The sequence below is a fragment of the Shinella sp. JR1-6 genome (assembly GCF_004284735.1).
Lineage (GTDB): Bacteria > Pseudomonadota > Alphaproteobacteria > Rhizobiales > Rhizobiaceae > Shinella.
Genome location: NZ_SHMI01000001.1, coordinates 450631 through 562344, shown reverse-complemented (window position 1 = coordinate 562344; position 111714 = coordinate 450631). Strand labels below are relative to the sequence as shown.

At 63.4% G+C, this 111714-nt stretch carries 111 protein-coding genes and 1 pseudogene (2 of these 112 cut by a window edge); 41 read left to right on the top strand and 71 right to left on the bottom strand.

The genetic code is table 11. The features are described 5' to 3' along the window. Positions 1-1842 carry the 3' portion of a type I restriction endonuclease subunit R gene (locus EXZ48_RS02635; RefSeq protein ID WP_130514201.1) on the top strand. The gene continues 1362 nt to the left of window position 1, outside the view, so the window shows 1842 of its 3204 coding nt (coding positions 1363-3204); its start codon lies off the left edge, out of view; its stop codon occupies positions 1840-1842. Continuing rightward, positions 1839-2561: a M48 family metallopeptidase gene (locus tag EXZ48_RS02630; protein WP_130514200.1), complete on the top strand. Its 723-nt coding sequence runs from the start codon at positions 1839-1841 to the stop codon at positions 2559-2561. The genes EXZ48_RS02635 and EXZ48_RS02630 overlap by 4 nt, the downstream gene beginning before the upstream one ends. A gap of 798 nt (positions 2562-3359) precedes the next feature. Here the strand turns inward: EXZ48_RS02630 and EXZ48_RS02625 are convergent. Further along, positions 3360-3878 (bottom strand): DUF6428 family protein, encoded by a 519-nt coding sequence (locus tag EXZ48_RS02625; protein ID WP_130514199.1) that lies wholly within the window; start codon positions 3876-3878, stop codon positions 3360-3362. A gap of 43 nt (positions 3879-3921) precedes the next feature. Here EXZ48_RS02625 and EXZ48_RS02620 point away from each other — a divergent pair, with 43 nt between their 5' ends. Continuing rightward, entirely contained in the window at positions 3922-4290 is a 369-nt protein-coding gene (locus EXZ48_RS02620; protein WP_050744114.1) for a helix-turn-helix transcriptional regulator, read from the top strand. After that, positions 4283-5500, top strand: a complete 1218-nt coding sequence (gene arsK, locus EXZ48_RS02615) for an arsenite efflux MFS transporter ArsK (protein WP_130514198.1) — start codon at positions 4283-4285, stop codon at positions 5498-5500. Before EXZ48_RS02620 ends, arsK begins: the two co-directional genes overlap by 8 nt. Positions 5501-5535: 35 nt before the next feature. On the opposite strand, the gene EXZ48_RS02610 is transcribed toward arsK, so the two are convergent. The 8 genes from EXZ48_RS02610 to EXZ48_RS02580 form a co-directional block, all read right to left on the bottom strand. Further along, complete coding sequence (locus EXZ48_RS02610) at positions 5536-6564, bottom strand: EamA family transporter (protein WP_130514197.1); 1029 nt, start codon at positions 6562-6564, stop codon at positions 5536-5538. Between the two features lie 283 nt (positions 6565-6847). After that, a complete protein-coding gene (arsH, locus tag EXZ48_RS02605; RefSeq protein WP_165909258.1) occupies positions 6848-7594 on the bottom strand; it encodes an arsenical resistance protein ArsH in 747 nt (248 codons plus the stop codon). After that, positions 7551-7973, bottom strand: coding sequence for an arsenate reductase (glutaredoxin) (arsC, locus tag EXZ48_RS02600; protein WP_130514196.1), 423 nt, complete (start codon positions 7971-7973; stop codon positions 7551-7553). The genes arsH and arsC overlap by 44 nt, the downstream gene beginning before the upstream one ends. Positions 7974-7975: 2 nt before the next feature. After that, complete coding sequence (gene arsB, locus EXZ48_RS02595; RefSeq protein WP_130514195.1) at positions 7976-9034, bottom strand: ACR3 family arsenite efflux transporter; 1059 nt, start codon at positions 9032-9034, stop codon at positions 7976-7978. After that, complete coding sequence (locus EXZ48_RS02590; protein WP_130514194.1) at positions 9034-9561, bottom strand: arsenate reductase ArsC; 528 nt, start codon at positions 9559-9561, stop codon at positions 9034-9036. Before EXZ48_RS02590 ends, arsB begins: the two co-directional genes overlap by 1 nt. A 16-nt stretch (positions 9562-9577) precedes the next feature. Further along, the gene (locus EXZ48_RS02585; RefSeq protein WP_245461901.1) at positions 9578-9880 is read right to left on the bottom strand and encodes a GNAT family N-acetyltransferase; all 303 of its coding nucleotides are present in this window, start codon (positions 9878-9880) and stop codon (positions 9578-9580) included. Then, complete coding sequence (locus EXZ48_RS35390) at positions 9790-10017, bottom strand: hypothetical protein (protein WP_245461895.1); 228 nt, start codon at positions 10015-10017, stop codon at positions 9790-9792. The genes EXZ48_RS02585 and EXZ48_RS35390 overlap by 91 nt, the downstream gene beginning before the upstream one ends. Next, a complete protein-coding gene (locus EXZ48_RS02580) occupies positions 10014-10367 on the bottom strand; it encodes a helix-turn-helix transcriptional regulator (protein WP_050744105.1) in 354 nt (117 codons plus the stop codon). Before EXZ48_RS02580 ends, EXZ48_RS35390 begins: the two co-directional genes overlap by 4 nt. Positions 10368-11073: 706 nt before the next feature. Here EXZ48_RS02580 and EXZ48_RS02575 point away from each other — a divergent pair. After that, positions 11074-11373 (top strand): annotated as a pseudogene (locus EXZ48_RS02575) (Fic/DOC family N-terminal domain-containing protein); the annotation flags it as partial. A 40-nt stretch (positions 11374-11413) separates the two neighbouring features. On the opposite strand, the gene EXZ48_RS02570 reads toward EXZ48_RS02575, so the two are convergent. Then, positions 11414-12331, bottom strand: a complete 918-nt coding sequence (locus EXZ48_RS02570) for a LysR family transcriptional regulator (protein WP_130514193.1) — start codon at positions 12329-12331, stop codon at positions 11414-11416. Between the two features lie 112 nt (positions 12332-12443). Between EXZ48_RS02570 and EXZ48_RS02565 the strand changes: the two genes are divergently transcribed. The 3 genes from EXZ48_RS02565 (at position 12444) to EXZ48_RS02555 (ending at position 15276) form a co-directional block, all read left to right on the top strand. Further along, positions 12444-13142 carry a DJ-1/PfpI family protein gene (locus EXZ48_RS02565; protein ID WP_050744117.1) on the top strand — a complete coding sequence of 233 codons (699 nt, stop codon included), beginning with the start codon at positions 12444-12446 and terminating at the stop codon, positions 13140-13142. Between the two features lie 87 nt (positions 13143-13229). Further along, complete coding sequence (locus tag EXZ48_RS02560; protein ID WP_130514192.1) at positions 13230-13985, top strand: DsbA family protein; 756 nt, start codon at positions 13230-13232, stop codon at positions 13983-13985. Between the two features lie 499 nt (positions 13986-14484). Continuing rightward, a complete protein-coding gene (locus tag EXZ48_RS02555; protein WP_371687633.1) occupies positions 14485-15276 on the top strand; it encodes an IS110 family transposase in 792 nt (263 codons plus the stop codon). A gap of 633 nt (positions 15277-15909) precedes the next feature. Here the strand turns inward: EXZ48_RS02555 and EXZ48_RS02550 are convergent. Further along, complete coding sequence (locus EXZ48_RS02550; RefSeq protein WP_130514191.1) at positions 15910-16926, bottom strand: hypothetical protein; 1017 nt, start codon at positions 16924-16926, stop codon at positions 15910-15912. Between the two features lie 439 nt (positions 16927-17365). Between EXZ48_RS02550 and EXZ48_RS02545 the strand changes: the two genes are divergently transcribed. Beyond that, positions 17366-18382, top strand: a complete 1017-nt coding sequence (locus EXZ48_RS02545; protein ID WP_130514190.1) for a LacI family DNA-binding transcriptional regulator — start codon at positions 17366-17368, stop codon at positions 18380-18382. A 2-nt stretch (positions 18383-18384) separates the two neighbouring features. Here the strand turns inward: EXZ48_RS02545 and EXZ48_RS02540 are convergent, their stop codons facing one another. The 4 genes from EXZ48_RS02540 to EXZ48_RS02525 all read right to left on the bottom strand — a co-directional run bounded on the left by EXZ48_RS02540 (position 18385) and on the right by EXZ48_RS02525 (position 21274). Then, positions 18385-19428 carry a Gfo/Idh/MocA family protein gene (locus EXZ48_RS02540; protein WP_130514229.1) on the bottom strand — a complete coding sequence of 348 codons (1044 nt, stop codon included), beginning with the start codon at positions 19426-19428 and terminating at the stop codon, positions 18385-18387. 7 nt (positions 19429-19435) lie between these two features. After that, positions 19436-20221, bottom strand: coding sequence for a ThuA domain-containing protein (locus EXZ48_RS02535; RefSeq protein WP_050744103.1), 786 nt, complete (start codon positions 20219-20221; stop codon positions 19436-19438). A gap of 108 nt (positions 20222-20329) precedes the next feature. Further along, the gene (locus EXZ48_RS02530; RefSeq protein WP_024270847.1) at positions 20330-20671 is read right to left on the bottom strand and encodes a multidrug efflux SMR transporter; all 342 of its coding nucleotides are present in this window, start codon (positions 20669-20671) and stop codon (positions 20330-20332) included. A gap of 42 nt (positions 20672-20713) precedes the next feature. Further along, positions 20714-21274 carry a TetR/AcrR family transcriptional regulator gene (locus EXZ48_RS02525; RefSeq protein ID WP_130514189.1) on the bottom strand — a complete coding sequence of 187 codons (561 nt, stop codon included), beginning with the start codon at positions 21272-21274 and terminating at the stop codon, positions 20714-20716. 138 nt (positions 21275-21412) lie between these two features. Here EXZ48_RS02525 and EXZ48_RS02520 point away from each other — a divergent pair, with 138 nt between their 5' ends. Further along, positions 21413-21829 (top strand): group II truncated hemoglobin, encoded by a 417-nt coding sequence (locus tag EXZ48_RS02520; protein WP_130514188.1) that lies wholly within the window; start codon positions 21413-21415, stop codon positions 21827-21829. Between the two features lie 4 nt (positions 21830-21833). Beyond that, positions 21834-22199 (top strand): DUF423 domain-containing protein, encoded by a 366-nt coding sequence (locus EXZ48_RS02515; protein ID WP_130514187.1) that lies wholly within the window; start codon positions 21834-21836, stop codon positions 22197-22199. A 2-nt stretch (positions 22200-22201) separates the two neighbouring features. On the opposite strand, the gene EXZ48_RS02510 is transcribed toward EXZ48_RS02515, so the two are convergent. The 6 genes from EXZ48_RS02510 to EXZ48_RS02485 form a co-directional block, all read right to left on the bottom strand. After that, a complete protein-coding gene (locus EXZ48_RS02510) occupies positions 22202-22576 on the bottom strand; it encodes a glyoxalase superfamily protein (protein ID WP_023515056.1) in 375 nt (124 codons plus the stop codon). Beyond that, positions 22573-22887, bottom strand: coding sequence for an antibiotic biosynthesis monooxygenase (locus tag EXZ48_RS02505; protein WP_024270846.1), 315 nt, complete (start codon positions 22885-22887; stop codon positions 22573-22575). The genes EXZ48_RS02510 and EXZ48_RS02505 overlap by 4 nt, the downstream gene beginning before the upstream one ends. A gap of 15 nt (positions 22888-22902) precedes the next feature. Continuing rightward, on the bottom strand, positions 22903-23172 hold the full coding sequence (locus EXZ48_RS02500) for a hypothetical protein (RefSeq protein ID WP_130514186.1): 270 nt from the start codon (positions 23170-23172) through the stop codon (positions 22903-22905). Next, a complete protein-coding gene (locus tag EXZ48_RS02495) occupies positions 23169-23564 on the bottom strand; it encodes a DUF2325 domain-containing protein (RefSeq protein WP_050744227.1) in 396 nt (131 codons plus the stop codon). The genes EXZ48_RS02500 and EXZ48_RS02495 overlap by 4 nt, the downstream gene beginning before the upstream one ends. Before the next feature lie 375 nt (positions 23565-23939). Continuing rightward, entirely contained in the window at positions 23940-24836 is an 897-nt protein-coding gene (locus tag EXZ48_RS02490; RefSeq protein ID WP_037407949.1) for an energy transducer TonB, read from the bottom strand. A 60-nt stretch (positions 24837-24896) separates the two neighbouring features. Beyond that, positions 24897-25328 (bottom strand): hypothetical protein, encoded by a 432-nt coding sequence (locus EXZ48_RS02485; RefSeq protein WP_050744099.1) that lies wholly within the window; start codon positions 25326-25328, stop codon positions 24897-24899. Positions 25329-25562: 234 nt separating this feature from the next. Here EXZ48_RS02485 and EXZ48_RS02480 point away from each other — a divergent pair, with 234 nt between their 5' ends. The 6 genes from EXZ48_RS02480 (at position 25563) to EXZ48_RS02455 (ending at position 30548) form a co-directional block, all read left to right on the top strand. Next, positions 25563-26609 carry a hemin-degrading factor gene (locus tag EXZ48_RS02480; protein ID WP_130514185.1) on the top strand — a complete coding sequence of 349 codons (1047 nt, stop codon included), beginning with the start codon at positions 25563-25565 and terminating at the stop codon, positions 26607-26609. A gap of 75 nt (positions 26610-26684) precedes the next feature. Continuing rightward, positions 26685-27626, top strand: a complete 942-nt coding sequence (locus EXZ48_RS02475) for a hemin ABC transporter substrate-binding protein (protein WP_130514184.1) — start codon at positions 26685-26687, stop codon at positions 27624-27626. Further along, positions 27613-28734, top strand: a complete 1122-nt coding sequence (locus EXZ48_RS02470) for an iron ABC transporter permease (protein WP_130514183.1) — start codon at positions 27613-27615, stop codon at positions 28732-28734. Before EXZ48_RS02475 ends, EXZ48_RS02470 begins: the two co-directional genes overlap by 14 nt. A gap of 6 nt (positions 28735-28740) precedes the next feature. Continuing rightward, positions 28741-29529, top strand: a complete 789-nt coding sequence (locus EXZ48_RS02465; protein WP_130514182.1) for a heme ABC transporter ATP-binding protein — start codon at positions 28741-28743, stop codon at positions 29527-29529. A 127-nt stretch (positions 29530-29656) separates the two neighbouring features. Continuing rightward, positions 29657-30055, top strand: coding sequence for a DUF883 family protein (locus EXZ48_RS34745; protein ID WP_050744094.1), 399 nt, complete (start codon positions 29657-29659; stop codon positions 30053-30055). 61 nt (positions 30056-30116) lie between these two features. Further along, on the top strand, positions 30117-30548 hold the full coding sequence (locus EXZ48_RS02455) for a hypothetical protein (RefSeq protein ID WP_130514180.1): 432 nt from the start codon (positions 30117-30119) through the stop codon (positions 30546-30548). 29 nt (positions 30549-30577) lie between these two features. Here the strand turns inward: EXZ48_RS02455 and EXZ48_RS02450 are convergent, their stop codons facing one another. The 3 genes from EXZ48_RS02450 to EXZ48_RS02440 all read right to left on the bottom strand — a co-directional run bounded on the left by EXZ48_RS02450 (position 30578) and on the right by EXZ48_RS02440 (position 32955). Continuing rightward, positions 30578-32083 (bottom strand): sensor histidine kinase, encoded by a 1506-nt coding sequence (locus EXZ48_RS02450; RefSeq protein ID WP_130514179.1) that lies wholly within the window; start codon positions 32081-32083, stop codon positions 30578-30580. 124 nt (positions 32084-32207) lie between these two features. After that, the gene (locus EXZ48_RS02445) at positions 32208-32762 is read right to left on the bottom strand and encodes an RNA polymerase sigma factor (protein WP_024270843.1); all 555 of its coding nucleotides are present in this window, start codon (positions 32760-32762) and stop codon (positions 32208-32210) included. A 7-nt stretch (positions 32763-32769) separates the two neighbouring features. After that, positions 32770-32955 carry a NepR family anti-sigma factor gene (locus EXZ48_RS02440; RefSeq protein ID WP_371260075.1) on the bottom strand — a complete coding sequence of 62 codons (186 nt, stop codon included), beginning with the start codon at positions 32953-32955 and terminating at the stop codon, positions 32770-32772. A 152-nt stretch (positions 32956-33107) separates the two neighbouring features. Here EXZ48_RS02440 and EXZ48_RS02435 point away from each other — a divergent pair, with 152 nt between their 5' ends. Beyond that, entirely contained in the window at positions 33108-33902 is a 795-nt protein-coding gene (locus tag EXZ48_RS02435; protein ID WP_023516523.1) for a response regulator, read from the top strand. Positions 33903-34224: 322 nt separating this feature from the next. Here EXZ48_RS02435 and EXZ48_RS02430 read toward each other — a convergent pair whose 3' ends face one another. The 9 genes from EXZ48_RS02430 to EXZ48_RS02390 all read right to left on the bottom strand — a co-directional run bounded on the left by EXZ48_RS02430 (position 34225) and on the right by EXZ48_RS02390 (position 44310). Beyond that, entirely contained in the window at positions 34225-35808 is a 1584-nt protein-coding gene (locus EXZ48_RS02430) for an FGGY-family carbohydrate kinase (RefSeq protein ID WP_130514178.1), read from the bottom strand. Continuing rightward, positions 35808-36500 carry an HAD family phosphatase gene (locus EXZ48_RS02425; protein ID WP_130514177.1) on the bottom strand — a complete coding sequence of 231 codons (693 nt, stop codon included), beginning with the start codon at positions 36498-36500 and terminating at the stop codon, positions 35808-35810. Before EXZ48_RS02425 ends, EXZ48_RS02430 begins: the two co-directional genes overlap by 1 nt. 79 nt (positions 36501-36579) lie before the next feature. Further along, entirely contained in the window at positions 36580-38064 is a 1485-nt protein-coding gene (locus EXZ48_RS02420; protein WP_130514176.1) for a mannitol dehydrogenase family protein, read from the bottom strand. A gap of 51 nt (positions 38065-38115) precedes the next feature. Beyond that, the gene (locus EXZ48_RS02415; protein WP_130514175.1) at positions 38116-38889 is read right to left on the bottom strand and encodes an L-iditol 2-dehydrogenase; all 774 of its coding nucleotides are present in this window, start codon (positions 38887-38889) and stop codon (positions 38116-38118) included. Further along, a complete protein-coding gene (locus EXZ48_RS02410) occupies positions 38886-39887 on the bottom strand; it encodes an ABC transporter ATP-binding protein (protein ID WP_050744089.1) in 1002 nt (333 codons plus the stop codon). The genes EXZ48_RS02415 and EXZ48_RS02410 overlap by 4 nt, the downstream gene beginning before the upstream one ends. Before the next feature lie 26 nt (positions 39888-39913). After that, complete coding sequence (locus EXZ48_RS02405) at positions 39914-40738, bottom strand: carbohydrate ABC transporter permease (protein ID WP_024270841.1); 825 nt, start codon at positions 40736-40738, stop codon at positions 39914-39916. Between the two features lie 15 nt (positions 40739-40753). Further along, positions 40754-41626 (bottom strand): carbohydrate ABC transporter permease, encoded by an 873-nt coding sequence (locus EXZ48_RS02400; protein ID WP_023512974.1) that lies wholly within the window; start codon positions 41624-41626, stop codon positions 40754-40756. A gap of 256 nt (positions 41627-41882) precedes the next feature. Further along, on the bottom strand, positions 41883-43196 hold the full coding sequence (locus EXZ48_RS02395) for a sugar ABC transporter substrate-binding protein (RefSeq protein ID WP_023512975.1): 1314 nt from the start codon (positions 43194-43196) through the stop codon (positions 41883-41885). 160 nt (positions 43197-43356) lie between these two features. After that, positions 43357-44310, bottom strand: a complete 954-nt coding sequence (locus EXZ48_RS02390; protein ID WP_023514930.1) for a sugar-binding transcriptional regulator — start codon at positions 44308-44310, stop codon at positions 43357-43359. A gap of 246 nt (positions 44311-44556) precedes the next feature. On the opposite strand from EXZ48_RS02390, the gene EXZ48_RS02385 reads away from it, so the two are divergent. Both EXZ48_RS02385 and preA read left to right on the top strand, forming a co-directional pair. Beyond that, a complete protein-coding gene (locus EXZ48_RS02385) occupies positions 44557-45918 on the top strand; it encodes an NAD(P)-dependent oxidoreductase (RefSeq protein WP_130514174.1) in 1362 nt (453 codons plus the stop codon). Positions 45919-45930: 12 nt separating this feature from the next. Beyond that, entirely contained in the window at positions 45931-47244 is a 1314-nt protein-coding gene (gene preA, locus EXZ48_RS02380) for an NAD-dependent dihydropyrimidine dehydrogenase subunit PreA (protein ID WP_050744088.1), read from the top strand. A 22-nt stretch (positions 47245-47266) separates the two neighbouring features. Here preA and EXZ48_RS02375 read toward each other — a convergent pair whose 3' ends face one another. Beyond that, positions 47267-47569 carry a pentapeptide repeat-containing protein gene (locus EXZ48_RS02375; protein WP_024270840.1) on the bottom strand — a complete coding sequence of 101 codons (303 nt, stop codon included), beginning with the start codon at positions 47567-47569 and terminating at the stop codon, positions 47267-47269. A 133-nt stretch (positions 47570-47702) separates the two neighbouring features. Then, complete coding sequence (locus EXZ48_RS02370; protein WP_023515510.1) at positions 47703-48341, bottom strand: exopolysaccharide biosynthesis protein; 639 nt, start codon at positions 48339-48341, stop codon at positions 47703-47705. Between the two features lie 162 nt (positions 48342-48503). Here EXZ48_RS02370 and EXZ48_RS02365 point away from each other — a divergent pair, with 162 nt between their 5' ends. Further along, a complete protein-coding gene (locus tag EXZ48_RS02365; protein WP_245461891.1) occupies positions 48504-49433 on the top strand; it encodes a DMT family transporter in 930 nt (309 codons plus the stop codon). A gap of 18 nt (positions 49434-49451) precedes the next feature. On the opposite strand, the gene EXZ48_RS02360 is transcribed toward EXZ48_RS02365, so the two are convergent. Then, positions 49452-50102: a TetR family transcriptional regulator C-terminal domain-containing protein gene (locus tag EXZ48_RS02360; RefSeq protein ID WP_023515508.1), complete on the bottom strand. Its 651-nt coding sequence runs from the start codon at positions 50100-50102 to the stop codon at positions 49452-49454. A 271-nt stretch (positions 50103-50373) separates the two neighbouring features. On the opposite strand from EXZ48_RS02360, the gene EXZ48_RS02355 reads away from it, so the two are divergent. The 4 genes from EXZ48_RS02355 (at position 50374) to EXZ48_RS02340 (ending at position 54083) form a co-directional block, all read left to right on the top strand. Beyond that, positions 50374-51624: a Zn-dependent hydrolase gene (locus tag EXZ48_RS02355; RefSeq protein WP_130514173.1), complete on the top strand. Its 1251-nt coding sequence runs from the start codon at positions 50374-50376 to the stop codon at positions 51622-51624. Positions 51625-51829: 205 nt separating this feature from the next. Next, entirely contained in the window at positions 51830-52255 is a 426-nt protein-coding gene (locus EXZ48_RS02350) for an endonuclease domain-containing protein (protein WP_245461890.1), read from the top strand. Positions 52256-52257: 2 nt separating this feature from the next. Next, a complete protein-coding gene (gene hydA / locus EXZ48_RS02345) occupies positions 52258-53712 on the top strand; it encodes a dihydropyrimidinase (RefSeq protein ID WP_130514171.1) in 1455 nt (484 codons plus the stop codon). Next, positions 53709-54083, top strand: coding sequence for a hypothetical protein (locus EXZ48_RS02340; protein WP_130514170.1), 375 nt, complete (start codon positions 53709-53711; stop codon positions 54081-54083). Before hydA ends, EXZ48_RS02340 begins: the two co-directional genes overlap by 4 nt. A gap of 92 nt (positions 54084-54175) precedes the next feature. On the opposite strand, the gene EXZ48_RS02335 is transcribed toward EXZ48_RS02340, so the two are convergent. Continuing rightward, positions 54176-54589 (bottom strand): cupin domain-containing protein, encoded by a 414-nt coding sequence (locus EXZ48_RS02335; protein WP_130514169.1) that lies wholly within the window; start codon positions 54587-54589, stop codon positions 54176-54178. 119 nt (positions 54590-54708) lie between these two features. On the opposite strand from EXZ48_RS02335, the gene EXZ48_RS02330 reads away from it, so the two are divergent. From EXZ48_RS02330 to EXZ48_RS02295, 8 genes are all read left to right on the top strand, one after another. After that, complete coding sequence (locus EXZ48_RS02330) at positions 54709-55512, top strand: ABC transporter ATP-binding protein (protein ID WP_037407945.1); 804 nt, start codon at positions 54709-54711, stop codon at positions 55510-55512. Beyond that, the gene (locus EXZ48_RS02325) at positions 55512-55847 is read left to right on the top strand and encodes a transporter (protein ID WP_023514108.1); all 336 of its coding nucleotides are present in this window, start codon (positions 55512-55514) and stop codon (positions 55845-55847) included. Before EXZ48_RS02330 ends, EXZ48_RS02325 begins: the two co-directional genes overlap by 1 nt. 3 nt (positions 55848-55850) lie before the next feature. Continuing rightward, positions 55851-56735 carry an ABC transporter permease gene (locus EXZ48_RS02320; RefSeq protein WP_130514168.1) on the top strand — a complete coding sequence of 295 codons (885 nt, stop codon included), beginning with the start codon at positions 55851-55853 and terminating at the stop codon, positions 56733-56735. After that, positions 56732-57601 (top strand): ABC transporter permease, encoded by an 870-nt coding sequence (locus tag EXZ48_RS02315; RefSeq protein WP_130514167.1) that lies wholly within the window; start codon positions 56732-56734, stop codon positions 57599-57601. Before EXZ48_RS02320 ends, EXZ48_RS02315 begins: the two co-directional genes overlap by 4 nt. 23 nt (positions 57602-57624) lie before the next feature. Further along, on the top strand, positions 57625-58617 hold the full coding sequence (locus EXZ48_RS02310; protein ID WP_024270838.1) for an ABC transporter substrate-binding protein: 993 nt from the start codon (positions 57625-57627) through the stop codon (positions 58615-58617). A gap of 324 nt (positions 58618-58941) precedes the next feature. Continuing rightward, positions 58942-60147 (top strand): efflux RND transporter periplasmic adaptor subunit, encoded by a 1206-nt coding sequence (locus EXZ48_RS02305; protein ID WP_082342415.1) that lies wholly within the window; start codon positions 58942-58944, stop codon positions 60145-60147. A 199-nt stretch (positions 60148-60346) separates the two neighbouring features. Then, entirely contained in the window at positions 60347-63658 is a 3312-nt protein-coding gene (locus EXZ48_RS02300) for an efflux RND transporter permease subunit (protein ID WP_023515439.1), read from the top strand. Positions 63659-63807: 149 nt separating this feature from the next. Then, a complete protein-coding gene (locus tag EXZ48_RS02295; RefSeq protein WP_023512057.1) occupies positions 63808-64491 on the top strand; it encodes a Crp/Fnr family transcriptional regulator in 684 nt (227 codons plus the stop codon). Positions 64492-64512: 21 nt separating this feature from the next. Here EXZ48_RS02295 and ureG read toward each other — a convergent pair whose 3' ends face one another. The 22 genes from ureG to EXZ48_RS02185 form a co-directional block, all read right to left on the bottom strand. Then, entirely contained in the window at positions 64513-65124 is a 612-nt protein-coding gene (gene ureG / locus EXZ48_RS02290) for an urease accessory protein UreG (protein WP_050744079.1), read from the bottom strand. Positions 65125-65218: 94 nt separating this feature from the next. Further along, positions 65219-65890: an urease accessory protein UreF gene (locus tag EXZ48_RS02285; protein ID WP_130514166.1), complete on the bottom strand. Its 672-nt coding sequence runs from the start codon at positions 65888-65890 to the stop codon at positions 65219-65221. Beyond that, complete coding sequence (gene ureE / locus EXZ48_RS02280) at positions 65883-66353, bottom strand: urease accessory protein UreE (RefSeq protein WP_130514165.1); 471 nt, start codon at positions 66351-66353, stop codon at positions 65883-65885. The genes EXZ48_RS02285 and ureE overlap by 8 nt, the downstream gene beginning before the upstream one ends. A gap of 107 nt (positions 66354-66460) precedes the next feature. Then, positions 66461-67294, bottom strand: coding sequence for a GGDEF domain-containing protein (locus tag EXZ48_RS02275; RefSeq protein ID WP_165909257.1), 834 nt, complete (start codon positions 67292-67294; stop codon positions 66461-66463). Positions 67295-67433: 139 nt separating this feature from the next. Next, the gene (gene ureC, locus EXZ48_RS02270; RefSeq protein WP_130514163.1) at positions 67434-69140 is read right to left on the bottom strand and encodes an urease subunit alpha; all 1707 of its coding nucleotides are present in this window, start codon (positions 69138-69140) and stop codon (positions 67434-67436) included. 127 nt (positions 69141-69267) lie between these two features. Beyond that, positions 69268-69885, bottom strand: a complete 618-nt coding sequence (locus EXZ48_RS02265) for a Urease operon accessory protein (RefSeq protein WP_130514162.1) — start codon at positions 69883-69885, stop codon at positions 69268-69270. 11 nt (positions 69886-69896) lie between these two features. Continuing rightward, positions 69897-70331, bottom strand: a complete 435-nt coding sequence (locus tag EXZ48_RS02260) for a lysozyme inhibitor LprI family protein (protein ID WP_130514161.1) — start codon at positions 70329-70331, stop codon at positions 69897-69899. 1 nt (position 70332) lies between these two features. Next, positions 70333-70638: an urease subunit beta gene (locus EXZ48_RS02255; protein ID WP_023514120.1), complete on the bottom strand. Its 306-nt coding sequence runs from the start codon at positions 70636-70638 to the stop codon at positions 70333-70335. A 10-nt stretch (positions 70639-70648) separates the two neighbouring features. After that, positions 70649-70903: a DUF1272 domain-containing protein gene (locus EXZ48_RS02250; RefSeq protein WP_130514160.1), complete on the bottom strand. Its 255-nt coding sequence runs from the start codon at positions 70901-70903 to the stop codon at positions 70649-70651. A gap of 4 nt (positions 70904-70907) precedes the next feature. Beyond that, positions 70908-71210, bottom strand: a complete 303-nt coding sequence (locus EXZ48_RS02245; protein WP_023514118.1) for an urease subunit gamma — start codon at positions 71208-71210, stop codon at positions 70908-70910. 98 nt (positions 71211-71308) lie between these two features. Beyond that, a complete protein-coding gene (locus tag EXZ48_RS02240; RefSeq protein WP_130514159.1) occupies positions 71309-72160 on the bottom strand; it encodes an urease accessory protein UreD in 852 nt (283 codons plus the stop codon). Between the two features lie 189 nt (positions 72161-72349). Beyond that, positions 72350-73468, bottom strand: coding sequence for a branched-chain amino acid ABC transporter substrate-binding protein (locus EXZ48_RS02235; RefSeq protein WP_023514116.1), 1119 nt, complete (start codon positions 73466-73468; stop codon positions 72350-72352). Positions 73469-73579: 111 nt separating this feature from the next. Beyond that, positions 73580-73924 carry a DUF6867 family protein gene (locus tag EXZ48_RS02230; protein ID WP_024270836.1) on the bottom strand — a complete coding sequence of 115 codons (345 nt, stop codon included), beginning with the start codon at positions 73922-73924 and terminating at the stop codon, positions 73580-73582. A 106-nt stretch (positions 73925-74030) separates the two neighbouring features. Then, on the bottom strand, positions 74031-74756 hold the full coding sequence (locus EXZ48_RS02225) for an ABC transporter ATP-binding protein (RefSeq protein ID WP_024270835.1): 726 nt from the start codon (positions 74754-74756) through the stop codon (positions 74031-74033). Continuing rightward, entirely contained in the window at positions 74753-75640 is an 888-nt protein-coding gene (locus tag EXZ48_RS02220; protein ID WP_024270834.1) for an ABC transporter ATP-binding protein, read from the bottom strand. The genes EXZ48_RS02225 and EXZ48_RS02220 overlap by 4 nt, the downstream gene beginning before the upstream one ends. Further along, on the bottom strand, positions 75640-77028 hold the full coding sequence (gene livM / locus EXZ48_RS02215; RefSeq protein WP_050744072.1) for a high-affinity branched-chain amino acid ABC transporter permease LivM: 1389 nt from the start codon (positions 77026-77028) through the stop codon (positions 75640-75642). The genes EXZ48_RS02220 and livM overlap by 1 nt, the downstream gene beginning before the upstream one ends. A gap of 3 nt (positions 77029-77031) precedes the next feature. Next, positions 77032-77934: a branched-chain amino acid ABC transporter permease gene (locus tag EXZ48_RS02210; RefSeq protein ID WP_024270832.1), complete on the bottom strand. Its 903-nt coding sequence runs from the start codon at positions 77932-77934 to the stop codon at positions 77032-77034. Between the two features lie 285 nt (positions 77935-78219). Continuing rightward, the gene (locus tag EXZ48_RS02205; protein ID WP_130514158.1) at positions 78220-80646 is read right to left on the bottom strand and encodes an FAD-dependent oxidoreductase; all 2427 of its coding nucleotides are present in this window, start codon (positions 80644-80646) and stop codon (positions 78220-78222) included. A 120-nt stretch (positions 80647-80766) separates the two neighbouring features. Next, on the bottom strand, positions 80767-81321 hold the full coding sequence (locus EXZ48_RS02200; RefSeq protein WP_130514157.1) for a sarcosine oxidase subunit gamma: 555 nt from the start codon (positions 81319-81321) through the stop codon (positions 80767-80769). A gap of 9 nt (positions 81322-81330) precedes the next feature. After that, entirely contained in the window at positions 81331-84288 is a 2958-nt protein-coding gene (locus EXZ48_RS02195) for a sarcosine oxidase subunit alpha family protein (RefSeq protein WP_130514156.1), read from the bottom strand. Then, positions 84285-84560 carry a sarcosine oxidase subunit delta gene (locus EXZ48_RS02190; protein WP_130514155.1) on the bottom strand — a complete coding sequence of 92 codons (276 nt, stop codon included), beginning with the start codon at positions 84558-84560 and terminating at the stop codon, positions 84285-84287. Before EXZ48_RS02190 ends, EXZ48_RS02195 begins: the two co-directional genes overlap by 4 nt. Positions 84561-84567: 7 nt before the next feature. Next, positions 84568-85818 (bottom strand): sarcosine oxidase subunit beta family protein, encoded by a 1251-nt coding sequence (locus tag EXZ48_RS02185; RefSeq protein WP_130514154.1) that lies wholly within the window; start codon positions 85816-85818, stop codon positions 84568-84570. 197 nt (positions 85819-86015) lie between these two features. Here EXZ48_RS02185 and cysQ point away from each other — a divergent pair, with 197 nt between their 5' ends. From cysQ to EXZ48_RS02165, 4 genes are all read left to right on the top strand, one after another. Then, positions 86016-86828, top strand: a complete 813-nt coding sequence (cysQ, locus tag EXZ48_RS02180; RefSeq protein ID WP_130514153.1) for a 3'(2'),5'-bisphosphate nucleotidase CysQ — start codon at positions 86016-86018, stop codon at positions 86826-86828. A 192-nt stretch (positions 86829-87020) separates the two neighbouring features. Next, positions 87021-88430 (top strand): capsule polysaccharide export inner-membrane protein BexC, encoded by a 1410-nt coding sequence (locus EXZ48_RS02175; protein ID WP_023512205.1) that lies wholly within the window; start codon positions 87021-87023, stop codon positions 88428-88430. 24 nt (positions 88431-88454) lie between these two features. Continuing rightward, entirely contained in the window at positions 88455-89246 is a 792-nt protein-coding gene (locus EXZ48_RS02170; RefSeq protein WP_023517035.1) for an ABC transporter permease, read from the top strand. Beyond that, a complete protein-coding gene (locus EXZ48_RS02165; RefSeq protein WP_024270830.1) occupies positions 89246-89929 on the top strand; it encodes an ABC transporter ATP-binding protein in 684 nt (227 codons plus the stop codon). The genes EXZ48_RS02170 and EXZ48_RS02165 overlap by 1 nt, the downstream gene beginning before the upstream one ends. 85 nt (positions 89930-90014) lie before the next feature. Here EXZ48_RS02165 and EXZ48_RS02160 read toward each other — a convergent pair whose 3' ends face one another. From EXZ48_RS02160 to EXZ48_RS02130, 7 genes are all read right to left on the bottom strand, one after another. Further along, positions 90015-91427, bottom strand: coding sequence for a capsule biosynthesis protein (locus EXZ48_RS02160; protein WP_050744066.1), 1413 nt, complete (start codon positions 91425-91427; stop codon positions 90015-90017). Positions 91428-91603: 176 nt separating this feature from the next. Beyond that, on the bottom strand, positions 91604-93649 hold the full coding sequence (locus EXZ48_RS02155; protein ID WP_130514152.1) for a capsular polysaccharide biosynthesis protein: 2046 nt from the start codon (positions 93647-93649) through the stop codon (positions 91604-91606). A 95-nt stretch (positions 93650-93744) separates the two neighbouring features. Beyond that, on the bottom strand, positions 93745-94962 hold the full coding sequence (locus EXZ48_RS02150) for a polysaccharide biosynthesis/export family protein (protein WP_024270828.1): 1218 nt from the start codon (positions 94960-94962) through the stop codon (positions 93745-93747). A 465-nt stretch (positions 94963-95427) separates the two neighbouring features. Continuing rightward, on the bottom strand, positions 95428-98511 hold the full coding sequence (locus EXZ48_RS02145) for an efflux RND transporter permease subunit (protein ID WP_130514151.1): 3084 nt from the start codon (positions 98509-98511) through the stop codon (positions 95428-95430). Then, positions 98508-99581 (bottom strand): efflux RND transporter periplasmic adaptor subunit, encoded by a 1074-nt coding sequence (locus EXZ48_RS02140; protein WP_130514150.1) that lies wholly within the window; start codon positions 99579-99581, stop codon positions 98508-98510. The genes EXZ48_RS02145 and EXZ48_RS02140 overlap by 4 nt, the downstream gene beginning before the upstream one ends. Next, positions 99578-100663: an efflux RND transporter periplasmic adaptor subunit gene (locus tag EXZ48_RS02135; RefSeq protein WP_130514149.1), complete on the bottom strand. Its 1086-nt coding sequence runs from the start codon at positions 100661-100663 to the stop codon at positions 99578-99580. The genes EXZ48_RS02140 and EXZ48_RS02135 overlap by 4 nt, the downstream gene beginning before the upstream one ends. Before the next feature lie 538 nt (positions 100664-101201). Then, on the bottom strand, positions 101202-103523 hold the full coding sequence (locus tag EXZ48_RS02130; RefSeq protein WP_130514148.1) for a methyl-accepting chemotaxis protein: 2322 nt from the start codon (positions 103521-103523) through the stop codon (positions 101202-101204). A gap of 364 nt (positions 103524-103887) precedes the next feature. On the opposite strand from EXZ48_RS02130, the gene EXZ48_RS02125 reads away from it, so the two are divergent. Next, the gene (locus EXZ48_RS02125; RefSeq protein ID WP_023512654.1) at positions 103888-104841 is read left to right on the top strand and encodes a ring-cleaving dioxygenase; all 954 of its coding nucleotides are present in this window, start codon (positions 103888-103890) and stop codon (positions 104839-104841) included. 74 nt (positions 104842-104915) lie between these two features. Further along, a complete protein-coding gene (locus tag EXZ48_RS02120; protein WP_130514147.1) occupies positions 104916-105473 on the top strand; it encodes an NADPH-dependent FMN reductase in 558 nt (185 codons plus the stop codon). A gap of 68 nt (positions 105474-105541) precedes the next feature. Here EXZ48_RS02120 and EXZ48_RS02115 read toward each other — a convergent pair whose 3' ends face one another. Continuing rightward, positions 105542-107098, bottom strand: a complete 1557-nt coding sequence (locus EXZ48_RS02115) for a VOC family protein (protein WP_130514146.1) — start codon at positions 107096-107098, stop codon at positions 105542-105544. Positions 107099-107253: 155 nt separating this feature from the next. Beyond that, entirely contained in the window at positions 107254-107472 is a 219-nt protein-coding gene (locus tag EXZ48_RS02110) for a hypothetical protein (protein WP_024270827.1), read from the bottom strand. 659 nt (positions 107473-108131) lie between these two features. Between EXZ48_RS02110 and EXZ48_RS02105 the strand changes: the two genes are divergently transcribed. Continuing rightward, on the top strand, positions 108132-109556 hold the full coding sequence (locus EXZ48_RS02105) for an efflux transporter outer membrane subunit (RefSeq protein ID WP_023514546.1): 1425 nt from the start codon (positions 108132-108134) through the stop codon (positions 109554-109556). Positions 109557-109662: 106 nt separating this feature from the next. On the opposite strand, the gene EXZ48_RS02100 is transcribed toward EXZ48_RS02105, so the two are convergent. After that, positions 109663-110337 carry a GntR family transcriptional regulator gene (locus tag EXZ48_RS02100; protein ID WP_130514145.1) on the bottom strand — a complete coding sequence of 225 codons (675 nt, stop codon included), beginning with the start codon at positions 110335-110337 and terminating at the stop codon, positions 109663-109665. Positions 110338-110450: 113 nt separating this feature from the next. On the opposite strand from EXZ48_RS02100, the gene EXZ48_RS02095 reads away from it, so the two are divergent. Continuing rightward, positions 110451-111290: a fumarylacetoacetate hydrolase family protein gene (locus EXZ48_RS02095; protein WP_023514548.1), complete on the top strand. Its 840-nt coding sequence runs from the start codon at positions 110451-110453 to the stop codon at positions 111288-111290. 63 nt (positions 111291-111353) lie between these two features. On the opposite strand, the gene EXZ48_RS34740 is transcribed toward EXZ48_RS02095, so the two are convergent. Both EXZ48_RS34740 and EXZ48_RS02090 read right to left on the bottom strand, forming a co-directional pair. Continuing rightward, positions 111354-111515 (bottom strand): hypothetical protein, encoded by a 162-nt coding sequence (locus tag EXZ48_RS34740; RefSeq protein WP_023514549.1) that lies wholly within the window; start codon positions 111513-111515, stop codon positions 111354-111356. Between the two features lie 109 nt (positions 111516-111624). Further along, positions 111625-111714: the 3' portion of a thermonuclease family protein gene (locus EXZ48_RS02090; RefSeq protein ID WP_050744057.1), read on the bottom strand. The gene runs 555 nt beyond the window's last position; the window shows 90 of its 645 coding nt (coding positions 556-645); its start codon lies beyond the right edge, outside the window — the gene reads right to left on this strand; it ends in the stop codon at positions 111625-111627.

The following is a 111714-nucleotide window of genomic DNA, read 5'->3' as shown; positions in this document are numbered from 1 at the left end:
GAGGTTCTGCCCAACGCATGCTTCATCGCCTTCACCGGAACTCCCATCGCTAAAAAGGAGAGGAGCACCTTTGCCAAGTTCGGCGAACTGGTTCAGCCGTCGTACTCAATGCGGGACGCTGTCACCGACAAGGCGGTGGTGCCACTCCTCTACGAAGGGCGAGAGGTGGTCACCGACGTTGATGAAGGCCAAATCGACCGCTGGTTTGAAGTTCACACACGCGGTTTATCCGACGAGCAGCGCACCGACTTGAAACGGAAGATGAGCCGGGCGCGGGAAATCGAAGGGATCGAGTCCCGGCTCCAATCAATCGCCTTTGATGTCGGGCAGCATTTCGCCGCCAACTTCAAGGGTACCGGGCTGAAAGGGCAGCTCGCAGCCTCATCGAAGCGCGCTGCCATTCAGCTCAAGAAGCTATTTGACATGTTCGGCGTGGTTAGCACTGAAGTCGTCATCTCTGCCCCCGAAATGCGCGAAAGCGAAGACGAGGTTGATGAGTCTGACGACGATCTCGTTCGTACCTTCTGGCGCAGAATGATGGAGCGGTATGGCGGCGAGGAAGCCTACAACAAGACCATTGTCGAGCAATTCCAGGGTCCGTCCGATCCCGACATCATCATCGTTGTCGACAAGCTGCTGACGGGTTTCGACGCACCCCGAAACACAGTGCTCTATGTTGCTCGCAAGCTGAAGGAACATGGCCTTCTGCAAGCAATAGCTCGTGTGAATCGCGTCTATGACGAAGAGGGTGCCCCTGAAAAGCCCTTCGGCTTCGTCATCGATTATACCGGGGTCCTAAAGAACCTTGGCGAAGCGCTGGCAAGCTATGATGCGCTACAAGGCTTCAGCGCCGAGGATATCGCCCAAAGCATCGTAGCGATACGTGACGAGGCGAACAAAGTGCCGGGGGCGCATGCGGCGCTCCTCGATATTTTCAGGTCAGTATCCAACACGTATGATGCCGAAGCCTATGCCCGTCTGTTGGCGGACGAAGAGACGCGCGAGGAATTCTATCGGCGCCTGTCGGAGTTCTCACGGACTTTCACGGTGGCGCTCGCATCCCCGGCATTCGTTGAAAACACAAAGCCAGAGCTTTTGAAACGATGGAAGGACGATCTCGGCCGCTTCACGTCGCTGCGCGCGTCCGTAAGCCTTCGTTATGCGGACAGGGTGGATTGGCGGGACTACGAAAAGCGCGTTCGTCAACTGCTCGACAGGCACGTGATCGCGCGCGATGTCGTAACGCTGGTGGAACCGCTCAACATTTTTGACGATATCGCCATTGAGGCCCGTAGGACGGAGCAGACGGAAACAGACGCCTCGATTGCCGACACAATTGCGCATCAACTGACGCGATCTATCGAAGAGAAATGGGATGAAGACCCTGTTTTCTTCGAAAAGTTTTCCAAGCTTGTCAGCGACACCATCGCCGACTTTCATAAGGGTCGGATCAACGAACTGACGTACCTCAACAAGGTCAAGCAGCTTCGGGAGAAGGTCCAGCACCGGCAGGATGAAACCGATCCGACGCCTGCCCGTCTCCGTGATGACAGCCACGCGCAAGCTTTCTGGGGGCTGGCAAAGCGCAACCTGGAGAAGGTTGGATTTGGCGACGTGGAAATCGCCGCTGACATTGCTCTGGAAGTGAGCAAGATCGTTCAAAGCCGCCGCAAGATCGGTTGGCAAAATGACCGTGACGTTGAAAATCTGATACGCAACGACATCGATGACTTTTTCTTCGAAGAGCTAAGAGGTCGGCGCGGTCTACTAATCGACCCTGCGATTCTCGATGCCGTGATAGATGACGTCCTCGCGTCGGCACGCGTGAGATTGGCTCAATGAGATCATCGGGCAACGAGCAGATTGAGATTGGCTGGGGTGAACGGCGCACCTTAGCACATTTGAGGCGCACTGAGAGACGAGTACTCCGGATAGAGGTTCAGCCCTCGGGGGCGGTAGTTGTCTTTGCTCCGTCCGGTGAACCAGTTGATGCGATACTTGACCGATTGAAACGAAAGGGCGCGTGGATATTTCGCGAACTGGATCGCATTTCGGCTAGGCCGGTCACCACGCCAGAGAGGCGGTTGATTTCCGGCGAAACACATCTGCTTCTTGGCAGGCAATACAGGCTATCGATTGAAAAATCCGATGACGCGTGTGTCTGTATCGAAGGATCAAGATTGAATATCTTGGCGCGGCGAGTGGACGATCCTGCACATTGTCGTCGTTTGCTCACGGCGTTTTATGCGCTTACCGCCCGTAGAGTGTTTCGCGAAAGGCTTGAGGCTGTTATTCCGCCATTCACGAGAAGAGGGCTAGACACGCCAATATTGGTGGTCCGCAAGATGGCCAAGCGATGGGGCAGCTACACGCCGAAGGGGCGCATTGTTCTCAACGTCGATCTAGTGAGAGCAAGCCCTATGTTGATCGATTACGTCATTTGTCACGAACTAGGTCACGCCTTCTATGCCAATCATGGAAAAGAATGGCACGACTTGTTTGACACCATCATGCCAGATTGGCAAAACCGGAAGGCACGATTGGAGGAATTTTTGAGGTGACGATGCGCCTAGACACGGAGAAGGCTGTCGATGTTTCGCAGTTAGCGCCATAAGTTAGGACAATAGCACAAGTATAGCGCAGCATAAGAGCACAGTTTGTAAAATCGTGCACTTACAACTCGATTCTCCCAATTCCGATGACGCTGATTTGCCGTGCTAAAATTTTCTGCACTGAGCTAATTTCCTCTCGACCGTAGAGGAGCGCAAGGTAGCGCAGTTCTAGTCCAGTTTCGACCGCGCATCATATAAAACAATAGCTTAGAACCATGGATAACCAATTCCGATCACGCGGACTTGCCGTGCTAAAATTTTCTGCACTGAGCTAATTTCCCTGCGACCGCAGAGGAGCGCAAGGTAGCGCAGTTCTAGTCCAGTTTTGAGCACGCATCATATAAAACAACAGCTTAGAACCATGGATAACCAATTCCGATTCCAAAGGTCACAGGTTCGAATCCTGTCGGGTGCGCCAAATTCCGCCGATTGCCATCTACAATACGCTATGGTCGCCAAACATCCGCCTTTGCGTATGGCACTGAGGTCACCTAGGCAGAAAAGCGCTCAAACGGCGGTATTCGGCGGCAAAAAGCTCGTATCGTCTGCGGTCGATCGCGATCCCGATAGAAACGTGTCGTAATTAGATTTGCATGGCCGCAATGCGCCTCCAGTTCGGCCATCGGCTCATTCGTCAAGCCTACCCAAAGCAGCTATTCGATTTGGGTTGGAAAGAATGGCGATCCTAGGGTGCGGAGCAGTCGGAAAGCTTTCCAGGCCGCCTCTACTCGGGCCTTCTTGATGTTCTCAGGCGCAATACTTAGAGTTGCTGTTTGCTGGCGCACAACAAGAACTCACTGCGGTCGCCTGCTCCGCCAACCATCGATCGCGCGGTTTGCAGCTCGACGGCCGGGCGGCGAGCACCACCTCGAACCGACCTCCGACCAGACGCGGGGAGGATGCACAATAGAGGGCCATCGGCCGGCTCCCGTCGCTGACCTCGAAGGTGAGTTTGGCGGCCGGGTCGAGACGCACATGATCCGAAACCTTGCGAATAATCGCGGAGAACCTGCCCGCCGGCATGTGGCTCTTGCCGTCCTCGTCGATATCCCAGAGTTGGACGAAGATCTCTGACCAGGCTTCCGGATTGGCGCCGCAGTCGAGTGCCGAGAAGGCGCCCGCCTTGACCTCGGTGACGTGATAGCCCGCCTTCACCGGCTGCCCTTCGTAGAGAAACACCAGCGGCGCCTCTGGCGCGGCCGCCAGCTCATCAAGAAGCTGGCCAAGCGTAATGTCGGACGAAACGGCCTTGTCGATCGCGTTCATGTGCGCTACTCCTATCATTCAATAATTCAAGGATTATTGAAATATGGATGAGCGTCAAGCCCTCACGTCATTCGCGGCCCTGTCGCAGGAAACCCGTCTCGCCGTTGTCCGAACGCTGGTCGTCGCTGGCGCGGACGGACTTGCCGCCGGCCTGATCGCCGAGCGCATGGGCGTGTCGCCGTCGAATGTGTCCTTCCATCTGAAGGAACTGGAACGGTCGGGCCTTGTCACGCAGCAGCGCCAATCCCGCTCGATCGTCTATAGCGCCAGCTACGATGCGCTGGCCGATCTCGTGAAATTCCTGATGGAGGACTGCTGTGCCGGTCATCCCATCATCCGCGAGGGTGTCGAGCGGTCCGATGGCTGCTGCAAGACGGGCGCTGCCCTGAACGAGGACGACGCCGTTGCGTAACGCGAATGTTCCTGTCGGCTTCGTCGCCGCGCTCGGCCTGACCCAGATCATCGGCTACGGCACCCTCTATTACAGCTTCAGCATTCTGGCGCCCGGCATGGCCGCGGATCTCGGCATCACGGTCCCGCAGGTCTTTGCCGTCTTCTCGGCCTCGCTGTTCGTTGGCGGCCTGTCAGCACCGTATATCGGCCGGCAGATGGATCGCATTGGCGCGGCATCGGTAATGGCGATCGGCTCGGCGTTGTCCGCACTGACCTTGATCCTGTGCGCCTGGTCGCCATCTGTGGCGATCTTTGCACTGGCCATCGTCCTGTTGGAGATATCGTCCGGCATGGTCCAGTACCAGGCGGCCTTCGCGGCACTGGTGGAAGCCGATCCCCGGTCTGCATCGCGGAGCATCACCTATCTCACGCTGATTGCGGGATTTGCCTCCACGATTTTTTGGCCGATTGCCACGGCACTGCTCGGCTATCTGTCCTGGCGGGAAATCTACCTTGTCTATGCCGGGCTGAATCTCCTCGTTTGCATGCCGTTCCACGTCTGGATCATGCGGAAGGGAAAGGTGGCCGCGACCGGCGGGCAAAGACCCATACGCGAACCTGTCATCGGGGCCATTCCTCGCGAGCGCCGCCGCGGCGCTGTCCTTGCCGTCTCGTCAGCATTCGCGCTGCTCGGCTTCACGCTTGGAGCCATGCTCGCCCATATGGTCCCGATGCTCGGTGCGCTTGGATTCGGAAGCGCCGCCGTCGTCATCGGCTCGCTGTTCGGCCCGGCGCAGGTTCTCAGCCGCCTGATCAACATGATCTTCGGCACACGCCTCGCGCCGCCGGGCCTTGCGGTTCTCTCCGCAGCCTTCATAGTGCTGAGCGTTGTCATTCTGGCGCTATCCGGCAACTGGCTCCCCGGTGCGGTTGCCTTCTCGATTTGCCTCGGCCTCGGATCGGGTATCAACAGCATCGCCCAGGGCAGCCTGCCGCTCTACCTGTTCGGCTCGGACGGATACGGTGCGCTCACCGGCAAGATGGCCGCCTCACGACTGGCCGCCGGCGCGGCTGCGCCGTTTGCCTTCGCGGCGACGATGGAGCAGTTCGGCATAGGCGCGTCGCTCGTCTTGAGCGCCGCGCTCGGCTCGATCGGCGTTGCAGCGTTTGTCGCGGTAGCGATGGCGACGAAGCGGAGCCTCGTCGCCTCGCCGAGCCCGTCAAATTGACCGCAACCAACGGGTATCGTCGATGCCTGGGCGCTTCACGGCTTTTGTCGAGCAATCCTCCTCTTGTCGACCTCAGATGCTTGTTTCCGAGTCAGTCCGATATCATCAAGTTGGTGTTCGTCGAGCATCGACAGTGGTTGGGATCGTTGCGAGGTACCCATGCTTTGGACTGACTCGATAGGAAGTTCGTCTGCGTCCCGCCGCAGAACCGCCATCGCCACGCCGATGATCAGCGCGGCTCCCAACCATTGCAGGGTGGTGAGACGCTCGCCCAGGAAGAGGAACGACCCGATGACCCCGAACACTGGAATGAGGTTGAAGAAGCTACCAGCAACGCTCGCCCGCATAGACCGGAGCGCGTACAGATAGAGCCAATAGGCAAGCGCATAGTAGAGCAGCCCCGAGAGAATGATCGTCGCGATGTCCTGAACCGGTACGGTGGCTGCGCTCGATAGATCGACCCGGGACAGTTCAAGCGGCCAGATCGCGAGCATCCAGCCGAGAGCCACGGTTTGCTGGATGGCGACCGTGAAGAGCGGATCGGCGATGATATTGCGCGCCAGGACCGTGTAGATCGCACAGCACAGAACGCCCGCGAGAATCAGAGCTGCCCCCAGCTTCACGGTTGAAGACGGCTCGCCACTCCAGACGCCGCTGACCAGCAAAATCCCGCTTGTCGCGAGAGCCACGAGGCCGACGAGTTGGCGATCAATTCGCTCTTTGAGAAACATCCAGGCAAGGCCGAGGATGAGAATGGGCTCGAAGGCCCAGAGCAAGGCCGTGACACTCGCGCTGGTCTGGGAGAGGCCGAACATGCTGAATGTGTAGGCCCATCCGGGATTGAGAACGCCGAGCAAGCCGATAGGCAACAACAAGCGGACGGCTGGAATATCCGGCTTGGTGAAAGCAACCGCCAGCCAAAGTGCGATGACGCTCGGCACGAGCTGAAAAACAAGAATTGTGACAGGTGGAAACGACGAGAGGAGTGTCTTGCTGAGGATCGTACCAAGAGCCCAGCACAAACACGCCCCTACAATCGCCACGCGAGGCGAAAGCGAGGACATGACTATCTCCAAAGAAGGTTCAGACGACGGTTGCGGGACGCCGAGAGCTAGGCGTCGTCGTCACACCGATCGTACGAAGGCAGTCTTTGGGGACGTTTGCTCATATTACCTTGGATATCCGTTGTTCTGGCATACCAGCGGGTCGAATTTGGTCGACCCGGATTCCTCTTATATCACGCTGCCCTGTGAGCGAACACCACACGGCGATGGCTGCGTTGACGTTTCCCTTATCCCGGAAAGCGCACCATCACTGTCGTTGGCGACCAGACGGCTGGAGGCCATGCTAAATCGACCTCAACGATACACGCTTCTCAAGCTCGGCCGCCTGTTCCTTCCGCTCGCTGTAACGGTCGGTGAGATAGGCGGACGCGTCGCGCGTGAGGATAGTGAACTTCACAAGCTCCTCGCAGACGTCCGCTACCCGGTCGTAGTAGGACGAGGGCTTCATCCGACCATCGGCGTCGAATTCCTGATAGGCCTTGGCGACAGAGGACTGGTTGGGGATGGTGATCATCCGCATCCAGCGACCGAGGATGCGCATCTGGTTCACGGCATTGAAGGACTGGCTACCGCCCGAGACCTCCATGACGGCGAGCGTCTTGCCCTGTGTCGGCCGAACCGACCCGACCGAGAGTGGAATCCAGTCGATCTGGGACTTCATGATGCCGGTCATCGCGCCATGGCGTTCCGGGCTCACCCAGACCTGCCCCTCCGACCATTGCGAAAGCTCGCGCAGCTCTTGCACCTTTGGGTGACTCACCGGCGCCTCATCGGGAAGCGGCAGCCCCTTCGGGTCGAAAATACGGACTTCGCATCCGAGCCGTTCGAGCAGCCGGCGGGCCTCAAATGCGAGAAGGCGACTATACGAGACTTCGCGAAGCGAGCCATAGAGGATCAGGATGCGCGGCTTATGCGTCGAGAATGCGGGGCGCAGAGAATCGAGATCGGTCGAATACAGGTGATCGCTCTGCAAAGCGGGGAATGTGTCAGACAATACGCTTTCCTTCCTGATCGAGAACCTGTTCGCCATCCTCCTTGAAGAACGGCCCCTTGAAGGTGTCGGGCAGGATGTCAAGCACGGCCTCGGACGGCCGAGCCAGCCTCGTGCCGAACGGGGTCACGACGAAGGGGCGGTTGATCAGGATCGGCGTCGCGATCATTGCGTCGAGCAACTGGTCGTCGGTCAGGTCCGGGTTGTCGAGGCCAAGCTCTGCATAGGGCGTGCCCTTCTCGCGGATGGCTTCGCGAACCGTCAGGCCGGCATCTGCAATCATCGTCGCAAGCTGCTCGCGCGCCGGCGGCTCCTGGAGATATTCGACAACGGTCGGTTCGATCCCGGCCGCGCGGATCAGCTCCAGCGTGTTGCGGGATGTTCCGCAGGACGGGTTGTGGTAGACAATGGCATCCATGGTCAGTGCCTTTCGGTGACGGTGGTTCGGGGAACGGCGGGGGCAGCCTCGTACCAATCCTTCGAGCGGTTCACGATCCACACGACCGACAACATCACCGGAACCTCGATCAGCACGCCGACGACGGTGGCGAGTGCTGCGCCGGACTGGAAGCCGAACAGGCTGATGGCGGCCGCGACCGCGAGCTCGAAGAAGTTGCTGGCCCCGATCAGAGCCGACGGACCGGCAACGCAATGCTGTTCGCCGGTTATCCGGTTCAAGAGATAGGCGAGGCCGGAGTTGAAATAGACCTGAATCAGGATCGGGATGGCGAGCAAGCCGATGACGGCGGGCTGGGCGATGATCTGTTCGCCTTGGAAGGCGAAGAGCAGGACGAGCGTTGCCAGAAGCGCCACCAGCGAGATGGGTTGCAGCTTCGCGAGCATTCCATCCAGCGCCCGCGTTGTTCCGTCAGCCGTAAGCCGGCGGCGGATGACCTGCGCGATGATGACGGGCACGACGATGTAGAGGGCAACCGACAGGACAAGCGTGTCCCACGGCACGGTAATGGCGGAAAGGCCGAGCAGTAGGCCGACGATCGGCGCGAAGGCGACGACCATGATCGCGTCATTCAGCGCGACCTGCGACAAGGTGAACAGCGGTTCGCCGCGTGTCAGGTTGCTCCAGACGAAGACCATGGCCGTGCAGGGTGCAGCGGCTAGGATGATCAGGCCGGCGATGTAGGAGTCGATCTGATCGGTGGGCAGATAGGGGCGGAACAGCCAGCCGATGAACAGCCAGCCGAGCAGCGCCATCGAGAACGGCTTGATCGCCCAGTTGATGAACAGGGTCACGCCGATGCCGCGCCAGTAAGTGCCGACCTGCGCCAGCGACCGGAAATCGATCTTCAGCAGCATCGGGATGATCATCAGCCAGATCAGAATCGCGACGGGGATGTTCACCTTGGCGATCTCGGCCGCGCCGACGATCTGGAAAAGAGCGGGCACGAGATGACCAAGTGCCACGCCGACGATGATGCAGAGAAAGACCCAGATCGTGAGATAGCGTTCGAATGTGGACATCAGGCGGACTTTCCTTCGATGCTGGTCGTGCCCTCCATCGCACCGATCTGGCGAAGCCTGGTCTCCAGCGCCATGCGATCGATCGAGGCGAGCGGAAGATTGATGAACGCCATGATCCTGTCCTTGAGGAAGCGGGCGGCCTGGGCGAAGGCACGCTGGATCTCGACGTCCGATCCGACTGCTGCGGCCGGATCCTCGACGCCCCAATGGGCGGTCATCGGATGGCCGATCCAGACCGGGCAAGCTTCGCCGGCGGCGCTGTCGCAGACGGTGAAGATGAAATCCATCTGCGGCGCGCCGGGTTCTGCGAACACGTCCCAGCTCTTCGACGAGAAACCCGTCGATGGATAGCCCAACGCTTCCAGCTCCTTCAGAGCATGCGGATTAACGTCGCCCTTCGGCTGACTGCCGGCGGAGAAGGCTTTGAACCGTCCGCCACCCTCGTTGTTGAGGATGGATTCGGCGAGAATAGAACGAGCGGAATTGCCCGTGCAGAGGAACAGCACGTTGTAGGTCTTGTCGGTCATGGTCGTGGTCCATGGGTTAGGTCGGCGGCCTGGTGAGCCTCATGATGGTCGCCGATGATGGGCAAATGGAGGAAAGCTGGCGGGTCGCCAGTACCGCAGCAGGGACGCTGTCCCGCCGGACTTCAGAAAATCCGAGGCGCGCGAAGAACAGCGCCGCGCTCGTCGTTGCGAGGAAGACGCCGCTGCCAGGGTCGAGACTGGCCACCGTCGCCTCGACGACGGCTTTCCCTAGGCCGGTTCCGCACCGATCCGGATGCACGACGACCGAACGGAGGAGGTAATCACCATCGCAGCGCTCAACGCCGGAGAAGCCAACGATCCGGCCATCCGCTGACAGCGCCTTAAAGAAGGTGCGGCCGCCATCCTCAATGTCGTCGGGGGCAGACGGGCGTCCGTCAACGCCATCTTGAGGTCAGCATCGCTGCCTGTGATCTGCTCCAGCCTGATGGTGCTCATGACACCTTCGCCTCCGTGCCGCAGCACGGCGTCAGCTCGGCGATCAGCGGGGCGCAAAGCTCCGTCGATCCACCGCAGCAGTCCTTCAGGAGGAACAACGTCAGTTCACGCAAGCCGTTGAGATCGGCGCGGTAAATGATCGACCGGCTCTGCCGCTCGCTCGTGACCAGGCCTGCCCGCGACAGTGTCGCAAGATGCGCAGACATGGTGTTCTGCGGCACATCGATGAGGCGGGCCAGCTCGCCGGCCGGAATGCCGTCAGGCTCGTGTCGCACCAGAAGCCGGAAAGTCTCCAGTCGCGTGGTCTGGGCCAAGGCGCCGAGCACCGCTATAGCTGAGTTATTATCCATACATCCAGAATAGCGGATATTATTGGACTGTCAATTGAAGGCGGCGATTAAGGCCCCGTAGGCGATAGCAAGGAAAGCTAATAATACACCGCCCAATGAATGTCAGAGCGGAGGGGTGGCCGTTTCTTACGATTTCACCGCACGACCAGACTGTCGAAACCGGCCCCAACTCGGACCTCGTTTATGGCGTGCTCGCCTGGAACTTACATCCTTCCAGGCTGCGGTGCTCCCTTGTGGCGTAAGGCTGATTTAGTGGCACGAGGAGTTGGTGTGAACGGGCTTAAAGGAGGGCTATAGCGTAGACATAGTTCTCATCATCGCCCAGCGCGGCGCGCCAAATTCCGCCGATTGCCCTCTATACTACGCTACAGCCGCGCAACGTACTCCTTTGCATCGGGCAATGGGCAGCCTATGTGCAGAAAAGCGTAGAAGCAGCGGCGTTTGGCGGTAGCAAAGTTCGAATCATCCCCGGCCAACTAGGACATTCGTCCTACGAAGGCCTCGCGTTTGCAGCTTTGTATGACGGCTATGTGCCTGCATATCGGTAGTTGAGCAATCGTCCGCTAAGCCCGAAGAAGCCATTCGGCTGACGCAGCTACCGCCCATGATGGTATCGCTCCGCTATTTGAAGGCGCTTAACTTAGCTCAACCGCTATTTGAACCAAGAGCCAATTGTTCAAGTAACACTGCGCTCTCATAATTGGCCATGTCCGAATCAGCTTCTAACCTTCGGCTAGACCGCTTCGTCGAGGCCCCTATGGCGGGCGAAATCGTGCGCGCCTTCGTGCCGCCCCCATTCCCACCTGAACCGTCGATCGACGTACTGGCTCTGCTGGAAAGGCTGAGCCTTGCCGATCGGGCCTTGGGGCGTCTGGACGGCATCACCATGCTGCTGCCGCGCCAAGAGCTGTTCCTCTAAATTTATGTGGGGAAGGAAGCCGTGCTCTCGTGCCAGATTGAGGGCACCCAATCAACCCTCTCGGACCTGCTCCACTTCGAAACCGACAAACCCGGGGCGGTTCACTTCGCCTTCGGCCCGCCAACATTCATTCCTGCGGAACGAGCTCTCCGCTGACGATCGGTATGCGATCGGCGAGTTCTTCCATGAGAAGACGAACCGCCCGCGGGCGATAGCGCCGATTGGGGCTGACCAGATAGATGTCGAACGCGGGGATGTCCCAATCCGGCAGCACACGGACAAGTTCGCCGCTGGCGAGATGGCGTGCACACTGAATCTCGGCAAGATGGGCAATTCCAAGCCCTGCCTGCACCGGCACCAGCAATTCGTCCGAGGGAGCGAGAAGCAACCGCCGGCGGATGGTGATTGTTCTCGTCCGGCTGCCTGACCGCAATTCCAGCGTCGCCGCGTTGCGCGACTGGGTCAGAAAGTCGTGATTCTCCAGATCGTCGGGCTGCGTCGGTAGCCCGCATGTCTTCGCATAGCCCGCACTGGCGCACAGGACACGCCGCGCGGTCGCAACTTTGCGTGCCGAAAGATCGGAATCCGCCAACACGCCTATCCGTACCGCGATATCGATCGCATTCGCCACCAGGTCGACGCGCCGGTCCGTCATTTCCATTTCGACATCCACGCGCGGATATCGGCACATGAAATCCAGCACGATCGGCAGCACGACGAGATGTCCGAATGCGCCCGAAGCGGACAGCCGGACCACGCCCGCCGGTTCGCCTTCACGGCCGATCAACTCGCTCGAAAACGTTTCCAGATGCCGGATCAGCGGCTGCGCCTCTTCGAGCAGCTTCTTGCCAGCATCGGTGAGACCCGAGACCGCCGCGTTGCGCTGGATGAGGGTTATCCCCATCGCCTCCTCCAGCCGCGCCAAGCGGCGCGAGAGCGTCGATTTCGCCACGTCGTATTCACGCGAGGCACGCGACAGGCTGCCAGCGCCGGCAATCAAAGCGAACCAATAGAGGTCATCCAGTGAATAAGGCAGGGTGTTCATAATTCGGAACAGTTATATCCATTTTTGGTAATATTGAAAGCAAATACTGAACGCTTAGATTTTCCCCATTAGCGGGCGCAACGATGCCCCGCTGCCATTGGAGCGAACCATCATGACAGAGATCAAATCCATCCATTTCCTCACTTTCCCGCAGGTCAGCGAACAGGACCTGCTGGCGGCCTGGGAACTCGTACGATCATTGGCCTGGAGCTTCGGGCATCAGGGTCGCCAGCTCGAGGTGACGATGGGCGGTTTCGCGCCTGGTCCAGTGGCGACGCATATGGGCACGGAAATCAAGACCGACCGCGTGCTCACACCCGCCGACCGGTTCGACGTGCTCTACGTGCCGGGCGGCATCGGCGGCGGACAGGCATCGAAGAATCCCGCCATCCTGGAGCTGATCCGCCAGCATCACGCCGAGGGCCGCTGGGTGGCGGCCAATTGCTCGGGCGTCGGCGTCCTCTTCCGCTCCGGCATCCTGGACGGCAAGACGATAACCGGTCCGGTCGCGCTCGCACGGCGGTTGCCGAAGCTCGGCGCGCGTCTGCTTTCGCCTCGCCTCGCCTGGCATACGGATACCGAGAACAAGATCTTCACCTCCGGCGGCGCCGGCACCGTTCATCCGAGCACCATCGCGCTGGTCGCACAGCTCTTCGACCAGGACGTCGCCAAGGGACTTGCTGCGAATTGGGACTCGCTTGCGCTGCATGGCGATATCCTGCTGCAAGCTGACGGCCCCGTCATGGGGCTTCATCCAGACCTAGCGAAGTCGGCGCAAGACAGCTTCGAAATGGTCTTCCTGCCTGACTGACCGTCAGCTGATGATCGCTGCCGCCGCACGGCGGCAGCGAACCCGTTGCATTCCTACCAGCGACCCTTCAAGTAACAGCGAGGCACAATGGCCAAGATATCATGCGACACCGGAACCGGAATTTGCGCCGCGCCGGCCTTGGACGATGCGACCAGCGTCGACGACACGGCCAAGACCGAGAGCGCGCTCGTCTATGTCGGTGATCCGATGTGTTCCTGGTGCTGGGGCATCGCGCCGGCGCTTCGGCGCATCCAGGACCATTGCAAGCAACGCGGCCTGGGCTTTTCCATCGTGCTGGGCGGTCTGCGGCCCGGCGGCGGCGATGCATGGGATGCCAGATTCAAGGCCTTTCTGCGCCATCACTGGACAGAAATCGGTGCGGCGAGCGGACAACCCTTTTCCTTCGGCATTCTCGATCTCGATCACTTCACTTACGATACCGAGCCGGCATGTCGCGCCGTTGTGACGGTACGGCACATGCTGGGCTCCTCGGCTCATTCGCGCCAACTCTACGATGTGTTCGCCGCGATCCAGCACAAGTTCTACGTCGATGGAGCCGATCCGACCCGACTCGGCTTTTACGAGGACATCGTGGAGGCCGCGGAGATCGATTTTTCCCGCTTCAGCGAACTATTTGCCAGCGATGAAGCGCGTGAATGGACGAGGGGCGACTTCGCGAAGAGCCGCGACTGGGGCGTGCGGGGCTTCCCAACCATGCTCCTTAAGACCGCTGATCACCTTGTTCCGATCGCGACCGGCTTCATTGGGGCGGAAGACTTGATCGACAAAGTTGACACCACCACCCGGACGTTTGGCCTATCGGGCGAAACGCGGAGTGCATAGCCTTCCACCTTGACCACCACAGATACGGCCTCGGCCATCGCACCGAGGCCAGATTGCCGGGCCATCGCCTCTGGAATGCTGTTTTAGAGACCCTATGATGGTCACTTGCCCTGCGTGCTGGGGTTTCTGGATGTTGCGCATTGGAAAATGTGCAACGGAAGGAAGAGACTATGGCGATCTTGACGAAATACATCGGCCTCGATGTCCACCGTGACACGATATCGATTGCCGTCGCCGATGACGGTGGCGACCGGGAGGTGCGATTCTTCGGAACCGTGGCCAATGACTGCACCTTGCTAGACAAAGCGCTAGCGAGCATCGGCAAGGACGGCACGCCGCTGAAAGTCTGCGATGAGGCCGGCCCATGCGGGTTCGTGATCCATCGTTTTCTGAAAAGCCTCGGGATCGACTGCGTCGTGATCTCGCCGTCCTCGATGCCGCGTCGGCCGAATGATCGTGTAAAACCGACCGCCGCGATGCGCAGACGCCGGCCCGGCTGTTGCGCGCCGGTGAACTCACCGCCGTCTGGCTGCCGGACAAGGCGCATAAGGCGATCCGCGATGTGGTGCGGGCACGCCGGCAGGCAAAGCAGGATCTGGTTTCGGCGAAGAACACGCTGAAGAGCTTCCTGCTGCGGCACGACCGCTGGTATCCGGGAAAGGCCATATGGGGCCGAATGCACTGGCGCTGGCTCTCGGACCAGCGCTTTGCTTTTGCCCACGAGCAGTTCGTCTATGAGGAACACAAGCGCCGCATCCACGAACTGGAGGAGCGCTGCGCGCGGCTGGAGCAGATTCTTGAGGAGGCGGCCCTAGATTGGCCACTGGCCCCGGTTGTGACCGCGCTCCAGGCGCTGCGCGGCATCAAGTTCATCGCGGCCGTCACACGCGTCGCGGAGATCGGCGATCTGCATCGGTTCGACAGCCCGAAAAAGCTGATGGCCTGGCTGGGCCTGATGCCGGCCGAGCATTCGAGCGAAACGCGGACCAGACGCGGCGAACTCACCCGTACCGGCAACGTCGCCGCCCGCGACGTGCTGATCGAATCCGCGTGGCAATACCGCTATCCCGCACGGGAGGGGCGAGTGCTGCGGGAAAGCAATACCGGACTGCCCAATCACGTCCGGGCCGTCACCTGGGAGGCACAGACCCGCTTGTGCGCGAAGTTCCGCCGTCTGGCCGGAACCGGCAAGCACGCGGCAAAGATCGTGGTGGCGGTCGCGCGCGAGTTGGCGGGCTTCATCTGGGACATTGCCTGCCATACGCCCGCGCCGGCCTCAAGGCTGGCCTGACGCTCGCTGTGGTTAGCCACTCACGGACGAACGGAAAGGAGAAGATCGGATCGTTGAAATTCCGACCTAGCTGGCGTGCTGCGCGCCCTGATTGACGTTGACAATCCTCGATATAGCCCTGGGGCAGTGTCTTACGACGCCCGATTTAGAGCCGGAGGAAGGTCCACGATGGAAAAGGGTCGTACGGTAGTCAATCCGCCGATGAGAGTTTGATCAATCGTCGCCACAAACAGACGCGCACAGCACACCCGCCAGGTCGTTTACTCCCCACCTTGCATCGGACTTTGTGCCGGTGTCACAATAGCCATGCGCTCATCCAGACGTGCCCATCATGAGAGGGCTATGGAGTAGATAAAGTTATCTTCTTCACCCGGTGCGGTGCGCCATCTCTTTTCTCTAAATTTCTGACCGAATTGTGCTTTTTTGGCGACGGTCGAGAATGGTCACGAGGCGCTGCAGCTGTTGTAGTCGATCTTTCAGATAGCCTGCGATGAGGCCATCCAGCTTGTCGTCCATCGGGATCGTCCGGCCGCGCAGCCTGTCTCGCCCTGCCGCGCCTTGATCGAGCATGTGGAACAACAATAGCCCGCCCCCCTCGGCGACCCGCAACGGAAAAAGCCTTTCGCGAGAGAGTCACGGCGGCGGGGCACGGTCAGATGCGGCCGGGCCCGCAAGGCCGAGGGCCGTGCGGAGCGTTGCCTCGCTCTGCCCGGCGAAACGGCTGGCGGCGATGCGGCCGCGGGCTTCGTCCCTTGGGGGGAGCGGGCCGGCCAGCTGCTCGGCAATGCCATCCGGCGTTGCCGCCACATGCGGGATGTTTTCGACAATGCAAAGGCGATGCGCGACCGAACCATAGCGCACGACAGCCGGGATGCCGAGCTGCGCCGCCCGCCCGAGAACCCCCGAGGCGTGATCGCCGAAGGGCGGGTAGAAGCACCAGACCGCATCGCTCGCCGCATAGGCCCCGAGCAGTTCGGCATCCGTAACACTGCGGTTCACGCAAACCCCGCCCGCCTCGCGGAAGACCGCTGCATAGGCGTCGATCCTAGGCTCGATCCTGCCGCAGGAAATGAACTGGAAACGTTCCCGGAGGGCGGTGCTGCGCACATAGCTGTCGGTGAAGAGGTCGAACCCCTTGCGGCGGTTCTGCGTGCCGATCGCCGTCAGGACCAGGCGCTCGCCCGGTTGTCGCTCGCTGCGCAGCAGCTCCACCGCCTCCCGCTCTTCATCCGTCAGGTCCCAAAGCTGGAAATCGTAGATCCAGCCCTTCGCGATCGTGGAAAAGGCCGGGAACACGCTGAAGGGAAGGATGGTCAATGTGTGAATGGAGCGAAAGCGCTTCAGCCAGCCGAGGATGCTCCGTTTCCAGCGGCAGGAGCAACGGGCGGAGGCCGAAAGCGGCATCGGCCGCAGCAGCAGTCCAGCCGTCCGCCGTCCAAGGAGCGCACGCAGGAGGCCAACCGCGACATAGAGCAGGAAAGCCTCCTCCACCATCAGGAACAGGACGGGCGCACGGGAAAAAATAACCTCGCGCAAGCTGGCCCGGCGCGCGCCGAACAGGCGCTCCAGGACACGCAGATAACAGGCCCTGCGGCCGGCCTCCCCCCCGGAATAGACGAGCGGCCCATCCACTCGCCCCCTGGGCCGCATGCGCCGCGTCCGCCACAGCCAGCCGCGCGCCTGTGCACCAAGATTTTGAGGCTGCAGATCCAATCGCGCAGACGAACCCGCCGCAGCCGGCAAGTCCGCCTGCATGACATTCCCCCGGAAATCATCACCAGATATGGTCCAGGCCGTACCCACCTGGGAGGAAACGCAGCGGAGACGGCCCGTTGCCGGCCACCACGTCGGAAACATCGATTCAACGGGCGCGATATGCGATCCCGGCACAACCTTATCGTTAATATTTTTACCTTAGCGTGTTATTTGTGGATTTCAAGCCGGATATTGCAACCAGAACAGACGGTCTCCGGTACCGCTCGCCTTCCGAAGATTGTCCCCTGCCCCACCGCACGCACCACCGGCTTGCCGCCCCGGACCGGACGGTTCATAAAGGGCCGCACCAGACCGGCCGCGCCAGGGACGCAGGATGAACCTCAAGGAATTTGCAGCCCGCATCGGCCTTTCACAGACCACCGTCAGCCGGGCGATGAGCGGCTATCCGGAAGTGCGGCCCGAAACACGCCAGCGCGTGCTGGATGCGGCGGAGAGGCTTGGCTATCGGCCGAACATCAGCGCCCAGCGGCTGGCGACCGGCCGGGCCGGTGCGATCGGCATCGTCTTCCAGGGCGGCGGGCGCTTCGGGCCGCACTCCAGCGAATTCATGGGCGGGCTCTCCACGCGGCTGCAGGAGGACGGCATCGACATTCTGGTCGCGACCGTCGAAACGGAAGCGGACGAGGCGGCCGCCTACCGAAGGCTCGCCGCCAGCAAGCGGGTGGATGCGGTGGTCGTGCACACGCCGGGCCGCACGGACGCCCGTATCGCGCTCCTCCAGGCGCTGGACCTGCCCTTCATCGTGCATGGGCGCAGCACGGCGGACAGGCCCTTCGCCTTTCTCGACATCGACAATTTCGGGGCGATCGAGATGGCGACGGGCTATCTTGCCGACCTCGGCCATCGGCGCATCGCGCTCATCAATGGCGACACGGTCAGCACCTTTGCCGCGGACCGCGATAGTGGCTACCACACGATGCTCAAAGCCCGCGGGCTGGCCGCCGATCCCGCCCTCATCGGCCGGGGCGCGTTCACGGACGAAACCGGTTTCCGGCTGATGCAGGCCTTCCTCGCTCTTCCTGCCCCGCCGACCGCGGTCATTGCCGGCTCCATGATGTCGGCGCTCGGCGCCATGCGGGCCATCCGCATCGCGGGGCTTGCCGTGGGAGAAGACGTCTCGCTCATCGCGCATGACGACGTCTTCCCCTATCTCAGCCCCGACAATCTCGTTCCTTCGGTCACCACGACGCAATCACCGATCCGCGCAGCGGGCGAACGGATCGGCGACATGGTCCTGCGGCGGCTGCAGGGCGAGCCGCCGGAGGCGCTGCAGGAGGTCTGGCCCGTCGATTTCCGCATTCGCGGCTCCACAGGTCCTGCGCCCGTCTGAACTCAGACCTTCAGCTCACAGCGCTCCTTTTCGGTCTCGATCGCGAGATCGAGAACCTTCTGCAGCTCCGCGGCATGGCGGAAGCCGGGCTCGACGGGCTCTCCCCTCGTCACCGCAGCAGCAAAACGCTCGTAGCTGGTCGGCACCGTGCCGGCATCGAGCTCGCGCCAGACCGCCTGCTCGACATCCTCGCCGAGACAACCGCGCAGGCGAGACCCCTCGGTCGTGTGGATGACCTCGAGCGCGCCGCGGTCGCCATGCATGCGCAGGCGCAGTTCGTTGAGATGGCCGGTCGCCCAGCGGCTTGCGTGGATGACGCCGAGCGCGCCGTTGGAAAAGTCCACGGTCATGGTGAAACTGTCGTTGGCGTCGAGGTCATACTCGCCGATGCGGTTGTCCGGCGCCTTGTCGAAGGCCCGCAGCCGCGCAAAGACATGCTCCACCTCGCTCGCCGCGCCATAGCTGGCAAAATCGAGGATATGGATGCCGACGTCGCCGAGCACGCCGTTCGAGCCATGCCGGGTGGAAAGCCGCCAGAGCCACTGGCTTTCCGTCGCCCAGTTGCCCCAGGCCTTGGAGACGAGCCAGCTCTGCAGATAGGAGGCCTCGACATGGCGCACGTGACCGAGTTCGCCGGCCAGCACCATTGCCCGCGCCTTCTGTAGCGGCGCCACGTTGCGATAGGTGAGGTTCACCATGGTAACGAGGCCGGACGCCTCGGCGGCCCGCGCCATCTCGTCCGCCTTGACGTAGTTTTCTGCAAGCGGCTTTTCGCACATCACATGCTTGCCCGCGGCAAGCAGCGCCAGGGTGGTCGGGTGGTGAGCGCGGTCGGGCGTCACGTTGGTGGCGGCGTCGAAGCCATTCCAGGCGATGGCGTCCTCCAGCGAGGTGAAGACGTTGGGAATGCCGTGCGTATCGGCAAAGGCCTTGGCGCGCGAAGGGTCCACATCGACGGCGCCGACAAGGTCGACGCCGTCGATCGCGGCAAAGTGCTGGGCATGGGTGTTGGCCATGCCGCCGGTTCCAAGAACAAGCAGGCGCATGGTGTCCTCAGCGATATCCGGCTTCGCCGGCTTCATGCAGTTTCGGGCCGCGCTCGACAATCGGCTCCAGGGCCGCTTCGACCGGCACGTTCGGCGCGTCGTGGATCGCGCCATAGGTGCCCTGCGGGTTGAAAGCCCACTTCACGCCATTGGCGAGCACCTTCTGCACGATGGCGTCGTGATAGGTAGGGTAGGTCTCGTGGCCCGGGCGGAAATAGAAGATGTTGCCGGCGCCGCGGCGCCAGGTCATGCCGGAGCGAAAAACCTCGCCGCCCGCGAACCAGGAGATGAACACCGTTTCCAGAGGCTCCGGCACGGAAAATTGCTCGCCATACATCTCCTCGTGCTCCAGCACGAAGTTCTCGCCGAGCCCCTCGGCGATCGGATGGCGCGGGTTGATCACCCACAGCCGCTCACGCTCGCCGGCCTCGCGCCATTTCAAGGCGCAGGGCGTCCCCATCAGCCGCTTGAAGATCTTCGAGAAATGGCCGGAATGGAGAACCAGCAGACCCATTCCCTCCCAGACACGCCTTGCCACGCGCTCGACGACCTCGTCGCTGACGGCGCCATGATCCTTGTGGCCCCACCAGACGAGCACATCCGTCTCGGCAAGCCGCGCCTCGGTGAGGCCGTGATCGGCCTCCTGCAGGGTCGCGGTGGTGGCGCTGATCGCCGGATCCCGGTTCAGCGCCTCGGCGATGGTGGTGTGCATGCCGTCCGGATAGATCGAGCGCACGATCTCGTTCGTCTGCTCGTGGATGTTTTCACCCCATACGATGGTGCGTATTGCCATGTAGCGTTCCTCTGAGGCCGAAAATTGAAACCGCTTTCAATTTGTCGGAATCGATAGAGGCAGACCCGATTCTTGGCAAGCGGGGGCCTCCAGGATTCCGGTCGTTTTTCAGTGGAATGTCGATTTGGAGAAAAGGTTCAGCACGAGCACGCCGGCAATGATGAGGCCGAGGCCGACAAGGGCCGCAAGATCAAGTTTCTGGCCGAAGACAAAATAGCCGACGGCCGAGATCAGCACGATGCCGAGCCCGCTCCAGATGGCATAGGCGATGCCGACGGGTACGTAGCGCAGGCTCCAGGAGAGGAAGAAGAAGGCAATGGCATAACAGACCACCATCATGGCGGTCGGCACGAGCCGGGTAAAGTGCTGCGCGGCCTGCATGGCCGATGTGCCGAGCACTTCGAAGACGATGGCGACGACGAGGACAGCGTAGACGACGGTGAGGTTCATGGTGTTTCTCTGGCGCCTTCTGGCGCAAATCATCATCAGGGATCAGGCACGCGTCAGCGCCAGCAACCGGTCCAGCATGGCGGCACGGGTTTGCGCATCCATGGTCGGCGAGCCGAGAAGATCGGCAAGCCAAAGCCCATCGACGGCGTAGCGCACCAGCATGGCGTCGAGCGCGGAATCCGTGCCGACATTCTCCGCAAGGTACCGCTCCACCCATTGTCGCCAGCGCTCGCGCAGGTGCGGCTCGGAGATGAGAGCGACGGTCAGCACCTTCCACTTTTCGCCGTCGGCAATCCCTTCCGGCAGGAAGAAGACCGAGATATAGGCCCGGGTAAAGCGCCCCTTCGGCTCCGGGTCGTCACGCATCCTGTCGGCGAGCGCCCGGTCGAATTTTTCCGTAAGGTCGACAAACAGCCCGTCGAGCAGCGACAGCTTGTTCGGGAAATGATGCAGGAGGCCGCCCTTGCTGACACCCGCCGCCTGCGAGACCGCGTCGAGCGTCACGCTCGCAGGCCCTTTCTCCAGCGACAGCTTTGCCGCGACCTCCAGCAATTGCTGGCGGACGGCTTCGGGATGTTTCTTGCGGTGGTGGGCTTTGCTCATACATAAACATACCGTCTGGACGGTTTCTTGTCAATTCGACCAAAACTCCGACATGGCGGCGCGCTTCGTCGCAGGCAAATGGCCGGCATTGCCTGCCGCCGATGCGGGCGCTAAGACCGGGGAAACGGGAAAGAGCCCATGACGGACACGACCGACAACGGGGACGGCCAAAGCGAGACGATCACGCTTTACGAGGCGATCGGCGGCGATGCCGCCGTCAGGGCGCTGACGCACCGCTTCTATGTGCTGATGGATACATTGCCGGAAGCCGCGCGCTGCCGCGCGATCCACCCGCCGGATCTCTCCGGCAGCGAGGAAAAGCTCTACGAATACCTGACAGGCTGGCTCGGCGGGCCACCGCTCTACACGGAAAAACGCGGCCACCCCATGCTACGGCGTCGCCATTTCGTCGCCCCGATCGGCCCGGCCGAGCGTGACGAATGGCTGCTCTGTTTCATCCGCGCACTGGAGGAGACCATATCGAGCGAGGGCCTGCGCGCTGTCATCCTGGAGCCCGTCACGCGGCTCGCCCACCATATGCAGAACCAGGAATAACCCGATGTCGTTTTCGCTCCGCTCCGCAAGCCTCCTCGTTGCCGGCCTGATGGGGGTGACGGGCGTCGTCACTGCCGCCGCGGCATCGCACGGCAGCGATCCGCGCCTTATGGCCGGTGCCTCCGCCATGTGCCTTGCCCATGCGCCGGCGCTTGTGGCGCTTTATGCAGCCTGGCCGAGCCTGCGTACGGCAGCGCTCGCCTTCCTGCTGCTTGCGCTCGGCACCGCGCTCTTTGCCGGCGACCTCGTCCTGCGCCACTTCGCCGGACACGGGCTCTTTCCGATGTCGGCCCCGGTGGGCGGCATCACCATGATGGCGGGCTGGCTGGCCGTGGCGCTCGGGGCTTTCCTGCCGCACCGGGAAAGCTGAGATCAGCGCTGCGGAATACGAGCGAAACGCAAGAGATTGCCGTGCGGATCATGGATATAGAACTCCTCCATGTTCCACGGCCGCACCTCCATCGGTGACAGCGTCGGCACAGCCCTGTCGCTGAACTCGCGGTGGAGGTCGCCGATGCCGCCGCCGCGCAGATACACGGAGGTACGCTCGCAGAGCGTCCGGTCGTCGGTGAGCCGGAAATGCAGCTCCATGCCCTGGCAGCGACGGAGGATCAGATAATCATCCGCCCGGTAGACGACCTCGCTGAAGCCGAGCTGCGTGGCGTAGAAATCCTGCGTCTCGCCGATGTCGAGCGACGGCAGGACCGGCAACACTTCGATACGATCAGGATCGTCGTACACGCTCATGCACCCTCGACGACGCTGAAGCCCTCGAATTTCGGCGGGCCGAGATAGATGCCCTTGTCGGCCGCGGCATTCTTGTGCGCCTGCCGGAAGTTCTCCGACTTGGTCCAGGCGATGAAATCGTCCTTGCTCGCCCAGATCGAATGAGAGGCGAAGAGAGTGAAGCCCTCCTCGGCATTTGTGTCGCCCCTGAGCAGATGAAAGGACTGGAAGCCCGGCATCTCGCTGAGGCTGGAATCACGTCCTTTCCAGATCGCCTCGAAGGCCTCTTCGTGGCCGATGGCGATCCGGAAACGGTTCATGGCGAAGAACATCGAAGACCTATCCTGTCAGAGCGAATCCCGCCGCAGGCGACGCGGCTGCGGGAAGGCTACGACATTGTCGTTGCGCGCTTCAAGAGCTTGCATGCCCTCGAAGCTTGCAGCGCGCGCCGGTGGACGGGCGCTCGCCAGCGGGAACTCCGTGACATTCTCACTTTCCAGCATGTCGGCACGGCGCGTCAGAAGGGCATAGAGTTCCGGCACGAGGCCGTCGCCGTTCTGCGCAGCCAGCTTGTGCAGTCCGATCATCATGAAGGCATCGGGTCTTTCGTCATTCACTGGGTGGTGTCTCCCTGGCTCATGCTCTGCAGGGCGCGCTCGAAGGAGGATTTGCTGCCGTTGCGCAGCGGCACGAAGGCCTTCTCCCACTTCTTGCAGCCCGTCTTCACGCGGATGCAGGCATCATGGCTGATACAGTCGATGGGGCAGAAGACGCAGTCGACCGAGGGCAGGACGTTGTCGATGCGGGAAACCGCCTCGCGCAGGCCGCCGTCATGGTGAATGAGATTGGCGCCGTAGGAGCTGGCGATCTGACGCAGATGCGCCACCTGGCAGTCCCGGCCGCCGACATAGAGGAAGCTGCGGCCCTCGAGGCCTGCCTTGCCATCCGCCTTGTCCGCCGTTTCCGTCTGCTGGCGGGCCTGCTGCTGCTGCCTGTGCTTCTCGCGCATCGCCTTCCTCTCCGCTTCGCCCGTCCGGCGCTTGACCTTGGTGACTTCCACGCTGCGGGGCAACTGCCGGCGCCGCTGCTGCCGCGACCGTCTCCTGCGGGGTTGCGATCTGCTTTCTGAGTGCGGCGAGCTGGCGCTCCAGATCCGCAATGCGCCGGTCGCGTTCAGCGATCATCGATTTCAAGACCGCTTCCGCGCGGCCTGCAGTCACGTAGTTCATGCACGCTTCCCCTTTGGCACTCCGCATGGGCGGAGCCTCAGTTCGGGGGCAACCTACAAAACTTGAGTTTCATAGTAAAGTATAAACATGACTAGTAAAGTCATATTTTCGCGCAAAAAACTCCCGCCGGCGGAAGCACGGCGGGAAAACACGTTTCAGTTGAAGACGATCGGCACGTTGAAGGCCCAGGACGATTTGCCGGCGCCCTCCGGAATCTTCGCAAAGGGCGCCGCCCGCTGCACCGAATCGACGGCTGCCTTGTCGAGCGCGGCAACCCCGGAACTGCGCGCGATGCGAATGCCGCTCGCCGCACCGCTGGCGCTGATGGTGAAGCTCACCACCACGCTGCCGCGATCCCCACCCGAAACCCGTCGCTTCGCGCGGTTGATCTTGTTGCGCACCTTGCCCGGGTAGTTGGTGACGGCCGCGTTGCCGGCGGTCGAGGAATTGCCCTTCTTCTGGCCGCCCACCGCCGCGGTCTTCACGTCCGCCGAGCCATCGACCTCGCCGCGCGTCGCGTTCTGCTTGGCCTTGCCCTTCTCGCCCGCCTTCCGGACCGGCTTTTCCTTCGGCTTCTTGCGCTCAACCTTCTTGACCGGCTCTTCCTTCTTCACCTCGGGAACCGGCTTGATCTCTTCTTCCGGCCGGATCTCCGGCTTGATCTCGGGAACCGGAACCGCGGCGATCTCCACCTCTGCGGAAGGCACGACGAGCTCCTCGACCGGCTCGGAGACGATCGGATCCGTCGGTGTCATCACCTCGGTCACTTCGGGCTCGATTTCGGTCGGCTGGATTTCCGCCACTTCCTGCGGCACCGGTTCGGTAACGTCAGGCTGGATGGTTTCGGGCGTGATCGTGTCTTCGGGATTGCCGGACTCCACGGCCTCAAAAGCACCGTTTCCAAGCATCGCCACCTCGGCGACGACGCCGCCGGCAACCAGCGCCTGCTCTTCTTCCGGCGCCGGCGCCATGGTGAGAATGGCGGCTGCGGTGGCATGTGCCAGCAGGGAAAGGGTGCCCGCGCCGAGCCAGAGCCACTTGCTTCCAGACATGATATCACCCGTCATTGCGTTTCATGCATCGCGGCGCCTCATGTGCCGCGCACCCGATACTCAGCCTTCCAGGCCTGCCGCCGCCTTGCTGCGCGTCACGATGCCGTCCATGCAGCGGCCCTTGGCGAGGCCCTCGCCTTCGCAGACCGGCGCGTCGTTGATCAGAAGGTTCTTCACCGTCTCGCACTTGATGCCCGGCACGTCGAACTGGCGCACCTTGGACTTGCCCGCCGGCAGGTCGCGGAAATCGAGCAGTGCCAGGCGCTCGACCGTTCCCTTGTCGTTGAAGATGACGAATTCGAAAGAGACCTTGGAGACGTTCTGCTCAAAACCATTGGCCGCAACGAAGGTGAAGACGCAGCCCTTCTGCGAGCCGGCGAGCGCATTCAGCTCCACATCCAGCCCCTTGGGCGCTGCGGCCTCCTGGGCAGCGGCACCGGTGATGGTGGCAGCAGAAAGCATCGCGGAAAGAAGAAGGGTGCGTACGGTCATGGGCTCGCCTGTCTCGCTGTCGGTTTTCCGTCGGCCGAGAGCGACGGCCGCGGTCAGTCTATCCGGTGAACGCCAGAATTAACATGACTTTATCGCACCGGTATTGCGTGCATAGATAAATATGAGTAATGAAGTCAAGATAGTAAACGCAAAATCCGCGTCAAACCCCTGTTCCGCCAACAAAATTTACCGGGACGGGACTGGACGACAGGAAATTCGATCAAGGCCGCGCCCATGAGCAACACGACCCGCCCGACCCCCGCCGAAATCCGCGCCTTTCGCGCAGAGAACCCGAAGATGCGCGAGCGCGACATTGCCGCACAGCTCGGCATTTCGGAAGCCGCGCTCGTCGCGGCCGAGGTGGGCTTGACGGCGGTGCGCATCGACGGCGATGCCAATCGCTTCCTCGAGCGCTCGGAAGCCCTCGGCGAGGTCATGGCGCTGACCCGCAACGAGAGCGTGGTCCACGAGAAGATCGGCGTCTTCGAGAAAATCAATACCGGCAAGCACGCCTCGATCGTGCTCGGCGAGAACATCGACCTGCGGATCTTCCCCGGCACCTGGGCGCACGGTTTTGCCGTGACCAAGACGGATGGGGAGCAGGTTCGCCGCAGCCTGCAGTTCTTCGACAAGGCAGGTATTGCCGTGCACAAGGTGCACCTGCGCCCCGCGTCCAGTCTCGAAGCCTACGAGGCCATCGTCGCCGACTTCCGCCTGGACGACCAGTCGCAGGACTTCGTCGAGGTCGTATCGGAAAAGGTCGAGGAAACCGGTCCCGTCGATGTCGCTGCACTGCGCGAAAACTGGGCGGCGATGACCGACACCCACCAGTTCTTCGGTTTGCTGCGCAAGCTGAAGATCGGCCGCCAGGACGCCGTGCGCAGCGTCGGCGAGGACTTCGCCCACCAGGTTGCCGCCGACGCCGTCGGCCACCTGATGCGGGCCGCCGCCGAGCGCGAGAGCGACATCATGTGCTTCGTCGGCAACCACGGCACAATCCAGATCCATACCGGCCCGGTGAAGAACATCCAGCCGATGGGGCCCTGGCTCAACGTGATGGACCCGACCTTCCACATGCACCTGCGCATGGACCACATCGCCGAATGCTGGGTGGTGCGCAAGCCGACCGTCGACGGCCATGTCACCTCGCTGGAAGCTTATGACGGCAGCGGCGAGATGATCATCCAGTTCTTCGGCAAGCGGAAGGAAGGCATGACGGAGCGCACCGACTGGCGCGAGATCCTCGACAGCCTGCCGCGCCCCGACAGCGTTGCGGCCTGAACCGCCGTACCGAAAGACGAATAGCGCGTTTTCGCATTTGGGCAGCGCGCCGGTTACCTGCGAAGGACCACGATCATGAGCAAGAGCTTCGATTTCCGCCGCGCCCGCCCGTGGGAAGTGGCCCTCACCGTCTTCGCCCTCTCCGCCTCGCTGCTCCTGCCGCTTGCGGCCACGGGCCAGGGCGGCTTCATCCGCAAGGCCGTCGCACAGGAGATGCAGCAGGTCGACAGCTCGAAGCTGGTGGCGATCGGCGGCGCTGTGACGGAGATCGTCTATGCGCTCGGCGAAGGCAGCCGTCTCGTCGCCCGCGATTCGACCAGCACCTTCCCCGAGGAGGCGCTGAAGCTTCCCGATGTCGGCTATATGCGCCAGCTGTCGCCAGAGGGCGTGATCGCCGTGAACCCGACCGCGATCCTCGCTGTCGAGGGCAGCGGCCCGCCCGATGCGCTCGCGGTTCTCAAAAGCGCCGGCATCCCCTTCGAGACCGTACCGGAAGGTTTTGATCGCGCCGCCATCCTCAAGAAGATCGACGTCGTCGGCACGTTCCTCGGCGTGCCGGACAAGGCAAAGGAGCTGGAGACGACGGTCGCGGCCGATCTCGATACGGCCATTGCCGACGCCGCCAAGCGGCCGGAAAGCGAGCGCAAGCGCGTGCTGTTCATCCTCTCCTTCCAGAACGGAAAGGTCATGGCGGCCGGCGGCCACACGGCAGCCAACGGCATCATCGGGCTTGCCGGCGCGATCAACGCGACGGAGGGGGCTTTCGCAGGCTACAAGCCACTCACCGACGAGGCGATCATCAAGGCCAAGCCGGACGTCATCATGGTCATGAGCCGCCCCGGCGCCGGCAGCAGCGACGCGGAAATCCTCGCCCATCCGGCGATCTCGGTGACACCCGCTGCCGCCAGCAAGGCGATCCTGCGCATGAACAGCCTGCACCTGCTCGGCTTCGGCCCGCGCACTGCCTCGGCCATCCGCGACCTGAACAAAGAACTCTACGGCAATGTCTCTCAATGATGCCGTGCGTGGCGATGGCGCACGCGGTTCCTTCCTGATGCACTCCGCCCAGTCCCGGGCGGCGGGCGACCGGACGGCGATCGCACGCCTGACGCTCGCTGCCCTCGTCACCATCTCGGCCGTCGCACTCGCCCTGTCGATCGCGACCGGTGCCTCGGACGCCTCCGCCCTCAATGTCATCGGCGCGCTCTTCAGCGGCGCGGAGGACACCGCGCTCAGCATGCGCGATCGCATCATCGTCTTCGACATCCGCATGCCGCGCGCCCTGCTCGGTTTTCTGATCGGCGCAGCGCTCGCCATGTCCGGTGCGGTCATGCAGGGCCTCTTCCGCAATCCGCTCGCCGATCCCGCCCTCGTCGGCATTTCCTCCGGCTCCGCCCTCGGCGCGGTGCTGATGATCGTGCTGGGTGCAAGCCTCCCGGCGGGCGTGATGATCGCGCTCGGCGCCTTCGCCCTGCCGCTCGCCGCCTTCATCGGCGGCCTCCTGACGACGCTGCTGCTCTATCGTATCGCCACGCGCGGGGGGCAAACCTCCGTTGCCACCATGCTGCTCGCCGGCATCGCGATTTCCGCGCTCGCCGCTGCCATCACCGGCATCCTCATCTACATGGCCGACGACAAGCAGCTGCGCGACATCACCTTCTGGAGCCTCGGCTCGCTCTCCGGCATGACCTGGGCAAAGCTCTTCGCCGCCGGGCCGATCATCCTGCTCGCGCTTGTCGTCGTTCCCTTCCTGTCACGCGGCCTCAACGCGATCACCCTCGGCGAGGCCGCAGCCTTCCACATGGGCGTCAAGGTACAGCGGCTGAAATACATCGCCGTCATTTCCGTCGCCGGCGCGGTCGGCGCCTCGGTCGCCGTCAGCGGCGGCATCGGCTTCGTCGGCATCGTCGTGCCACACCTCCTGCGCATCGTCATCGGCCCGGACCACCGCTACCTGCTGCCGGCCTCGGCGCTCTTCGGCGGCGTGCTGATGCTCGGCGCCGACATGCTGGCCCGTACCATCGTGGCGCCCGCAGAGTTGCCCATCGGCATCATCACGGCGCTCGCCGGCGCCCCGTTCTTCCTCTGGGTGCTGCTGCGCGACCGCACACGCAACGGCTGGTAAGAGACTATGATCACCGCGAGAAACCTCTCGGTCAGCCTTTCCGGCAAGACCATCGTGCACGGCGTGTCGCTGGAGGCCAAGGCCGGCCAGCTGACCGCCATCGTCGGCCCGAACGGCTCCGGCAAGACGACCATGATGAAAGCGGTCGCAGGCGAACTGCCCAGCAAGGGCGAGATCACCATCAACGGCCATGCGCTTGCCGCACTTGAACCCTGGCAGCTTGCCGTCAAGCGCGCCGTGCTGCCTCAGGCCGCCACCATCGCCTTCCCCTTCACCGTGCGTGAGATCGTCCGCCTCGGCCTCACCGTCGGCCCGAACCGCCACGCCGAGCGCATCGATGCGATCACCGCGGAAGCGCTCGCCGCCGTCGACCTCGCGGGCTTTGCCGGCCGTTTCTACCAGGAGCTTTCCGGCGGCGAGCAACAGCGCGTGCAGCTTGCCCGCGTGCTCTCGCAGATCTGGGAACCGGTGCTCGACGGCGAGCCATGCTTCCTGATGCTGGACGAGCCGGTCTCCGCACTCGACATCCGCCACCAGTTGACGATCATGACGCTGGCGCGCCGCTACTGTGAAAGCGGCGGAGGCGTGATCGCCGTCATGCACGACCTCAACCTCACCGCCATGTTCGCCGACCACATGGTGATGATGCGGAGCGGCCGCATCGAACGCGCCGGTCCACCCGCCAATGTGATGACCGACGATGCGATGGAGGCGGTGTTCGGCTGCCGCATGCGCATCAACGGCGTGCCTGCGACCGGCGTTCCCTTCGTGCTGCCGCACACCGCTTCGGCCTGATTTTCCAGCACCTTACGGAACCTTTTGCCCCCAATACCCGTTGTCTGACCGGAAAAACCGTTCTGCCAGGAAGGTGGAGCGCTGTTCGGCCCGCAGGTTTGCGGGCGACCGAAAAAGGAGAAACGGCATGGCCAACGGACTGTTTTCATCGCGCAGCAAGAGCCTTCGCAACGGGATTCACGACGAAGCCCAGGCCGTCGAAGAACAAATCGCGGACCTGCGCGCGGAGATCGCCTCCCTCGCCAAGCTGCTTGCGGACGATGCCTCCAGCGGCGCGAGTGGCATTCGCAAGAAGGCCCGTGCAGCAAAGGTGCAGGCAAGCGAAGCTGCGCATGACCTGAAGGATCGCGCCGAAGGCGATATCCGTGACATGATTGCGGCAGGCGAGGACATTCTTGCCGATTTCCAGGAGCGCTACCGCGATTCCGGCCGCCGCGCCCGCAAGGCCGTGAAGGACCATCCGCTTGCGACCCTCGGCGTCGCCGCCGCCGCCGGCTTCCTGATCGCCGCCCTCCTGCGGCGCTGATCCCTTCCTCGCACGATCCGGGACGCCAACCGGCGTCCCTCCTATGCGGAGCGTCAAAGGCATGCTTTCACTGGGAGCCATTCTCCTGCAAAATCTCGTGACCCGCGTCAGCGACCGGGTGGACGAGACGATGGACGTCGCCAAGCGCAATGCGATCGCCGGCGCCGTGATCGGGCTTCTGCTGGTTACGGCCTACGGTCTCGGCGTCATTGCGACCGCCGTGCTGCTGTCGCAGCACTACGGCACCGTGCCGGCGCTCTTCGGCCTTGCCGGGGGGTTCCTGCTGCTTGCTCTCATCGTGCTGGCCGTTGTCGCCATGCGCAACAGGCGGGAGCGGGAACGGCGCCGCATCCGCCGCCGGCAACTGGCCGCACGCCGTGACCTGATGGCCGCAGCCGCCACCGCCGCGGTGAAAAAGCCGTTCGCGGCAACCGCTGTCGCGCTCGCCCTCGGCTTCCTGCTCGCGCCGAAATCCCGTCGCGACGACGACTGATTTTCCGATGTCTGCCGACGGCACGCCGCTCAGAGCGGCATGCGAATGACCGCCGTCACGCCCTTGGGCAGATATTCGACATGCACGCTGCTGCCAAGGATCTTGTCGAGACTACGCTCGATCAACACCGAGCCGAAACCGCGCCGGCCGTCCGGGTTGACCGGCGGCCCGCCGACCTCGTGCCAGGTCATGTTGAGCACGTTTTGATCGTCTTCCTTCACCACGCGGGCGGTGATCACTACCTTGCCCGAACGTACCGACAGCGCCCCATATTTGCGGGCATTGGTGGCAAGCTCGTGCAGCACGAGACCGAGGCCGACCGCCTGGTCCGGCCCCAGCTCCACCTCGTCCTTGTGGATCTCGATCTGGCTGTCGAAATCGATCGCATAGGGCATGATCTGCTTCTGCAGCAGCATCTTCAGGTGAATCACACCCCATTCGTGATCGCTGAGCAGGCCATGCGCCTCGGACAGCGATTGCAGACGGCCGGCGAACGCGTCCATGAATTCGACTGGATCGCTCGTCTGGCGAAGGGTCTGCCGGGCAAGCGACTGCAGCATGGCCAGCGTGTTCTTGACCCGGTGATTGAGCTCGCGCAGGAGGAGCCGCGTGCGCTCGGAGGCGAGTTGCCCGTCGGTGACATCGACATTGATACCGAGGAAGACCGTCGGCCGCCCTTCCGCATCCCATTCGTGCACGCGCCCGCGCCCGAGCAACCAGCGGCCGGATTTCGCCGCCCGGAAGAGGCCGTCATATTCCTTGCCGGAGGCGAGCGCATCCCGCAGGCGCCCGATGGTGACCTTGCGGTCCGCCGGATGGACCGAAGTGAAGAACTTGCGCGCCCGCATGGGCTTGGCCGGCTTGACGCCGAGCATGCGATAGAAGGTCTCGTTGCCGGAAACCATGCCCGTCGACAGGTCCCACAACCAGCTTGCAACATTGGCGGCATCAAGCGCCAGGGCATGGCGTTTCTCGTCGCGGGAAAGTACCTCGGCAGCCAGCATGCGCCGCCGGGCCTCGTCCTTCAGCTTGATGAGCGAGGCGGCGAGCGAAGCAAGCTGTCGCAGCCGCGGAACAAGGTCCGGCACGGTGCGCGCATGCGGTTTGACGTCGAAGACGCAGACCGTGCCGATCGGCTGACCGTCCACCATGATCGGCGCCCCGGCATAGAAGCGAAGGTGCGGTTGAGCGGTGACGCTTGGCAGGCCGGCAAAACGCTCATCCTTGCAGGCATCAGGAATGATCAACGGCCCACCGCCGCTTTCGGCGATCATCCGTGCGCAGAAGGAATCTGCCGACGGCGCCCGGATTTCCGGCGTCCCCTGCCGAGCAAGAAACCATTGATCCGTGCGGCCGAGAATGGTCACAAGGGCAATCGGCGCGGAGAAGAGTCCAGCCGCAAGGCCCGCAATATCGTCGAAATCAGGATCTGGACCGAGAAACACCGGCATCGCGGCGTCAAGCGCCGCCAGACGGTCTGGCGCATCCAGAACCGCTGCAATATCGGACGATACTGTCAGAACATTGTCCTTCATACGCCTCTGGTATGCGATTCCGCGCCCGGTTTCACCCTTGGCTTTCGCCTGACGACGCTCTTCGCCCCGCTCCCCCTAAATTATCCGCCGCCCGCAGCGCGCGGGCGGCGCATGTTGCTTTTCCCTACGATGCAAAGGCGCGCGACGTAATCGGCGCAGAAACCGCATCCGGGCCATAGTCGCTTTCGCCACTGACCTGCAAGAGTTCCTGCAGGCGCTGGCGGGCACGGTTGACGCGGCTCTTGATGGTGCCGAGCGCGCAGCCGCAGATTTCGGCCGCCTCCTCATAGGAAAAGCCCGAGGCGCCGACAAGGATGATCGCCTCGCGCTGCTCATCCGGCAGCTTTTCCAGCGCCTTCTTGAAGTCCTGCATGTCGAGCGAACCGTATTGCGAGGGATGCTGCGCCATGTTCTCCGTGAAGAGACCGTCGGAATCCTGCACCTCGCGGCCGCGCTTGCGCATCTTGCTGTAGAGTTCGTTGCGCAGGATCGTGAAGAGCCAGGCCTTCATGTTCGTGCCCATCTCGAACTGCTCCTGCTTGGCCCAGGCCTTCATGATCGTGTCCTGCACGAGATCGTCGGCCTGGTCGTGCCGGCCGATCAGCGAGATGGCGAAAGCGCGCAGGCTCGGAAGAACGGCCAGCAGTTCCCGCTTGAACGTCGTCTGTTCCTGATCCATCCTACCCTCACTCGGCCCGTTGGATGCGGCTTTCCACGGCATCCAGTTTCTCGAGAAGATCCAGGAATCTTTGGGGAAGTGCCTCGTCCTGTACCTGATGGTAGAAGGCGCGAAGCTTCATCGCAATCTGCGCATTGGGGTCTTCGCTCGCGGGTGATCGTTGCCCGCTTCTTTTCTTGTCCACGCTTTTCACAGTGCCACTCTCATCTTTCATCTGCGCCTTGTGACGAATTCGGCGTGGAAATGCCCGGCGTCAAAAAAAGTTCCCTTCGCCGGAACCTTAATTTGGCTTCCGCGTTCAAACCGTCAACTGCGATTGCAGCAATTTGAGAACAGGGGACCATCATGCCGATTTCCGACCGTATCGGGCCGCACCTTCCCGCGCTCCGCCGTTACGCGCGCGCCCTCACCGGAACGCAGCCCTCGGGCGATGCCTATGTGGCAGCGACCCTTGAGACCATCCTCATCGATCCCTCCGTGATGCCCGAAGGCGAGGACGACAAAGCCAGGCTTTTCGGCCTGCTCAGCCGTATCATCTCCTCCCTCCCCGTATCCGTGAGCCGTGGCGCCGGCGCCATTTCGCCCGGCGCAGAGGCCCCGTTCGACCTTTCCGGCGTTCCCCCGCTCGGCCGGCAGGCACTGCTGCTGGCGACGGTCGAAGGCTTTACCGTCGAGAAGACGGCCGACATCCTCGATGCCGAGACCAGCAGCATCCGCACCCTTCTGGACGCCGCCTTCGCGGAGATCGCTGCGCAGGCCGAAACGGGCATCATGATCATCGAGGACGAGCCGCTGATCGCGCTCGACCTTGCGCATATGGTCAACGGCATGGGCCATCGCGTCACCGGGATCGCCCGCACGCAGGCCGAGGCCGAAATGCTCTGGAGCGACAGCCGGCCCGGCCTCGTCCTTGCCGACGTGCGGCTCGCCGATGGAAGCTCGGGCATCGATGCGGTGAATTCCATTCTCGCCCGCACGGACATCCCCGTGATCTTCATCACCGCCTATCCGGAGCGGCTGCTTACCGGTGAGCGTCCCGAGCCGGCCTTCCTCGTGTCCAAACCGTTCAATCCGGAACAGGTGAAGGTGCTCATCAACCAGGCCCTTCTCTTCACCCCGCAAGCGCGCGCCGCGGCCTGATCTCGCTCCCGGACGGCCGCAGCGGCGGCGCGGCTGGCGGCGGTGGGAGGCACGCCCACCGCCGTCTTTATTTTGTCCGCAATCCGAGTGGCAGGAGGCTATCCACGGCCATTCTCAATATTCCGGCAATGCCACAAAGGAAAACAGCCAGCGTCTGGGAGACACTGGCTGCTTGAGTATCCACGGACCGGAGGGGGACACGGTATCGTGGTCGATCACCGGTCGAGGGCCTCGCATTTGGGGGACATGCGCTGACCAGTGACGCCAGAGAAACCCCCGACACAGGATTTGGTTCCAGCCCCCTGAAGATTTTTTTCAACCGTCAGTCGATTGCTTCCAGCTCGGCCCGGTGCCGGTAAAGCGCGAGGAAGCGACGGTAGTCCCGGTCGTAGCCGGCCTTGCGGGCGGGGTCGGGAAGGAAAACCCGGCTTCCCGGGTACATCTCACGGCCTGCAGCCGCCAGATCGGCGTGCAGCCCGCCGGCAACCGCCGCCATCATCGCCGTCCCGAGCAGCACCGCATCGCTGGTCTCCGGCACGACGACGCGGCAACCAGTGACGTCCCGGTAGAGCTCCATCAGCAGCGGGTTGCGGACATGGCCGCCGGCGACATGCAGCGTGTCGAGCGGATAACCGCCCGCGCCAAGCTTTTCGAGGATATGGCGAATGCCAAGCGCAATGGCGACGGAGGTCCGCCAATAGAGGCGGCAGAGCCCGTCGAAGGAGGCATCCAGCGAGAGGCCGCTGATCACGCCGAGTGCATGAGGATCGGCCAGCGGCGAGCGATTGCCGTGGAAATCCGGCAGCACATGCAGCCGCGCGGCAAAAGCCTCGCCCTCCTCCGCCTGCATCTCGCGGATGCGCGCGGCGATGCGGGCATGGTTCGCCGCCGAAGGTTCACCGCCGGCGCTGTGCGCACGCACGATATGGTCGAGCAGCGCGCCCGTCGCCGACTGGCCGCCCTCCACCAGCCACCACCCCGGCAGCACCACCTCGTAGTAGGGACCCCACATCCCGAAACCGAACCGCTTCTCGCGGGAAAAGGCGACGATACAGCTCGAGGTCCCGCCGATCAGGGCAAGTTGCCGCTCCAGCATCTCCGGCGTGCCGGCGAAAGGCCCGAGCACGCCGAGCGCGCCGGCATAGGCATCGATGAGGCCGGTCGCAACGACACAGCCTGTGTCGAGGCCGAGCTCCGTGGCCGCTTCCGGCGCAAGAGGGCCGACAGCCGTGCCGACTGCCAGCGTCTCCTGCGGCAGCGCACCGCGTTCACGCAGATCCTCAAGGCCGATCGCCGTCAGGAAGCCGGCATTCCAAGGCTGTTTCTCATGGGAAAGGTAGTTCCATTTCGCCGTCATCGTGCAGCGCGACCGGGCATTCGTCCCCGTCGCCCGCCAGGTCATGAAATCGGCGAGGTCGAAAACATGGCCCGTCTTCGCCCACTGTTCCGGATGGTGACGCTTCAGCCACATCAGCTTGGGCATTTCCATTTCCGGCGACATGACCCGGCCGGAATGAGCGAGGACCGGATGATCCGTCGCCGTGCAAAGGTCGGCCTCCTCCAGGGCACGGTGATCGAACCAGGCGATCGTGTCCCAGCGCGCCTCCGCGCCGCCGGAGACCGCCAGCGGTCGTCCTTCCGTGTCCCGGACCACGAGCGAGCAGGTCGCATCGATACCGAGCGCGGCGATACGGTCCGCCGCGACGCCCGCAAGCGCACGCGCCGCCCTGACGGCCACACAGGCCGCCTGCCAGATGTTCTCCGAATCGTGCTCGGCGTGGTTCACGCTGGGTCGGCGCAGGGCGATCGGGTGCTCGGAGCGTCCCAGCAGAGCGCCGTTCCGGTCGAATACACCGGCCCGGGCACTGCCCGTGCCGATGTCCACCGCAACGATCAGATCGCGCATCAATGCTCTTTCCCGCCGTCCTCTTCCTTGCGGACAAACTGTAACAATTCCCACATGTCGTCAAACAGGGCATCGGGGTTGAGGCTGAGCAGCGCCTCGCGATGGCGCGGCGAGCGCGCATGAGAGCCACCGGTGAAGGCGACCACCCGCATGCCCGCCGATTTCGCCGCCGTGATGCCGGCCGGGCTATCCTCCACGACCACGCAATGCCCGGGCGCGACACCCATGACGGCGCTGGCATGGAGGAAAAGATCGGGCGCCGGCTTGCCGCGCGCGACCATGCTCGCACTGAAGATGTTCGGCTCGAACCGATCGATGAGGCCCGTGACGGAAAGCGACAGGCGGATGCGTTCGAGCTGGCTGGAAGAAGCCACGCAATGGGCGATGCCGAGCCGGTCCACCGTTTCGGCAATACCGTTGATGGGCTGCAACTCGGCACGGAAGCGCTCATAGAGCACCTTGCGCATCGCTTCGAGGAAGGCGGCGTCGATTGCGAGCCCATAGTCGGCATGCAGGATTTCCGACATGCTTTTCAGGCTGCGGCCGAGAAACCGCTCATGCGCCTCCTCCGCGCTCATGGCCACACCCGCCGTCGCCAGGGCCTCGACGAGAACCGCAAGCGAGATCGGCTCGCTGTCGACGAGCACACCATCGCAATCGAAGATCACCAGTTCTGTCTGTTTGGCGGCCATGACGTCCCGTTCCATTGTCAGGCCCCCGTGGTACTGTCTGCTCCCCTCGTTGGAAAGCCCCGGATTTGTAAGGATTTCCTCAATTCACGAGCCTGTCGCCCAGATAGTCCTTCAGCGTTGCGCGTGTCCCCTTCTGCTGGAGGGACGCAAGCGCATTGGCAAACCGCCGGGTGAAGCGGTCGGACACAGCGACCGTGCCAAAGATATCCTTCAGGGCGAGGAAGGCGTTCGGATCGTTCTTGGCCGACGTCGCCGCGGCGCGGATGCGGTCGATATTGGGGTCGTTGAAGGCGATGTCCTTGCCGCTGTCCGTCTTGCCGGCAAGGTAGTGGCACCAGAGCGCCGAGACGAGCGACAGACCGATGACGTCCTCGCCGCGCGCCAGCCGGTCGGCAGTGGACGGCAGGATGAATTTCGGCTGGCGGTTGGAGCCGTCCTGCGCAAGGCGCGGGATCGTATCGGCGATCTTCGGATTGGAGAAGCGCCGCTCGATCAGCGCATAGTAGTCGTTGAGGTCGGTATCCGGCACGGGCGGGATGACGGGGATGATTTCCTCCCGCTCCAGCTTGGCGAGAAAGGCGCGGATGTCGGCATCCTCCATCGCCTCATGGACGAAATGGATGTCGAGCAGCGCAGCCGGATAGGCGATCGCCGCATGGCCGCCGTTGAGGATGCGGATCTTCATGTGTTCGTAGGGCGCGACATCAGGCACGAACTGCACGCCGGCCTTCTCCAGCGCCGGGCGCCCCTGCGGGAAGTGATCCTCCAGCACCCATTGCTTGAACTCTTCGCAGAAGACCGGCCAGGCATCATCGATATCGTATTCGTCGGCGACGATACCGATCTCGCGTGGCCCCGTCGCCGGCGTGATGCGGTCGACCATGCCATTCGGGAAGGCGACGTTGGTGTCGATCCAGTCGGCAAGCGCGGGATCGGAGAGGCGCGCGAGGCCGGAAATGGCGGCGTGCGTGACTTCGCCGTTGCCGGGAATGTTGTCGCAGGACATGACGGTGTAAGGCGCGAGGCCGGCATCCTTGCGCGCCTTGAGGCCGGCGAGGATGAGCCCGAACACGGTTTTGGGATCAGCGGGGTTGGCGGCGTCGGCGGCGATCGCCGGATGGCCGGGATCGAAGACGCCGGAGGCCGGATTGATGAAATAGCCGCCCTCGGTGATGGTCAGCGAGACGATGCGGATGGCGGGATTGGCAAGCTGTGCGATGGTCGCCGCAGCATTGCCGGGCGCGAGATAGCCGATCATGGCGCCGGTGACACGCGCGCCGGAACGGTTGTTGTCCTGCTCGACGACCGTCGTCAAAAAATCCTGCCCTGCGAGTTTTTCGCGCATGGCGGCGTCGGACGGCAGCACACCGGCCCCGATGATCGCCCAGTCATGGTCATGGCCGAGGTTGAACAGGTCGTCGAGATAGATCGCCTGGTGCGCCCGGTGGAAATTGCCGACGCCGAAATGCACGATGCCCGCCTTGAGGGCCGAGCGCTCATAGGCCGGAACGGCAGCCGTCCTGGCAACCTCGTTGAGGGTGGCGAGCGACAGTTTCGTGGTCATGGTCCGTTCCTTCCGGTCTCGTCTGCTGGCAAGGTCCGCGCGGTGCGGGCCTCAGCTCATCCAGTTGCCGCCGTCGACATTGTAGGTCTGCGCGACGATGTAGTTGCTCTCCTGGGAGGCCAGGAAGATCGCCATGCCCGTCAGATCCTCGGCGGTGCCCATGCGGCCGAAGGGCACTTCCGCACCGACCAGGCGCTTCTTCTCGCCGCGCGGCCGGTTCTCGTATTTGGCGAAGAGCGCATCGACACCGTCCCAGTGCTCGCCATCGACCACGCCGGGCGCGATGGCATTGACGTTGATGCCGTGTTTGATGAGGTTCAGCCCCGCAGACTGGGTGAGGCTGATCACCGCCGCCTTGGTGGCGCAATAGACGCCGACCAGCGCTTCGCCGCGCCGCCCGGCCTGACTTGCCATGTTGATGATCTTGCCGCCGCGCCCCTGCGCGATCATCTGCTTTGCCGCCGCCTGAAGGGTGAAGAGCGTGCCGGCGACATTGATCGAGAACAGCTTTTCGTAGCTTTCACGCGTGATCTCGACGATCGGCGCCAGATCGAACAGCGCGGCATTGTTGACGAGGATGTCGAGGCCGCCGGCCTCCTTCACGCAGGTAGCGATGGCGGCGTCGATGGAAGCCTGCCGCGTCACGTCCATCTCCACGGCATAGGCTGCCGGTCCGATTTCGTCGGCCGTCGCCCGCGCCCGCTCGATAGCGATGTCGGCGATGGCGACGCGCGCACCCTCCCGCACATAGGCTTCCGCGAAACTGCGGCCAATGCCACGCGCCGATCCCGTGATCAGCGCGCTTTTGCCCTCCAGCCGTTTCATCGGATCGCCTTCCCGGCGTCGTCAAAGCGATGGAGGCGCGTTGTGTCGGGCGTGAGGAAGACGCTGTCGCCGTGGGTGACGGGGAAGTCGCCACCGGCGCGCACGGTCATCATGCCGATGCCGTCGGTATTGACATGCAGGAACGTGTCCGAGCCGAGATGTTCGGCAACGCCGACCACGCCTTTCCACGTCCCGCTCTCCTTGGAGAGGCGGATATGCTCGGGTCGGATGCCGACGGTGGGCGCATTGTACGGCTTGGCCGCCTCACCCTTGACGAAGTTCATGCGCGGCGAGCCGATGAAGCCGGCAACGAAGAGATTGTCGGGCTTGTTGTAGAGATCGAGCGGCGAGCCGACCTGCTCGATATTGCCGGCGTTCAGCACGACGATCTTGTCGGCCATGGTCATGGCTTCCACCTGGTCGTGCGTGACATAGATCATCGTCGTCTTCAGCTGATGATGCAGTTCGCTGATTTCGAGCCGCATCGTGCCGCGCAGCGCCGCATCGAGGTTCGACAGCGGCTCGTCGAAGAGAAAGGCCGACGGCTCGCGCACGATCGCCCGGCCGATGGCCACGCGCTGGCGCTGACCGCCGGACAGTTGCCCGGGCCGCCGCTCCAGGTAGTTGGTGAGGTTGAGCACGCGTGCGGCTTCCGTCACCTTCTTGTCGATGATGGCAGGATCGGTCTTCGCCATCTTCAAGGGGAAGGCGATGTTGTTGCGCACCGTCATATGCGGATAGAGCGCATAGGACTGGAACACCATGGCAAGCCCGCGCTTGGCCGGCGCCGCCGACGTCACATCCTTGCCGTCGATCTCGATGGTGCCGCTGGTGGTATCCTCAAGGCCCGCGATGAGGCGCAGCAGCGTGGACTTGCCGCAGCCCGACGGGCCGACGAAGACGACGAACTCGCCGTCTTCGATGGCAAGGTCGATGCCCGGGATGACCTGCGTCGTGCCGAAGGACTTGTTGACTTTCTTCAGGATGATCTTGCCCATGATGGTCCCTCCCCGAGGTCTGTTCGTTACTTCACGGCGCCGAAGGTGAGGCCGCGGACAAGCTGTTTCTGGCTGAACCAGCCCATGATCAGGATCGGGGCGATGGCGAGCGTCGAGGCCGCCGAGAGCTTGGCCCAGAAAAGACCCTGAGGGCTCGAGAACGAGGCGATGAAGGCGGTCAGCGGCGCGGCATTCGTCGTCGTCAGCCGGATCGTCCAAAAGGCTTCGTTCCAGGCGAGGATGATGTTGAGCAGCATGGTCGAGGCTATGCCCGGCACCGCCATCGGGGTGAGCACGTAGACGATCTCGCCCCAGAGCGAGGCCCCATCCATGCGCGCGGCCTCCAGGATCTCGCCGGGGATTTCCCGGAAATAGGTGTAGAGCATCCAGATGACGATCGGCAGGTTGATCATCGTCAGCATCACGGTGAGGCCGATACGGCTGTCGAGCAGGCCCGTGTCGCGGAAGATCAGGTAGATCGGCACCAGCACGGCAACGGCAGGCATCATCTTGGTCGAGAGCATCCACATCAGGATGTCCTTGGTCTTCGCCGTCGGCGAGAAAGCCATCGACCAGGCGGCCGGTACGGCGATCAACAGCGCCAGGAGCGTCGAGCCGAGCGACAGAATGACCGAGTTCAGGAAAAACTTGAAATAGTTGCTCTGCGCCTGCACGGCCGCATAGCTCTCGACCGTGCCCGAAGGCAGAAGGTTGAAGCCCTGGATTGCCTCGGTCTCGGACTTGAACGAAGTGATGATCGTATAGAGGATCGGGAAGAAGATGATCAGCGCGATGATCCAGGCGGCGATGGTGAAGACGACGGTTCTTCTTGTTGAGACGGCTCTAGCCATGGTCTTGTCCCTCTCTCACTTGTCCAGGTTCTTGCCGACGGCGCGCATCAGGAAGAAGGCGACGATGTTGGCGAGGATGACGGCGATGATGCCACCGGCCGAGGCGCCGCCGACGTCGTAGCCGAGGAGCGCGGTGCGGTAGATCAGGAACGGCAGGTTGGTCGAGGCATAACCCGGACCGCCATTGGTGGTGACGAGGATTTCCGCGTAGACGCCGAGCAGGAAGATCGTCTGGATCAGGATGACGACGGTGATCGAGCGGGCGAGATGCGGCAGCGTCAGGTAGACGAAGCGCGACACGAAACCCGCGCCGTCCATTTCCGCCGCCTCCTTCTGCTCGCCGTCAAGCGATTGCAGCGCGGTGAGCAGGATGAGGGTCGCAAAGGGCAGCCACTGCCAGGCGACAATGATGATGATCGAGAACAGCGGATATTGCGCGAACCAGTCGACAGGCTGCAGGCCGACGGCGCGGTTGATATCCGCCAGCACCCCGTAGCCCGGATGCATGATCATGTTCTTCCACACGAGCGCTGCCACCGGCGGCATGACGAAGAAGGGCGAGATGATCATGATGCGCACGATGCCCTGCCCCCACATCGGCTGGTCGAGCAGAAGCGCGATGGCAATGCCGCCGATGACGGTGATGAAGAGCACGCCGACGACGATCACGAGCGTATTCCAGATCGACTGGAAGAAGGCCGGGTCGGTGTAGAAGTACTGATAGTTGAACAGCCCCGCCCAGCTGACATTGGCCGGGTTCAGGAGGTTGTAGTTCTGGAACGAGAACCACAGCGTCATCGCCAGCGGCACGATCATCCAGACCAGAAGCAGCCCCACAGAGGGCGCCAACATCAGACGCGCCAGCCCGCGCGTGTTCTCCGTCGCCATGATTTCCTCCCGAGAGCCGGTCCGGCCGGCCTGTGCAGTCACGACATCATTCCAGGGCGGAGCCGCCCCTCATCCCCCTACCCGGACCTTCTCCCCGCAAACACGGAGAAGGGGCAGAAAGGAGCGCCCATCGTTCCTCTCCCCACTTGCGGGGAGTGGATGCCGGCAGGCAGGTGAGGGGCAAGCGCCGGAAACAACACCCCGTCTATCGGCTGCCCGGAGCACGTCCGGGCAGCCTGTCCTTGGGGAGGAGGTATTACTTGATGTAGCCGGCGCGGGTCATTTCGCGGGTGGTGACCTGCTGGGCCTGGGCGAGCGCGTCGTCGACCGACATCTGGCCGGCGAGCGCCGCCGAGAAGAGCTGGCCGACCGTCGTGCCGAGACCCTGGAATTCCGGGATGGCGACGAACTGCACGCCGACATAGGGCACCGGCTTGACGGCCGGGTTCTTCGGGTCGGCAGCATTGATCGAGTCGAGCGTCATCTTGGCGAAGGGTGCCGCCTTCTCATACTCGGCATTTGCATAGAGCGAGGAGCGCGTGCCCGGAGGAACGTTCGCCCAGCCTTCCTTTTCGGCGACGAGCTTGGTGTAGTCCTTGCTGGTCGCCCAGGCGATGAACTTTTCCGCCGCCGCGGTCTTCTGCGAGCCGGCCGGGATGGCGAGGTTCCAGGCCCAGAGCCAGTTGCCGCGCTTGCCGAGACCCGTATCGGGAGCGAGCGCATAACCGACCTTGTCGGCGACGGTCGATTCCTTGGGGTTAGAGACGAAGGAGGCGGCAACCGTGGCGTCGATCCACATGCCGCAATTGCCCTGCTGGAACAGCGCCAGGTTCTCGTTGAAGCCGTTCGACGATGCGCCCTGCGGGCCGGCATCGGCCATCAGCTTGACGTACATGTCGAGCGTGTTCTTCCATTCCGGCTGGTCGAACTGAGGCTTCCAGTTTTCATCGAACCAGCGGGCGCCGAAGGCGTTGGACGTGGCGGTCAGGAACGCCATGTTCTCGCCCCAGCCGGCCTTGCCGCGCAGGCAGATGCCGTTGATGCCGGCATTGCGGTCCGTCATCTTGCGGGCAGCTTCCCCGATGAACTCCCAGGTCGGCGCGTCGGGCATGGTCAGCCCGGCCTTCTCCATCAGGTCCTTGCGGTACATGACGAAGGAGCTCTCGCCATAGAACGGCGCGGCGTAGAGCTTGCCGTCCTCGCCCGTCAGACCCGAGCGGATGGCCGGAAGCAGGTCGTCGGCGTCGTAGTCGGCACCGAGATTGTCGAGCGGCACCAGCCAGCCCTGCTTGGTCCAGATCGGCACTTCATAGGTGCCGATCGTCATGATGTCGTACTGGCCACCCTTGGTCGCGATGTCGGTCGTGACGCGTTCGCGCAGCACGTTCTCTTCGAGCGTAACCCAGTTCAGTTCAATGTCGGGGTTCTTGGTGGTGAAATCTTCCGTCAGCCCCTGCATGCGGATCATGTCGCCATTGTTGACGGTGGCGATGGTCAGGGTTTCGGCATTGGCGAAACCGCACAGGAGAGCGGCCGAGCTGACGCCCAGCAGAAGGGTTCTCAAATTCATCATCTTCCTCCCAGAAGGGTTTTGAGCATTTGCTTTGCTCATGGGCAATTACTCGCATATTGCCGCAACAAGTCAACGACCAATCGTTGCTGCACCGCACAAGGCGGGGCAGCGCCCGTTGAATCTCATGGGAAATTTCTGCGTGGGAGACGGCTCTCGATCAGGCCGAAAGCAGGTGGCGGGCGGTCGATTCGTCGGTGATGACGCCGTTGATCATGCGCCCGCGCAGCGCCGCGAGAAGCGCCGTATATTTACGCTTGCCCTTGGCAAGGCCGATGACGGTGGTCGTCTCGCGCGGCGGCAGCGGCACGGAGGCGACGCGTTCGTTGATGCTGCCGTCGAGCAGTTTGCCGTCGCGGTCGAACATCCAGCCGCAGATCTCGCCGGCGGCCCCCTCCTCCATCAGCCGCGCCATTTCCTCCGGGTCGAGGAAGCCGTCGAGGCAGAGCGGTGCATCCGCGCCGAGTTCTCCGATCCCGACGAAGGCGACGTCGGCCTGTCGGCCGAGCTGGAGGGTCGATTGCACGAGGCTCTGCTTGTGCAGGAGGTCACGCTCCTCCGTGGAGGAGACGAGAACCGGCAACGGCATCGGATAGTGCCGCGCCTTCACCGCGTCGGCCATCGAGAAGATGACGTTGTAGTATGCCGCCGAACCATCCGGCCCGATATTGCCGGTCAGCGACATGATGCGGTGCTGCGGACATTCCATCGCCGGAAGCTGGTCGATCGCCGCCTTCAGCGTGCGCCCCGTGCCGACGGCGAGCACGATCGGCTCGGCCTTCTTCAGCCAGCGCTCGATTTCCGCCGCACCGGCTTCCGCAATGCCGATCGTCGTCGAGGTCGAGCCCGGATCGCTCGGCACGATATCGACATGCACGAGCCCGAATTTCTTTCGCAGCTCCTCGCCGAGTTCCAGGCATTCAGCGATCGGGTGATCGAGCCGCACCTTGATCAGCCGCTCGGCGACGGCGAGCGAGACAAGCCGCTGCGCCGACTGACGGGAGATGCCCATGGCGGAGGCGATTTCGTCCTGCGTGCGGCCCGCGACATAGTAGAGCCAACCGGCCCTTGCCGCATCGTCCAGCCGCCCGGCTGTCTCCGTCCGCTTCGCCATGATTTTCCCCTGATGTTCCAAAGAATTTGCTGCATCTTTTCCGGCGGCCTGTCAAACGTCATGTGACCGTGCGGCCGGAACAGCATCCCGCAATGCAACAGAAAAACATAACCGGTTTTCTCATGTTTACTTTTGTTGAAAGCACTGGAAAACCAGCATTTCTTTTAAGTTTTTACCGTTTGATAAAAAAATAAACCTGAGTTACCGTTCTCTCATTCAAAAAGCCCACGCGAATGGGAGATAACTATGGGAACGACGCAATCTGGGATCCATCGGGGGCGTCTTGCGCCTGCCGAATACGACACGAACTTTTCCGACCTGCATCCACGCCTCGATGATCACGAGGCCCTGGTCGCCGCCGACCGCTGTTACTTCTGTCACGACGCGCCGTGCATGACGGCCTGTCCCACCTCCATCGACATTCCGCTGTTCATCCGCCAGATCTCGACGGGCAATCCGATCGGTTCGGCGAACACCATTTTCGACCAGAACATTCTGGGCGGTATGTGCGCCCGCGTCTGTCCCACCGAGACGCTCTGCGAACAGGCCTGCGTGCGCAACACCGCCGAGCACCGCCCGGTGGAAATCGGCCGCCTGCAGCGCTACGCGACCGACGTGGCGATGACGGAGAACAAACACTTTTACGAACGCGCCGCCCGCACCGGCAAGGCCGTGGCGGTCGTCGGGGCAGGCCCGGCGGGACTTGCCTGCGCCCATCGCCTCGCCATGGATGGCCATGACGTCGTGATCTTCGAAGCACGCGAAAAGGCCGGCGGCCTCAACGAGTACGGCATCGCCACCTACAAGGCGGTCGACGATTTCGCCCAGCGCGAAGTCGACTATGTGCTGGCGATCGGCGGCATCGAGGTGAAGAACGGCCTGAAACTCGGCCGCGACTTCACACTTGCCGATCTCACCGGCAATTTCGACGCCGTCTTCCTCGGCATGGGCCTTTCCGGTGTCAACGCGCTCGGCGCGGAGGGCGAAAACCTGCCCGGCGTCGTCGATGCGGTCGATTTCATCGCGGAACTACGCCAGGCGACGGACAAGGCGACGATCCCCGTCGGCCGGCGCGTCGTCGTCATCGGTGGCGGCATGACGGCGATCGACGCCGCCGTGCAGGCAAAGCTCCTCGGCGCCGAGGAGGTGACGATCTGCTACCGCCGCGGCAAGGAGCAGATGAACGCCTCGGAATTCGAGCAGGATCTCGCCGCCTCCAAGGGCGTGATGATCCGCCATTGGCTCCAGCCGAAACGCGTCATCGCAAGAGACGGCCATGTCGCCGGCATCGAGGTGGAATATACCGAGATGCGCGACGGCAAGCTCGAAGGCACCGGCGAAATCGGCGCGCTCGCCGCCGACCAGATCTTCAAGGCCATCGGCCAGACGTTCGAGGCCGCCGGCCTCGGTTCGCTCGCCATGGCCGGCAACCGCATCGCCATCGATGCGGAAGGCCGTACGTCCCTCGCCAATGTCTGGGCGGGGGGAGACTGCGTGAAGGCCGGTGAAGACCTGACGGTCACATCCGTCGCACAGGGCCGCGATGCGGCCGATTCGATCAACCGCATGCTGGCCGCCGGTGTGCAGCCTTCCGTTGCCGTCGCTTGAGGGAGATGAGACATGGCTGATCTTCGCAACACCTTCGTCGGCATCAAGTCGCCCAATCCCTTCTGGCTGGCCTCCGCGCCGCCAACCGACAAGGCCTACAATGTCGAGCGCGCCTTCAAGGCCGGCTGGGGCGGCGTGGTCTGGAAGACGCTCGGCGAAGAAGGCCCGCCGGTCGTCAACGTCAACGGCCCGCGCTACGGCGCGATCTGGGGTGCCGACCGACGGCTTCTCGGCCTCAACAATATCGAGCTGATCACCGACCGCGACCTCTACACGAACCTGCGCGAGATGAAGCAGGTGAAGATGAACTGGCCTGACCGGGCGCTGATCGCCTCGATCATGGTGCCCTGCGAAGAGGAGAGCTGGAAGGCGATCCTGCCGCTGGTGGAAGAGACCGGCGCCGACGGTATCGAGCTTAACTTCGGCTGTCCGCACGGCATGTCCGAGCGCGGCATGGGCGCGGCGGTCGGCCAGGTGCCGGAATATATCGAAATGGTGGTGCGCTGGTGCAAGCAGTACACCCGCATGCCCGTCATCACCAAACTGACGCCCAACATCACCGATATCCGCAAGCCGGCGCGCGCGGCCAAGGCCGGCGGCACCGATGCGGTGTCGCTGATCAACACGATCAACTCGATCGTGTCCGTCGACCTCGACAGCTTCGCGCCCAACCCGACTGTCGGCGGCAAGGGCACCCATGGCGGCTATTGCGGCCCGGCGGTGAAACCCATCGCGCTCAACATGGTGGCCGAGATCGCCCGCGATCCGGAAACCTACGGCCTGCCGATTTCAGGCATCGGCGGCATCACCACCTGGCGCGATGCGGCCGAGTTCCTGGCGCTCGGCGCCGGCAACGTGCAGGTCTGCACAGCCGCGATGACCTACGGCTTCAAGATCGTGCAGGAGATGATCACCGGGCTTTCAAGCTGGATGGACGCCAAGGGCCACCGCAGCCTCGACGACGTCATCGCCCGCGCGGTGCCCAACGTCACGGACTGGCAATACCTCAACCTCAATTACATCGCAAAGGCCCATATCGACCAGGATGCCTGCATCAAGTGCGGACGCTGCCACATCGCCTGCGAGGACACCTCGCACCAGGCGATCACCCAGTTCGTCGATGGCGTCAGGCATTTCGAGGTGATGGAGGACGAGTGCGTCGGCTGCAATCTCTGCGTCAACGTCTGCCCGGTGGAGAACTGCATCACCATGGTGGAACTGGAACCCGGCGTGCTCGACCAGCGCACCGGAAAAACGGTGGATCCGAACTACGCCAACTGGACGACGCATCCGAACAACCCGATGGCCAGGCAGGCTGCGGAGTAGAAAAAGCCCCGTCGCGGGAAGTTCAGGCTTTCCGCGACGCCTCGTAGAGGGCAACGAGATCATCAAGGGGTATGCCGTTCAGAGTGGCACCGGCGAGCCTGCAATTCGTGAACTCGACCCCAGAAAGATTGACGTTTTGGAATTGGGACCCCGACAGGTTCACGTCGTTGACACGCCACCCGGACATGTTGCTGTCATTGAAGCGAGCGCCGGAGAAGTTGATCTGGTTGAAGGTGACACCTGACAAGTTCGCGTCATTGAAAACCGAACCCGAGAGATTGGTATCGTTGACATCCAGGACATGCGTCACGCGATGAAGCTTCATTCCCCGCTTCCTTGATAGAACCTAGTGATCGTCGACTTGGGAGTCTACCGTAAACGTCACGCGCGCAAACTCAAGCCGGGGCTATGCGACACGCCCGTTGCAGCGAGGCTTCGGATCAAATGCGAAGCCACTCTCACCCAAAGAAATTGAAGCTCTGCCCGGCGCTGTAGGCCAGCAGCGCCAGCCCGGCAAAATAGACGATCGTCATCACCACCATGCCATAGCCGGCCAACACCACCAGTCCGTCGCGCTGCGAAATACCTGCGGCCAGCAGCAGGATGGCGACGCCCGGCAGCGTGTTGGAGAAGGGAATGAGCCCGAGCGGCGCCATGAGAAGAACCCCCGCCCCCATCAGCACCAGGCCGTTGACGCGGTTCATCACGGCACCTGACGTCAGCCCCGTCATGCGCGGCTTGAAGAAGCGGTCGAACTTGCGCAGGAATTTCACGCCACGCTCCAGCACCGGCCGCAGCTTGCCGCTTTCCAGCCGCCGGTCGGCGACCTTTTGCGGCAGCCAGGGCAAGCGGTTGAGCGTGATCGCCGCGCTGATCAGGACGATACCGGCACCAAAGACAGTGGAAACGCCAGGGATCGAGACCGGGAACAGAAAGGGCAGCGACAGAAAGGCGCAGAGCAGGAGCAGGCCGCTTTCGCCCATCATCGCGAGCAGATCGCGCAGCGTGATGTGCTCGCCCTTGATCGAGTGGATGATGTCCTCGAGCAGTTCGCTCGTCTTGCGGTCCGTGTCCTTGAAGCCGATGGCCGTCGTCATGCAATGTCCTCTCGCGTGCCGCCGGCGTATGGGCGGCGATTGCGGCTTTCCTGTGGGAGTGGCGCGCCCCGACTTTTCGCTGTTGCGGATGCAAAACAGCTACGCACACATGCCGGATTTGCTCTATGAGCATGCCGCACCGCAGACAATAGGGTGATTTTCTTGACGAAGCGTATGCCGGCCCCGGCGGGCCTCTCCATCCATGCAAAAGGCCGCGAAAAGCTGAAGGGGCATCTCGCCATGCTGCTCTTTGCGGTGCTGATCGCCGGCTCCTTCTCCTTCGGGGGCCTTGCGGCGCGCTACATGGAGGCAGAGCCGCTGATGCTCTGGCGCTACATCCTGACCGTCGTCGTCATGGCGGCGCTCGCCTTCGGCGCCTTCAGGGTTCCGCTGACGCTGCCGAAGCAGGCCTGGCGCTTCCTGCTGCTCGGCGGGCTGATCGCCATCTACATGCTCACCATGTTCATGGCGCTGGAGTTCACCAGCCCCGTCGCCACCGGCGCGGTCTTCACGCTGATGCCGCTCCTGAGTGCAGGCTTCGCTTTGCCGGTGCTCGGCCAGAGGACGCGGCTCGGCGTACTCGCGGGTCTCCTCATCGCCGCGGCCGGCGCCGTGTGGGTGATTTTCCGGGGCAATATCGATGCCATCCTCGCCTTCGATGTCGGCACCGGCGAGATGATCTTCTTCGTCGGCGTCGTCTGCCATGCGCTCTACGTGCCACTGATCCGCCGCTTCGACCGGGGCGAATCGGCCGTCGGCTTTGGCTTCTGGGTAACGGTGGGCGCAACGCTCTGGTTGGTCCCGCCGGGTATCCGAAGCTTGATCGCAACGGATTTCTCCGCCCTGCCCGTCGCTGTCTACGCTGCCGTCACCTATCTGGCCGTCGTCACCACGGCCGGCACGTTCCTGCTCCTGCAATATGCCTCGATGCGTCTGCCGGCCTCCAAGCTGCTGGGCTACGGCTATCTGACGCCGAGCTTCATCATCCTGCTCGAAGGCATTCTGGGTCACGGCTGGGCGAGCCTGCCGGTCCTGGCCGGCGCCCTCGTCACCGCCTGCGGCCTGGCGCTGATGGCGCTTCTGCCGGACTGATCCGGCTCGGAACGGGCGTCAGACCGGCTCTTCGCTGACATTGAGACCGCCGATGAAGAGTTGTTCGAGGAAGCGCGCCGCATCCTCGAACCGGCCCTCGCCGGCCTGGTCCTGCCCGAGCACGGCGCGCACCTGCACGTCGAAGTCGGCATAGTGCTGGGTGGTCGACCAGATCGAGAAGATCAGGTGATACGGGTCGCATTTGGCGATCTTGCCCGCCTTCGCCCAGGTGCGGATGACTTCCGCCTTCTCGTCGACGAGCGACTTCAGCGGCCCCTTCAGTTCGTCCTCGATGTTCGGCGCGCCCTGCAGGATTTCATTGGCGAACAACCGGCTTTCGCGCGGAAAATCGCGCGCCATCTCCAGTTTGCGCCTGATGTAGCTGCGGATTTCCGACACCGGGTTGCCTTCCGCATCGAATTCGCGCAGCGGATCGAGCCAGGTATCGAGCACCCGGTTGATCAGCGCCCGGTGCATCGCCTCCTTGGTACGGAAATAGTAGAGCAGGTTCGGCTTCGACATGCCGGCCACCTCGGCGATCTGGTCGACGGTGGCACCGCGAAAGCCGTGCAGCGAGAAAACCTCCAGCGCCGCCTCGAGGATCTGCTCTTCCTTCGCCTCCTGGATGCGCGTGCGCCGCTGTGTCCTCGCCGCCCTTGGTAATGCCATCGTGCCCCCTCGGCCTTGCCCGTCGAACCGGAAAAGTGCCGCCAAATTCACCAGTTTAACCAGCCGCCATTTTCTTCGGCGCAGCCCAAGTTTTTGGTTTTTCGGCTTGAGTGCCGCAACGGAAGCTGTAATGTTTACCAACCGGTCAAATTATCAGCCAGTTATCACACAAAGGCAACTGCTGATCGGAAGGCGCAAAACAACAACGGCGCCGCCAGCCGGTGGGAACGAGAATGGGGCTGCAAAAGTCCGACGACATGGGAGCATAGACATGGCCGCACCCGGCGAGAACATGCGTGTCAACGCGGACCGCCTGTGGGATTCCCTCATGGACATGGCGAAGATCGGCCCCGGCATTGCCGGTGGCAACAATCGCCAGACACTGACCGACGCCGACGCCGAAGGCCGACGCCTGTTCCAGGCCTGGTGCGACGGCGCGGGCCTCACCATGGGCGTCGATACGATGGGCAACATGTTCATGACGCGCCCGGGCACCGATCCCGACGCCCTGCCCGTCTATGTCGGCTCGCATCTCGACACCCAGCCGACGGGCGGCAAATATGACGGTGTGCTCGGCGTGCTTGCCGGCCTTGAGGTCGTACGTTCGCTGAACGACCTCGGCATCCGCACGAAACACCCGATTGTCGTCACCAACTGGACGAACGAGGAAGGCGCCCGCTTTGCACCAGCCATGCTGGCGTCAGGCGTTTTTGCCGGCGTGCATACGCAGGATTATGCCTATGGTCGCAAGGACCCCGAGGGCAAGGTTTTCGGCGAGGAGTTGCAGCGCATCGGCTGGATCGGCGACGAAACGGTCGGCGCGCGCAAGATGCACGCCTATTTCGAATATCACATCGAGCAAGGCCCGATCCTGGAAGCGGAAGGCAAGGACATCGGCGTCGTCACCCACTGTCAGGGCTTGTGGTGGCTGGAATTCACGCTGACCGGCCGCGAGGCGCATACCGGCTCGACGCCGATGACGATGCGCGTCAATGCCGGCCTCGCCATGGCCCGCATCCTCGAAATGGTGCAGACCGTCGCCATGGAGAACCAGCCGGGCGCCGTCGGCGGCGTCGGCCAGGTGTTCTTCTCGCCCAATTCGCGCAACGTGCTGCCCGGCAAGGTCGTCTTCACCGTCGACATCCGCTCGCCGGACCAGAAGAAACTCGACGGCATGCGCGCTCGCATCGAGGCAGAGGCGCCGAAAATCTGCGCGGCGCTGGGCGTCGGCTGTTCCGTCGAGGCGGTTGGCCATTTCGACCCCGTCACCTTCGATCCGACCCTCGTCGCCACCGTGCGCAAGGCCGCCGAAGACCTCGGCTACAGCCACATGAACATCATCTCCGGCGCCGGCCATGACGCCTGCTGGGCGGCAAAAGTCGCGCCGGCCACGATGATCATGTGTCCCTGCGTCGGCGGCCTCTCGCACAACGAGGCGGAGGACATTTCCAAGGAATGGGCCGCCGCAGGCGCCGACGTGCTGCTCCATGCGGTGATCGAGACTGCGGAGATTGCGGAGTGAGCGGATGCTTCCGGCAGTGAACACCCCCTCATCCGACCCTTCGGGCCACCTTCTCCCCGCTGGGGAGAAGGGAAAACACGCTGCAACGACTACCAATGCTTCAGCGCCGCAAATGCTGACCTGGAGAGAAGAAGAAGACAGTTCCGCGCATATCCCCTTCTCCCCAGCGGGGAGAAGGTGGCCCGAAGGGTCGGATGAGGGGGCCATGCCGAACGCAAACGACACCACCAAACGACACCCGGGCAAAACCGGCCAGGCCCGGCGATTACGAAAAATCGAAACAGAAGAAGAGCGTCTTCTCTGGGGTGATCTTCGCGACCGTCGCTTCAACGGCTTCAAGTTCGCCCGGCAAATGCCCTTGGGCGCCTACATCGTCGACTTTCTCTGTCGCGACCAACACCTCATTGTCGAAATCGACGGCTTTCACCATGCCGCAAGACAATCAGACGACGCGCGGTCCTTTTGGCTGAATAGTCATGGCTATTCCCTTCTGCGCTTCTGGAATCACGAAGTCACCCAAGAGCGGCGTGCCGTCCTCGACACGATCCTTGCAGCTTTGACCGGCCAGATCACCGAACGCTGCCATGCTGCGCGTTTCTATCCGGCCAATCCTGAAAAAACGGGAGAATGATCATGAGCACAGTCATCAAGGGCGGAACCATTGTCACCGCCGACCTCACCTTCAAGGCGGACGTCAAGATCGAGGGCGGGAAGATCGTCGAGATCGGCCCTGATCTTTCCGGCGACGAGGTGCTGGATGCGGCGGGCTGTTATGTCATGCCGGGCGGCATCGATCCGCATGTGCATCTCGAAATGCCCTTCATGGGCACCTATTCGGCCGATGATTTCGAGAGCGGCACGCGCGCCGGGCTTGCCGGCGGCACGACCATGGTGGTCGATTTCTGCCTGCCCGATCCCGGCCAGTCGCTGCTCGATGCGCTGAAGCGCTGGGACAACAAGTCGACCCGCGCCAATTGCGACTATTCCTTCCATATGTCGGTGACCTGGTGGAGCGAACAGGTCTTTGACGAGATGAAGGCCGTGGTCGAGGAGAAGGGCATCAACACCTTCAAGCACTTCATGGCCTACAAGGGCGCGCTGATGGTGAACGACGACGAGATGTTCGCCTCGTTCCAGCGCTGCGCCGCGCTCGGCGCCCTGCCGCTCGTGCACGCGGAGAACGGCGATGTCGTCGCGGCGATGCAGGCGAAACTGATGGACGAGGGCAACAACGGGCCGGAAGGCCACGCCTATTCGCGCCCGCCGTCCGTCGAGGGCGAGGCGACGAACCGCGCCATCATCATCGCCGATATGGCGGGTGCGCCGCTCTATGTGGTGCACACCTCCTGCGAACAGGCACATGAAGCCATCCGCCGCGCCCGGCAGAACGGCATGCGCGTCTACGGCGAGCCGCTGATCCAGCACCTGACGCTCGACGAAACGGAATATTTCAACAAGGACTGGGACCACGCCGCACGCCGCGTCATGAGCCCGCCCTTCCGCAACAAGCAGCACCAGGATTCGCTCTGGGCCGGCCTTGCCGCGGGCTCCTTGCAGGTGGTGGCGACCGACCACTGCGCCTTTACCAGCGAACAGAAGCGCACCGGTTTCGGCGATTTCCGCAAGATCCCGAACGGCACCGGGGGGCTGGAGGACCGCATGCCGATGCTCTGGACGCATGGCGTCAACACCGGCCGGCTCACCATGAACGAGTTCGTCGCCGTCACCTCCACCAACATCGCGAAGATCCTCAACGTCTATCCGCGCAAGGGCGCCATCCTCGTCGGTGCGGATGCGGATATCGTCGTCTGGGATCCGAAGCGGTCTAAGACCATCTCGTCGAAGAACCAGCAGTCCTCGATCGACTACAACGTCTTCGAAGGCAAGGACGTCGTCGGCCTGCCACGCTTCACCCTGACGCGCGGCGTGGTCGCCATCGAGGAATCGACCGTCAAGACGCGCGAGGGCCACGGCCAGTTCGTCAAGCGCGAGCCCTTTGCCGCCGTCAACAAGGCGCTGTCGACCTGGAAGGAGATCACCGCGCCGCGCAAGGTCGAGCGCAGCGGCATTCCGGCGAGCGGCGTATGATCCGCAGCGGCCGCCTCACCCTTCTTCTCGGCATCGCACTCGCCGGTTCGGCGGGGGCGGCAGCCGATCTTGTCGATGGCAGCTATGGCAACCAGGAAGGCTGCCACTATGCCGAGACGGGAGAATCCTCCGGCGCCGATTTCTTCTTCCTGCTGAACAAGGAAGGCGTCACCACCGCGGCCTCCTTTTGCGAATTCAAGGGCGACAGGAAACAGGTTGACGGCGCGACGAAGATCGCCGCCGAGTGCCACGAGGAGGGATACGAGGAGACCACGCCGCACGAACTGACGCTGACACCCGAGAGCGGCGGCTACACCGTGAGCTTTCCGGACGGCACGCGCTGGGGGCCGCTGATGCGGTGCAAGACGTGAGGATTGGGCCGCGGCGATATACCCCCCTCTGTCCTGCCGGACATCTCCCCCTCAAGGAGGGAGATCGGCCCCGTGGCCTGATCCCCCGCCCTTTAAATCGCAACCAGCGCCTCGAGATGCGGCAGGAGCACCACGCTCTCCTGCTCGTGGGGATCTGTCCGGGCGATGACCGCCGAAGCCGGCTGGTCGGAAAGGTTTGCCGGCAGATGCGGCACGCCGGCGGGGATGTAGAACATCTCGCCCGCCCTGACGACGACATGGTTCTCCAGTCGCTCGCCGTACCAGGTGTGGGCCTCGCCGGAGAGCATGTAGATCGCCGTTTCGTGGCTCTCATGCATGTGCGCCTTCGCCCGTCCGCCCGGCGGAATCGTCAGGAGATGCATGCAGATGCCAGAGGCGCCGACCGTCTCCCGGGCAATCCCTTCGAAATAGCTGAACCCCTGTTTTCCGTCATACGTGCCGCCCGGGCGCACCACCCGGCATTCGGCCTTCGCGTCCACCGCCATCGTCTCCCCCGGCTCCAGCGTGAGAATTCCGTGCTCAAAGTGATACCGCAGACAATGCCGATTGCAATGCTGAGAATGGACATGCAGTCTGCCGCAACCCGCGCCGAAAGATGACCGCCATGTCCCATGCCACGCCTTCCAGCACCGTCGTCTCAGCAAAGGACCTCGGCCTGACCTTCCAGACCGCCGACGGCCCCGTGACGGCGCTGACCGGGGTAAACCTTGCCGTCGAGAAAGGCGATTTCGTCTCCTTCATCGGCCCTTCCGGCTGCGGCAAGACGACCTTCCTGCGCGTCATCGCAGATCTCGAGAAGCCGACATCAGGCAAGATCACCGTCAACGGCATGACGCCGGAAGAAGCCCGCAGGCGCCGCGCCTATGGCTACGTCTTCCAGGCCGCCGCGCTCTATCCCTGGCGCACGATCGAGAAGAACATCGCCCTGCCGCTGGAGATCATGGGCTACTCCAGGGCCGACCAGAAGGCCCGCATCGAGCGCACGCTCGATCTCGTCAACCTGTCGGGCTTCGGCAAGAAGTATCCCTGGCAGCTCTCCGGCGGCATGCAGCAGCGTGCCTCGATCGCCCGCGCGCTCGCCTTCGATGCCGACCTTCTCCTGATGGACGAACCGTTCGGTGCGCTCGACGAGATCGTGCGCGACCACCTCAACGAGCAGCTCCTGAAACTGTGGGCCGCCACCGAAAAGACGATCTGCTTCGTCACGCACTCGATCCCCGAGGCCGTCTACCTCTCGACGAAGATCGTCGTGATGAGCCCCCGCCCCGGCCGCGTCACCGACGTGATCGAATCGCCCCTGCCGAAGGAGCGTCCGCTCGGCATCCGCGAAACGCCGGAATTCCTCGAAATCGCCCACCGGGTGCGCGAGGGGCTGCGCGCCGGCCACAGCTACGAGGAGCACGCCTGATGAAGCTCTCCTTCGTGCTCTGGCTGTTCGGCGCGACCGCTGTCTTCATCACCGCAGCGACCGCTTCGCGCGCCTATATCGGCACCACGAACATCCTCTACCTGCTGTTCTCCCTGGCGCTCTACATCGTCGGCAACCTGATGATGCTGAAACTGATGCGCGAAGGCGGGCTTGGCATTGCCATTTCGCTCTCCGCCATTACCCAGTTGCTGCTGATCAATGTCATTGCCTTCCTGTTCTTCGGCGAACGGCTCAGCAGCACGCAGCTCGCCGGCGTCGGCCTCGGTATTCTGGCCATGGGGCTGATGCTGCTGCCCTCCCCGGCAAGGAGCTGAGCCATGGCGGAACCCGGTTTCCTGCGCGACCGCCTGCTGCCGATAAGCACCGTCGTGCTGGCACTCGTTGTGCTCTGGTATGTCTTCGTCGTCGTGTTGAACGCCCCCTTCGAGCGGGACACGGCGGCGCGGGCGGGAACCACCATCGGTTTCATGGAGCTCTTGCCCAAGACCATGATGCAGGAGCGGCCCGTGCTGCCGGCACCGCACCAGGTCTTCGCCGAACTCTGGGATACGACCGTCAACAAGGCCGTCACCTCCAAGCGAAGCCTCGTCTATCATTCCTGGATAACGCTTTCGGCGACACTGCTCGGCTTTGCCATGGGGGCCGTGCTCGGCATCCTGCTTGCCATCGCCATCGTGCACAACCGGGCGATGGACCGCTCGCTGATGCCCTGGGTCATCGCCAGCCAGACGATCCCCATTCTCGCCATCGCGCCGATGATCATCGTTGTCCTGAACGCAGTCGGCATTTCCGGCCTGATGCCGAAGGCGCTGATCTCGACCTACCTTTCCTTCTTCCCCATCGTCGTCGGAATGGTGAAGGGCCTGCGCAGTCCCGAGCAGATCCAGCTCGACCTGATGCACACCTACAATGCCTCTTCCGCACAAACCTTCTGGAAGCTGCGCTGGCCCGCCTCGATGCCCTATCTCTTCACCTCGCTGAAGGTGGCAATCGCCATCTCGCTCGTCGGCGCCATCGTCGGTGAACTGCCGACCGGCGCCGTCGCCGGCCTCGGCGCGCGCCTGCTTGCCGGCTCTTATTACGGCCAGACGGTACAGATCTGGGCGGCGCTGTTCATGGCCGCGGCGGTGGCGGCGCTGCTCGTCATCGTCGTGGGCTTTGCCCATGGCCTTGTCCTCAAGCGCATGGGGGCGCGGGCATGAACTATAGCGTCCTCATCGCCGCCATCGTCTTCTGGCTTGCCGCCTGGGCGTTCAACGAATGGCTCGTGCGCCAGAAGTTCACGAGCCCGGCCACCGACCAGGCGGCGCGCCTCGCCGTGCCGCTGGTCTTCGGCATCACCATCCTCGTCCTGTGGGAAGGCATCGTCAGGGGCTTCAACGTCCCCTCCGTCCTGTTGCCGCCGCCGAGCATGATCTGGGCGCGGCTCATCAGTTCCGTTCCGACCCTGTGGGCGGATTTCCGCCAGACGTTTCTCAAATCCGTGCTTGTCGGCTATGGGCTCGGCTGCGGCCTCGGCTTCCTCGTGGCGATCCTCATCGACCGCTCGCCTTTCCTTCAGAAAGGGCTCCTGCCGCTCGGCAACTTCGTCTCGGCGCTGCCCGTCATCGGCGTCGCGCCCATCATGGTCATGTGGTTCGGCTTCGACTGGCAGTCGAAGGTCGCCGTCGTCGTCATCATGACCTTCTTCCCCATGCTGGTGAACACCGTCTCGGGCCTTGCCGCGACGAGCCACATGGAGCGGGACCTGATGCGCACCTATGCCGCCGACTGGTTCCAGACCCTCGTCAAGCTGCGCCTTCCCGCCGCCTGGCCTTTCATCTTCAATGCGCTCAAGATCAATTCGACGCTCGCGCTGATCGGCGCGATCGTCGCCGAATTCTTCGGAACGCCCATCGTCGGCATGGGCTTCCGGATCTCCACGGAAGTGGGCCGCATGAATGTCGACATGGTCTGGGCCGAAATCGCGGTCGCCGCGGTGGCTGGCTCCGTCTTCTACGGGATCGTCGCGCTTATCGAGCGGACCGTCACGTTCTGGCATCCGTCTGTCCGCGGTGGACAGGCGTAAAATAAAGAAAAGAGGGAACTGACATGAAAACGAAGATCGCATCGCTCCTGCTGGCAAGCGCCTTCTCGCTTGCCGCGTTCCAGTCCGAGGCCGCCGACAAGGTGACTCTGCAGCTGAAATGGGTGACCCAGGCCCAGTTCGGCGGCTACTACGTCGCGAAAGACAAGGGGTTCTACGAAGAGGAAGGCCTTGATGTCGAGATCAAGCCGGGCGGCCCGGATATCGCGCCTGCCCAGGTGATCGCCGGCGGCGGCGCGGATGTCATCGTCGACTGGATGCCGTCTGCTCTCGCCACGCGCGAAAAGGGCGTGGCGCTCGTCAACATCGCCCAGCCCTTCAAGTCCTCGGGCATGATGCTCACCTGTCTGAAGGAATCCGGCGTCACCGGCCCAGAGAACTTCAAGGGCAAGACGCTCGGCGTCTGGTTCTTCGGCAACGAATATCCGTTCCTGTCCTGGATGAGCCACCTGAAGATTCCGACCGACGGCGGGCCGGATGGCGTTACCGTGCTGAAGCAGGGCTTCAACGTCGATCCGCTGATCCAGAAGCAGGCTGCCTGCATTTCCACCATGACCTACAACGAGTATGGCCAGGTGCTCGATGCCGGCATCAAGCCGGAGGACCTCATCACCTTCAAGTATGAGGATCAGGGCGTGGCAACGCTGGAAGACGGCCTCTACGTTCTGGAGGACAAGCTCAAGGACCCGGCCTTCAAGGAAAAGATGGTCAAGTTCGTGCGCGCCTCCATGAAGGGCTGGAAATATGCCGAGGAGCACCCGGACGAAGCCGCCGAGATCGTGCTTGAAAACGACTCGACCGGCGCACAGACCGAGGCACACCAGAAGCGCATGATGGGCGAAGTGGCCAAGCTGACGGCCGGCTCCAACGGCGCGCTCGACGAGGCGGACTACAAGCGCACCGTCGCTTCGCTGCTTGCCGGCGGCTCCGACCCGGTCATCTCCAAGGAACCGGAAGGCGCCTGGACGCACGAAGTGACCGACGAAGCGCTGAAGTAAACGATTTTTCTGCCGGATGCGCGACGTGCGGGGCCACAAGCCCCGCACGTTTCGTTTTTGGCACCAAGAAAAACATATGGAGCACCTGCGACAGCGCGCCGCGATTGCCATTGAAATGCCAAACGCATAAAATAATGAGGCACCATTTCGTTACCCCTTGTAAGGACAAGGTGCGCCGATTACATAGACCGCACAGCGGAGTGTGGAGGAGCTGGGGAGCCGCTCTGTGTCCGCCATATTTTTAGGGAATAGGGTCCGGCAAGAACCTCAAGAACAACGTCCGGACCGAGATCATAAAGTCATGCTTTTGGGAAAGTTCGGCCTATGGCTTCTGGACGCAGGAAAGTACTCTCTTTTTCCGTCGCGACATTCTTGACGGCAACGCCGCTTTTCGCCTTCGCCGCCGATCCGGCCGAGGGTGAAGCCGGCAAACAGCAGGCGCAAAACCTTCCGGCAATCGTCGTCACCGCCGCCGAAACGCGCCCCCTCACCGACCGCGTGCTCGCCACCGGCTCGGTCCAGGCGGTCGAGGATGTCTATGTCACGCCGCTCGTCGATGGCCTCTCCATCCGCACCCTTGCCGCCGATGTCGGCGATCGGGTCGAGGCCGACGGGACGCTCGCCACCCTGAACGACGATGCGCTGGTGCTGGAGAAGAGCCAGACCGAGGCGTCGCTCGCCAAGGCCAACGCCGCCCTCGCGCAGATCCACGCCCAGCTCGTCGAAGCCAAGGCCAATGCCGACGAAGCCGTGCGCGTTCGCGACCGGGCCCAGCGGCTCGTCAAGTCCGGCTCGCAGTCACAGGCAGCCGCCGACCAGGCCGTTGCCGCTGCGGATGCAGCGCTCGCCCGCGTCAATTCCGCAAAGCAGGCGATCGCCGTTTCCGAGGCGGACATCAAGGTCGCCCAGTCGCAGATCGACGACATCGACCTGAGGCTTGCCCGCACCGCGGTGAAATCGCCGGTCGCCGGTATCGTCTCGGCACGAACGGCCAAGATCGGCGCCATCGCCAGCGGCGCTGCCGCACCGCTCTTCACCGTCATCCGCGACGGCGAGATCGAGCTGAAGGCCGACGTTTCAGAGGACGGCGTCCTCAAGCTCGCGCCGGGCCAGAAAGCGACCGTCACGCTCGCGGGCGGCGCCGCGACGCTTACCGGCACGATCCGCCTCGTCGAACCGACACTCGACCCGGCAAGCCGCCTCGGCCGCGTCTTCATCCGCTTCGACGAGCCGGGCAAGGCCCGTGCCGGCATGTTCGCAAGCGCGGAAATCATCGTGGAGGAAAAGCAGGGCATCGTGCTGCCGCTTTCCGCCATCACCACAGCAGGCGGCAAGACGGTCGCCCGCAAGGTCGAGAACGGTGTGGTCAAGCTGGTACCGGTCGAAACCGGCATCCAGGACGGCCAGGGGATCGAGATCGTCAGCGGCCTTACGGCCGGCGACGAGGTCGTCGCCAAGGCCGGCGCCTATGTTCGTGACGGCGACCGGGTCAATCCGGTCCACGCCGAGCAGGCATCGGCCACCAAGTGAAGCAATGGCCCCGCCGCAGCGGGGCAGCTGCCGCCCAGGGCGGAGAATGCCGGGCTGGGGCGCCCGGTCGCATGGCGGGTGATCCGGAATGGGGCCGGATGCCTGGACGAGGTCCGGCAATGGCGCACCATTATTCTGCGTCCGGACCTGCACGGAATCATACGCAAACGTCTGGTCTCTTACCAAGGACTTTGGGGACATGAATTTTTCAGCTTGGTCCATTCGCAATCCGATTGCGCCGCTGCTCGGGTTTTTCCTGCTGATGTATGTCGGCATCCAATCCTTCTATGCCCTGCCGATCACCCGTTTTCCCAATATCGACGTTCCCCTGATCGCCATCACCGTCGAGCAGAGCGGCGCGGCCCCCGCCGAGCTGGAGGTTCAGGTCACCAAGGAGATCGAGGACGCGGTCGCCGGCATCGAAGGCGTCGACGACATCATGTCGACCGTCACCGACGGCAGCTCCGTCACATCCGTGCTCTTCGAGATCGAAAAGCCGACCAACCAGGCGCTTCAGGACGTCAAGGATGCGATCGACCGCATCCGCAGCGACCTGCCGGCCTCTGTGGAAGAGCCCGTCGTCACGAAGATCGACGTGGAAGGCCAGGCGATCCAGAGCTTTGCCGTCTCCTCGCCCAATATGACGCTCGAGGAGCTGTCCTGGTTCGTCGACGACAAGGTCAAGCGTGCCCTGCAGGGCCGGCCGGGCATCGGCAAGATCGATCGCTTCGGCGGCGCCGACCGCGAGGTGCGCATCGACCTCAATCCAGGCAAGCTCGATTCCTTCGGCATCTCGGCCGCCGACGTCAACCGGCAGATCCGCAGCATGAACGCCGATGTCGGCTCGGGCCGCGGCCAGGTCGCCGGCGCCGAGCAGGCGATCCGTACGCTCGGCGACGCCCGCTCCGTCGAAAAGCTCAACGGCACGATGATCGCGCTGCCGAACGGCCGTTTCGTGCGGCTTTCCGAACTCGGCACGGTCACCGACACCTATGAGGAGCCGCGCTCCTTCTCGCGCTTCAACGGCAATCCCGTCGTCACCTTCGCCGTGTTCCGCTCGAAAGGCGCCAGCGAAGTGACGGTCGCCGAATCCGTCGCCACCTCGCTCGACACGGTGCGCAAGCAATATCCCGACGTCTCGATCGACCTCGTCGATGATGCCGTCTACTTCACCTATGGCAATTATGAAGCGGCGCTGCACACGCTTCTGGAAGGCGCACTGCTTGCCGTCGCCGTCGTGCTGCTCTTCCTGCGCAACTGGCGGGCGACGCTGATCTCCGCCGTGGCGCTGCCGCTTTCGGCGATCCCCACCTTCTTCGTCATGGACATGCTCGGCTTCTCGCTGAACCTCGTCTCCTTCCTGGCGCTGACGCTGGCGACCGGCATCCTCGTTGACGACGCGATCGTGGAGATCGAGAACATCGCCCGGCATATCCGCATGGGCAAGACACCCTACCGGGCCGCGATCGAGGCCGCCGACGAAATCGGCCTTGCCGTCATCGCGACGACCTTCACCATCATCGCAGTCTTCGTGCCGGTCTCCTTCATGCCGGGCATTCCGGGCCAGTACTTCATCCAGTTCGGTCTGACGGTCGCGGTGGCCGTGTTCTTCTCCCTCGCGGTGGCGCGCCTCATAACGCCCGTCATGGCGGCCTATCTCATGCGCTCCGGCGATGCCGACGGCCATGGCGAGGAGAAGGAAGGCGTCTTCATGCGCTTCTACACTTGGGTCGTCAGCACGACGACGCGCAAGTGGTATGCCCGCTATGCGACGCTCCTTGCCGCCGTCGCCTTCCTTATCGCCTCCGTCATGCTGCTCTTCACCGTTCCCGGCAGCTTCCTGCCGCCGGAAGACGCTTCCCGCGTCGTTCTCTCTGTCGAACTGCCGCCGGATGCGATGCTCGACGATACCGACCGTACGACGACGCAGATCTATGAGAAGGTCAAGGACATCGATGGTGTGGAAAGCGTCTTCGTGCTCGGCGGTTCCTCGCCGAAGGGCGATCTCGAGCTGCGCCGCGCCTCGGTGACCGTCATCCTCGACAAGCTCGAGCACTCGCTCACCCACAAGCTGGTGAACGACGTGCTCGGCGGGATTCCGGTCATCGGGCCTTATCTGCCGAAGGTGGAGGCGAAGGGCCGCCTGCGTCCGCAATGGGATATCGAGCGGGAGATCTTCGCGGGCCTGCGCGACATTCCGGACGTGCGCATCATCAAGCTCAACGATCGCGGCGAACGCGACCTTGCCTTCAACCTTCTCTCCAACAACGAGGCGGACCTCAACAACACCGTCGCCGTGCTGGAATCGAAACTGCGCGCCGATCCGGTCCTGGCCAATATAAGCTCCGAAGGCTCGCTGCCGCGGCCGGAACTGCAGATCCGTCCGCGCGACGACCAGATGGCCCGCCTCGGCATCACGACGGCGCAGATCTCGGAAATCGTCCGCGTCGCCACCATCGGCGACATCGATTCCCAGCTCAGCAAGGTCTCGCTGGACGATCGCCTGATCCCCATCCGCGTGCAGGTCGACCGCGATTTCCGCGCCGACCTTTCGGCCATCCGCGACCTGAAGATCCAGACGGCGAGCGGCCAGATGGTACCGCTGTCGAGCGTCGCCGACATCGAATATTCGGAAGGTCCGAGCTCGGTGAAGCGGCACAACCGCAACCGCGTCGTCTCCATCGGATCCGACCTCAAGCCCGGCGTTGCGCTGGACACGGCCACCGCCCGCTTCAAGGAGATCGCGAACAGCATCGACATGCCGCCCACCGTGCAATTCGCCGAGAGCGGCGACGCCGAGATCCAGGGGGAAATGCAGCAGTCCTTCGCCAATGCGATGTTGCTCGGCCTGCTGCTCGTGCTGATGGTGCTGATCCTGCTCTTCAAGGACGTCATCCAACCCTTCACGATCCTCCTGTCGCTGCCGCTCGCCATCGGCGGCGTGGCCGCCGGCCTCATCTTGACGCAGAACGCGCTCTCCATGCCCGTCCTCATCGGCATCCTCATGCTGATGGGCATCGTGACGAAGAACGCCATCCTGCTCGTCGATTTCGCCATCGAGATGATGCATCACGGCATGGAGCGGGTGGAAGCCATGATCGAGGCCGGTCGCAAGCGCGCCCGCCCCATCGTCATGACCTCGATCGCCATGTCGGCCGGCATGCTGCCCTCGGCGCTCGGTGTCGGCGAAGGCGGCTCCTTCCGTTCGCCCATGGCGATCGCCGTCATCGGCGGCATCATCGTGTCGACCGTGCTCTCGCTCGTCGTCGTTCCGTCCTTCTTCCTCATCATGGACGATCTGTCCCGCCTGCTCGGCTGGATTTTTGGCCGCTTTGTCGGCAAGAAGGACGATGAACTGCTGGCCATGGAGCCGGAGGCGCTGACCCGCCTGGCGGACCAGACCAGCCGCGACGTCGCCGACCTCGAAAAGCGTATCGAGACGCTCGAGAAGAAAAATGGCGGGCGGAAGCCCTTCAGCGTGGTGCATCACTCGCCACTCGCCGCGGAATAACGGCAAAGCCAAACAAACGGCCGGTTCGACAGACGTCGAACCGGCCGTTTTCGTATTCATTGATCGAAATCAAATAAGACTTCCTCTTCCTCGACTATCGTTCTCCCATCGAAGACCGATGATGCCTGCGGGAGCATGGAGTGAGATCGATGAACAGGCTGATGAAACCCGGTGCCCGGGAACGGGAGACCCTGCTGAATTCCGGCCTCTTGTCCGCCCTTGGCGTGGAGAGCGTGGCGGCGATGATGGAGATAGCGGCGATCGGCAACCTGCCGGCACGCCAGATGCTGTTTCGCGAGGGTGAGCCGGCGGACATGCTGCATTCCGTTCTCTCCGGCTATGTGCGTGTCTACAAGCTCGATCCGGACGGCCGAGAAGCGGATGTCGAACTCTACGGTCCCGGCGACCTCATCGGCGCAAGCGTCGTGCTCGACGGCAGCCGCTACGGTGCTACTGCCCAGGCCGCCGAGCCTTCCCTCATCGCGCGTTTCGACCTGAAGCGCGTGCGCGACATTGCAGGGCGGCGGCCGGATCTGGCGATGGCGCTCGCCAACGCCTTGTCCGGCCAACTGTCACGGGCCTTTGCCAGCCTTGCCGACGACCGGCTGCACACTGCACCGCAGCGCGTGGCGCGCTACCTGCTCGCCCAGTGCCCGGCAGACGACAAGGCGACAAGTTTCCGCCTACCCTACCAGAAGAGCCTGCTCGCCGGCAGGCTCGGCCTTGCACCCGAGGCACTGTCGCGCGCCTTCTCCATGCTGCGCAGCCACGGCGTCAATGTGCGCGGCCGGCTCGTCCATGTAAGCGACCCCGAAGCCCTTCGACGGATCTGAGAGATGTTTGTCGGGGCGGGATCAGAGACCGCCCTCAACGCGCAGGAAATCAACGATACGGCCGACCCCCTCTCCCCGCTTCATATCGGAGAAGACGAAGGGCCGGGCGGCGCGCATGCGCTCGGCGTCGCGCTGCATGACGTCCAGATCTGCCCCGACATGGGGGGCAAGATCCTTCTTGTTGATGACCAGCAGGTCCGAACGCGTGATACCCGGCCCGCCCTTGCGCGGGATCTCCTCTCCCTGGCAGACCGAAATGACATAGATCGTCAGGTCCGCGAGATCCGGCGAGAAGGTGGCGGCCAGATTGTCTCCGCCCGATTCGATAAAGACCACGTCGAGATCGGGGAACCGCCGGTTGAGATCGGCAATGGCCTGGAGGTTGATCGAAGCATCCTCGCGGATCGCCGTGTGCGGGCAGCCGCCCGTCTCGACGCCGACGATGCGGTCGGACGACAGCGCCTGCATGCGCACCAGCGCCTCGGCATCCTCCTTCGTATAGATGTCGTTGGTAACGACCGCGACGGAAAAGTGCTCGCGCATCGCCTTGCAGAGCTTTTCGGTGAGCGCCGTCTTGCCCGAGCCGACCGGGCCGCCGATACCGACGCGCAGGGGGCCATTCTTCGATGTCATGGAAAACCTCCGGTAGATCCGGGATAGCCGGCCGGGAGCGCCGCCACCCCTTCGTTGAAACTCCGCACCTTGCCGCGCATCGCCGCACGCGCCGTCATGAGCGAAACAGCCGTGTCGCCAGCGTCTCGTGCCGCAGACTGGCGATATCCGCCCGGACGGCCGCCGAACCGAGATCATCGAGCGTCGAACGGGCTGCCGCCGCCGCAAGCGTGAGGATCGTCCCCTCCAGCTCCGCAAGCAGCGCCACGCCACCCCGCTGGCCGATAACGCCGCAGCGGATGGCGACCGAGGCAAGGTTCGAGGCGACCGCGTGCAGATAGGCGACAAGCGCCGCTTCGGCCGCAACGCCATGCCCGCCCGAAACGGCACCGACGGCCACCGGATAGGCGGCGACGGCACCGAGCGTCGCCAACACCGGATGCGGCCAGCTCGCCGCAGCAGCGAGAAAGGCCTCGCCCTGCAGCATCGTCTCACGATACCGCTCCGCTGAGCCCGACAATGCCGCCGCGAGTTCGGCAACCTCCGTCAGCCGCCCGGCATCGCCGAAGGCCCGATGCGCCTCGGCGAAAAGCACGGCATCGTTCCAGAGATTGCCGTGCGCAAGGAGGCTCACGAGCCAGGTACGGAGCGTTTCCGCATCGCTCACATCGCCATCGCTCACCACCTGCTCCAAACCGCCGGAATAGGAGAAGGCACCGACTGGAAAGGCCGGCGAGAGCCAGGTCATCAGGCGCAGCAGAGCCGCAGGCGACGCCGTATCAGCCATGGCTGTGATGGTGGTGGCCGTGCCCCGCGCCGTGATAGGCGCCGCGCAGCGGATGGAAGGGCTCCACGACGTCCCGCACCGCAGCACCAAGCCCCTTCAGCATATCCCGGATCACATGGTCGCGCAGGATGAGGATACGCATGTCCTCGATCTGCGCCGGCAGGTGACGGTTGCCGAGGTGCCAGGCAAGCTCGGCAAGATGCAGGCGATCCTTCGGCACCACCTCGTAGAGCTCCTCCGCAGCGGCGATCACCTCGATCACCTCGCCCGCTTCCGTGAGCAGGAGATCGCCATGGGCAAGCTGTACGGGTTCGCGGAGATCGAGCATCACGACATCGTCGCTGCGCATGTGCAGGAGCTTGCGACGCACATGGCGCTGATCATGGGCGAGAATGACGGCGTCGATGGGCGTGCGGGATCCGCCGGTTCCGTGCGGCAGGATTTCCGTGGAGCGATGGGGCAAGAGGCGACCTCGGGTCTCGATGGATCAAGTCCCCCCGACAAGAGCACGTTTGCCCTGTCGAGGAAACCGCCGAAGCGCCGACCTACGTCATTTGGCGTAGGTCGTCATCAGCGCCGGCGCCCGCCAGCGGCAACGCGGCGGCTCGGCTCCAGCAGTCCCTCACCCTCGTCCTCATGGATCGTCCGGTCGCGGCCGAGCGACTTGGCAAGATAGAGCGCCCGGTCCGCCGCCTCGAAGATCGCTTCGAACGACCGGCCTTGAGCTCGATCCGCGATGCCGGCCGACAGGGTGACGGTGACCGGACCCTTGGCACCCGCGACACGGCGCGCAGCAACGGAACGACGGGCTTCCTCCACCAGCAGGCTGCAATCCCCGCGGTCGTCGTTCTCGATGAAGACGGCGAACTCCTCGCCGCCGACACGCCCGACGAGATGGGGAGCGGCAAAGACCCGCTCCAGCTCATCTGCAACGGCAACGATGACCGCATCGCCCACCGCTTGCCCATGCGTGTCGTTGACAAGCTTGAACCGATCGACATCGAACAGCACGAAAAAGCCGTTAACCTTCTTCTCCGCCATATCAGCGATGAAGGCCCGCCGGTTCAGGAGGCCTGACAGCGAATCCAGCCGGCTAAGCCGTTCCAATTCGGCGCGTGACAGCGCCATTTCATGCACTGCCATGCCCAGAAGCCAGGCGATCAGGGCCGAAACGCTCGCCGCAACCAGCACCGTCGTGGGAGTATCGAAACCGAGAGCGGCGGCAAAGGGGTTGGGGAGCAGGCCGAAGTTCGCGAGGATTGCCGTAGCCATCAGATAGCCCGCAGTGGCAAGCGTGATGGTCACCAGGACGGTGTTCAGCACGAACATCGAAATATCGGCCCGCGTCTGGAAGACACCCGCCTCCCACTGGGCCCTCAGCCAAAGGGCCAGCCTGCCACGCATACATCTCTCCATAATGAACAAGGAGACCCTAAGGCACTTTCTTTCAGATTCAGCTAATGCCTTCGCTAGAAGTTTAACTGTCCCGTTTTGAAACTTCCGTTAAGGGATATGCGGAGAGGTCCGCTTGGCCGGCAGCCGCCTAGAAAAGGAAATAGCGCTGTGCCATCGGCAGCACGGTCGCGGGCTCGCAGGTCAGCAATTCGCCGTCCGCCCGCACCTCATAGGTCTCCGGATCCACCTCGATATGCGGCGTCAGGTCGTTCAGCACCATCGAGGCCTTGGAGATGGCCCGCGTGTTGCGCACCGGCAGCAGCTGCTTGGCGACGCCGAGCCGCTCGCGCAGGCCGAGATCGATCGCCGCCTGCGAGACGAAGGTGACGGAGGAATTGGTGCGCATCTTGCCGAAGGCACCGAACATCGGGCGGTAGTGCACCGGCTGCGGCGTCGGGATGGAAGCGTTCGGATCGCCCATCGGCGCCATCGCGATCCCCCCACCGATCAACACCATGTCCGGCTTCACACCGAAGAATGCCGGGTTCCACAAGACGAGATCGGCCCGCTTGCCGACCTCGACGGAGCCGATCTCGTGGCTGAGACCATGGGCGATCGCCGGATTGATCGTGTATTTCGCGATGTAGCGACGGATGCGCAGGTTGTCGTTCTCGCCCGTCTCGCCGGCAAGGCGGCCGCGCTGGCGCTTCATCTTGTCGGCGGTCTGCCAGGTGCGGATCGCCACCTCCCCGACGCGGCCCATGGCCTGGCTGTCAGAGGAGATGATCGAGAAGGCGCCGATATCGTGCAGGATGTCCTCGGCCGCGATCGTCTCCTTGCGGATACGGCTCTCGGCAAAGGCGATGTCCTCCGGAATCGACGACGACAGGTGATGGCAGACCATCAGCATGTCGAGATGTTCGGAGATCGTGTTGACCGTGTAGGGTCGTGTCGGATTGGTCGAGGACGGAATGACATTGGCATGGCCACACACCTTGATGATGTCCGGCGCATGGCCGCCGCCCGCCCCCTCGGTGTGGAAGGCATGGATGGTGCGGCCTTTGATGGCGGCCATCGTGTCCTCGACGAAGCCGCTTTCGTTCAGCGTGTCCGTGTGGATCATAACCTGCACGTCGTAGTCATCAGCGACGGAAAGGCAGCAGTCGATCGCCGCCGGCGTCGTCCCCCAATCCTCGTGCAGCTTCAGCGCGCAGGCCCCGGCCTTCACCATTTCCTCGATCGCCGCCGGCAGCGAGGCATTGCCCTTGCCGGCAAGCGCCAGGTTCATCGGAAAGGCGTCAAAGCTCTCGATCATGCGCTCGATATGCCAGGCGCCCGTGCAGGTGGTGGCAAGCGTACCGTGTGCCGGGCCGCTGCCGCCGCCAAGCATCATGGTGATGCCGCTCGCCAGCGCTTCCTCGATCTGCTGCGGGCAGATGTAGTGGATATGGGCGTCCATGCCGCCCGCCGTGAGGATCTTGCCCTCACCTGCAATCACCTCGGTCGAGGGGCCGACAATGATGGTGACGCCGGGCTGCGTATCAGGATTGCCCGCCTTGCCAACCGCAGCGATGCGACCGTTCTTGAGGCCCACATCAGCCTTGAAGATACCGGTGTGGTCGATGACCAGCGCATTGGTAATGACCGTGTCGACGGCCCCCTCGGCTCGCGTTGCCTGGCTCTGGCCCATACCGTCGCGGATGACCTTACCGCCACCGAACTTCACCTCGTCGCCATAGCTGGTGAAATCCCTTTCCACCTCGGCGAAGAGCTCGGTATCGGCCAGCCGTACCCTGTCGCCGATGGTTGGGCCGAACATGTTGGCATAGGCGGCACGGGACATTCGATAGGACATGGTCAACTTCCCCGGGAGGCAGGTGTCTTGTTCGGATGGTCGGAAACTTTGCCAACCGGAGCGGCATCGCTTTGGCGTCGCGCAAGGCGGCAAAAGATCGGGAGCCGCTCCGGTAGATCGGCGCCCATCAGAGGCGCTCCAGCCGGTCGAGACGGCCGGCAGCAATCTGGGCATCCACCCAGCGCCGCTCGGCGACAAAGGGGTGCCATTGCCACCCTTCGTGACCGAACCCGGCGATGGAAACACGATCGCCCGCCTTGGCGACGGTGTCGAGCACATGGGCGATGACGATCAGCCCGGAACTCGGCACCACATAGGGTGGCGGGTCGAAGACCGCCAGCGCAGCATCGAGCGCATGATGCACCGCAGACGGGATCACGTCGATCCGCCGACCGGTGGCGTGCGCGAATGTCTCGAAGCCGAGCGTGTAGTCGTCGCAGAAATCGTCGAGATCGGGATGGCTCACGGCAAGGGCCGGGCGCATGGCGGCAAACATCTGCGCGGCTCGCACGCACCAGAATTCGCGCGCCTGCCGCACCGCGGCACTTGCCTTCCAATAGCCACTGCCCAGCATCGCCAAGGCCGGGCGGCCGGTGTTGCAGACCGCCACGATATCGGTCCTGTCACCCCCGCGCCCCAGGGAGCGGCAGTCGTTGAAGCGGATCACGAGATCGGCGGCATCGATCACCGCGGCAAGCCCGTCGGGCACGGGCCCGTTTCCGACAATGGCGATCCTGCGCGACACCGCCCGCCTCCTCAATTTCCGGAAAATTCGGAGACGGCCTTCAGTTCGGCCGTGCGTTTGCGCGTCAGGTCGGCGAGGCAACCGGAAACCAGCATCGGCTCCATGGAGCCGCCGCGCGCCTCGAAGCCGGCCAGCTCGCACTGCCCGTCCCGGTAGCCGATCCAGGCACGCTGGGCACGTTTCAGCGCGTCAACGGCGCCGACATAGTGCTCGCCCATCTCGCGGGCCTGTTCGTCCATCCTGCGCGCCGCGGCCATGGTCACCTTGTAGGCGGCATTCAGTTCTTCGTCGGCGGCCTCATAATCGCGGCCGGCGCAGATGTTCATCTCGATCTGTGCCTGGGCGTTTTGGCAATCAACCTCCGGCTCACCGTCCTGCGCGGCGGCCATAGGGGCAGAGAGAAGAAGGAGCGCGGTGGCGAGCAGGAGGCAGGAACGTATCACCATGTCAAAGCTTCCCCATCACGCCCTGGCGGAAACCGTAGATTTCGCGCTTGCCGGCAAAAGGAATGAGATGAACCGTACGGGTCTGCCCCGGCTCGAAACGCACCGCCGTGCCGGCTGGAATGTCGAGACGCAGGCCCCGTGCCTTCTCCCGATCGAAGGCGAGACCCGCATTGGTTTCGTAAAAATGGTAGTGGCTGCCGACCTGGATCGGCCGGTCGCCGGTGTTGGAAACATCGAGCGTGGTGACCGGCAGGCCGGCATTGAGTTCGAGATCGCCGGAAGCGGCAATGATTTCACCGGGGATCATGACACCCTCCTCACGCCGCGGCTGCCGGCCCGCAGCCTTCGGCCTTCAGGACCCGCTTGGCGGAGGCCGGATATTTTGCGAGCAGTGCCGCAGGCCGGACCGGGCGGCGCACGAACTCGCCGCCGCAGTTCGGGCAGGCACCGTCAAGAACACCCGTCACGCAATCGATGCAGAAGGTGCATTCGAACGTGCAGATCATCGCCTCCGGGCTTTCCGGCGGCAGGTCGCGGTCGCAGCATTCGCAGTTCGGTCGAAGGTCCAGCATGATCTCACCTGATCGGTTCGTGCACGGTCACGAGCTTCGTGCCGTCGGGGAAGGTCGCCTCGACTTGAATGTCGTGGATCATCTCGGGAATGCCCTCCATCACCTGGTTGCGCGCCAGCACGTGGGCACCTGCTTCCATCAGCTCGGCAACCGCCCGGCCGTCACGCGCACCCTCGACGACGAAATCAGTAATCAACGCGATCGCCTCGGGATGGTTGAGTTTCACGCCGCGTTCCAGCCGCTTGCGCGCCACGATCGCGGCCATGGCGATCAGCAGTTTGTCCTTTTCGCGGGGAGTCAGGTTCATGGATGGCCCATCGCTTGATTCACGTCGTGCGATATTAAACAGGGGAATTGCGCGCACGACATACGTAAAACAGGAACCCGGCTCGAAACCGCAGGGGGTCAGAGGGTCCACACTTTCGGTACGCCCGCGCCGCCACGCAGGTGCGAAATGATCGGGATCAGCTTTTTGCGAAGCGCGAACCCATCGGGCGCAACGAGGCGCAGAACGAGCTTGTCCTGCCAATGGCTGGCACCGCCCTCCCCGTCCACCAGCAGCCGGCGCAGCGGCTCCAGATGCGCCTCTGCTGCAGCGCCACAGAAGAGCACGGTGGCAAAGGCACGAGCACCGGCCAATGTCGCCCTTTGGTCCGCCAGCGCGGCAATCCCGCCGGCCAGCGCGGTTTCCTCCGCATGGATCAGCCGGCCGGCACGGCGGATGCGCCAGCGGTCCCGGAAAAGCCCGGCCTCCATACGCTCGCCCATCGCCTTGCGACCGAGCAGAATGGCCTCGACCGCAAGGAACGTGGCGTCTTCGGCAAGATCCACCTCCAGCCGGCGGCCGAGTGCCGCCTGATCAAAAAGAATGGTCTCCTGCGGCAGCCAGTCGACTCGCGCACCGGCACCGACAGCAATGCGGGTCTCCACACTCGCAGTGGACGCATGTGCCTTGTAGACCCGTTCACAGGCTTGCGTCGTCGCCGTCAGGCGCGTTCCGGCGCGAGCCTCCAGCTCCCAGAGGACACGGTCCCCGCCGGTGAGCCCACCTGCCGTGTTGATCAACACCGCTTCCATCGTTCCGTCGAAGGTCTTGGGCAGGCGGATCTTGGCGCAGCCCTCCTGGAAGAGCACGTCGAGCCGCGTGCCGGCGGCAGAAGCCTTCGCAGCCAGTCGCCCGTGCCCGCGTGCGCGTTGAAGGCGCTGGGAAGGAACCTCCCCTTCAAGAGCAGATGGCGGTTCCGCATAAATGTTCATGGGTTTCGATACCGGAGTTGGGACACTCTTTGGTGCAGGTTTCACCAGGACGCCTCGACACGCAAGCCCCAACCGTGTCCCACCATCATCGCAGAACCCTGCCGGCGACAAAAAAGCCCGGCACGAAGGCCGGGCTCAAGCTCAAGCGGCCGGGCGACGTGCAATGCGCCGCCCGTTCCGTCAGAACGACTACTCGTTCTGAATGTAGGTGTACTTGCCGTCTTCACCCTTCTTCCAGGTGTACATGACGTAGTCCGGACGGGTGATGTCGCCCTTTTCGTCGAAGCCGAGTTCGCCGATCGCGGTCTGGAACGGACCCTTGGACTTGATGGCTTCGGCAACGGCCTGCGCGTCGGTACCGCCGGCAGCCTTGGCGCCTTCAGCGATGACCTGAACGGCAGCATAGGCATAGAGCGTGTAGGCTTCCGGCTCGAAGCCGGCAGCGCGGAACTTCTCGACGAGGTCCTTGGCGGCCGGGTTCTTGCGCGGATCGGGCGCGAAGGTCATCAGCGTGCCGTCGACGGCGTCGCCGGCGATGGAAGCCAGTTCGTTCGAAACGATGCCGTCGCCCGAGATGAAGGTGGCCTTCAGGCCCTGGTCTGCGGACTGGCGCTCGATGAGGCCGAACTCGGTGTGCAGGCCGCCCCAATAGACGACCGAAACGCCGGCTTCCTTCATCTTGGCGATGAGTGCGGAGAAGTCCTTGTCGCCGACATTGACACCTTCATAGATGGCTTCGGTCACGCCGGCTTCGTTCATCGACTTCTTGGTCTCGTCGGCAAGACCCTGGCCATACGGCGTCTTGTCGTGCAGGACGGCGACCTTGGCGTCCTTGAAGTTGGCAGCAACGAAGGAACCGGCAACAGCACCCTGCTGGTCGTCACGGCCGCAGGTACGGAAGGTGTTCCACAGGCCACGCTCGGTGTAGGTCGGGTTGGTGGATGCCGGCGAGATCTGCAGGACGCCGTTTTCCGCATAGATTTCCGAAGCCGGGATGGAAACGCCCGAGTTGAAGTGACCAACCACGAACTTCACGCCATCAGCGACGAACTTGTTGGCGACCGAAACGCCCTGCTTCGGGTCGGAAACGTCGTCGCCAAGCACGATCTTGACCTGCTCGCCATTGATGCCACCGGCTGCATTGAGGTCGGCAGCGGCCTGCTCGGCACCCTTCTGCAGCTGCGCGCCGAAGGCGGCGTTCGGACCGGTCAGCGGGCCGCCGACACCGATCAGGATGTCGGCCCAGGCGCTGCCGCTGAAGGCGACCATTGCAGCCAAAGCAACAGCCGACATGAGAGACTTCTTCATATTGTTACTCCCAAATTTAAAGCGGGCTTGTTTCAACCGGTCGCAACACCCGCATCATTGCGCCGATATCGTTATGCCGCGACCGAAAACCGGCCGCGGGCTTCCCTCTGGTTATTTCGCTTTCCAGGAAAAGGGCGATGCCTTTTCATAGAGCCAGTAATAGTTATTGGTCATCTGCCGCGTGCGATAGTAGCGGTAACCCAGCGTAGCAAACAACAAAAGCACGACCGTGTCCACGACATAGTATTGCACCGTGAGCATGGTGCCGTGGAACAGCGCATGGTGAACGAAGCGGATCGCCGCACCGAGCAGAAGCACGTAAATCACCAGCGTGGCGTAGCTCTGCCAGTTCTCGGCGACGCTCTTGCCGGTACGCCAGGCCGTCCAGCCGCCCATGATGACGGTGATGAACAGGAACTGCCAGATCGACGGTTCTTCGTAGAGAATTCCCTGCATAATACATACTCCCCTTACAGGGCCGCGCGTCCCGCAGGATATGCGCCAGCCGCCGTAAATCCTAGGATCGGCGCAGGATCCATGCGGGTCCTGCGCGGGACCACCCTCAGTGCCGGCCGCCTTCGAGATAGGCGGCGCGCACTTCCGGATTGGCCAGAAGTTCCTTGCCCGAACCGCTCATCGTCACCTGACCGTTGACCATCACATAGGCCCGGTCGGAGAGTTTGAGAGCGGCGAAGGCGTTCTGCTCGACGAGGAACACCGTGAGGCCCTCGTTCTGATTGAGCTTCTTGATCGCGTCGAAGATGCCCTTGACGATCAGCGGGGCAAGACCGAGCGAGGGCTCGTCGAGAAGCAGGAGCTTCGGACGCGCCATCAGCGCACGACCGATGGAGAGCATCTGCTGCTCGCCGCCCGAAAGCGTGCCGCCGCGCTGGGCCTGACGCTCCTTGAGCCGCGGGAAGAGCGTGAAGATCTTTTCCACGTCCTCGTTGAAATACTTCAGATTGTCGAGGCTCGCGCCCATCTGGAGATTTTCATAGACCGTCATGCGCGGGAAGATGCGGCGCCCTTCCGGCGACTGGGCGATACGACGACGGGCGATCAGATGCGTCGGCAGACGGGTGATGTCCTCGCCGTCGAACGTGACGGTGCCGGCGCGGGCCTGCGGGCTGCCGCAGATCGTCATCATCAGGGTCGACTTGCCGGCGCCGTTCGCACCGATGAGCGAGACGATCTCGCCCTTCTTGACCTCGACATCGACGCCGGCGAGTGCGCGGATATTGCCGTAGTAGGTTTCCACGCCCTTGACGCTGAGAAGCGTATCGCTCATTCCTGCGATCCTCCCTGCGTGCCCTCGATCACCTCGATTTGCTCGATCACCTCTTCGACCTCATCATCTTCGACACCGAGATAGGCCGCGATAACCTTCGGATCGTTCTTCACATGGTCCGGCGTGCCGTCGGAGATCTTCTGCCCATATTCGAGCACGACCACATGGTCAGAAATCTCCATGACAACGGACATGTCGTGCTCGATGAGCAGGATCGACGTGCCGCTGTCGTTGCGGATCGAGCGCAGGAGTTCGTTGAGCGCCAGCGATTCGCGGGGGTTGAGGCCTGCGGCCGGCTCGTCGAGGCACAGGAATTCCGGCCCCGTGCACATGGCGCGGGCGATTTCCAGACGCCGCTGCGCGCCATAGGGCAGATCGCCCGCCGGGTCGTCGGCACGCTCGATGAGATTCGCCTTCTCCAGCCAGTACTTTGCGACATCGATCGATTCGCCGGCAGCCTTCTTGTAGGCGGGCATGCCGAGCAGGCCGAGGATCGTATAGCCGGAGGCCTTCATCAGCATGTTGTGCTGGGCGACGAGCAGGTTTTCGAGAACCGTCAGGCCGGAAAACAGCCGGATGTTCTGGAAGGTGCGCGCCACCTTGGCATCGCGGTTGACCTCGAAGTCGGTCATGCGCTCCAGCAGGAACTGCTTGCCGCCCTTCTGGCACATGGTGATCATGCCCATGGTCGGCTTGTAGAAGCCCGTCACGCAGTTGAACACCGTGGTCTTGCCGGCACCGTTGGGGCCGATGAGCGCCGTGATGTCGCCGCGGTAGGCCTCGAAGGAGAGGTCGTTGATGGCCATGAGACCACCGAAGCGCATCGACAGATGCTCGACTTTCAGGATGGGATCTTTCGTCATCGTATTCGTTCCGGGCGCCATCAGCCGTGCCCTTCCTTGGTAAAGCTTCCGGAGACCGCCTTGCGCTCCTTGAGGAACGCGGTCGGCTCACGGCTTCCCACGAAGCCGCGCGGCTTCCAGACCATGACGACGACCATGGCGAGGCCGAAGATCAGCATGCGGTAGAGTTCCGGCGTGAAGTCAGGTCCGAAAATGGACTTGAGGAACGTCATCTCGCGCAGGAGCTCCGTACCGCCGACCATGACCGCCGCCGCAATGGCGATACCGACGAGCGAGCCCATGCCGCCGAGAACGACGATGGCAAGGATGATCGCCGATTCGAGGAAGACGAAGCTTTCCGGCGACACGAAGCCCTGGCGCACAGCGAAGAAGGAGCCGGCAAAACCGCCAAACATCGCGCCGATGGAGAAAGCCGTCAGCTTGGTCGTCACCGTGTTGATGCCGAGCGAACGGCAGGCGATCTCGTCTTCACGCAACGCTTCCCAGGCTCTGCCGATCGGCATGCGGCGCAGGCGGATCGTCACGTAGGCGGTGAGCAGGGCCAGCGCCAGGATGAGATAGAAGAGGAAGATCTTGTAATAGGCCGAGGACATCGGCAGACCGAAGGCCTTGGCGAAGTTGTTCGGCGCGCTGACGTCGAACGACCAGATACCGAAGACCGAAGCCTTGGGAATGCCCGACACGCCGAAGGTACCGCGAGTCACTTCCGTCCAGTTGATGAGCACGAGACGGATGATTTCCCCGAAGGCCAGCGTCACGATGGCAAGGTAGTCACCCTTCAGGCGCAGCACCGGGAAGCCGAGGATCATGCCCCAGAAAGCCGCAAGGATGCCGGCAAGCGGCAGCAGGATCCAGAAGGAGAAACCGAACTGCTGCGACAGCAGCGCGTAGGAATAGGCACCGACCGCATAGAAGGCGACATAACCGAGGTCGAGCAGGCCGGCGAGACCGACGACGATGTTCAGGCCCCAGGCGAGCATCACGTAGATGAGGATCTGGATACCGAAATTGTCGACCCACTTCAGCGAGCCCTGCACGCCGAAGAGCATGACCATCAGCGGCGGATAGATGAGCAGCGCAACGATGGCGATCTTGCTGAAGTTGCGCTTGAAGAAGCTCTCCTCGCCTTCCGCCGGCTTGGCCGAAGCGGCCGCCTTGCGGGCCGCGGCCCAGGGACGCAGATAGGCGACGGAAAGGAAGCGGCCGACGGCAGCGACGACCACGAAGATCGCAAGCAGCCCCCAGCGCTGGTTCAGCACAAGCTCGTTGCGGATGTTCTGCGTGGTCTCGAGACCGACGAAGAGGACGAAGAGGCCGAGTGCGACGAGACCGGCAAAAAAGCCCTCGCGCAGAGCCTGCGCCGTCAGGTTCCCGCCGGCGCGCTCATGAGTGTTCGAAATGTTGGACATGGATCAAACCTTCTCGACTTCCGGTCGTCCGAGAATACCGGACGGCTTGAAGATCAGGACGATGGCGAGGATGGAGAACGTCGCGACGTCCTTGTAGTCGATGGTGAAGTAGGCGGACCACAGGCTCTCGATGAGGCCGATGAGCAGACCGCCGAGCACGGCGCCCGGAAGCGAGCCGATACCGCCGAGAACCGCAGCCGTGAAGGCCTTGACGCCCGGAATGAAGCCGTCGGTGAAGACGGTCACGCCGTAATACATCAGGTACATGGTACCGGCGACGGCAGCGAGCGAGGCGCCCATGATGAAGGTCACGGAAATCGTCCGGTCGACATCGATGCCGAGCAGGGCCGCCATCTTGCGATCCTGTTCCGTCGCGCGCTGGGCACGACCGAGCGAGGTCTTGTTGACGATGTACCAGAAGGTCGCCAGCAGGATGACCGTCAGCACCATGATGATCAGCTGCTTCAGCGAGATCGAGATGCCGAAGACGTTGTAGACCGACGACACCATTGGCGGGATCGGCTTGTTGCGCGGACCCTGCGTGACCTGGATGAAGTTCGACAGCGCGATCGACATGCCGATTGCGGTGATCAGCGGCGCCAGGCGGAACGAGCCGCGCAGCGGCCGGTAGGCCACCTTTTCGATCGTCCAGTTCCACAGCGATGCCGTCAGCATGGCCGCAGCGATCATGACCAGCAAAAGTATGACGACCGGAAGGCCGACAAACACGCTGGTGAGGACGAGAAAGACGATGAGAGCGGCAAACCCGCCGAGCATGAAGATATCGCCATGGGCGAAGTTGATCATGCCGATGATGCCGTAAACCATGGTGTAGCCGATGGCTATCAAACCATAAATAGATCCAAGCGTCAGCCCGTTGACGAGCTGCTGGACAAAGTATTCCATTTGCTATCCCCCGGATGCGGTTCCTGAGGGCCGCATCTCTTGTTCTTGTCTGCTCTTTTTTCGAGCTTGTTTGACAGTCCGGATTCCATACCGCTTTCGATACAAAAGGGAAGCCCAAAAAGCCCGGATCGACAATTTCTTTAGCAAGAACGGTTAAATGGCGCGTTTGACGCCAGGAAAACCAAAATTTCGGCACGAAGCGCGGCGCTTTTGCCCAAAAAGATGCACGAAAGTCGCAAACGGCGCTGTGCCGATCTGGCACGACGCCATGTAAGCGAGAGCAAATCAGCCGCGCATACGCGCGCCGGATGGGTCGAACAGCGGTTCGGGCTGCAGGCGCGCCGGCAGCATCTCGCCCAGAAGCTCAATCGACCAGCCGGATTCGACATCGGCGATCTCCTTCGGCACATAGCCGACCGCGACCGAGAGGCCGGCCGCATGCGCATAGCCCCCCGAAGTGACCCAGCCGCGCACCGCACCATCCAGATAGATGGGCTCGTCGCCGATCACATCGGCATCCTTCGCCGCAAGGACGAAGGTACGCAAGCGGAGTGCACCGCCCGCTTCCCGCTCAGCCCGCGCCGCGTCCTTGCCGATGAACTCCGCCGCCTTGCCCGTGGCCACGAATCGCTCCAGCCCGGCCTCCGCCGGACCGTAGAGCGGGCGATACTCGCGCGACCAGCTGCCGTAGGATTTTTCGAGGCGCAGGGCGTTCAGCGCCCTTAGGCCGAACAGGCGGATGCCGAACTCGGCCCCGGCTTCGAGGATGAGATCGTAGAGATAGCGCTGGTATTGCGGCTTCATCCAGATCTCGTACCCGAGATCGCCGGTATAGCTGACGCGCCCGACGATGGCCGGCGCCATGCCGAGATCCATCCGGCGCACCGCCATGAAGGGAAACGCCGCGTTTGAAACATCCCAATGCGTCAGCTTTGCCAGCACATCGCGCGCCCGTGGCCCGGCAATGGCAAGGCCGACAAGCGAGAGGTTCAGCGCCTCCAGCGTGACGGAGCCATCCCGCGGCAGGTGCGTCTCGAACCAGCGCATATGGTAGTCTTCGGCGATCCCCGAACCGATCAGCAGAAAATCCCCCTCGCCGAGCTTGGCAAGCGTGAAGTCGCCGATCAGCTTCCCGTCATCCTTCAGCATGGGCGCAAGCGTCATGCGCCCGGTTTCCGGCAGGCGGCAGGCGAGCAGCCGGTCGAGCAAGGCCGCCGCCGCCCTCCCCTTCACCGCATATTTCGCAAAGCCCGAGGTCTCCATCAGGCCGACGCTCTCGCGCACGGCACGGGCTTCCGCGCCAACGGTCTCGAAATCCGTCGAACGGCGCCAGGAGAACCGGTCCTCCACGCCGGCAGGCGCGAACCACAGCGGCTGCTCCAGGCCATAGGATGCCCCGAAGACGGCACCGGCCGCCTTGAGCCTGTCATAGATCGGCGTCGTCTGCAGCGGCCGGCCGGCCGGCAACTCCTCGTTCGGATAGCGGATCGAGAAGCGGCGCGAATAGTTTTCCCGTACCTTGGCATTGGTATAGGCCAGCGTGGCATAGTCACCGTAGCGCGCGACATCCATGGCAAAGACGTCGAAGCCGGGATCACCGTTGATCATCCAGTTGGCGAGCGCAAGCCCTACGCCTCCGCCCTGGCTGAAGCCGGCCATGACGGCGCAGGCCGACCAGAAGTTCGTCATGCCGCGCACGGGCCCGACGAGCGGATTGCCATCGGGCGAGAAGGTAAAGGGTCCGTTGATGATCTTCTTGATGCCGGCCTTGTTGAAGGCCGGGAAGTGCCGGAAGCCGACCTCCAGCTCCGGGGTGATTCGCGCAATGTCCTCTTCCAGCAGCTCGTGGCCGAAATCCCACGGCGTGGTGAGCGGCGACCAAGGCCGGCAGGCCTTTTCATAGGTGCCCATCAGCATGCCGTTGCGCTCCTGGCGGAGATAGATCTCTCCGTCGAAGTCGACGCAATGCATCAGCTCCTTGCCGGTGGTCCGGTTGAACTCGATGACCTCGGGCATGTCCTCGGTGATGAGATACATGTGCTCCATGGCAAGCACGGGCAGTTCGAGGCCGACCATGCGGCCGATCTCGCGCGCCCAGAGCCCGCCGCAATTGACCACATGCTCGGCAACGATCTCACCCTTGTCCGTGATGACGCGCCAGCTGCCGTCCTCGCGCTGCACGAGATCTTCCACCTTGGTATGCAGATAGATCTCGGCGCCGTTCTTCTTTGCGGACTTCGCATAGGCGTGTGTCGTGCCATAGGGATCGAGATGGCCCTCGACGGGATCGAAGACCGCACCGACGAACTGGTCCGGATCAAGCAGCGGCATCAGCTCATGCGCCTCCTTCGGCGTGAGGAGATGCGCATCGAGGCCCATGTAACGGCCCTTGGCGAGGATCGACTTCATCCAGTCGAAGCGATCCTTGGTCGATGCCAGCATCATGCCCGAGGTCATGTGCAGGCCGATGTCCTGGCCGGAATAGTCCTGGATCTCCTTGTAGAGCTCCACCGTGTACTTCTGCAGCTTTGCGACGTTCGGATCACCGTTGATCGTGTGCATGCCGCCGGCTGCGTGCCAGGTCGAGCCGGAGGTCAGCTCCGAACGCTCGACGAGCACGACATCGGTCCAACCGAATTTCGTGAGGTGATACAGGACGGAGCAGCCGACAACGCCGCCCCCGATAACGACGACCCTTGCATGGCTCTTCATGAAAACTCCGGTTTTTCCGGGTTGAAGGGAATTCAATGCGGCGCGAATGCAGCCTATTGGGTTCCCCCGACGCCCGGCAAGCCCGAGGTGCGAAGCGCCATGTCGCTCCGGATGTTTTTGTCAGCGCGTGGCGAAATCGACGGAGAGATCGTGACTGCGCGCCATGACCTTGAGATCGGCGACCAGTGCCTCGGCAAAGCTGCGCATCACCACAAGATCAAAACGATCGGCACCGGTGCGGGCGAGATTGACCGAGAGATGGTTGCACAGCACGTTCGCAGCGCGCCCGACGGCGAAGGCCTCCGGATGAAGGTCGACAGCGATACCGTTCGCAAGGATGCGTGCCGCATCGGGGCCGGACAGGGTAAGCGCCACGCGGCCATGGCTCTGGTCGACCACGAAGGCGAAGGCACCGAGCCGGACGGACAGTTCGGCAGCCAGCGTTTCCGGCGCATGCACCTCCGACAGCACCAGCCATTCGCCCGGGCCGCAGAAGCGGGCCTCGAACGCACCGTCGGCGACGAGGATGCCGGCCGCTTCGGCACCGTGGCCGCGTGCCGCCAGCACCACGGCGATGGCCGTGGCACGGTGCACGGCAAGATGGTTGGTCCGCTCGCCGGGGACGGCGCCGATCGTGCCGTCCAGCGCGTGTACTGCCTGATACTCGTAAGCCATGGTCTTACCTCACGCCGTCAGCTTTCGGTTTTCCGGATCGACGAAGACCGGATCGCAGACTTCGGCAAATGTCTCCACACCGCGCAGCTGGTCCCAGACGACGATCTTCTCGCCGTAGCGCTCGCGCCCTGATTTCAGGAAGGCAAGCGCGATATGCGTGCCGAGCGTCGGTGAGAAGCAGACGGAGCTGACCCAGCCCTGGTCGTTGATCGTCGAAGGCTTGGCACCGTCCTTGAGAAGATGCGCGCCGGCGCGCATGTCCTTGTCCGCCTCCAGTGCCTTCAAGCCAACGAGCTGGGCGCGGTCGGCGGCGGTCAGGCCGAAGCGGGTGGAGAGCCGCTTGCCGATGAAATCCGGCTTGCCGGTGCCCATCATGCGGCCGAGGCCCGCATCGTCGGGCGTCACGCGACCGTCGAGCTCGGCATGGGTGACATGGCCCTTCTCGATGCGCAGCACGTTCAGCGCCTCGACACCATAGGCGCAGAGGCCGTGCGGTGCGCCCACCCGCATCAGCGCGTCGGCCACCGCTTCGCCATAGCTTGCCGGCACCGCCAGCTCATAGGCAAGCTCGCCGGAAAAGGAGATGCGGAAGAGCCGTGCCTTCAGATTGCCCTTCAGCCGCACCTCACGCGCGGCGAGGAACGGGAAGGCTGCATCGGAAAGATCGTCCTCGACGACGGCCTGCAGGATCGTACGCGCCTTCGGCCCGGCAATCGACATCTGCGCCCATTGGTCGGAGACCGACAGGAAGCGAACGCGAAGCTCCGGCCAGAGGGCCTGTGCGGCAAACTCCATATGCGAAAGCACGCCCGCGGCCATGGCCGTGGTGGTCGTCACCAGGAAATGCTCTTCGGCCAGCCGGCTCACCGTGCCATCGTCATAGACCATACCGTCCTCGCGCAGCATCAGCCCGTAGCGAGCCTTGCCGACGGGAAGCTTGAGCACGGGATTGCAATAAAGCCGGTTCAGGAACTCGGCGGCATCCGGGCCGAAGACCTCGATCTTGCCGAGCGTCGAGACATCGCAGAGGCCGGCATGCTCGCGCACGGTCCGGACCTCGCGATCGACGCTTTCCCGCCAGGTCTTTTCCCCAGCCTTCGGAAACCAGGAAGAGCGATACCAGAGGCCGGCATCGATGAAGACTGCACCGTGCCGGGTCGCCCAGCCATGCAGCGGCGAGCGGCGGGCGGGCATCGCATGTTCATCACGCGCGGGACCGGCGAGCGCGCCGAAGGAGACGGGCGAATAGAACGGCCGGAAGGTGGTGGTGCCCACCTCGGCGGGACTGACGCCGCGCATCGTGGCCAGGATGCCGATGGCGTTGATGTTGCCGAGCTTGCCCTGGTCCGTCGCCATGCCGCTCGTCGTGTAGCGCTTGGCATGCTCGACATGGCCGAAGCCTTCGCGAAGGGCAAGACCGAGATCCTTGCCGTGCACGTCGTTCTGGAAGTCGACGAAGGCCTTCGACTTGGCGCCCGGCACATGCCAGAGCGCCGTGAAAGATGGATCGATCTCCTCGCCGACGACGGGACGCTCGAAGCCGGCAACAGGGCGGCCAAACATTTCCACGACGGCGGCCGCCTTGCGCGCACCGTCCTCGAAACATTCGGACAACCGATAGTGCCCCGCCGCGGCACCGGCCATGACGAGGCCGTCGCCCGCGTCCGGCGCCAGGAACGCCTGCAGGGCCTGCGACCAGACCGGCTTGCCGCCGCGCTGGCAGGCAAGGTGGATGACCGGGCTCCAGCCTCCGGACATGGCCAGGGCGTCGCAGGGGATCAATTCCTCGAAGCCGCCGCGATCAGCAACCACGGCGCGGAGACGCTTGCTCCCCTTCGTATCGACGATGCTGCCGCCACGCATGACCCGCACACCATCGGGCGCTCGGTCCGCAGCCTCCGTGCGGCTGTCGATGAGCACCTCAACCGGCACACCCTGCGCGGAAAGGTCTGCAGCCGTGCGGTAGCCGGACGAGCCGTTGGTGAAGATCGCCACCGACCGGCCGGCGGCGACGCCGAACCGGTTGGCATAGGTGCTGGCGGCACTCGCCATCATTATGCCGGGCCGGTCATTGCCGCCGAAGACCAGCGGCCGCTCCTCCGCACCGGTGGCGAGGATCGCGTGCTTCGCCACGATGCGCCACAGGCGCTCGACCGGCCTTGCCGCGTCGATCGTCGCGCTGTGCTTCTGCACCCGCTCGACGGCACCGAAAACATTGTCGTCATACCAGCCAAAGACCGTGGTCCTGGACAACAGCGTAACGCCAGGATGCCCCTGCAATTCGTCGATCGCGTGCCGGGCAAAGACGAACGACGCCTCACCGTCAAGCCTGGTCGTTTCCGAAAGCAGCGCCCCGCCGAGGGCGAAATCCTGCTCGGCAAGGATCACACGCAGCCCCGAGCGGGCGGCGACCAGCGCCGCGGCGAGCCCCGCCGGGCCAGAGCCGACGACGAGAAGGTCGCAATGCGCCCAGCTCTTCTCGTAGGCATCGGGATCACGCGGAAGGTCCGTGCGGCCAAGGCCGGCGGCGCGGCGGATCAGAGGTTCGTAAACCTTTTCCCAGAAGACGGCCGGCCACATGAAGGTCTTGTAGTAGAAGCCGGCGGACAGGAAACGCGACAGGCGGTCGTTCACCGCGCCGATATCGAAGGCGAGGCTCGGCCAGCGATTCTGGCTGGTGGCCGCAAGGCCGTCATAGAGCTCGGCGACCGTTGCCTTCGTGTTCGGATCGCGCCGCGCGCCCGTACCGATGGTGACCAACGCATTCGGCTCCGACGGCCCGGCCGTCACGATGCCGCGCGGGCGATGGTACTTGAAGCTGCGGCCGACAAGCAGCCGGTCGTTGGCCAAAAGCGCCGAGGCGAGCGTATCGCCGGCATGGCCCGAAAGGTTCGCCCCGTCGAAGGTGAAGCCGATGGTGTTGCTGCGGTCGATGAGGCCGCCGGAGGCGAGGCGATAGGCGGTCATTGCGCGCCTCCCTGCGCCGTGGCGGCATCCGTCACGGAAAACACCTCGTGGGTAAAGTTGTCCCGTTCCACCACCAGCCAGCGCCGGCAGCCGGTGACATGCTGCCAATGTTCGCGGATACGCCCGCGTGGATTGGTGCGGACATGAACATAATCGTGCCACGCCTCGTCCGAAGCCATCGGCGCCGGGCGGGCCGGGGTCGCATCGCCGCGGATCGAAAACTCTTCCTTGGGGCGCACCCCGCAATGAGGACAGGAAATCAGGCTCGCCATGGCATCCTCAATGCAGGTTCGGCTGGGTGCCCGCACCCGCCTCGTCGATGGGGAAACCGCGCTCGAAACGATCGAGCCTGAGCGCGCGCGCCACATGGTGGCTCTCCCCCTTGGCGATGAGATGCGCAAAGCAGAAGCCGGAGGCCGGCGTCGCCTTGAAACCGCCGTAGCACCAGCCGCAGTTGAGATAGAGATTGTCGATCGGCGTGCGATCGATGATCGGCGAGCCATCCATCGACATGTCCATGACGCCGCCCCAGGCACGCAGCACCCGCACGCGGGATAGGCCGGGGATCATCGTCACCCCCTCCTCCATGACATGTTCGGCGGTCGCAAGGTTGCCGCGCTGGGCATAGGAGGAATAACCGTCGATCTCCGCGCCGAAGACGAGGCCGCCCTTGTCGGACTGCGAGATGTAGAAGTGCCCTGCGCCATAGGTGATGACGTGGTCGATGCAGGGCTTCAGCCCCTCGGTGACGAAGGCCTGCAGAACGTGACTCTCGATCGGCAGCTTCAGCCCGGCCATTTCACCGACGCGCGAGGTGTTGCCGGCGGCGGCGAGCGCCAGCCTGTTGCAGCCGATGAAGCCCTTCGTCGTCTCGACGCCGGTGACGATACCGTTTTCCCTGCGGATGCCGGTCACCTCGCAGTTCTGGATGAGATCGACGCCGAGCCGGTCCGCGCCGCGTGCAAAACCCCAGGCGACAGCATCGTGCCGGGCCGTGCCGGCGCGCCGCTGCAGAAGGCCGCCGATGATCGGAAAGCGGGCGTGGTCGAAGTTGAGGAAGGGCAGCATCTTCTTCAGCGTCTCGCGATCGAGCTGCTCGGCCGCCACGCCCTCCATCATCATGGCGTTGCCGCGCCGGACATAATGATCGCGCTGGCCGTCATTGTGGTAAAGGCTGATGATGCCGCGCTGCGACAGCATGACATTGTAGTTCAGCTCCCGCTCCAGCCCCTCCCACAGTTTCAGCGCGAACTCATAGAACGGCTCGTTGCCGGGCAGCATATAGTTGGAGCGCACGATGGTCGTGTTGCGTCCGACATTGCCGGAGCCGAGATAGCCCTTCTCCACCACGGCGATGTTGCGGATGCCGAACTCGCGGGCAAGATAGTAAGCCGTCGCAAGACCATGCCCGCCGCCACCGACGATAATCACGTCGTAGTGGGGCTTGGGTTGTGGCTCCCGCCAAGCGGGCTTCCAGCCGAGGTTGCCGGCAAAGGCTTGTTTGAAGATCGAAAGGGCGGAGTAGCGCATGCGAAATCCTGCATCAGTCGCCCCACATTCGCATATGCAGCACAAACGGCAAGGCCGGCGTCATCTTGTCGCATCCGGGATCCGGGACTGTCCACATGCTGCTATCGAGGCCGGAAAGACGGCGCATTTGCTTTCAGGCCGTCCCGCAGCTATGGCATCAGCAGGAAAGCCGGACCGGAACCATGCAGGCAGACAGGATGGAATTGAGGCAAGTCTTGGAAAGCGCGGCACTGGCCGCAGGCAGCGCCATCATGGCCATCCACAAGGCCGGGGCCGATGTCCAGTACAAGGCGGACCAGTCGCCGGTGACCATGGCCGACGAGGAGGCCGAACGGCTGATTCTCGCCGCACTCCAGCAGCATTTCCCGGACATTCCCGTCGTCGCCGAGGAGGCTGTGGCCGCCGGCCGCGTGCCGGATGTTTCGGGCGGCGTCTTCTTCCTGGTCGATCCTCTGGACGGCACCAAGGAGTTCATTGCCGGGCGCAGCGAATTCACCGTCAACATCGCGCTCATCCGCGATCGAGCGCCGGTCGCCGGCATCGTCTATGCGCCCGCGCTCTCGACCGGCTTTATCGCCGACGGCGAGCGGGCGGAACGCTTCGAAGTCGATGGCGAGGGCGCGATTTCCAGGCGCCAGCCCATCGGCTGCCGCAAATGCGGCAACGCGCTGACCGCGGTCGCCAGCCGGTCGCATGCCACGCCCGAAACGGCCCGCTTTCTCGACGACCACGGTATCGACGCCTGCACGGCGATCGGTTCCTCGCTGAAATTCTGCCTCGTCGCCGAGGGGCTCGCCGACGTCTATCCCCGCTTCGGCCGCACCATGGAATGGGACACGGCCGCGGGTGACGCGGTGCTGCGTGCAGCCGGCGGGCATACCCGCACGCTTGACGGCGCACCCCTGCTCTACGGCAAGATCCAGCAGGCGAACGACGCGGATTTTGCCAATCCGGACTTCATCGCCGCAAGTGCCGACTGGAGCGACGGGCCGGCGGCGACCACAAAATAACCAGATTGCTCGAAGAGGAATGCGCGCCGACCGGAGGGGGTGGATTTTCCGCTCCCGTTCGCCCTGCGGGCGGCGTTGGCGACCACCGGGCCGCCGCGGCATTTTTATTGTCTGTAAAGGCAATTTCGAATAAGTTGCGGCGACAAGCATTTAGGCGACGCCCCCGTTTGCTGTTGGAAAGAGTGAGCCGACGTGAAAGATGAGAAAGCGCCCCTCGTGGCGGAAACCCCGACCCACGTCGCCGACAACACGAGCAGCCTGCTTGAAATCGCCAAGCAGCGGGCCCGCCAGCGCGCAACAGAACAGAAGGTCGTGAAGATCAAGCAGGGCGCAGCAAAGCGTCCGGTCAATCCGGCCATCGATGACGACGAGAATCTTGGATCGCGGGCGGAAATACGCGCGCGCAAGCCCGCCGACCTCGTCAGTTCCGTCCTGACCCTGCCCGCAATCCCCAAGCAGAAGCGACAGCTTCCCTGGCCGATCATTTCCTTCCTGCTGGCCGCAGTCCTGCCGACGATCCTGACGGGCCTCTACTATCTCTTCCTCGCCAGCCCGCAATACGTGGTCGAGACCCAGTTCTCGGTGCGCGGCTCGAACTCGTCCTCGCTCAACGCCCTCGGCCTGACCGCGCTTGTCGGAAACAGCGCGCAGTCGGGCGATTCCTACGTGGTTGCCGACTACATCCAGTCCTCGCAGATCCTGCCTGACATCCGCGAGCAGACCGGCGTCGACATCCGCACCGTTTATTCCCGCCCGAGCATCGACTTCCTCTATCGCGAGAACGAGAGCCGTCCGCTCGACGAGTTTCGCGATTATTGGCGCGACATGGTCAATGTCAGCTACAATTCCACGACCGGCAACGTGACGATGCGCGTCTTCGCCTTCTCGCCGTCGGACGCGAAGAAGGTGGCCGACGCGGTCCTCACCGTCTCGGAAAACCTGGTCAACACGCTTTCGGAAAAGTCGCGCCGGCAGTTCGTCGAGGTCGCCAACCAGCAGGTCGCACGCTCGGAAGAGCGGCTGCGCAACATCCGCGGGCAGATCACAGACCTGCGCATTTCCGAACAGGCCGTCGATCCGACAGCGGTTGCGACGATGGAAGCCACGATCATCAGTTCGCTCGAACAGGAACTCGCTTCGTTGCGCACCCGCTACAAGGCGCTGGTCGATTCGGTCAGCAAGGATGCGCCGTCCGCCCGCGTCATCGAGCGGCAGATCGTCGCCCTGGAAGAGCAGCTGATCGAGCAGAAGAAGCGCATCAGCGGCGATGGCGCCAACGACGACAGCAGCAACAAGACGACACGCAGCGGCCTGGATGCCGGCCGGGCCCTGCCCGAAATGATCGACCGCTTCACCGAGCTCAGCGTCGAGCAGGAGTTCGCCGTCAAGGCTTATACGACCTCGCTTGCCGCACTGGAAGCAGCCATGCAGGAAGCGCAGAAGCAGGAGCGTTACTTCGCCGTCTACGTGCAGCCGCGCGAGCCGGAAATTGCCCTCTATCCGCTGGGTGCTATCAACACGCTCATCATGCTCGCCGCGGCGTCGTGCCTCTGGCTGATCGGTTACTTCGCCTTCCGGTCCGTGAAGGATCATGCGATCTGATCGCGATGAGGAGAGAGTGGCGGAATGGCTCTGCTCGCTGAAAAACCCCTAAGCTATGCCCTGCGCGAAAACGCGCGGGTGATTGCTGCGCTGGTCGTTCGCAGCGCGGTGACGCGCTTCGGGGAAAGCCGGCTGGGTTTCATCTGGATCCTGGCCGAGCCCGCCGCCTATGTCGGCATCTTCCTCCTCATCCACACACAGCTGAAGGCACATGTGCCCTTCGGCGACAATGCGTTGTTGTTCATCCTGGCCGGTGTCTTCGGCTTCCGCATGACGCGCGGCATCTCGCGCAAGACGGAACGCGCCATCATGAGCAACCAGCCGATGCTGACCTACCCGCTGGTCAGGCCGCTCGATACGCTGGTGGCGACCTTCCTGCTGGAAACGACGATCTGGATGATCATCTGCGCCGTGTTCATGGGCGGGCTCGCCATTTCGCTCGACCGGGACGTCATCGTCTATCCCGGCGAATTTGCCGAGGGTATGGCAGCGATCCTCTACTTCGCCTTCTCCTTCGCAGCGTTTAACGCAACGATGAGCGCGCTCGTACCGCGCTACGACACCTTCCTCAGCATGCTGAGCATGCCCCTGATGCTGATGTCCGGCGTCTTCTTCATGCCCGCGGAAATGCCGCCGGGCTTCCAGGCCGTGCTGTGGTGGAACCCGTTCCTGCACTGCGTCGAATGGTTCCGCACGTCGACCTATCTCGATTACCACGCGCTGCTGAGCAAGCCCTACCTGCTCGGGCTTTCGACCGCGCTGCTCACATCCGCGCTCGTGCTGGAGCGCCTGTTCCGCCGAAAGATCATAGACTGATGATCATCTTCGACAATGTCAGCAAGGCCTTCCCTCGCCCGGGCGGCGGCAAGAAGGTCATCCTCGACCGGTTCACGGCGGCCTTCCGCCCCGGCACCAATGTCGGCATCCTCGGCCGCAACGGCGCCGGCAAGTCGACGCTGATGAGCCTGATCTCCGGCGCGGACATGCCCGATTCGGGGCGCATCCTGCGCGAAGGCAAGATTTCCTGGCCGCTGGGTTTTCGCGGCGGCGTGCACAGCAAGCTGACGGGCGCGCAGAACACCCGCTTCATTGCCGATATCTACGGCAAGAACCGCACCAAGGTTCTGGATTTCGTCGCCGACTTTTCCGAGCTCGGCCCCTATCTCGATATGCCCGTGAAAACCTATTCCGCCGGCATGAAGGCACGCCTTTCCTTCGGCATCTGCATGGCGATCGGCTTCGAATATTACCTGATCGACGAGGTGATCGCCGTCGGCGACTCCACCTTCAAGAAGAAATGCAAGGACGTCTTCGACGAGCGGCGCGAGAACGCCACCCTGCTTCTCGTCTCCCACTCCTCCGGCCTCTTGCGCTCGTTCTGCGACATCGGCGGCGTGATGAACAATGGCCAGCTCACCTTCTACAACGACATCGAGGAAGCGATCGAGGTGCATGAAGAGATCCTTCGCACTTCCGCCAGCCAGCGCCGTTCGGCCTGATTTCCGAAACAAAAAAGCGTCCCGCAACCATGTTGGGGACGCTCGGCTTTCCTGAAAACCTCGGGGCGGAGGCCCCGGCCACCGCCTACTGCGATTGGGCCAGCAGGGGCATGACGTTGGACGCCTCGGGCAGTTCCACCACCCGGCCTGCCGCATCAACCGCCCGCAGCTTCTCGAGCAGCGAATTCACCGCAACCTCGATGCCCTCATAGGCATAGTAGTCACCGGGGTGCAGGCATTCCTGCGCGATCCAGTTCAGGTAGTCGCGCCGCTGCGCCACCGGCGCCACGTGGCCGGATGACCAGAAACTGTCCAGCTCGATACCCTTGTTGACGCAGAAGGCGAGCGCGGGATGCCGGTAGAAGGCCTGGCCGAGAACGGCAAGCGGAATGCCGTGCTGCAATGCCGACAGGCCGGACGTGCTGTTGATCGTCACCATGCCCGCCGCATGCCGCGTCATCAGGCCCAGCGAACCGCTGTCGAGGATGTGGATACGATCCGAGACGTTGTTGAGCACGCCGACCTGGCGGATGAACTGCTTGTCCTGGCTGTGTCCCCGCTCCATCGGATGGATCTTGAACACCAGCTGGTGCGTCGGTGGCGCGTTTCGCGCAAAGGAGACGATGCTCTTCAGGATGAGCTTCTGGTTGTTCCAGCCGCTTGCCGCCGCGCCGAGCTGGCTGTCGTCATGTACCTGCAGCGGCACGATGTAATATTTCTTGTCGTGGTGCTCAAGCAGCCGCTCCATCGTGCGGTAATTGCTGCCGAGATTGCGGAACTTCCGGTAGTAGTTCTTGATCCAGTAGAAGGCCTCGGGCGCGAGAGACCGCTTGTGCTTGTGGAAAAGCTTGCGTTCGCTCAGTGTCGAAAAGACGCCGCGCACCGAAAAATAGGTGAAGGCATAGGTTGCCATGGCACCGAAAGACGACGGGAAGTTTGTCCCGCGCGTGCGTTCGCGACGCTTTTCGTCATCCTTGTCGGAAGGTAGAAGACCCGCGATCGGCGAGCGCCAGTTGTTGCCGCCAACCTCCATCGTGACGAAGCCGGGGCGGATATAGCCTTCCTCAAGGCTGAGCACGGGAATGTTGAGCGTGGCGCATTGCTCGATGGCGATCTTGTGGATCTCGCGCTCGCAGCCGAACAGCACGACATGATCGAAACCATGCTCGCCGACGATCTCGGTAAACCAGTCCCGCCAGACATCGGCCGTTCCGGAGAAATGCAGGCTCTTACCACCGCGGGCGAACAACCGGTCTCCGGCGTTGAAACAGACACGCCAGGCATCGAAACCGCTGTCATTGAGCAGCGCCTGAGCCTTGCGGAAGAAGGGACCGACCGGGCCCTGCAGGAAGAGAACGCGCGGTGCGCTCTTGGAAGGGAACCGCTTGGAGAGCTTTCGGCGCAACGCCAGATTGATCAGCCGCGATCCACGCGCTCCAGCGACGCCATCTGCGTCGGAGCGACCCGCCTTCAAATCGGTATCATGCTGTACGCTCATGACAGGTCGGCTCAACTCAAATTATGCTGCTGGATGGAATGGTATTCGCACAAAGGCGCCGTTTTAGCAACCGCATCTGCCATGCTCCCCGATTTTCTCGCCGATCCCCCGGCATACAGACAACTGCTGCGTACAAGACGGCGACTCGGATGTGTTCCCACGTTTCTGACCGTCTTTTACCGCAACCGCGAGTCGCGAAGCAACACCCCCACGCGGTTGATCTGTTGCGCCGCACACAAAAAGAGCTTCCGCCCGACTCCGGGCGATTTCATGGCGGCACCCGAAATTTCTTCAACCAAATCCTCCGGACGGCACGGCAAGCCACTGAGAGGATGGATATAAAGCGGGTATCGGACAAGGCTTGCAGCCACCAGGGCCTCAAGATCGATGCGGCGCAAGCGGCGGGGAATGGGCAAGCGATCGTCAGTCAGGCCCCAGCCTGCATAGAATGGCGCCCCATGGACGCCGACCGCCTTGCCGCGCAGGAGCGCCTCGAAGCCGGCCAGCGAGGTCATCGTCTCGACCCGGTCCGCCCAGCCGATCCATTGCAGGATATCGCCGCTGCGAGCGACGAGATCGGCCTCCTGCGGCTCGGCGCCACCATCACGCACGCCAGAAACCACATCCGGATGCGCCTTGTAGACGATGAAGGCATCGGGAAACAGGGCCCGAGCCGCGCGCACGAGGTCGGCATTGGAGCGTACCACGGGCGAGCCGTAGCGGATGGACGCATCCTTCTCCACCTGCCCCGGCACAAGGATTTTCACCCGCCCTTCGGCAACCGCCGGCAGGTCGGCCGCCGTGCCGAGATTGTATTTGGAGACACCGCGCTGCACCAGCAGGCCTATGAGGTCGCTCGCCCGCCGCCGAAGGTCCTCGTCGACCGTACCATGCGCGATCAGCGCCTCCAGCCGGCTTTCTCCCCGTGCATCATAGTAGACATGTTCCCCGTCGATCGCGATGGAGGATGGCATGGTGAGATTCACCCCCAGCCCGCGGGACCGGATGAAGCCGTCCTCGAGCCGCATTGCCGGTACATCGGCCGGCAGCGCCACATCGCTTCCCCACAGCGCGACGACACCGTCTGCCGCCTTCGCTGCGGCAACCGCCGCGTCGATCGAGCGGGCATGGACCGGGTCACCCGCCATGCCCTTCAGGAAAGGCGCCATGGCCCTGCGCTTCCAGGGCGAGAAGCCGGCCGTAAAGACCTTGCGCCCGATACGCGCGCGCTGGTCGCGCACCGTGATCGCCTGCTCGACCGCCCGCTCCGGGGCACAGGGCTGGCGCGTGTGCAGGTCGAGATAATGCGAATAGTCGATGTAGGCTGCGTGGAAGACCTGTTCGAGCGAGGCGGACGGGCGGACGGGCGGCAGCTGGCCATGATCGACCGTGAGGCCGCGACCGGAATAGTAGGTGGTGCCGAAACAATGGACAGGCCGCTCCGCCACCAACGCCTCGAAACCGAGCTGGCTTGACACCGTGTAGACGCTGTCGGCTTCCTCCAGCAGGGGCCAGGGGTTCATGCGCGGGGGCACGACGATCTCGAAACCCAGCGCACTTGCCGCCTGCCGCAAGAGGCTGCGGTCGCCTGCCGCCGGATGGGTACGCACGACCAGGGTCTTTCCCGGGTGATGGGCGGCCGCATGCTCCAGCATGGCGCGGAAACTCGCAGCACTCGCCCCTGCCCCGGCAATGGAGGCATCGCCGGCCACCTGATCGACGAGCAGGACAAAGGGCCGCCCTTGCGGCACACCGGCAGCTGCCGGCGTCAGCACTGGACTGTTGTTGTATTTCGACAGGCGCGCGGCGCGCAGCTGCGCCATCAGCCGGCTCGCACGCGCCAGCGCAGCGGCATCGGTTACCGGCTGCGACAGCAACCGTTCGAGGCCACTCGGATGGAGCGCATCGAAATAGATGCCCTCCCGGTCGACCACATAGGAATGGCTGGGCTCCCCTCGCCCCGCTGCAAAGCCGCGCAGGAAGCCGTCCTCAAGGGTGATGGCCTCGTTGCCGGCGCGTGCCGCAAGCCGCACCGCGCGCCGGCCGGACGATCGGCGTCCCCAGCCGACGAACCCGTCGATCCGCCCGGGCAGGGCAAAGGGCCATGCAACGATCTCCGCATCGAGCAGGCGTGCGATATCTGCCCGCTGCTGCCAGAGGCCGAAGGAAAGAAGCGCATAGGTTTTGCGTGCCTTGCCGGCCATGCAGTCCTCGAAAGCCATTCCGGCTAATCTGCGGAGCGCGCGAGGCCGGCGACCCCGGCAATGCCGGAGCGCCGCACAGGCATCACCGCATCAAGCGGGCCGAATCCCACCCGTCAGAGCAGGTCCGCCGTGCGCTGGATATTGTAGGCCGCGCTCGAACCGCTGGAAACGATCGTCAGGAACTTCGCAAGGTCCGTCGCAACGTGGCGCGCCAGATAGACGACGTCCTTGTTCCGAACGGGGAAGTTCTGCGCGACGATATAGCTCTGCGTTGCCCCGAGATCGAGGCGATAGACGATCGGATAACGCCCTTCCGAATCCGCCACCATGCCGCGGGCGATGAGATCGCGGAAGCGATCATCACCGACAACGGTGCGGTAAACGTTCTCGTCCTCGTAACGGAAGACGAAATAGCCCTTCGGGTCGGCCGTCGCGACATTGCCGCCGCCGGCCAGCGCCGCAGCTTCGACAAGGCTCAACTTGGCCGCGTCAAACGGAATCTTGCCGGACTTCTTCGTCTGGCCGAGTGCAGCGAAGGTCTGCGGGTCATAGGTCAGATAGATCTGGTCATCCGGCTTGACGTAGATGTCGTCCTTCGGATTGTCGATGACCGACTGCAGCAGCACGCTGCGCGTCTTGCCGCCGCGCTTGAGGCTGACATAGGTATCATAGGGCGGCTTGGCAGCGCCGCCGGCCATGGCGATCACTTCGCTGATATGCTGGCCGCTGAGGCCGAGCGGCACGATGCCCGACTTGTTGACGTCGCCCTGAATGGAAACGGTGCGCGAGGCATTGCCGGCCATGGAAACGATGACGTCGGGCTCGACGGCCTTCGCCTTCAGCGCATCGACGATCGTGGCACGCGCCGAATCGATCGTCATGCCGGCAAAGCGCACGGAACCGACATAGGGAATCTGGCCATGGCCATCCGGCTGCACGATGACGGGGATCGTCGTGGACTTGCGATCATTTGTGGAGAACAGGCCGTCCGGGCCCGCTTCGAAGATCGTGACTTCCAGGCGATCACCGACGCCGATGACCGGCGTGCCGCCGCCACCGCCGAAGCCGAAGGTGCTGGACAGGCCGTACCGCTTGGCCGCGCTGACACTGTTGGCAACGCGCTGATCGACATTCACGACGTCGAAGATCAGCTTGGTCTGGGGAATTTCGTAGGACTTGCCGTCCGCGCCGGCCGAAAGGACCTCGTGGGTCAACGGGCCATCGCTCGGAACCACGCAGCCCGCCAGCGTCAACAGGGCACCCGCCGCAAGAATCCGCGCAAATGCGCCCAAAAGCCTGCGCGGCGTGCCCACGTCTTCAATTGCGATCATCACTTAGCATTTCCCTTCGACCGTACCTCACAAGGCACGGCGCAAGAGCCAGCCGCTTGCCACGACAGGGCGCCATAGACATGCAGTTCCAATGTCTCGTCAAGTCCCATGACCAAACCTTGTCCCACCACGCAAGCCCATGCGGCCCCCGCCGACACCATGGAGCAAATCCCTTGCACATTCGTTACGGTCTGAAAAGACGGCGGGCCGTTTGACGTTGAAAATCAACTTTTTCCACCAGCTTTTTCAGAAGGAGTGCGACAAAAAGAACGCAACTTTTCCTCCACCCGCCCGACAGCGAAGGCGCCTCCCAACCCACAGTTTATGCACATGCCTTGCCCGGCTCTGACCTTCCGGGGGCGACCGGGCGCAGAAAGCAGTGACGGGGGAGATGGGCAAAAATATGGGTGGCGGTCATCGCGCCTGCGCGGAACGGGTTCGCCGCGCAGGACCGGCAGGGCTGCCTCACACCGCCTCGATAGGTTCGGGTTCGGGCACAGGCGCCTCCGCCTCTTCCGGCTGGATACGGAACCAGGCGATATAGAGCGCCGGCAGGAAGAGCAGCGTCAGCACCGTGCCGACGATGATTCCGCCCATCATGGCATAGGCCATCGGCCCCCAGAACACCTCGCGCGAAATGGGGATAAGCGCGAGGCTGGCGGCGGCCGCCGTCAGCATGATCGGCCGCATGCGATGCTCGGTCGCCTCGCGCACGGCCCTCCAGGCATGCATGCCCTCCCGTCTTAGGTCCTCGATCTGCACGACGAGGATGACCGAGTTGCGGATGAGGATGCCGATCAGCGCCAGCACGCCGAGAATCGCGACGAAGCCGAGCGGCGCCCCGCTGCCGAGCAGCGCGATGACGACCCCGATGAGCGCCAGCGGCGCCACGGCGAAGACGAGGAAGAGCCGCGAGAAGCTCTGGAGCTGGAGCATCAGGATCGTCGCCATGGCAAACAGCATGAGCGGCACGACCGCGACGATAGGCGCCTGGCTGTCAGCGCTTTCCTCCACCGTACCGCCAACCTCGACCGCATAGCCGGAGGGCATCTTCGCCTGGAAGGCAGAAACGTCCTTTTCCAGCCGCGAGACGATCGTCGCCGGCTGCACGCCGCCAGTGATGCTTGCCTTGACCGTGATGGTCGGCTGGCGGGAGCGACGCCAGACGACGGGCTGCTCCATTTCGTAGCGAAAGTTCGCCACCGCGGCGAGCGGCACGGAGGTGCCGTTGGCCGTGGGCAGCTGGAGCTGACGCAGCGTCTCGATGGACTGGCGCTCGGCGGCCCGCGCCCGGCCGATGACGTCGATCAGGTAGACGTCGTCGCGGATCTGGGTGACGGCCGTGCCGCCGACGACGCCATTCAGAGCGGAGGCGATGTCCTGCGAGGTGACGCCGAGCTGGCGTGCCTTGTCCTGCAAAACATCGACCTTCACCACGCGGGCGGGCTCGTTCCAGTCGTAGACGATGTCCCCGAGCCGGGTGTCCTTGCCGATGACTTCGCCGAAGGCGAGCGCCTGCTTGCGCACCTCCTGGATATCCGGACCGCTGACGCGGTACTGAATCGGCCGGCCAACCGGCGGACCGATGTCGAGCAGCTTCACCAGCGCGTCCGTGCCGACGAAGGTCTCGCGCAGATAGGCCTGGAGATCGGCCCTCAGCCGGTCACGCGCCTCCAGGTCCTTGGTGACGATGACCGTCTGGCCGAAGGCCGGCGACGGTGGCTGAACGTCGAAGGACAGAAGGAAGCGCACCGCGCCCTGCCCGACATAGGAAGACCAGCGCTCGATGTCCGGGTTGCCCTTGAGCTTCTCCTCTTCCAGTTTGGCGATCTGCGCATTGGTCTCGGCAATCGAGGCATTCTGCGGCAGCGACCAGTCGATGATGAGCTCCGGCCGGTCGGAGGACGGGAAGAACTGTTCCTGCACGAAGCGCATGGCGAAGACGGAAACGCCGAAGACCAGTACGGTCGCGACGATGGTCGTCCATTTCCAGTGCATGCAGGTATCGAGCAGGCGCGCGAAGGTGCGGGCGAACCAGCCCTTCTGCTCGTGGTGCTTCTTCATCGTCTTCGGCAGGATCGTCACGCCGAGCAGCGGCGCGAAGATGACCGCGACCACCCAGGAGACGACGAGCGAGATGGCGATGACGACGAAGAGGCTGAAGGTGAATTCGCCGGCCGCGCTGTTGTTGAGGCCGATCGGAATGAAACCCGCCACCGTCACCAGCGTGCCGGTGAGCATGGGAAAGGCGGTGGACGTATAGACATAGGTCGCCGCCTTGCGGAGCGAATCCCCCATTTCCAGCCGCGCCACCATCATCTCGACGGCAATCATCGCATCATCGACGAGCAGGCCGAGCGCGATGATGAGCGCGCCGAGCGAGATGCGCTGCAGCGAGATGCCGTCGTAATACATGAAGACGAAGGTGATCGCGAGCGTCAGCGGGATCGACAGCGCCACGACGAGACCCGCGCGGATACCCAGGCTGACGAAGCTGACCGCGAGCACGATGATGACAGCCTCGAACAGTGCCCGTGTAAAACCCGACACCGCCTCCTCGACCACCTTCGGCTGGTCGGAGACGAGGTGCACGTCGACGCCGACCGGCAGTTCATGGGAAAGCAGCTCGATCTCCTTTTCCACCGCCGCGCCGAATTCGAGCAGGTTCGAGCCCTGCTTCATGCCGATGGCAAGGCCGATGGCCGGCTCGCCGTTGAAGCGGAAGAGCGCCGATGGCGGGTCCTCGTAGCTGCGGGTAATCGTTGCGATGTCGCTGAGGCGGAAGAAGCGGTTGTTGACGCGCAGATTGACGTCGCGAAGGCTCGCCTCCGAGGCGAACTGCCCGCCGACGCGCACGCTGACGCGCTCGCCGCCGGCCTGCACCACGCCGGAGGGGGCCACGGCATTCTGGGCCTGCAGCGTGGACACCACCTGCTGGGTGGAAATGCCGAGGGCGGCAAGCTGGCGCGTCGAAAATTCGAGATAGATCACCTCGTCCTGCGCGCCGACGAGATCGACCTTGCCGATATTGGGCACGGTGAGGATGCGCCGGCGGGCATCCTCGACATAGTCGCGCAGCTGGCGCGGCGAGAGGCCATCGGCGGTGAAGGCATAGATATTGCCGAAGACATCGCCGAAGCGATCGTTGAAGGCCGGGCCGACGACGCCGGAGGGGAATTCACCCCTGATGTCGCTGATCATGTTGCGGACGGTCACCCAGGTGGGAGCAACGTCGCGTGCACGGGTCGTCGGCTTGAGGTTGACGAAGATCAGCGTCTGGCCGGGTGTCGTGATGCTGCGGGTGAAATCGAGCGATTCCAGCTCCTCCAGCTTGCGCTCGATGCGCTCGGTCACCTGCAGCGTCGTCTCTTCCACGGAGGCCCCGGGCCAGGCGGCGCTGATCGTCATCGTCTTGATGGTGAAGGAAGGATCCTCCTCGCGGCCGAGATTCTGGTAGGCGAAGAAGCCGAGCAGCGCGAAGACGATCATGAAGTACCAGACGAGCGATGCATGATCGAGCGCCCAGTCCGAAAGGTTGAACTTCTTCATAGGCCTGCCTCGTCTTCAACCTTGATTTTCTGTCCCTCTTCGAGGCTGTTCACCCCAGCCGTGACGACCCGGTCGCCGGCTTTCAGCCCACCTGTGACCTGAAGCGTGCGCCCAGCAACGGGACCTGCCTCGATCGGCACCAGATGCACCTCGCCCTTCTCGCCATCGACCAGCCAGACATTCGGCTTGCCGTCCTTCCGAAACACGGCGGTTTCAGGGATCACGATGGCGGTGAGGCGCGGCCCTTCGAGCTCGGCGGTGATGGTTGTGCCGAGGCGAACGGTATTCGGCGGGTTTTCCAGCGCGATCTTCACCCGCCGCGTGCGCGTAACGGCATCGGCGGACGGCGCGACCTCGCGCACCATGCCCTTCACGGTGACGTCGGGGTTGATCTGCAGGGAGACGGTGAAGCGACTGCCGAGGGCGATGGCCTCCGCCGTCTCGGGAATATCGACCACCGCATCGCGCTCGTCGGGCCGCGCCACCGTGACGATCGCTTCGCCGGGCGAGACGGTCTGCCCAACCTCGGCACCGGTCGCCACGACGACGCCATCGAATTCGGCAAGGATGCGGGTGTAGGAAAGCTGCTCTTCCGCCTTGACCAGCGCCGTCTTCGCTCGCGTCAGGCCGGCATCGGCCGCCTCGCGGGATTGTTCGGCGCTTTCGACGGCGGCCTTGGCCGCAGCATTCGACTGGAGCAGCGTCTTCTGGCGCTCCTCGGTCGCGATCGCGCTTGAAAGCGTCGCCTCGGCGCTGGAAAGCTCGGCACGGGCCGAGCGCACGGCAAGTTCATAGGCCGTCGCATCGAGGACGGCGAGCTCGTCGCCCTTCTTCACGAGATCGCCGACATGAACGGTGCGCGAGACGAGGCGGCCGGAAACGCGCGAACCGAGCGCAGCCTGCACCTTGGCCTGCACCGTGCCGGCAAAGCGCGTTCCGGGCAATGCGGTGGGCACGACCACCATGGAGAGAACCGGACGCGGCGGTGCGGCCGCCTCTTCTTCCTTCTTGCAGCCGACAAGCGCCATGGCAGCGATGACGACCGTTGCGAGAGGTACATGTTTCCTCATCGGGCGGCTCCTTCGATCGCGGTGACGGTCTGGCCGGGACGGAGCAGCTTCGTGCCATCGGCAACGTAGGTTTCCCCCTCCTCGATGCCGCCCGAAAGCAGCGCGACATCGGTCTCGAAGGACAGGACCTCCACCGGGCGCAGATCCACCGTACTGTTCGCCTTGTCGACGATCCACAGCGCCGGCTTGCCATCAAGCCCAGCCGACAACGCCTGCCACGGCACCACCGCCACCCGGCGCGGCGCCAGGGCGCCGACGCCGACGACCGAGGAGCCGAGGGTCATTTCCGGCGGTGTGCGGTCCATGGCGATCTTGACGCGCACCGTGCCGGTCTCAGCGTCGATTGTCGGCGAGACCTCGCGCACATTGCCGGTCGTGCGCACGCTGTCATCGCTGAGCAGGGTAACGGTCACCCCATTTTCCGCCGGCCGGGCGAAGAACAGCGATTCATAGACATTGAAGACGGCGTCGCGCGGACCGGTATCGGCGATCGTGAACATGGTCTGCGCCGCCTGCGCCACCTGCCCAGTTTCGGCCAGGCGCGCGGTGACGATGCCGTCGGCGGGCGCACGCAGTTCGGTGTAGGACAGCACCTCCTTTGCCGTGTCACGCTGGGCGATCGCCGCCTCACGGGCGCTTTCGGCCGTGCGCAGGGCCGTTTCGGCATCGTCGAAATCACGGCGGGTGCTGATGCCGTCGCTCAGCAGGGATTTCTGGCGGTCGAAATTGGCCCGGGCGAGCTTGAGCTGTGCTTCCGCAGCGCGCACGCCGGCTTCCGCCGCCTCGACATCGGCCCGCTGCTCCTCGGGATCGAGCCGCGCCAGGACCTGCCCCTCCTTGACCGCACCGCCGACATCGACGAACCAACCGGTGATACGGCCTCCGACGCGGAAGGAGAGATCCGTCTCCACCCGTGCGACCACTTCCCCGGTAATGCTGATCGTCTGTTCGCGCTCTTCGAAATGCACGGCGGCGGTGTGGACCGGCCGCGCCGCGCTGTCGGCCCATGCCGGCCAGACGGCGACGGAAAGCGCCAGCACCGCCAGCAGCATCCTGCCCGCCCTATTACCCGCTGAGGTCATCGCCGTCTCCACCGTTGCAGAATACCCATTTAATATGGATCCTCATTATATCGCGAAGATCAGACTGACAAGCCGCACCCTCTACAGGCGCTGTCTTGCCGCAAGCGAGTGTGGCGGAGTCCGGCAAAAAAGCCAACCGGGAAGATTCTTTGGTAGAGGAATATAATAAGCCATATTTCTCAGCGCACTAACGGCAGCTTCGCCGTCGTGTGCAGACAAGAAAGCCGCCGGCAACCGCGAAACCTTTCCGGTTCCCACTGGGCTGCGCGACGGCTTTATCGGAGCGTCATTCGTTGGACGCTTCTCTTTCGGCCCCCTCTGGACCTGCAAGGAAGAAAGCAGAAAGTGTGCCAGATCGATGACGCGCAAAATACAAAAATGATTTCATATTACTAAAGCGATTTATAATAAAAACATCGGTCGAACGACCGTATCGGCATGGCCAATTTGTGTGCAGCGCACAAACGTTGTGCGCCTTTTTCGTCCAAAAAAACGGCCCGGTGAACGGGCCGCTTTTCAGATTGATCTGTTGGAAGGCTCAGAACTCTTCCCAATCCTGCGCCGCCGCACTGGCCGCAGCCGCCTGTCCACCGCCGCCAAAGGCGCGGGCCAGCGTGTTGCCAAGCGCCCGCGCGCCGGAGGTGGCCGGGCGATGCTCGGCAGCTGAGGCGATCACCGGGCGAGCGGCCGCGCCGGTGCCAAGGCGGAACTGCGCGATCAGGCTGTTGAGCGCGGCTGCCTCGGTTGCAAGCGAGTGGCTTGCCGCCGTCTGCTCCTCCACCATGGCCGCGTTCTTCTGCGTACCCTGGTCGATGGAGTTCACCGCGGCGCTGATCTCGTTGAGGCCGGTCGATTGCTCCCGCGCCGACCGCACGATGGCCGCGACGTTCTGGTCGATCTCCTGCACCTGATCGACGATCTCCGTCAGGGCCGATCCCGTCTCGCCGACCAACGCCACGCCGAGATTCACCTGCTCGCCCGATTTGGTGATCAGCGCCTTGATTTCCTTGGCGGCATTGGCCGAGCGCTGCGCCAGTTCGCGCACTTCCTGTGCGACGACCGCAAAGCCCTTGCCCGCCTCCCCGGCCCGCGCCGCCTCGACACCGGCATTGAGCGCCAGAAGGTTCGTCTGGAAGGCGATCTCGTCGATGACGCCGATGATGTTGGAAATCTCCCGCGAAGAATTCTCGATGCCGCTCATCGCGCTCACAGCGCGCTGCACCACCTCACCCGATTTTTCGGCACCGAGGCGGGTCCGCTCGACGAGCTGTCCGGCATCCTCGGCCCGCTTCGTGGCGTCCTTGAGCGAGGTGGTGATCTCCTCCAGCGCGGCAGCCGTCTCCTCAACGGAGGCAGCCTGCTGCTCGGTCCGCTTGGCGAGATCGTCGGAGGCCGAGCGGATTTCCGCCGAGCCGGCCTGGATGGCATTGGCGTTGCTGCCGACCGAGCGCAGCGCCGATTGCAGCTTTTCGACCGAGGCGTTGAAATCGTGGCGGACCTGGTCGAGCGAACCGGCAAAGGCTTGCTCGATGCGATGCGTCATGTCCCCATCGGCCAGTTTGTGGAGACCTTCGGCAAGCGCACCGACGGCAATGCGCGTCTGGCGCTCGCGTTCGGCGGCCTCCTCGGCACGCTGACGGCGCTCATCTTCCGAAAGCGCACGGTTCTGCTCCGCTTCCCCCTCGAGCCGCACCTTGGCAAGCGTCGCATCCCGCAGCACGGCAAGCGAGCGGGCCATTTCGCCGATCTCGTCCTTACGCTCGGATTCGCTGAGATCGACATCCGTGCGGCCATGCGCGATCTCGCTCGTCGCGACGATGACGGTTTCGAGACGCTTGCGGAAGCGGGCGGCGAGCAACCAGCCGATGGCGATCATCAGGCCGGTCGCGATGGCAATCACGATGATCGAGGTGACGGCAAGCGCGGAGAGATTGGCAAAGAGCACCGACTTCGGCACCGCGACCACCGTATACCAGGTCGTGCCCGGCACCAGCGGCACCGGCACGGCCACCGCCATGGAGGTGAGGCCGTTGGCATCGATGATTTCCATGGCCTTTTCCGGATTGGCGATCAGCGCCTGCCAGGCCGCGGTGTCGAGACCGGAATCGCCGAGCGTGTTGCCGAGAACCGCCGCATCCGGATAGCTCACGATGCTGCCGCCCTGGCTGAGCAATGCGACATAACCTTCGCCGAGCGGCTTCAACTGCGCCATGTCGGCAGCCAGCGCATCGAGCGCGATATCGACGCCAGCAACGCCCTTGAAGGCGCCGTCGAAGCTGAGCGGCACCATGAAGGACGTCATCAGCACGTTCTTGTCGCCGATGACATAGCTGTAGGGCTCCGTGAGGAGATCTTTGCCCGTGGCCTTCGGCACCTGATAATAGTCGCCGGGGCCGGGCTTGTCGTAGTCGACGAGCGCGACCATGTCGACCTTGCCCGCGTTGCGTACGAAATAGGGAATGTAGCGACCCGTGGCGTCGTGTCCCGGCTGGTTCACGTATTGCGCATCCTTGCCGTCGAAGGCATCCGGCTCCCAGCCGGTGCTGACGCCGAGCGCGAAGGGATTGTCGGCCATCAGACGGTCGAATATGCCGTTCATCGTCTCGCGGCTCGGGGCATTCGTCGCCTTCATCGCGTAGAGCGCCGAGCGCATGTTCCAGCTCAGCGCCTTGACCTGCGCGAAGTAGGTCTCCACTTCGCCCGCGCTCGCCTCTGCCGCGTTGACCATTTCCGAAATGGAGCGCTCTTCCACGGCGCGGTAGGACAGAAAGAGCAGAACGCCCGCCGTCGCAACGGTGGTGGCAACACCAGCCGCCACGATGGCGAACATGTTTCGGGCAGTCGCAGTCTTCGGCAGCATAACGTCTCCTCCCATCCGCGCGGGAAAATCCGCAGCGGCAGTCATCACAAGAATGGCGGAACATGCCGGCAGACGCGGCGAAACAGGGACGAAGTCATTTCGCAGGCCGGCAGCGTAAGCGCATGCTGGTTTATGAATGGATAAAATTTGAACCAACCGGTTGTGGAACAGAATGGGTGGAAAACGCGTCCCAGCCATAGCCGGTGGACGCGGCGGAGGCCCTTGCCGTTCAAGAAAAGTGAACGATCCGTTCGTCCGCCCCGATCTTCCGGCCGTGCCTGCGAAGGGCGATATTCGCCTCAACGCAAGGCCCCGAAGCGGGGCAGCACAGCCATCCCGGACATCCGGGGAAAGGAGCTTCGTCATGACCCTGCAGCTCACGGGCATCCACCACCTGACGGCAATCACCGCGAACGCGCCGGAGAACCTGCGCTTCTACACGCAGGTCCTCGGCCTGCGCCTCGTCAAGAAGACGGTCAACCAGGACGATACCAGCGCTTACCACCTCTTCTACGCCGACGGTCTCGCCTCGCCCGGCACGGATCTTACCTTCTTCGACTGGCCGGTCGGCCACGAGCGGCGCGGCACACACAGCGTCTCGCGCACCGGCCTGCGCGTCGCCAGTCTTGCGACGCTGGAATGGTGGAAGGCCCGCTTCGGCGAGCTGAAGGTCAAGGCCGGCGAGATCCGCGATGTCGGCGGCCGCGCAAGCCTCGATTTCGAGGATGGCGAAGGACAGCGCTTCCGCCTTGTCGTGGACGATGCCGGCACGCCCGCCAACCCCTGGGAACGGAGTCCGGTTCCGGCCGAACACCAGATCAAGGGTCTTGGGCCGATCACGCTGAGCGTGCCGGATATCCGCAACACGGAAGCGGTGCTGATCCAGGTGATGAACATGCAGGAGACCGCGACCTATCCCAATCCGGACGGTGCGGGTGACGTGCACGTCTTCTCGATGGGCGAAGGTGGCCCCGCAGCCGAGCTGCATGTCGCCGTGGAGCCGGATCTCCCGGTCGCCCACCAGGGCGCCGGCGCGGTGCACCACGTCGCCTTCCGCGCACCGGACGAGGAAGCGCTGCATGCCTGGACGGAGCGCCTGCGCGGCTTCCGCCTGCCTTCCAGCGGCGAGGTCGAGCGCTTCTACTTCCGCTCGCTCTATTTCCGCGAGCCGAACGGCATCCTGTTCGAAATCGCCACGGACGGTCCCGGCTTCGCCGTGGACGAGCCGCTTGAAACGCTCGGCGAAAGCCTGTCCCTGCCGCCCTTCCTTGAACCGCGCCGTGCGCAGATCGAGGCACGGCTGAAGCCACTCGTCTAGGCTTCAACAAAACCCCGGCGTGACAAACGGTCCGCCGGGGTTTTTTATGCCCTTGTTTTGAAAGGAGAGTCGGGATGACGAAACTGGTGGCAATCTCGGGAAGCCTTCGCAAGGGTTCCTACAACACGGCGCTGCTGCGCGCTGCCCTCGCCATGGCGCCCGAAGGGGTGGCGATCACCGAAGGCTCGATCCATGGCATTCCCCTCTATGACGGCGACCTTGAGGCCGAAGCGGGCATTCCCGAAGCGGTGACGCGCCTGAAGGAGCTTGTGGCGGCAGCCGATGGCGTCATACTCTTCACGCCGGAATACAACAACGGCATTCCGGGCGTCTTCAAGAACGCCATCGACTGGATGAGCCGGCCCTCCACCGACATCGCCCGCGTCTTCGGCGGCAAGCCCTTCGCCATCACCGGCGCCTCGCCGGGCAATTTCGGAACGCTTTTGTCGCAGGAGGCTTGGCTTCCCGTCATGCGCACGCTCGGCACCGTGCCCTGGTTCGGCGCCAAGCTTTTGGTCTCGCGCGCCGGCAGCGTCATTCAGGACGGCCGCATCGCCGACGAGGCGACCGAAAAGAAACTCGGCGACTTCATCGCCGGCTTCTCTGCCTTCGTGACGGAATACACGCGGTAACGGACCCGATCCACGGCAAAAAAAGGGGGCGCTTCGCAGGAAGCGCCCCCTTTCCGTTCGCCCCGGCGTCAACCGAGTATGCGTTCCCTATAGGCCCGGGCGAGCTCCATATCCGCCGTGCCGATATCGTGGCCTGCGGCAAGCAGCCGGTTCTCGACCGATGCGCCGGCCGCCCTCAGATGTGCCTCCAGGTCACCGGCATAGATCCCGTAAGGATCCGATTGACCGGTGATCATCAGCACGTTCACCCCCGAAAGGTCCGCTTCCGGCACAGTCTCCAGCACGTTCATGCCCCGCAACAACACCGCGTTGCGGATGATGCCGGGATGCAGCAGCATGATCGCGCCGATCATGTTCGCACCGTTCGAATAGCCGACGAACAGCGTTCTCTCCGGATCGAGCCCATAGGCCGCATTCGCCCCTTCCATGAAGGCCGCGAAGGCTTCCGCCTCCCCTGCAATGTCCTTCTGATCGAAGGTGACGGCGGTCAGCCGGCGGAAGAACCGCGGATAGCCTTCGTCGACACTGCGGCCGCGCGGACTGAGCAGCACGGCATTGGGCGCGAGCTTCGTTCCGAAAGGCAGAAGGCTCGCCTCGTTGCCGCCGGTGCCGTGAAGGAGCACGACAGCGGTGCCATCAGGATTTTCCGGCCGATGCACCCGGTGGATGAAGGGCAGGTCCCGCTCGGTCATGCGTTCCTCTCCCGGCAGGGAGAACTGTGGAAGCCGCGCCCGCACATCCTCCGGGTCAGCGCGAAAATGCTTCGGCACGAACAGTTTCTCCCCGAGCGCCTCCAGCGGTTCATCCACTGTCATGCCGGGACCATCGGTCGCGTATTCGAGCAGTGCACCACCGGGTTCACGCACATAAAGCGAGTAGAAGTACTTCCGGTCGTGCATGTTGGTCTCATCCGCCTCTTCGGTGGCGAGTCGAGCAGCGACGGCCTCTACCGCGGCGCGGTCCGGCGCGCGCAGTGCGACATGGTCGATCGTCCCGGTGCCGGGCGCGGACGTCCAGAAGCCGCTCGCGTCGCGGATGTCGAGTACGTCGGCCACATCGCCGGCGAGACGGGTGATGCCATTCGCTACCGCCACCTCCCGATACCCGAAATGACCGGCAATGAAGGCCGCGGTCTCGGTCGGCTTCTCGGAAAAGATTGTCGCGCCGCGGATGCGCTGGATGGCATCGGCGGCCGCAATGTCCTTCGTGACATGCGGCGCCGGGCCGTCCACACCCGCTTCACCGACGAGCTTGACGATGATACCGTCCGGGTCCTTCAGCCGCAGCACCGGCTCGCCGAACTCCTGCGCCGGGCCGCTCATCGCGATGTTCTGCGTCAGCGCGCGCGTCAGCCAGAAGCCGATCGCCTCCGGCTTGATGGAGAGGGCGATCTCCGCAGGCTGGCCGAGACCGACGCGACCGGGCGAGCCATCCTCCCAGGCAAGAAAGGTGACCAGCGAGCCGGGGCTGGCCGCCGCGTCGCCATAGATGAGATGAAGCTGATCGGCGTCCTCGTAACCCGCCGTACGCTTGACGAGGCGCAGGCCGAGGAAGCCCACGTAGAAATCGACGTTCGCCTGGATCTTCCGGGTAATCGCCGTGATGTGATGGATGCCGCTGACCATGAGGCACCTCCTTTCGAAGGCTACACAATCAGCATTCGGCATCCCGCGCCAGCCGCTGCCCGGTGAATGCACTGTCCACAAAACGAAACCGGCCCCGCTGGCGGGCGGGGCCGGTGGATCCCGGTGCCAGGGACACCGGATCATCTGGATTGGGTTCAGGCGGCCGCGATACGGGCCGGCGACATCGCCCGCGTAGAAGCGGACGGATCGTTGAGAAGACGACGGATTGCCGCGCGCACCTCGTCAGCCGAGGAGAAACGCTGGGAATCCAGATCCCAAACGGAATATTTGACGGCCACGAATTTCAGCCGATCCTCATCGGGAACGACAACACCGACGGCCTCACCACCGATTTCGATAACCTGCTTTTGCATAACAACTCCTGCCGCGCCGAAGACACAGCTCATTCAAATCTTGCGCTAAAATCGAGGAGGGAAGTCAGATCACATTCGGCGGAGTGCCGTATGCGCTTTCCCTGTAATCGTTTCACGACAGGAGTACGCCACACGCACGGAGGCGATGCAGTTGATATCGTACATGACACACTCCCTCTTGCTGGCGCTGACGCTCAAAAATGGACGCGTCAGAGGTGACCGGAATAAAACGCATGCGGTCTTCATGCGATGCTCCAACACATAAGCGCCCCTCCTTTCCTTGTCAATGGAATCCGCAGAAATTTGGAATAAATTACTGCGGAATTTGTGTGACAATTCGAATCGCAAAATAATCTTCGCGTCCGCAGCATTTTTCAGGAAAATATGTCGCGAAGACGAACATTCCGGGGAAAAGCCGTGACGCAACCAGATCGCGCAGGCACAACCATGCGCTTGCGCCTGGCGGGCAAAACCGAAAACCGGGGGCAAAGCTTCCCGTTGCCCTGCGGACACACCCCTTGAAGGAAGCGGGGAAAAAACGCTGTGGGACCATTCTTTTTTTAGGGGGAGGCTCGATCTTGCCGCCAAACATGAATAAAGAATGAATCGCGATTTTGTTCTGTTAATAAGTACGCCACGACCGCTGGCAGGGTAGGCCCATGAATTTCACCAGAACGCTTTTTCCGTTGAGCATGCTTCTCCTGTCAGGCTGCGTCGTCGGCCCCGACTATCAGAAGCCCGAGACCGCCCTTCCGGCCAAGTTTTCCGAAAGCAAGGCGACGAGCGGCGAGAGCGTGACGCTCAATCCGTGGTGGGAATCCTTCCGCGACAAGCGCCTCAACGATCTCGTCCACCAGGGTATGGCCGAAAACCTCAGCGTGCTGCAGGCCCTCGAGCGCATCACGGCGGCAGAGGCGAATGTCGTCGTGGCCGGTGCCGGCGCGCTTCCCAGCATCGGCGCTTCGGCGGAAGCATCGGCTAGCGGCCAGGACGGCGACTACCTGCGCCGCACCTCGGGCGGCTATTCATCCTCCTCGAAATCGTTGACCGCCGGGGCGAGCGCCTCCTGGCTGCTCGATTTCTTCGGCCAGTACCGCCGTTCGAAGGAAGCCGCGAACGCCTCGCTCGACGCCGCCTATGACGACGTCAACGTTGCGCGCCTCGCCTACCTCTCGGATCTCGTGTCGAGCTACGTCAATGCGCGTTACTACCAGGAAGCGCTGGCACTCAGCCGCAAGAACCTGGAATCGCGTCGCGAGACACTGAAGCTGACCAACGAGATCAAGGAAGCGGGTGCCGCCTCCAGCCTCGACGTGCTGCAGGCAGAAGGCCTCGTCAACCAGACGCTGGCCGAGCTTCCCGGGCTTGAGACCGGCTTCCACCAGTCGGCAAACCACATCGCGACCCTGCTCGGTCTGCCGGCCAGCACGATCACGTCCAGCCTGATCAAGGGCTCGGCACAGCCGATGCCGCGGTATGCGACGCGCACAGGCATTCCGGCAGACCTCATCCGCAACCGTCCGGATATCCGCGCGGCCGAGCGCCGCCTGGAGGCGGCAACGGCGCAGATCGGCGTGGCCGAAGCCGACCTCTATCCGAGCATCGAGCTCGGCGGCTCGATCGGTGCGACGCGCAACTTCACCAGCGCCGCCACCGGCAACCTGACGAGCTGGTCCTTCGGCCCGACGCTGACGCTGCCGATCTTCAACGGCGGCTCGCTGAAGGCGCGTGTCAAGATTGCCCGCTCGGAAGCCGAGCAGCAGTATCTGACCTGGAAATCCACCGTGCTGAACGCCGTGGAAGAGGTCGAGAACGCGCAGGCCGCGCTGATTCGCGACGGCCAGACCGTCGCTGCCCAGCGCAAGGTCGTGAACTCCTACGAACAGACGCTGAATCTTGCCCGCGAAAGCTATCGCGGCGGCGCAAGCACCATCCTCGACGTGCTCGACGCCGAGCGCAACGTCGCAACGGCCCGCCTGCAGCTCGCTTCCGCGATCCGCCAGCTTGCCCGCGACTTCGTCGCCCTCAACGTGGCAATCGGCGGCGGTGCGGAAATCGGCTCGGCAACCGTCGCCAGCAAATAAGCGGAAACAGCGCTTCCGGGTAGCATACCCGGTGTCGGACAAAACGGGAGCGGCAGGCGAAGGCTTGCCGCTCCCGTTCTTTTTTCGGGAAAGCGCAGAAGCAACGTTAGGGCGTGAAAAAGCCCTCCAGCGCCGCGGCCGTCCTGCCGTAGTGGTCGCGCAGCGCCGCAGCGGCGCCTTCCGCGTCCCGCGCAAGGGCAAGCTCCATCAGCCGCCGGTGCTCCCCGGCCACATCCCGCGTGGCTCCGGCGAGACTGACGGAAAGCCGCCGATACCGGTCGGCGCGTGAAAACAGCTTGTCGCAGATCTCCAGCAGGCTCGGGGAACCGCAAGCCGAGACGAGCGCGGCATGAAAGACCGCATGGCGCGCCTCCCAGTCCTCGCGCATCGCCGAGGGGATATCCTCGCGCGCCTGCGGAATGCGTGCCATCAGATGGTGTGCCGCGATCACCCTTCCCTCCCAGTCGGCATCTCCCCGCAGCACCGAAAGCCGGAGCGCCTCGCCCTCGCAAAGCTGCCGCGTCGCCGTGATGTCGCGCAGCTCCGCCAGCGAGAGGCTCGCAACGCTGTAGCCGCGATGATCATCCAGCACGGTGAACCCTTCCGCCGTCAGCCGGGCCAGGGCCTCACGCACCGGCGTCACGCTCATGTCGCACAGCGCCTGGAGATCGGCAAAGCGCAACCGGTCGCCGGGCTTGAACGCGCCCGTGCGGATCGCCTGCCGGATCGCCTCGTAGGCATCGCCCGCCAGGGTGCGCCCGCCTGCCTTCTTCTGGTCCATCTCATCCCGCCGAATTTATAAAAGCTTTAGGATTTTCGAAAATCATTGACTTCATGTAAAACCAAGGGAATGGTGCGCGCAACCGAAATCGGTGACATCCAACGGAGGTTCTCATGAAACTGGTGCGCTTTGGCGCGGCGGGCGCGGAAAAGCCCGGACTGATCGACGCGGACGGCAAGATCCGCGACCTTTCCGGCGTGGTGCCGGATATTGCCGGCGACGTGCTTGGCCGTGAAGGCCTGAAGCGCCTTGCCGCCCTCGATCCGAAGAGCCTGCCACTCGCGCCGGAAGGCAGCCGCTTCGGCGCCTGCGTGGGCCGCGTCGGCAACTTCATCGCCGTCGGCCTCAACTATGCCGACCATGCAGCCGAGAGCGGCATGGCCGTGCCGAGCGAGCCGGTGCTCTTCAACAAGGCCCCCTCCTGCGTCGTCGGTCCTGACGACACCATCCTCATCCCGCGCGGTTCGGAAAAGACCGACTGGGAAGTCGAGCTTGCCGTCGTCATCGGTGAGCGTGCCTCCTACGTCTCGGAGGCCGATGCCCTCAACTATGTCGCCGGCTATTGCGTCTGCAACGACATTTCCGAGCGCGCCTACCAGCTCGAGCGCGGCGGCCAGTGGACCAAGGGCAAGGGTTGCCCGACCTTCGGCCCGATCGGCCCCTGGCTGGTCACGACGGACGAAGTGGATACGGCCGACCTCGCCATGACGCTCAGCGTCAACGGCGAACGCGTCCAGAACGGATCCTCGAGCACCATGGTCTTCAAGGTGCCCTTCCTGGTGCACTACATCTCGCAGTTCATGGCGCTGGAACCCGGCGACGTCATCACCACGGGCACACCGCCCGGCGTCGGCATGGGCATGAAGCCGCCGCGTTACCTGAAGCCCGGCGACCGCATGGAAGTCTCCATTGCCGGCCTCGGCGTGCAGCGTCAGGTCGTCGCTGCGGGATAAGCCCTTTATCGCATGGCTGAAAAAGCGAGAGGGGCCTCAAGGGCCCCTCTTTCGTGTCAGCGATCAGTGCACCGTTGCAGGCGAGGCCTCATCCCCGAGAATGCGGAAAGCTTCATCCAGCGCGGCCACAAGAATGTCCGTCAGCTCGTCGACATCATTTTCGAGGAGGAAGAGCGCGACCGTTGCATTGTCCGGATCGCTGTAGCGCTCAAGGTCGTTAGACATGTCATTGTCCCTTTCCAGCCGGCACCATCCCGGTTAACGGAAAGCATAGGGACGCAGGCTTGCGTCTGGCTTGTGCCGGAAAGGTACAGGTTGCGCAAGGACGAATCCGTCAACCGCACCAGGATTGGTGCCTGCCCGTCCATGGCCTCGCCAGCCCCTCCCCGACCAGCCGCTGGCCGACCGACTGGCCGCCCCGCAG

What these genes read in the sequence shown, in the direction of transcription:
- EXZ48_RS02420 (WP_130514176.1), bottom strand. Translation starts at nt 38,064, where the DNA reads ATGACCACGAAACTGTCGCTCGCCACCCTCAACGAGGTTGCCAGGACG.
- arsC (WP_130514196.1), bottom strand. Translation starts at nt 7,973, where the DNA reads ATGGATGCCATTGTCTACCACAACCCGTCCTGCGGAACATCCCGCAAC.
- EXZ48_RS02535 (WP_050744103.1), bottom strand. Translation starts at nt 20,221, where the DNA reads ATGGCAATACGCACCATCGTATGGGGTGAAAACATCCACGAGCAGACG.
- EXZ48_RS02275 (WP_165909257.1), bottom strand. Translation starts at nt 67,294, where the DNA reads ATGCGTGGCAGGCTGGCCCTTTGGCTGAGGGCCCAGTGGGAGGCGGGT.
- EXZ48_RS34740 (WP_023514549.1), bottom strand. Translation starts at nt 111,515, where the DNA reads ATGTCTAACGACCTTGAGCGCTACAGCGATCCGGACAATGCAACGGTC.
- EXZ48_RS02315 (WP_130514167.1), top strand. Translation starts at nt 56,732, where the DNA reads ATGAACTATAGCGTCCTCATCGCCGCCATCGTCTTCTGGCTTGCCGCC.
- EXZ48_RS02125 (WP_023512654.1), top strand. Translation starts at nt 103,888, where the DNA reads ATGACCCTGCAGCTCACGGGCATCCACCACCTGACGGCAATCACCGCG.
- EXZ48_RS02530 (WP_024270847.1), bottom strand. Translation starts at nt 20,671, where the DNA reads ATGAACCTCACCGTCGTCTACGCTGTCCTCGTCGTCGCCATCGTCTTC.
- EXZ48_RS02560 (WP_130514192.1), top strand. Translation starts at nt 13,230, where the DNA reads ATGGCCAAGATATCATGCGACACCGGAACCGGAATTTGCGCCGCGCCG.
- EXZ48_RS02630 (WP_130514200.1), top strand. Translation starts at nt 1,839, where the DNA reads ATGAGATCATCGGGCAACGAGCAGATTGAGATTGGCTGGGGTGAACGG.
- EXZ48_RS02415 (WP_130514175.1), bottom strand. Translation starts at nt 38,889, where the DNA reads ATGAAACGGCTGGAGGGCAAAAGCGCGCTGATCACGGGATCGGCGCGT.
- EXZ48_RS02120 (WP_130514147.1), top strand. Translation starts at nt 104,916, where the DNA reads ATGACGAAACTGGTGGCAATCTCGGGAAGCCTTCGCAAGGGTTCCTAC.
- EXZ48_RS02340 (WP_130514170.1), top strand. Translation starts at nt 53,709, where the DNA reads ATGATCCGCAGCGGCCGCCTCACCCTTCTTCTCGGCATCGCACTCGCC.
- EXZ48_RS02350 (WP_245461890.1), top strand. Translation starts at nt 51,830, where the DNA reads ATGCCGAACGCAAACGACACCACCAAACGACACCCGGGCAAAACCGGC.
- EXZ48_RS02445 (WP_024270843.1), bottom strand. Translation starts at nt 32,762, where the DNA reads ATGGATCAGGAACAGACGACGTTCAAGCGGGAACTGCTGGCCGTTCTT.
- EXZ48_RS02480 (WP_130514185.1), top strand. Translation starts at nt 25,563, where the DNA reads ATGAGCAACACGACCCGCCCGACCCCCGCCGAAATCCGCGCCTTTCGC.
- EXZ48_RS02115 (WP_130514146.1), bottom strand. Translation starts at nt 107,098, where the DNA reads ATGGTCAGCGGCATCCATCACATCACGGCGATTACCCGGAAGATCCAG.
- EXZ48_RS02510 (WP_023515056.1), bottom strand. Translation starts at nt 22,576, where the DNA reads ATGAGCGTGTACGACGATCCTGATCGTATCGAAGTGTTGCCGGTCCTG.
- EXZ48_RS02235 (WP_023514116.1), bottom strand. Translation starts at nt 73,468, where the DNA reads ATGAAGAAGTCTCTCATGTCGGCTGTTGCTTTGGCTGCAATGGTCGCC.
- EXZ48_RS02140 (WP_130514150.1), bottom strand. Translation starts at nt 99,581, where the DNA reads ATGAGGAAACATGTACCTCTCGCAACGGTCGTCATCGCTGCCATGGCG.
- EXZ48_RS02435 (WP_023516523.1), top strand. Translation starts at nt 33,108, where the DNA reads ATGCCGATTTCCGACCGTATCGGGCCGCACCTTCCCGCGCTCCGCCGT.
- EXZ48_RS02145 (WP_130514151.1), bottom strand. Translation starts at nt 98,511, where the DNA reads ATGAAGAAGTTCAACCTTTCGGACTGGGCGCTCGATCATGCATCGCTC.
- EXZ48_RS02190 (WP_130514155.1), bottom strand. Translation starts at nt 84,560, where the DNA reads ATGGCGAGCCTGATTTCCTGTCCTCATTGCGGGGTGCGCCCCAAGGAA.
- EXZ48_RS02570 (WP_130514193.1), bottom strand. Translation starts at nt 12,331, where the DNA reads ATGAACACCCTGCCTTATTCACTGGATGACCTCTATTGGTTCGCTTTG.
- EXZ48_RS02410 (WP_050744089.1), bottom strand. Translation starts at nt 39,887, where the DNA reads ATGGGCAAGATCATCCTGAAGAAAGTCAACAAGTCCTTCGGCACGACG.
- EXZ48_RS02620 (WP_050744114.1), top strand. Translation starts at nt 3,922, where the DNA reads ATGGATGAGCGTCAAGCCCTCACGTCATTCGCGGCCCTGTCGCAGGAA.
- EXZ48_RS02100 (WP_130514145.1), bottom strand. Translation starts at nt 110,337, where the DNA reads ATGGACCAGAAGAAGGCAGGCGGGCGCACCCTGGCGGGCGATGCCTAC.
- EXZ48_RS02565 (WP_050744117.1), top strand. Translation starts at nt 12,444, where the DNA reads ATGACAGAGATCAAATCCATCCATTTCCTCACTTTCCCGCAGGTCAGC.
- EXZ48_RS02185 (WP_130514154.1), bottom strand. Translation starts at nt 85,818, where the DNA reads ATGCGCTACTCCGCCCTTTCGATCTTCAAACAAGCCTTTGCCGGCAAC.
- EXZ48_RS02390 (WP_023514930.1), bottom strand. Translation starts at nt 44,310, where the DNA reads ATGGCGAAGCGGACGGAGACAGCCGGGCGGCTGGACGATGCGGCAAGG.
- ureG (WP_050744079.1), bottom strand. Translation starts at nt 65,124, where the DNA reads ATGACATCGAAGAATGGCCCCCTGCGCGTCGGTATCGGCGGCCCGGTC.
- EXZ48_RS02470 (WP_130514183.1), top strand. Translation starts at nt 27,613, where the DNA reads ATGTCTCTCAATGATGCCGTGCGTGGCGATGGCGCACGCGGTTCCTTC.
- arsB (WP_130514195.1), bottom strand. Translation starts at nt 9,034, where the DNA reads ATGTCCACATTCGAACGCTATCTCACGATCTGGGTCTTTCTCTGCATC.
- EXZ48_RS02245 (WP_023514118.1), bottom strand. Translation starts at nt 71,210, where the DNA reads ATGAACCTGACTCCCCGCGAAAAGGACAAACTGCTGATCGCCATGGCC.
- EXZ48_RS02490 (WP_037407949.1), bottom strand. Translation starts at nt 24,836, where the DNA reads ATGTCTGGAAGCAAGTGGCTCTGGCTCGGCGCGGGCACCCTTTCCCTG.
- EXZ48_RS02260 (WP_130514161.1), bottom strand. Translation starts at nt 70,331, where the DNA reads ATGGTGATACGTTCCTGCCTCCTGCTCGCCACCGCGCTCCTTCTTCTC.
- EXZ48_RS02105 (WP_023514546.1), top strand. Translation starts at nt 108,132, where the DNA reads ATGAATTTCACCAGAACGCTTTTTCCGTTGAGCATGCTTCTCCTGTCA.
- EXZ48_RS02430 (WP_130514178.1), bottom strand. Translation starts at nt 35,808, where the DNA reads ATGCGCGATCTGATCGTTGCGGTGGACATCGGCACGGGCAGTGCCCGG.
- EXZ48_RS02540 (WP_130514229.1), bottom strand. Translation starts at nt 19,428, where the DNA reads ATGCGCCTGCTTGTTCTTGGAACCGGCGGCATGGCCAACACCCATGCC.
- EXZ48_RS02195 (WP_130514156.1), bottom strand. Translation starts at nt 84,288, where the DNA reads ATGACCGCCTATCGCCTCGCCTCCGGCGGCCTCATCGACCGCAGCAAC.
- EXZ48_RS02285 (WP_130514166.1), bottom strand. Translation starts at nt 65,890, where the DNA reads ATGGCTGATACGGCGTCGCCTGCGGCTCTGCTGCGCCTGATGACCTGG.
- EXZ48_RS02580 (WP_050744105.1), bottom strand. Translation starts at nt 10,367, where the DNA reads ATGGATAATAACTCAGCTATAGCGGTGCTCGGCGCCTTGGCCCAGACC.
- EXZ48_RS02610 (WP_130514197.1), bottom strand. Translation starts at nt 6,564, where the DNA reads ATGTCCTCGCTTTCGCCTCGCGTGGCGATTGTAGGGGCGTGTTTGTGC.
- EXZ48_RS02155 (WP_130514152.1), bottom strand. Translation starts at nt 93,649, where the DNA reads ATGGCTTTCGAGGACTGCATGGCCGGCAAGGCACGCAAAACCTATGCG.
- ureC (WP_130514163.1), bottom strand. Translation starts at nt 69,140, where the DNA reads ATGTCCTATCGAATGTCCCGTGCCGCCTATGCCAACATGTTCGGCCCA.
- EXZ48_RS02395 (WP_023512975.1), bottom strand. Translation starts at nt 43,196, where the DNA reads ATGAATTTGAGAACCCTTCTGCTGGGCGTCAGCTCGGCCGCTCTCCTG.
- EXZ48_RS02320 (WP_130514168.1), top strand. Translation starts at nt 55,851, where the DNA reads ATGGCGGAACCCGGTTTCCTGCGCGACCGCCTGCTGCCGATAAGCACC.
- EXZ48_RS02230 (WP_024270836.1), bottom strand. Translation starts at nt 73,924, where the DNA reads ATGCAGGGAATTCTCTACGAAGAACCGTCGATCTGGCAGTTCCTGTTC.
- EXZ48_RS02515 (WP_130514187.1), top strand. Translation starts at nt 21,834, where the DNA reads ATGTCGTTTTCGCTCCGCTCCGCAAGCCTCCTCGTTGCCGGCCTGATG.
- livM (WP_050744072.1), bottom strand. Translation starts at nt 77,028, where the DNA reads ATGTCCAACATTTCGAACACTCATGAGCGCGCCGGCGGGAACCTGACG.
- EXZ48_RS02095 (WP_023514548.1), top strand. Translation starts at nt 110,451, where the DNA reads ATGAAACTGGTGCGCTTTGGCGCGGCGGGCGCGGAAAAGCCCGGACTG.
- EXZ48_RS02505 (WP_024270846.1), bottom strand. Translation starts at nt 22,887, where the DNA reads ATGTTCTTCGCCATGAACCGTTTCCGGATCGCCATCGGCCACGAAGAG.
- preA (WP_050744088.1), top strand. Translation starts at nt 45,931, where the DNA reads ATGGCTGATCTTCGCAACACCTTCGTCGGCATCAAGTCGCCCAATCCC.
- EXZ48_RS34745 (WP_050744094.1), top strand. Translation starts at nt 29,657, where the DNA reads ATGGCCAACGGACTGTTTTCATCGCGCAGCAAGAGCCTTCGCAACGGG.
- EXZ48_RS02455 (WP_130514180.1), top strand. Translation starts at nt 30,117, where the DNA reads ATGCTTTCACTGGGAGCCATTCTCCTGCAAAATCTCGTGACCCGCGTC.
- EXZ48_RS02400 (WP_023512974.1), bottom strand. Translation starts at nt 41,626, where the DNA reads ATGGCGACGGAGAACACGCGCGGGCTGGCGCGTCTGATGTTGGCGCCC.
- EXZ48_RS02220 (WP_024270834.1), bottom strand. Translation starts at nt 75,640, where the DNA reads ATGGCGCCCGGAACGAATACGATGACGAAAGATCCCATCCTGAAAGTC.
- EXZ48_RS02250 (WP_130514160.1), bottom strand. Translation starts at nt 70,903, where the DNA reads ATGCTGGACCTTCGACCGAACTGCGAATGCTGCGACCGCGACCTGCCG.
- EXZ48_RS02325 (WP_023514108.1), top strand. Translation starts at nt 55,512, where the DNA reads ATGAAGCTCTCCTTCGTGCTCTGGCTGTTCGGCGCGACCGCTGTCTTC.
- EXZ48_RS02165 (WP_024270830.1), top strand. Translation starts at nt 89,246, where the DNA reads ATGATCATCTTCGACAATGTCAGCAAGGCCTTCCCTCGCCCGGGCGGC.
- EXZ48_RS02405 (WP_024270841.1), bottom strand. Translation starts at nt 40,738, where the DNA reads ATGGCTAGAGCCGTCTCAACAAGAAGAACCGTCGTCTTCACCATCGCC.
- EXZ48_RS02150 (WP_024270828.1), bottom strand. Translation starts at nt 94,962, where the DNA reads ATGATCGCAATTGAAGACGTGGGCACGCCGCGCAGGCTTTTGGGCGCA.
- EXZ48_RS02330 (WP_037407945.1), top strand. Translation starts at nt 54,709, where the DNA reads ATGTCCCATGCCACGCCTTCCAGCACCGTCGTCTCAGCAAAGGACCTC.
- EXZ48_RS02205 (WP_130514158.1), bottom strand. Translation starts at nt 80,646, where the DNA reads ATGAAGAGCCATGCAAGGGTCGTCGTTATCGGGGGCGGCGTTGTCGGC.
- EXZ48_RS02590 (WP_130514194.1), bottom strand. Translation starts at nt 9,561, where the DNA reads ATGACCGACAAGACCTACAACGTGCTGTTCCTCTGCACGGGCAATTCC.
- EXZ48_RS02160 (WP_050744066.1), bottom strand. Translation starts at nt 91,427, where the DNA reads ATGAGCGTACAGCATGATACCGATTTGAAGGCGGGTCGCTCCGACGCA.
- EXZ48_RS02335 (WP_130514169.1), bottom strand. Translation starts at nt 54,589, where the DNA reads ATGGCGGTGGACGCGAAGGCCGAATGCCGGGTGGTGCGCCCGGGCGGC.
- EXZ48_RS02375 (WP_024270840.1), bottom strand. Translation starts at nt 47,569, where the DNA reads ATGAAGCTTCATCGCGTGACGCATGTCCTGGATGTCAACGATACCAAT.
- EXZ48_RS02130 (WP_130514148.1), bottom strand. Translation starts at nt 103,523, where the DNA reads ATGCTGCCGAAGACTGCGACTGCCCGAAACATGTTCGCCATCGTGGCG.
- EXZ48_RS02450 (WP_130514179.1), bottom strand. Translation starts at nt 32,083, where the DNA reads ATGAAGGACAATGTTCTGACAGTATCGTCCGATATTGCAGCGGTTCTG.
- EXZ48_RS02135 (WP_130514149.1), bottom strand. Translation starts at nt 100,663, where the DNA reads ATGACCTCAGCGGGTAATAGGGCGGGCAGGATGCTGCTGGCGGTGCTG.
- EXZ48_RS02385 (WP_130514174.1), top strand. Translation starts at nt 44,557, where the DNA reads ATGGGAACGACGCAATCTGGGATCCATCGGGGGCGTCTTGCGCCTGCC.
- EXZ48_RS02255 (WP_023514120.1), bottom strand. Translation starts at nt 70,638, where the DNA reads ATGATCCCCGGTGAAATCATTGCCGCTTCCGGCGATCTCGAACTCAAT.
- EXZ48_RS02240 (WP_130514159.1), bottom strand. Translation starts at nt 72,160, where the DNA reads ATGAACATTTATGCGGAACCGCCATCTGCTCTTGAAGGGGAGGTTCCT.
- EXZ48_RS02475 (WP_130514184.1), top strand. Translation starts at nt 26,685, where the DNA reads ATGAGCAAGAGCTTCGATTTCCGCCGCGCCCGCCCGTGGGAAGTGGCC.
- EXZ48_RS02425 (WP_130514177.1), bottom strand. Translation starts at nt 36,500, where the DNA reads ATGGCCGCCAAACAGACAGAACTGGTGATCTTCGATTGCGATGGTGTG.
- EXZ48_RS02300 (WP_023515439.1), top strand. Translation starts at nt 60,347, where the DNA reads ATGAATTTTTCAGCTTGGTCCATTCGCAATCCGATTGCGCCGCTGCTC.
- EXZ48_RS02550 (WP_130514191.1), bottom strand. Translation starts at nt 16,926, where the DNA reads ATGCGGCCCAGGGGGCGAGTGGATGGGCCGCTCGTCTATTCCGGGGGG.
- EXZ48_RS02625 (WP_130514199.1), bottom strand. Translation starts at nt 3,878, where the DNA reads ATGAACGCGATCGACAAGGCCGTTTCGTCCGACATTACGCTTGGCCAG.
- EXZ48_RS02305 (WP_082342415.1), top strand. Translation starts at nt 58,942, where the DNA reads ATGGCTTCTGGACGCAGGAAAGTACTCTCTTTTTCCGTCGCGACATTC.
- EXZ48_RS02545 (WP_130514190.1), top strand. Translation starts at nt 17,366, where the DNA reads ATGAACCTCAAGGAATTTGCAGCCCGCATCGGCCTTTCACAGACCACC.
- EXZ48_RS02370 (WP_023515510.1), bottom strand. Translation starts at nt 48,341, where the DNA reads ATGACGACGGCCATCGGCTTCAAGGACACGGACCGCAAGACGAGCGAA.
- EXZ48_RS02110 (WP_024270827.1), bottom strand. Translation starts at nt 107,472, where the DNA reads ATGCAAAAGCAGGTTATCGAAATCGGTGGTGAGGCCGTCGGTGTTGTC.
- EXZ48_RS02360 (WP_023515508.1), bottom strand. Translation starts at nt 50,102, where the DNA reads ATGGCATTACCAAGGGCGGCGAGGACACAGCGGCGCACGCGCATCCAG.
- EXZ48_RS02225 (WP_024270835.1), bottom strand. Translation starts at nt 74,756, where the DNA reads ATGAGCGATACGCTTCTCAGCGTCAAGGGCGTGGAAACCTACTACGGC.
- arsH (WP_165909258.1), bottom strand. Translation starts at nt 7,594, where the DNA reads ATGGCGAACAGGTTCTCGATCAGGAAGGAAAGCGTATTGTCTGACACA.
- cysQ (WP_130514153.1), top strand. Translation starts at nt 86,016, where the DNA reads ATGGAATTGAGGCAAGTCTTGGAAAGCGCGGCACTGGCCGCAGGCAGC.
- EXZ48_RS02525 (WP_130514189.1), bottom strand. Translation starts at nt 21,274, where the DNA reads ATGAGCAAAGCCCACCACCGCAAGAAACATCCCGAAGCCGTCCGCCAG.
- hydA (WP_130514171.1), top strand. Translation starts at nt 52,258, where the DNA reads ATGAGCACAGTCATCAAGGGCGGAACCATTGTCACCGCCGACCTCACC.
- EXZ48_RS02465 (WP_130514182.1), top strand. Translation starts at nt 28,741, where the DNA reads ATGATCACCGCGAGAAACCTCTCGGTCAGCCTTTCCGGCAAGACCATC.
- EXZ48_RS02485 (WP_050744099.1), bottom strand. Translation starts at nt 25,328, where the DNA reads ATGACCGTACGCACCCTTCTTCTTTCCGCGATGCTTTCTGCTGCCACC.
- EXZ48_RS02355 (WP_130514173.1), top strand. Translation starts at nt 50,374, where the DNA reads ATGGCCGCACCCGGCGAGAACATGCGTGTCAACGCGGACCGCCTGTGG.
- EXZ48_RS02210 (WP_024270832.1), bottom strand. Translation starts at nt 77,934, where the DNA reads ATGGAATACTTTGTCCAGCAGCTCGTCAACGGGCTGACGCTTGGATCT.
- EXZ48_RS02295 (WP_023512057.1), top strand. Translation starts at nt 63,808, where the DNA reads ATGAACAGGCTGATGAAACCCGGTGCCCGGGAACGGGAGACCCTGCTG.
- EXZ48_RS02200 (WP_130514157.1), bottom strand. Translation starts at nt 81,321, where the DNA reads ATGGCTTACGAGTATCAGGCAGTACACGCGCTGGACGGCACGATCGGC.
- EXZ48_RS02170 (WP_023517035.1), top strand. Translation starts at nt 88,455, where the DNA reads ATGGCTCTGCTCGCTGAAAAACCCCTAAGCTATGCCCTGCGCGAAAAC.
- EXZ48_RS02310 (WP_024270838.1), top strand. Translation starts at nt 57,625, where the DNA reads ATGAAAACGAAGATCGCATCGCTCCTGCTGGCAAGCGCCTTCTCGCTT.
- EXZ48_RS35390 (WP_245461895.1), bottom strand. Translation starts at nt 10,017, where the DNA reads ATGAGCACCATCAGGCTGGAGCAGATCACAGGCAGCGATGCTGACCTC.
- EXZ48_RS02520 (WP_130514188.1), top strand. Translation starts at nt 21,413, where the DNA reads ATGACGGACACGACCGACAACGGGGACGGCCAAAGCGAGACGATCACG.
- EXZ48_RS02495 (WP_050744227.1), bottom strand. Translation starts at nt 23,564, where the DNA reads ATGCGCGAGAAGCACAGGCAGCAGCAGCAGGCCCGCCAGCAGACGGAA.